A 115,343-nucleotide genomic window follows, 5' to 3' on the forward strand; every position below is an offset into this window, starting at 1 on the left:
CTATCCATTTTTTTGTAGGGGTGTAGGTGTTTACAAAAGCGATGGTTCCATCGGGCCCCTCGTCTATCGTTAGGTTTTGAAAGGCAACGGCTCTTTTACTGGGAAGTTCTACAGGGAAAACGTACATCGTATGGCCATTTGCCTTAATCACTTTGATGCTGTCGGTAGCGATGCTGAAACCAAGGTAGGTTTGGTCAGTATGGATGGACATTTTTTTTGACTTCGAGGACAAAGCGGTCATGAACTCCTGCTTTAAACTGCCGAGCGCACTGAGGTTGGCTTTTTTCTGGAACTGGGCCAGGTTGATGATTTCAACTTTTGGGCCGTTTTTATAGTTGAGCATCTCCTTCTTGCGGGCGGGGTCTATTTTTTCCCCGTTGGAGATTTCCTTTTTACAGGAATAAACGAATAGAAATAGCGCAAAAGACATTAGGATTAACCTTAAACTGAATTTTGTAAGGGGGGGGCGTAAATAGTTTCTTCATAGAGCGATGGTTTTCTTAAAGGTAAGAAATTTTTTGCACAAAAAAGCCCCGAGGTCTACTCGAGGCTTTCTATAATTTTTCAATACACTTTTTCGGTGCCCCTCTTTATTCCTAAAGCTTAATCTCTTCGTCTTTTGAGGAGAAGAAATGGAACTCGGTAAGGTTATAAGACGATACCGATTTTACTTTGATGCGCTGGCCGAATTTAAAGGCCCATTTCCATTGTAGGGAAATAAATCCTTTTTTAATGAAGGCGGCAATGTATGGATGAACTGCTAAAGTGATGTTTTTTTCATTTTGCTCTCTTAAAATGTAGGTAAGATTGCTCTCAATATCGTCCATTAAAACGATGCTAGCTTTAATTTCACCAGTACCATCACAGGTTGGACATTTCTCTACCGTAACGATATTCATTTCAGGTCTTACCCGCTGACGCGTAATTTGAACTAATCCGAACTTGCTTGGAGGCAAAATCGTGTGCTTAGCACGGTCTAATAACATCAACTCACGTAAATAATCAAAGAGCATCTTGCGGTTTGCCGGCTTGTGCATATCAATAAAATCGATAACCACTATGCCTCCCATATCTCTAAGCCTTAATTGGCGCGCAATTTCTTTTGCCGCTTCTTTATTAACCTGAAGCGCATTTTCTTCCTGATTTTCCTTACTAGCGGTTCTATTACCGCTATTTACATCGATTACATGTAGCGCTTCGGTATGTTCTACAACCAAATAAGCACCACCAGCTAAATTAACTGTTTTACCAAAAGCATTTTTAATTTGTTTTTCAACGCTAAAATGCTCAAATATTGGTTCTTTATGTTTATAGTGTTTAACAATTTTCTCCATTTCCGGAGAAATTTCATGCACATAAGAACGAATATCTTCGAAAACACCGGGATCATTAACGTAAACGTTAGTAAAGTCGGTGCTTAAAATATCTCTGATTAGGGTAGAAGTACGATCCATCTCTCCCCAAACTCTTTTTGAAGGTTCTGCGTCTGGAAGCTTCTTCATAAAGCTTTCCCATTTTGAAACAGAATCCAACAAATCCTTTTGTAATTCAGCAACGCCTTTGCCCTCTGATACCGTTCTAATAATTACTCCGAAATTTTTAGGCTTAATACTTTCAATAATCTTTTTTAAACGATTACGTTCAGTATTGCTTTTAATCTTTTTGGAAATAGAGATTACATTAGAAAAAGGTACAAGAACAATGTATCTTCCTGCAATAGAAAGATCAGCACTTAGCCTGGGGCCTTTAGTAGAAATAGGTTCTTTAGCAATTTGAACCGGTAGAATCAAATTCTTACCAACAACTTCGGATATTTTACCCGCTTTATTGATATCAGCTTCTAGCTTAAGATTGTCTAATAAAGTTCCATTTACGGTGCCGTTGCGCTTAATTTTTGTAAGCTTTATTAAAGATTGAACTTGAGGACCTAAATCAAAATAATGCAAAAATGCATCTTTTTCATAACCTACATCAACGAACGCAGCATTTAACCCAGGCATAATTTTTTTAATACGGCCTAAATAAATGTCGCCTACGGCGTAATTGTTATTCGTAATTTCCTTATGAAGTTCTACAAGTTGTTTGTCTTCAATTAAAGCTATGGTTACTCCCGTAGGAGTTGAATCGATTATTAATTCCTTTACCAAAAGCTACAGATTTTAAGGTACTGCTACCTTATTTACACATGGACCAAAAAACATTGAATCCAAAAATAAATGCACCATTGATGAAGCATTTATTTTTGTTCAATACAAGATAGGGAAGCCTATTTTTTCTTGTGTCTGTTTTTTCTTAAACGTTTTTTACGTTTGTGCGTAGCCATTTTATGTCTTTTTCTTTTTTTACCGCTTGGCATAATTTTAAGTTTTTAATGTTTTTTATTAATTCTGTTAATTAACGTTTATTCTTTAACTCAGCTACCTTTTTATCTATAAAATTAGATATCGTAGGGCTGGCTGCTAATTTTTTGCTAGTTGAATAAGCGTCTATTGCTTCTGTATTCTTCCCTAAACTCTCATAAGCTGTTCCCAGATAAAAATAGGCTTCTGGAGTTGCTTTGATAGTTTCGATAATATTTTTGAAACGAGTGATCGCCTTGTCGAACTGACCTGATTTTATAGCGAACACACCTAAATTCATGTTTGCCTTTAAATTTTTTGGATCTTTCTCCACTACTTCACGTAACATCATGATCCCCTCCATTGGAGCACCCATTCCATTTACGATGGTAACGCCTAAACCAGTTTTAGCCTCCGTATTTGTAGAGTCTAAAGCCATGGCTTCCATAAATGAAGCATTTGCTTTTTGCAACATTATTGGTCGCACTAAGCTGTCGGCTGTGTTATCAAAGCCCTTTAAAAAGCGTGTGCCAGCCGCTAACCAGTTAGTTAAAACAGGCTCATTTTTTGCAACAACTTCTAAATACATCGCACTTGGTATTGCTTGCTCCACATCATCCCATTTCTGGGCAAGTTGCTTCGCTTGTTCAAGTTGCGCTTTACCAGAAGCGTTTTTGTAAGTGCTCTCTAATGCCAAAATCTCTTTGGCAATAGCGCTGCTTATAAAATCCCTGCCAATAGCTGATGCATCTTCTATGCTAAATGAGACCGTATTATTAGATTCGACTGCAGTCTTCTGCCCTGCGGGCATTTGTTTAGATTCTTCCTTCGGCTTAATTAAGCCTTTAACGTCTCTTGTAAACAAAAATCCAACAAGAACCACCATGGTGGTAATTATAATAACTTGCTTTGAACGGACACTGTTTAACATGATAAGTATATATTAAGCTTCTGCTTTAGTTTTTTTAGAGTTGTTTTTAACTTTGTCGACAAATACTTTTGCTGGTTTAAAACTTGGAACAAAATGTTCTGGGATAATGATCGCCGTGTTCTTAGAGATATTTCTAGCAGTTTTCTGTGCTCTCTTTTTAACAACAAAACTACCAAAACCTCGTACGTAAACATTTTCGCCGCCAATCATGCTGTTTTTGATCACTTTGAAAAATGCTTCAACGGTTTCTTGTACGTCTACTTTTTCAATTCCTGTCTTTGTTGATATTTCTGAAATAATATCTGCCTTAGTCATATTTTCTATTTATTAAATTATTGTATGTTATAATTATAACTGTTTTGGGGTTGCAAAAGTATTGCTTTTTAATGAGATAGGAAAATAAAAGTTGATTTATTTACAATTGGACTCATCATTTAATTGCAAGTTTTAATAGAATGAGATTGTATGCCGTATAAAAGGCAATTATTTTCTACACAATTAATATGATTACATTGTATTTTTGAACTCATGAGTTTTCAGAAAGCAATCGTAACATGGTATCAAATTAATAAAAGAGAACTTCCCTGGCGCAGTACAACCGACGCTTACGTGATTTGGTTATCGGAAATTATTTTGCAACAAACCAGGGTAGAGCAGGGATTGCCTTACTTTCATAAGTTTCTGCTGAATTTCCCCACCGTTAGGGATTTTGCCAATGCCAATGAAGATGAGGTGCTTAAACTTTGGCAAGGTCTAGGCTATTATTCCCGAGGGAGAAATATGCTGTTTACAGCACAACAGATCGTAGCAGAATACAATGGGATATTTCCTGTAAAGTATAGCCAACTGATTAAATTAAAAGGTATTGGTGACTATACCGCTGCCGCCATCTCTTCCTTTGCCGCAAATGAATCTAAGGCAGTGGTAGATGGAAATGTTTTTAGGGTTTTGTCGAGGTACTTTGGAATTAACGTGCCAATTAACAGTAATGCCGGGAAGAAGTTGTTTTCAAAACTTGCCCAGGAGCTTATAGTAGGACAAGTGCCCGCCGTTTATAACCAGGCAATAATGGAATTTGGTGCGTTGCAATGTAAGCCTAAACCCGGTTGCGAAACATGTCCTATCGCACAGAATTGTAGCGCTTTGATTAATCAACAAGTAAATGTTTTGCCGGTTAAGTTGAAGCTCGTGAAGGTAAAGGAACGATGGCTAAATTACCTGGTAGCATCTAGTGGGGAGTATATTCTAATTAAGCAACGTCAATCTGGCGATGTTTGGCAAAAGTTGTATGATTTCCCGGTAATCGAGACCTCAAGGGCAATAAACTCTACAGATCCGCACTTTGTAGGTCAAGTGAAGGCACTGTTTGGTGAGGAGGTTATAATCCGCCCTGTATGCCAAAAAAGACATTTGTTGACACACCAAATTATATACGTGCATTTTTTTGTTTTAGAAAATTATATGATTAACTTTAATCAGCATGCAGATATTAAATCGGTATTGGTGGATGATTTCAAGTCTTTGCCACACCCTAAGGTAATTAGCGATTTTACTGAAATGTATTTATAAAACTAATCAAATATTTATGTCTGGTATTAACAAAGTTATTTTGGTTGGGCATTTGGGTAAAGACCCAGAGGTTCGCCATTTAGATGGAGGGGTAACCGTTGCAAGTTTCCCATTAGCCACTTCCGAAACGTACAACAAAGATGGAAAAAGAGTAGAACAAACAGAATGGCATAATATTGTACTTTGGAGAGGGCTCGCAGAAGTAGCCTCAAAATATCTCCAAAAAGGAAAGTTGGTGTATATTGAAGGAAAATTACGAACTCGATCTTTCGAGGATAAAGAGAAAGTAAAAAAATATGTAACCGAAGTGGTAGCGGAAAACTTTACCATGTTAGGCCGGAAAAGTGATTTTGAGAATACGCCAGTGAGTACAGGAACTCCAAAAAGCGAAGAAGATTTCGTAAGCCCGGTTGACGAGACAGGCGATTTGCCTTTTTAAAATAAAAAAGCCCCAATGGGCTTTTTTATTTATTCTACCGTAACCGACTTCGCCAAATTCCGTGGTTGATCTACGTTACAACCCCTCAATACCGCAATGTGATAGGAGAGGAGCTGCAAAGGAATAGTCGCTAAAAGCGGTAAAAATGCTTCGCTAGCATCAGGAATCTCAATGCAATAATCGGCCATCTTTCTTACCTCCACATCTCCCTCTGTTACAATTGCCAAAACAATACCTTTTCTTGCCTTAACTTCCTGAATATTGCTAATTACCTTTTCATAAGACGAGTTTTTGGTGGCAATAACTACGACAGGCATTTCTTCATCAATTAATGCAATTGGCCCGTGTTTCATTTCTGCTGCCGGATAACCCTCTGCATGGATATAAGAAATTTCTTTAAGCTTAAGCGCCCCTTCTAAAGCCACAGGGAAACCACTACCGCGACCTAAAAATAAACAATTCCTGGAGTCTTTGAATTTCTCAGAAATACCTTTAATCATTTCATTAGATTCTAAAGCTATTTTGATCTTATCAGGAATACAATCTAATTCGGTCAGTAATTCTATGAGTTTAGAATTGGTAATGGTGCCTTTCTGCTGAGCCATATAAAAAGCCATTAAGGTTAAAACAGTTACCTGTGCAGTAAATGCTTTGGTTGATGCTACACCTATTTCTGGCCCTGCATGTGTATACACACCGGCGTGGGTAATTCTGGGAATTGAAGCTCCCACCACATTACATACCCCAAAAATAGTTGCTCCTTTTTCTTTAGCCATTTCTATGGCAGCCATGGTATCAGCCGTTTCTCCCGATTGGGAAATTGCAATGACCACATCTTTTTCTGTGATGATCGGATTTCTATACCTGAATTCAGAAGCATATTCGACCTCAACTGGAATACGTGCATATTCTTCAATTAAATATTCCCCAACTAAACCGGCATGCCATGATGTGCCACAGGCAACAATAATAATGCGATCAATATTCTTGAGCTTATCTACAAACTCTTTAATGCCACCCAACTGCACCATACCCTCTTCAGGATAAATCCTCCCTCTCATGCAGTCTCTAATGGAACGGGGCTGCTCATAAATCTCCTTCAGCATAAAATGCTCATAGCCCCCTTTTTCGAGCATTTCAAGTTTTAACTCTAATTCTTGGATATATGGAGTTTGGATAACGTTATCTAAACGTTTAATTAATAATTCATCACGCTTTAAAAACGCAATTTCATTATCGTTTAAGTAAATTACATTTTTTGTGTATTCGATAATAGGGGTTGCATCAGAGGCTATGAAATATTCGCCTTTTCCTACGCCAATCACCATCGGACTACCTTTTCGCGCTGCAATTAACTGATCTGGATTATCTTGATCCATAATTACAATGGCATATGCTCCATTCACCTCATTTAACGCTACTCTTACTGCTTCTAAAAGATCAATCTCCCCGTTTTTGTAAACTTCTTCAATTAAATGAATTAATACCTCGGTGTCGGTATCACTGTTAAAAATATGGCCTCTATTTAACAGCTCTTCTTTTAATGTAGCGTAATTTTCTATTATTCCATTATGAATAATAGAAAGACGACCGTTATTCGATGTATGTGGGTGTGAATTTCTGTCTGACGGGGCTCCGTGTGTAGCCCAGCGGGTATGGCCCATTCCAATAGTGCCCGAAAGATTTTTTCCATCTGCAAAATTCTCTAGTTCCTGAACCTTCCCGGCTTTTTTGTAGATGTTTAAATCTTGATCATCTATTAGGGCAATCCCCGCACTATCATACCCTCTATATTCTAGTCTTTTTAAACCTTTTATTACGATTGGCCAAGCATCGCGAAAACCAATATAGCCTACAATTCCACACATAGTTAATTTTTAAATAAAAAAAATAAGTCGCCCAAAAATATTTCTTTTGAACGACTTATGCAAACGTTTGTGTAGCCTTATTTTAACTAATTTACCTTAGTATAATAGATGTTTAATTTCATCACATTATCGCCAGCAGAAGCATTCTTTTTATAGGCTCCAATTACTACTCTTGAAGCGCTGCTTAAGGAAGGGTTAATGGAAAACTCATTTCTTGGAATCGGGCCAATGAAAGTGCCGTAGTCCTTAGTTTTTTTGGAAACAAGATTCTGGACATAAGCTGTCACGTTGAAGACATATTGTTTCTTGGTTGAATCAAAATAACCCCCAATGGCTTCCGTCTCTCCACCATACACCTCTACGGCTTTTCTTTGCTCTGCTATATCATAACGATATAACGCAAGTCGGGGTGCAGTTTCAAAAGGCTTAATATCAGTTCCTGCACTTACATCAATAACAAGTTCGGCTTTGTTAACCACAATATTGCCTGTAGTTGTACTGAACTTCTCTAAAGTTGGAAAAGAAATCTTATTTCTCAACCCAGCTAAGGGTTGTAAATAAGTTACCAAATACTGTTGGTTTGGATTGTCTAATTGGGTTTGAACAGGTGTGCCGGTGTAAGTATGCTTAATAGTAGCGCCTGCTAAATTAACTGGCCCTATACTGGTGTTTTCTCCCATAGGGAAGTTAATATTCACCGTGTCTATTAAGGCGGCGGTTGTGCCTTGTTTTTTATAATATAATGACAAATTAGAGTTCGTAGACGCCAAGTCAATAAACATCATAGCCCCATTGCCTGAGAGCCCGGTAGGATTTACACTTACATGCAGGCCTTTAAACAGGTTTTTAAAAGTAAGATTATTCTTCAGGTCTGATGCCGCTAGACTAACGATATTTTCTGTAATAAAGGCATTGTCAAGTCTTATTCTAATTTGGGGGCTAACCGATTTTAATGTGTCTTTACCACCAGTTACAAGATCAGTCACTTTGAATTTAGTAGTCGGGAAAAGACGCCCGGTTTTGGTGCCTACCAACTGGTTATTGTGAGGATATACCTTTGTACTCAGAAATTTTTCATCACTCGCAAAATTATCAGTGAGTTGATGAACATCAATTGTATAGGTATGGGTGCTATCTCCATAAAATTCGCCGCCGTAATTTAAAACCAAAACAGCTGAATCAAGTGTAGGATTGGTGCCGAATGTATGCGTAGTGGAAGGAATACCAACCGACATAGCCAAGCTTGATTCTGTTCTTCCAAAAATGGGATCGTTTAAAATACCAAGTGGATGTCTTGCTAAACCCGCTGTTGAGGTTACATCATCCATCATAGTGCGCGAAGTAACCGTAAGTGTATCAACTAAGGTGCCTTCCACGGCACTGTTAGGGTCTATTTCAAGACCAATGGTAGAGGCATTCTCGCATGAAGCGAAAAGAAAAAGACTTATCAACAAGGTTAATAAGTCTAGTTTTATAAATTTCATATTTGTGTTTTATGCTACTGAAATCAATTCTTCACTAGAAATCTCTTCATAAAAACTGAAGTAATTCTCGTAATTTTCGGTTAAATTAAAAGCTAAAGTTGGCTTATTAGAATCTTTAACAAAATTTAACACATCGTTATCAACTTTTTCATCAGCAATCACAATAGCATCGGCGTAGGTTATTGCACCCGTATGCAGGCTGTTACAGTCTGCATTAACAAATGCTTTCGTGTCTTCATTATTCATGCCCTGCATCACTGCCTTTTTATGAAGGTCGGCATTTAATTGCTCAGTAAAACAATTCTCATAAACAGAGTAAACAACTTTGGCATTCTTAAAAGTAGGGTCGTTTTTATAAGTTGTTTTAATGTAAGCAGGCACCAAAGATGTCATCCACCCATGGCAATGAACAATGTCAGGAGCCCAACCTAATTTCTTAACAGTCTCTAAAGCGCCTTTGCAGAAGAAAATAGTTCTTTCATCATTGTCTGCGTAAAACTTATTTTCTTTGTCTCTGAAAACATATTTGCGCTGAAAGTAATCTTCATTATCTAAAAAATACACCTGCATGCGTGCAGAAGGAATTGAGGCAACTTTGATGATTAATGGATTATCGTTGTCATCAATAATAATGTTCATCCCCGATAAGCGAATTACTTCGTGCAATCTGTTCCTGCGCTCATTGATGTTTCCAAAGCGTGGCATTAAGATGCGGATTTCAAATCCTTTTTCTTGCATTGCTTGAGGTAATTGACGGGTAATTTCTGAAATTTTAGTTAGTTCGAGGAAAGGCGACATCTCGTGTGTAACAATCAGTAGCTTCGTTTTTGCCATCTCCATATTCAATATTAAATTATGTTAATTTAAAGATTATCAAGGTGCAAAGGTACGAATAATATTAATAATTATCAATAACTTGTGCAATAGGCTTTGTAAGTTTTAGATAATTGTTCAACTTTGCGCCTTTTATAATTCTAGTTAATTTGGAAATCGTTCACACCATATCAGCATTAAAAATGCTGTTGATGCCTTTAAAAAAGGGTAAAAGTAAAGTTGCCCTTGTCCCAACAATGGGTGCACTTCATAAAGGTCATCTATCTTTGATAAAAATTGCACAACAAGAGGCCGAAATAGTTGTTTGTAGCATTTTTGTCAACCCTACTCAATTTACCGATCCAAAGGATTTAGAGAAGTATCCTAGACCCTTAGAACACGATATTAAGATGTTAAACGATGCTGGATGTAACATCGTATTTATGCCTACCGTTAAGGAAATGTATCCTTTATTCCCAAAACCAGAAAAATGGCACATCGATTTGGGACCCGCAGAGTTTTTACTTGAAGGCGAGTTTAGAAAGGGCCATTATCAAGGAGTAACGCAGATTGTGAAGAAGCTGTTCGATGCGGTAAATCCCGACATCGCATTTTTTGGACAAAAGGATTTTCAACAGGTGTTGATGATTAAGAACATGGTAAATGTATTTGATCTGCCGTTAGAGATTATTTCTTGCCCAATCATTAGAGAAGAAGACGGACTAGCTATGAGCTCGCGAAATATTCATTTGTCGGCTACCGACAGAAAGAATGCCCTGGTATTAAACAAGGCCCTAACTTATACAAAAGATCATTTTAACAAACTTAGCATCTCCGAGTTATTGTCACACGCCAAAGCTATGATAAATAATACACCAGGGGTTGAACTTGATTATTTTACCATAGCAGATGAAAGCACTTTATTGCCTATTACGAATAAGGACGTTAAGAATAGTGTAGCATTGGTAGCGGCAAAAGTAGGGGACACTAGGCTGATTGATAATATGCTTTTGTAGTATATAGTACTTAGTATATAGTATTTAGATTGGGTGCAAAGGTTTACAGCATAATAGATTAAATCTTTTTTATATAATCCCAAAATCATATTAAGACATGTTATCTAAGTACTAAGTACTAAATACTAACTACTTTTACTAACTTTGCGCCATGATTATCGAGCTTCTAAAATCGAAAATACACCGTGTTAAAGTAACACAGGCAGAATTAAATTATGTGGGCAGTATCACTATTGATGAAGATCTATTAGATGCTGCAAATATTATCCCAAACGAAAAAGTCCAGATCGTTAATAACAACAACGGCGAAAGGTTCGAAACTTACGCAATAAAAGGAGAGCGTGGTACCGGTACAGTTTGTCTAAATGGTGCAACCGCGAGAAAAGTTCAAGTGGGTGATATTTTAATTATCATGTCCTTTGGCTCTTTACCAATGGAAGAGGCTAAAAAGTATAAACCCATTTTGGTTTTTCCTGATGATAATAATAGGCTGCTTAAGTAAATCTTCTTAATTAGCTCTATTTTCTTCGTCGCTCTTTTTGCTTTCTCTTGCTTTGTAAGTTGAACTCCCAAAATTATAAGTTAAACTAAACACGAGTCGCTGGCTTGCAAAGTAATGATAAAAATCATTATTAAACATCGTTTTATCTCTGAAGATAAGCCTTCTTTTGATGTTGTCAAATGCGTCATAAAGTGTAAGCTTCGTATTTATTTTATTCTTTAACCAGGTTTTTTGAAGCCCAAAGTCAATCCCATACACAGGTTTCATAATGTAAAGCCCATTCCCACTTTTTGATTCATAAGTATAACTGATGTCCAGTAACCAATTCTTTAGACTGAAAACTTGACTGCCATTAAGCGTATAGTTATAGATGGGTATTTGATAAATGTTCCCAAAATAAGGCCTTAGTTCCCTGTTGTAATACAAGCCAGCATTGTTGTTCATGCGCCACCATTTGTTAACTGTAATTGGCAAGCTCATCAGGATGTTGGCAAAATCTCGATAAGGGATGTTTCGACCTAAAAAAATCAACTCGTTCGTCTCCGGATTGTATTCGGGATAGCGCTCCATGGGGTCAGTCTCCCTACCAGCATTTAAGGTTATGTTTAGTGCTTTCTTACTGAAAGATAAGGCTAGAAGGTTTGTTGTAGAAGGTTGTAAATAGGGATTGCCTATCCAATAGTGACGTGGACTGTAATAAAAACGGAAAGGATTTAGTGCTGAAAAGGTTGGCCTTGTCAACCGTCTGCTGTAACTGAACGTAAGCTGCTCATCTTTGTTAATCGCATAAGTTACGCTCAAGCTCGGCAACCACTTCAAGTAACTTCTTTCGGTAATCGTGTTAGTGGTAATGGAATTAGCCTCTGTATCAGTATGCTCTGCTCTTAAACTCAAACGATAATTAAATTTATTCCAATTGCCAATATATGACAGATAACCAGCCGCAATATATTCTTGATATCGAAATTGATTGCTGCGCCTGGAATCTAAACTAAACACAGCATTGCCTAATGTATCATAACGAAGATCGTTTTGAGTGGAAGAATAGGCAAATTTACCGCCGAATTCTAGTTTGCCTAGACCCATATTTTGAACATAATCTGCTTGAGCCACCCGGATTAAGATATTGTTTCTCGACCTAGTCTTCCAATAATTGAGCAAGGTATCAGTTAAATCATTGCGATTCTGGATATCTTCAGTCTGCCTATTATCAACTTGAGCAACAGCAGCAATTAAATGAAGTTCACTATTTTTAAACACTGCATCGTAATTGAGGCCACCAGCATAATTGTGCTGCTTCGGGAAGGCATCGTTGTTGCTTTTAATAAGCCCAACTGTATTACTTAAATCGGGGGTTTGAGTAATTAGCAAATTGCGTGAGGTGGCATTTCGGTCTATTTGGAAGTTTCGTATAAAAGCTTCCATGATTTGGCCTTTTCTAAGCTGATAAGAGATCTTTGCCTGTACATTGTAATTCTGATTTGCTGTAGCTGTCCGTGTGTCGGTAGTCATGGCATTCGCATCGGGCAAGTATTGCAGGGCATGATATTTGTAAAATGTGCTTCCTGTAGTATAACCTAGTTTTAAATCGTAGATAAAACGGTTTGCTTTGTAAACGAGCGATAAATTATTGTCCAGTAAGCTATAATTGTTCCGTTGAAAACGGCCGTTGTAAGTTCCTCTTAAGCCTAAAGATTGATGTCTCTTCAACTGTACATCAATAATACCTTGGTATTCGCCATCGTATTTTGAAGATGGGTGGGTAATCATTTCGATTGATTCGACCATGTCGGGCGAGAGGCTGCTTAGATAAATCTGGATCTCGTCACTTTTCATGTTAGCAGGCCTTCCATCAACAAACAAAGTAGGGGTTGCCCTGCTGGCTAATTGCATTGTGCCATCTTGGTTAACCTGCAAGCCAGGAAGTTTTTTGAAAACGTCTAACAAATTGGAGGCGGACTTAAAAAATGTATTATTTGCAACACCAATTTTAAGCTGCCCATTTTGCGTACGGAAGTTCGGGGTTCCCCCTGATATCGTAACTTCACTTAATAAATTTAGGTCTTCTGTTAGGACGACATCTCCAAGCGTTATTGTTTGCAGACTATTATTGTCAACGGAAACATTGCGGGTATTTTTTTGATAGCCGATTAAGGAAAAGGATAAAGAGTATTTTCCTTTCGTTATGTTTTTTAACTCGAAGTTGCCGATAGAATCACTCGTTAATCTTTTAACCAGAGTAGTGTCTTGTTGATCAGTCAACATGATACCTACATAAGGTAGGCTACCTTTCTGATCTACGATCCTTCCTTTAAGAAGGGTTTGCGAATAAGCGTTTAGGCTTAATGTTAGTAAAGAGAAAATGAATAGAAATCGTCTATTGAACATATACATGGGTTTTTGAATATCCCAAATGTATTTAGCCTAGCTATCGAAGAGGTTTTGATTTTTAAAATCAGGAGTTCGGAATTATAAATTCAGACTTACAGATTCTTTATAAAGCGTTGGTGTTGTATTTTTAAGTTTTCTGAAAGCAGTATAGAAGGTAGATTTAGAGTTGAACCCAACTTCGTAACCAATAGCTTCTAGTTTAAGTGCATTATCATTTGCAATCATGTTGCAAGCTTCGTTTATTCGGTATTCATTGATGTACATAGCAAAGCTTTTATTCAAGTTGTCGTTAAGTAGCTGCGAAAGTTGATGCCCAGAAATATTAATTTTTTTTGCGAGATCATTTAGCTTGAGATCAGGGTTTTTATAAAGTTCTTGCGTTGAAATTATTTTCTGTAGTTTGTCAGTTAATATTAATGCTTGTTCAGTGTTAATTTTCTTGTTCGCATATCGAGTTAAGTCAACGTTGTCTGAAAAGATTGTAATCTCTTTTCTACGATTCATAAACAGCGGAATATTTAGATACAAAATAAGGGTGAAAAATAACGCACCTCCGATATAAAAGCCTCTCAAAAAACCAAAAAAGACAACTAAATAGGCAATAAAAATAATCAAGTTACCTATAAAGATAGATAGTATCGACTTTTCATTTGAGGATAGTTTTTCAGCAGGTTGAAAGAATTTAATAAGTATAGCTCTGAGGAGCCATCCAGATAGAAAAACATAAGCAGCCCACTGAGTATAAATTATATGAACAATGTAATTGTTCCAAGCATTAGGATTGGTTTTATACGGAAAAACAAAACCGATTAGCCCAATTATTACGATCCAGAACCAATAGGTCCGTTTCCAATTTACAGGTGTGGTGTGATTTTGATTTAAAGCGGCTTTAGTAAAATAATATAGCGAGGGACCGATTAAGAAGCATGCCGATAGGCCTAGTTGAAGGTATATGCGAGGTAGTTCTGGATAAAAATAGGAGAAGATTGCTTTGGTGATTCTGGTAGCGATCGCTAAAATCAAAAGGCCTAGAAAATAAGATGCAGCCGATTTCGATTTTTTGAAGAATAACAGATATATACTAATGATTAGCCCATTAAATACACCTAAGGCACTGAAGAAAAAAATAATTTGTTGGCCTTGGTTCATTTAGCAAAAATAACAATATAGTTAACAGAAAGTGTAAAAAAATTACTATGGTTGCATAGTAATTTGAATAGAAATACTAAATTTGGCAATCTAACCATTTTTAAAATATAATTATGTTGTTTGAATTAAGTGAAGAACAATTAATGATTCAGCAGGCTGCAAGAGATTTCGCGCAATTGGAATTAAAGCCTGGTGTGATTGAGCGAGATGAACATCAAAAATTTCCTGCCGAGCAAGTTAAGAAACTTGGAGAATTAGGTTTTCTAGGAATGATGGTTGATCCGAAATACAATGGCAGTGGTATGGATGCTGTTTCATATGTTTTGGTGATGGAAGAATTATCGAAGGTTGATGCTTCTACTTCTGTAGTGGTATCTGTTAATAATTCCCTAGTATGTTATGGTTTAGAAGCCTACGGTAATGAGGCTCAGAAAGAGAAATATTTAAAGCCATTAGCAAGTGGTGAGAAGATTGGTGCTTTTTGTCTCTCAGAACCGGAAGCTGGCTCTGATGCAACCTCGCAGCAAACTACCGCTGAAGACATGGGAGACCATTACTTGTTAAATGGAACAAAAAATTGGATTACAAATGGCAGTACAGCTAGTACTTACTTAGTGATTGCCCAAACAAATAAAGCACTCAGGCATAAAGGAATTAATGCATTTATTGTAGAGAAGGATACACCAGGGTTTACAATTGGCCCCAAAGAGAATAAATTAGGTATTCGGGGTTCCGATACACATTCTTTAATGTTTAGTGATGTTAAAGTGCCTAAAGAGAATCGCATTGGTGGAGATGGTTTTGGTTTTAAATTCGCCATGAAAACGTTAGAGGGTGGCAGGATTGGTATCGCTGCTCAAGCACTTGGTATTGCTGCGGGGGCTTACGAATTAGCATTAGCCTATGCTAAGGAAAGAAAATCATTTGGCAAACCAATTGCGGAGCATCAAGCCATTGCCTTTAAATTGGCCGACATGGCAACTCAAATTGAGGCTGCAAGAATGTTAGTTTATAAGGCAGCATGGTTAAAAGATCAAGGTTTGCCTTATGTTTTAGCAGGTTCGATGGCTAAGCTTTTTGCTAGCAAGGCAGCAATGGATATTACAGTAGAAGCTGTTCAGGTGCATGGAGGTTATGGATTTGTGAAAGAGTACCATGTAGAAAGAATGATGCGTGACGCAAAAATCACGCAGATCTATGAGGGCACTTCAGAAATACAAAAAATGGTAATTAGTAGAAGTATTTTAGGTAGTATATAGTAATTAGTATATAGTAGTTAGAGATAGCGCTTTAGGTATTATGTATAAACGCCCAATCAGGGTACTAAGTACTAAAAATTAATCTTTTTTAACCCCAAATATCGCATCCAGTACCATCTTTATCACCGCAACAACAATCGCTAAAATAGCAGCGGCTAAAAAGCCCGTGGTGTTAAAGCCGTCCATTAAATGATCAACTAAAAGGATCATCAGCACGGTAATAACAAATGAGATTAAACCTAGGGTTAGTACATTTAATGGAAATGTAAAAATTCTTAAGATTAAACCGATAGTTGCATTCGCTATTGCTATCAATACGGCGGCAATAATTGCACTTAGATACCCATCAACTTGAACCCCTGGTATAATGTATGCTCCGATGAGCATAGCTAAACCCATTAATAAAATTTCGACTATTGTTTTCATATGCTTAATTTAGTTAAATGTTTAAATACAAGTTATACCTTTATTTTGTTTTAAGTGGTCTATTGTTGGCTTGTAACACGCAAGACGCTACGCCTTTATCCATCCGGTTTTCGGCTGATAGCTCATCCATTCTTGTTTCGAGCATTGAGCCAGCTGCTTTATTACAGCTTAAAAATAACATAAAAACTGATACTATGTATCAAAAAATATTGTCTGTTTTAGAGACTCCTGCGGACGATGATTCGACAAGTATGGAGCGCGAATGGCCAGGCAAGTTAATCATGCAAGGAGAAAATCTGGTCTTTAGGCCAGATAGTCCTTTTGTGAAAGGAAAGACCTATTTAGTAGAGACTATGCTCAATACCCAGTTTGCAGGAAGTGGAGATGTTACGCGGTCTGAAATAGGACATCAAATAAAAAAACAGCAGAAAATGCTAAAATATCCAAAATAATAGTGTATTTTAGTGTTTCCCTGCCCATCTAGTATCTTTCCAGTAGAGTTGTTCGGTTGTCGTTCCATACAGCGTTGGGCTATGCCTGCACGCTGCCTGCGTTACCCATGGGTTTACCGTGCATCGAGGCACAGCTTAGGCACGGCTTATGCACAGCTAATGCACGGCTGATGCACGGAAATATAGAGCGATACTCGAACAATAGTTAGTCGATTAATTGATTAATCCTAAAAACTTTAGTACAATTTAATTTTTTTTCGTACATTTGCACGGTAATAGAGGAAGAAGAGGGGACAGAGTCCCCTCTTTTATTTTACAAGATTTTAGGATATGCAAGTAGAAAAAAGAGTTGTAGCGCTTGTAGAGGAGAAAATTGCTGACCGCCCCGAGTTATTTTTAGTAGAGGTTAAGTTATTGCCTAATCATAAGCTAATTATTCATGTTGATGGTGATGAAGGCATAAGCATCCAAGATTGTGCGGCCATTAGCAGGCATGTTGGTTTTCATTTAGAAGAAGAAAACTTAATAGAAAAAGCTTATAATTTGGAAGTTTCGTCTCCCGGAGTGGGTGAGCCCCTTAAGTTAGTTAGGCAGTATAAAAAAAATATTGGCAGAGACGTAAGCGTTAAATTGACAAGCGGCGAAAAAATGGAAGGTGAATTGTTGGCTGTTGACGAGCAGGGCATCGTGGTTGAAGCCCAAGTGAAAGAAAAAGGAAAAAAAGCTCAATTGGTAGAAACCCCCATTGAGTTTAATAATATAGTAGAAACAAAGGTTTTAATTTCATTTAAATAACAAATGAGCAATATTAATTTAATCGATTCATTTCAAGAGTTTAAAGAATTCAAGAATATCGACCGCCCTACAGTAATTAGTGTGCTGGAAGAGGTATTTCGCAGTATGTTGCGTAAAAAATATGGAACAGACGAGAACTGTGACGTAATTGTAAATCCTGATAATGGGGATTTGGAGATTTGGCGTACCAGAAAAGTAATGGAAGACGGGTTTTCTGAAGATGATGATCTGGAGATTGAACTTGCTGAAGTAAAGCAACTAGATCCGGATATGGAAGTTGGCGACGACTACATTGAGCAAATTACTTTAGAAAGTTTTGGGCGTAGAGCAATTTTAGCTGCTCGTCAGACCTTAGTTTCGAAAGTATTGGAATTAGAAAAAGATGAGATCTTTAAGAAATACAAAGATAGAGTTGGCGAGATTGTTACGGGTGAAGTTTATCAGGTTTGGAAAAAAGAAACTTTGGTATTAGACGACGAAGGAAACGAGTTGATGATGCCTAAAACGGAGCAAATCCCTGCAGACTATTTCAAGAAAGGTGATTCGGTACGGGCGGTAATTTCTAAGGTTGACATGGTAAATGCAACGCCAAAAATCATTATCTCGAGAATTGCGCCTGAATTCTTACAACGCTTATTCGAAATCGAAGTTCCTGAAATTTTTGATGGACTAATCACCATTAAGAAAATTGTTCGTGAACCAGGAGAGCGTGCTAAGGTAGCCGTTGAATCGTATGATGATAGAATTGATCCAGTTGGTGCTTGTGTGGGAATGAAGGGATCTCGCATCCACGGAATTGTGAGAGAGCTTAAAAATGAAAATATTGATGTAATTAATTTTACCAATAATATTTCATTGTACATTCAACGTGCGTTGAGCCCTGCTAAAATTACGTCGATTAAATTAGATGATGCCACCAAACATGCTTCAGTTTATTTGAAACCAGATCAGGTTTCGTTAGCGATTGGACGAGGTGGACATAACATTAAATTGGCAGGTAAATTGACAGGATATGAAATCGATGTTTATCGCGAGGCTGGAGAAGAAGATGAAGATGTAGATATCGAAGAGTTCTCAGACGAAATCGATAGCTGGATTATTGATGAATTAAAAGCTATTGGTTGCGATACTGCAAAAAGTGTTTTAGCTTTATCTGTTGATGAGCTGGTAAAACGGACCGATTTAGAAGAAGAAACCATTAAAGAGGTGATTAGCATTTTGCAATCAGAATTTGAATAAACGTTCTATGCTTGAATAAATAAGAATAAACGTTACTTTTGTATATAATTTAGTAAATAATAGGATAATCAATGTCAGACGACAAACCCATAATTTTATTTAAAGCAGTTAAGGAACTTAACGTAGGGATTGCTACAGCCGTAGAATTTCTAAGTAAGAAAGGCTTTGCTGTGGAAAATAAGCCCACTACAAAACTTTCAAAAGAAATGTATGATACATTATTGAGAGAGTTTCAGGGGGATAAAATCGTAAAAGAAGAAGCCAATCAAATCGTTATAGGTAAAATTCGTCGTGATGAACCTGAAGTAGCTGAGAAGGCTCCTGAGACGCCTAGAAAAAAACCAGAATTTGAAAACGAAGGTATTCTAATTAAAAATCTTCATTCATACGCACCTCCGGTAGAAAAACCAAAAGAAGAGAAACCAGTTGTTGTTGAATCTCCAAAGGTTGAAGAGCCGGTTAAAGCGGTGGAGCCAGTAGCAGAGAAAGCTGAAGAAGGATCTCTGCCGGGCGTTAAAGTGGTAGGTAAAATAGATCTTGACGATCTTAATACTAAAACTCGTCCTGCTAAGAAAGAAGAAGCAGCGCCTGCTGAACCAAAAGCTGCCGAGGTAGCCAAAAAGGAAGAAGCGCCGGTTGCACCTAAAGTTGAAACTCCAGCTGCGGTTGAGAAACCTGCTGAAATTGCTGCCGAAAAACCAGTTGTTGTGGAAGCCCCTAAAGCTTCGGAACCCGTTAAAGCTCCTGAACCTGTTGTTACGCCAAAACCTGTTGCAGAAACTCCTGCACCGGAGGATGAGGTAATTAAAGCACGTTCTGTAAAATTATCAGGGCCAAACATTATTGGAAAGATCGTTTTGCCCACTACTCCAGATCGTAGAAACCAACCGGTTGCTTCATCTGCGGGAGATAGCGAGGCTGCAAAACGTAAACGTAAGCGTAAGAAAACTCCTGGAGGACCAAATGCTCCCCAGGGACAAGGAAATCAAGGTCAAGCTAACCAACCTTCGCAAGCGCAGGCACCACGCCCAGCAGCACCAGTTGGAAACCGCCCTGATTTTAGAAATAATACGAACAATACAGCTGGCGGTCGCCCTAACTTTAGAAATGCCAGACCTGGTGGCGCCGCCCCGGGTGGACCTAAAGAGGAACCAACAGAAAAAGAAATACAAGATCAGATTAAAGCAACACTTGCTCGTTTAAGTGGTGCTGGTAAATCGGGTAAATTTGCGCAGCGTGCCAAACTTCGTCGCCAGAAACGTGATGATGTAGCATTAACAGCAGAGGAGGCAGCAGCAGAAGAGCAATTACAATCTAAAGTATTGAAGGTAACAGAATTTGTTACGGCAAATGAGTTAGCGAATATGATGGACGTACCAGTAACCAAAATTATTGGTACTTGTATGAGCTTAGGTATGTTTGTGTCCATTAACCAACGTCTGGATGCGGAAACACTAACAATTGTTGCCGACGAATTTGGTTACGAAATACAGTTTGTAAAAGCTGATGAAGAGGCCGACAGTGTAATTGAAGAAGAAGATGCAGTAGAAGATTTAGAGCCAAGAGTTCCGGTGGTAACCATTATGGGCCACGTAGATCATGGTAAAACATCCCTACTAGATTATATTCGTAAAGCAAATGTGGTAGCCGGTGAGGCTGGTGGTATTACACAGCATATCGGTGCTTATAAAGTAACCACTAACTCTGGCAAGCAAGTTACTTTCTTAGATACACCGGGTCACGAAGCCTTTACGGCAATGCGTGCTCGTGGTGCTAAAGTAGCAGATATTGCTATTATTGTAATTGCGGCTGACGATGCAGTGATGCCTCAGACAAAAGAAGCAATCAATCACGCTCAGGCAGCCGGTGTTCCATTGGTGTTTGCCTTTACAAAAATTGATAAGCCAGGTGCTAATTCTGACAAGGTAAAAGAACAGTTGTCGGTGATGAATATCCTGGTGGAAGATTGGGGTGGTAAATTCCAGTCGCAAGAAATATCGAGTAAGAGCGGCTTAAATGTTGATTTGTTACTTGATAAAGTATTACTGGAAGCTGAATTATTAGAATTAAAAGCTAATCCTCACAAACGTGCTACAGGAACTGTTATCGAGGCAACACTTGATAAGGGACGTGGTATCGTAACTACCATATTGGTACAGGCAGGAACGTTAAGAGTTGGCGATCCAATCTTAGCCGGTAGTTATAGCGGTAAGGTGAAAGCGTTATTCAACGAACGTGGTGCCAAAGTAGCTGAAGCCGGGCCATCGGTACCAGTTCAGGTATTAGGTATGCAAGGCGCACCTACTGCTGGTGACAAATTTAATGCAATGGAAAGTGAGGTTGAAGCGAGAGAGATTGCAAATAAACGTTTACAATTGATGCGTGAACAAGGTTTACGTACCCAGAAACATATTACCTTAGATGAGATTGGTCGTCGTTTAGCCATTGGTAACTTTAAAGAGTTAAACTTGATTGTTAAAGGTGACGTGGATGGTTCAATTGAGGCACTTGCCGATTCATTGTTGAAATTATCTACTGAAGAAATTCAAATCAATATTATTGGTAAAGCGGTTGGTCAGATTTCAGAGTCTGATGTATTGTTAGCATCTGCTTCAGATGCCATCATCATCGGTTTCCAGGTACGTCCTTCACCAGGTGCGCGTAAGCTAGCCGAAGCGGAACAAATCGATATCCGTTTATATTCTATCATTTACGATGCCATTAATGAGATTAAGGCGGCTATGGAAGGTATGTTGGCTCCAGAATTTGAAGAGAAAATTGTGGCTAACGTAGAAATCCGTGAAACCTTTAAAATTACCAAAGTGGGAACCATTGCAGGATGTATGGTGCTTGACGGTAAGATTAATAGAAACAGTAAGATTCGTATTGTACGCGATGGCGTAGTCGTTTATACCGGCGAGTTAGCTTCCTTAAAGCGCTTCAAAGACGATGTTAAAGAAGTATCTAAAGGTTATGAGTGCGGATTGAACATCCAAAACTTTAACAACATTGAAGTAGGCGATATTGTAGAAGCTTACGAACAAGTTGAAGTGAAGAGAAAGTTATAAAGAGCATTTTATATAATGTAAAAAGAGCGATTTTGTCGCTCTTTTTTTATATTTGTCCTACCTAACAAATGAAAAGCATGACCTCAGATCACAGTCCGAAGCTACTTTCTTTACCCAAGATTTTGGATGACAGGGGCAATCTATCTTTTGTGGAAGAAATGCAGCACATACCGTTTGCCATTAAAAGAACATATTGGATTTACGATGTTCCAGGTGGCGAAATTAGAGGGGGACATAGTTATAAGGAAAACCAAGAACTAATTATTGCCTTGTCCGGTAGTTTTACCGTGGTGATAAACGATGGCTTTACCACTACCGAATTTTCGCTAAATAGATCTTATGTTGGTTTATATATCCCTAATGGGATGTGGAGACATATGGAGAATTTCTCCACCAATTCATGCGCACTAATTCTATCTTCTACACCGTATGATGAAAATGATTATGAAAGGGATATGGAGAGTTTTATTAAAAGCAAATGTTGATGAAACCTTCCATATATAATTGTAGCGTAATAGAGTTACCCAAAATTAACAATAGGGCAGGAAATATTACGCCCGTTCATGGCCTTCAGGATATTCCCTTTGATATTAAAAGGATTTATTACCTATATGATGTGCCGGGTGGAGAAACACGTGGAGGCCATGCTCACAAAGAATTGCAACAGTTAATTATTGCAGCTAGTGGTAGTTTTGATGTGGTTTTAGATGATGGAAAAAATAAACGCACAATCACCCTAAATAGGCCAAATTTCGGATTATATGTAACCCCTTTAATATGGAGGGAACTGATTAATTTTTCTTCCGGAGCCGTTTTATTGGTACTTGCCTCCCTAAACTTTTCGGAGGATGACTACATAAGGGATTATGGCGAATTTTCTAAATTAATTAATGAATAGAGAACTGCAAAATATTGTACGCTACGGCATCACGCTTAGGCTGGTAGAAGCAGACGATGCCGCTTTTATCTTGAGGTTGCGAAATGATGAGACTTTAGGCAGGCATCTTTCCAAAACCAGCGCTAGCCTTGAAGACCAAATCAATTGGATACAAAAATATAAGGAACGCGAAAGCCGAGGAGAGGAATATTATTTTGTAGCTGTTGGGCCGGAAAATGAACGGTGGGGGACTACTAGGCTTTCAGAGTTAAATGGCTCCTGTTTTGAACTTGGGAGTTGGCTTTTCGCTAAAGAGGCACCCAATGGGGCTGCCATTAAAGCAGATATCATTGCTAAAGAAGTAGGATTTGAGCTGTTAAATTTCAAATGCTGTACGTTCAATGTTAGAAAAGAAAATAAGAAGGTATTAAGATATCATTTACATTATTCGCCTGAAAAGATCGCAGAAGATGAGCTGAATGTTTTTTTTCAGCTTAGTGAAGCTAACTTTCTGAAGGCAAGGGAGAGATTTATTAAAATGTTATAGTTATGGAACTTGATCAATTCGTTGAAAAATTCGCTGCTCAATTTGAAGATACAGAAATGGGAAACATTCATAAAGATGTAAACTTTAAACTACTGGATACATGGGATTCACTGACTGCATTTTCTATACAAATGATGATAGAAGATGATTATAACGTAAAAATTCTTCCTCAAGATTTCAAGTCAGTAGGTACGGTTGAAGAGTTGTTTGCCCTGGTGGAATCTAAAATCGTTTAGGTTATGGGTGCTTACATACATGGGGTATCGTATTACCTTCCAGATCATGTGCTAGACAACGATCAATTAAATAGACTTTTTCCAGAATGGTCGGCCGATAAGATATCAAGTAAAACAGGTATCTATCAAAGACGAATTGCAGGAAAAGATGAGTTTACCAGCGATATGGCTATTCTTGCGGCCGAGAAGCTTTTCTTAGAATATAATATCGACAGAAACGAAATTGATTTTATTTTGCTCTGTACGCAAAGTCCCGATTATTTTTTACCCACTACAGCCTGTATTGTTCAAGATCGTTTAAAGATACCTACAAGTGCTGGGGCATTAGATTTTAATTTGGGCTGTTCTGGATATGTCTATGGCTTGAGTTTGGCAAAAGGATTGATAGCAGCAAGAATTGCCACCAATATATTGTTGATTACTTCAGAGACCTATAGCAAATTTATCAACGATAAAGATAAGGGAAATCGTACGCTCTTCGCTGATGCCGCTGCGGCTACTTTAATAACAGCAAAGGAGTCACTGTGCGAAATAGGTGACTTTGTTTTGGGAACAGATGGATCGGGCGCAGAAAACCTTATTGTTAAAAACGGAGCGTCCAGGAATAGGGAGTTAAGTGGAGAGGACCTTTTACAAGATGATGGGTCTTTTAGGAATGATAATAATTTATATATGAATGGAGGCGAAATATTTTCATTTACGGCGAAAGCAGTACCACTTATGGTAAATGAAGTGTTGTCCAAAAGTAAACTTACATTGCCAGAAGTTGATCTTTTTATCTTTCATCAAGCCAATGCATTTATGTTAAATTTTATTCGGAAAAAAATTGGCATACCGGAGGACAAGTTTTTTCTTTATCTCGAGAATTGTGGAAATACTGTTTCTTCTACCATACCTATTGCACTAAAAGAAGCGTTAGCTGCTAAACGGATTGATACCGACGCAAAAGTTTTATTGGCGGGATTCGGTGTGGGTTATTCCTGGGGTGCTACCGTTCTTCATTTTAAATAAATTAAGAATCTTTTGTAACGCATTCTCCTAAATTAACGTAATGCTATAATATATAACATATAAGTTTTGATAAAATTTTTAGATCTACAGCGTATAAATGCACAGTATAAGGAAGAACTACAAAACGCATTTAATCGGGTAATCGATTCTGGTTGGTATATTCTAGGAGAGGAAGTTAAAAGATTTGAGGAAGAATTTGCAGACTATTGTGGTGTTGAACACTGCGTTGGGGTAGCAAACGGCCTTGATGCTTTGATATTGATTTTCCGTGCCTATAAAGAGCTCGGCATGATGCAGGACGGAGATGAAATTATTGTGCCTGCCAATACTTATATTGCTAGTGTTTTAGCGATTTCTGCGAATAATCTAGTGCCTGTATTAGTAGAGCCGACGCTGGATTTTTACAATATTGACCCTGCGCTAATAACGGCCCATATTACTCCACGAACTAAAGGTATTTTAGCAGTTCATTTATATGGGCAGCTGGCAGATTTAAGTGCAATTTCTATTATTGCACAGCAGCACGGCCTTAAAATAATCGAAGATGCTGCACAAGCACATGGTGCTAGCAAGGAAGGGAACAAGGCAGGAAGCTTGGGAGATGCAGCTGGTTTTAGTTTTTACCCAGGTAAAAATTTGGGCGCCATAGGAGATGGTGGAGCAGTTACCACTAATGATAACCTGCTGGCCAAAACCATTCGTGCGCTGGCCAATTATGGTTCGGAAATAAAGTACCAAAATGAATACCAAGGAGTAAATAGCAGGCTAGATGAGTTGCAAGCAGCCTTATTGGCTGTTAAGCTAAAGTATCTGGAGAAAGAAATTGAACGGCGAAGAGCAATTGCCAATCAATTTATAAATGGAATAAAAAACCCACATGTATCGTTGCCTAAAGTAAAGGATCAAAACAGCCATGTATGGCATGTATTCGTTGTGAGGGTAAAAGAAAGAGAACGCTTCCAGTCTTATTTAACTGCAAATAATATCCAAACGATTATTCATTATCCAATCCCCCCCCACCAGCAAAAAGCCTATCAGCATTTAAATCATCTTTCGCTCCCAGTTACCGAAAAAATACATAAAGAGATTATCAGCTTGCCGATCAGTGCAGTATTAGCCGATAAGGATGTTGAAAAAATTATTGCTGTTATCAATAGTTATGCGGAATAAGTCTGGAATCAAGAATTATCTGATGAAGAAAATGATCAGAATTTACAGAAGAGATAAAGTTGAATTATTAAAGCCCTTGGTTAAATACATCACAGCTAAATGGTTTTTTGAAAGATACTTTATCCCTATAAATAAATATGCCCTAATTCATCCAACGAAGGTAACCTTTATACGAGCACGTAAGATCACTTTAAGTTACAATTCAATCCAATTTTTCAATTCAATTGTTGATACTGAATTAAAACATGCAGAAGGCACTGAATACGTTGTTAAGCTAAATGATGTCAAAATTATTGGTCGCTCTGACGTGATCATTCTGGATGAAAAGCATGTTTTATACGACATCAAGTTTTTGGATACCCGTAACGAGTTTGAATACTCTGATTCTGCAATCAGGTATTATAAAGATGATAAATGCGTATTAGTGGCCGATTATGCCAAAGAATCTTTTGACAAAGGGTTAATATTTGTGGGCAATTATTCATCCAACTACTACCATATGCTTTTAGAGATAATGGTAAAATTTCGAACGCTAGATACCCTGAATCTGGACAAAGATATTCCATTAATCATGGATGAAGCATTCATGATTATTCCGCAATGCGTTGAAATATTAAGCTATCTAAATACCGATAATCGCAAAATCATTACTGTCACAGAAAATCAGGCGTATACTATAGGTGAGGCATTTCATATCTCCTGCCCAAATATTATTCCACCAAACTATAAAAATATTACCAAGATCAATGCATCTTCTGCAATGTTCGATTTATCATCTATTGCGTACTTACGTAAGCTCCTAGAAAAAGGTAAACCCATAAACTTTCCAAAAAGAATCTTCATCTCCAGAAAAAATGCAAGCGGCAGAAGGGGCTATAATGAGGATGAGATTTATGCCCGGTTAGAAAAGTATGGTTTTAAGCTCTATTTCCCTGAAGATCATGCTATGTCAGAACAAATCTCTATATTTAACAACGCCGAACTTATTATTGGTGCAACAGGCGCTGCATTTACAAATATTTTGTTTTGTAATGATCAGTGCAAAGTAGTTTGTTTAACTAATTATAAACTAAATTTATCTATATTTTCTACGATAGCGAAATATGTTGGCGTAGAAATGATTTATCTATTTGATAAGGATTTAATTTTAAATGAAGATTCGGATTTGCATGAACCATTTACTATTGATTTGCATGAAATTGATCAAACAATAGCGCTCCTAACATAAAAATGAATGCATTACCATTAGTTTCCGTTATCGTTCCATGTTACAACCATGAACAATATGTCGAAGAATGTATTCTTAGCATACTAAACCAACGCTATCAAAAAATTGAATTGATCGTGATCGATGACGGGTCGACGGATAACAGCGCAGAAGTGATTAGAAGACTGCAGACTACCTATGATTTTATTTTTGAGGTTCAAACAAACATAGGGTTATCTGCCACATTGAATAAGGCAATCATGAAGTACGCGAATGGAGCATACATTGCATTCGTTGCATCAGATGACTATTGGCATCCTGATAAAATAAGTGAACAGATAATGTTTATGCAAAAAAACCCCGACTGTGCTTTGGTTTGTAGTAAAGCGTTTTTTGTCAACGGATCTTCTACAGTAACGGGTGAGTTTAATCCTCAGGCATTTAAAGGGAGCTATTCTTTTAAGGAAATAGCCTATGGTAAGTGTTTAATTCCTGCACTCACTGTTTTAATACAAAAGGATATTTTAAATGTGATTGGACTATTTGATGAGGACCTCTTGATTGAGGATCTGGATATGTGGTTAAGAATTGCGGCCAAGTATAGGGTAGGATTTATAGATAAGAAGCTGGCTTATTATCGAACCCATGATAATAATACTTCTAACAGGGTGATAGATATGGCTAAAGCAAGATTTAAGATTCTTAAAAAATGGACTAATCTTCCAGCACCGATTTTTAATAAAATTAAGCGAAACTGGGAGCTGCAAGCCATAAAAGAATTCGGAAAAACTGATTTCCAGGAAGCAAAAAAGTATTTTAACCCTACATTTAGTAATTTTCTTAATTCTTCTTATAGAAAGTTAATTTTGAGATATTATTTATACGGTCATTTTTAAGGGCTAAAAAAATGCTAACGTGAAAAAAATCCTATTTATAACGCCCTATTTTGGCAGGAGTGGCTCAGAGATGCAACTGCTTTATATTTTGCAAAATCTTGATACAAATGCTATAAAGCCTTACTTGTTCTCCAAAGATAATGGGGTTCTAACTAAAGCGCTGCCTAAAAACATCCCTTTTTCAGTCGGCTACAAACAACACCCCAACTTTTTATTTAAGCTATTAAGATTACTTCTTTATGCATTTACTATCAATCCAGTGGAGTTTCAGCTTCGATTGATACAAAAAAAATTCAAGGCCGATTATTGGTATATAAATTCTCTTGCAAATAGAGATGCTTATGAAATTGCCCATAAATTAGGAATCAAAGTGATTTCACATATTCATGAACTTCCTTTAGCTTACGGCTTGTTTAAATACAAAACTTTGCAAAAAGCTGTTCTTTCCAGTTTATGTATAGGGTGTTCGCGGGTGGTATGTGAGAAGCTAAGAGATATGGGTCATCAAAATGTACAGCTATTATATGGCTTTGTAAATGAGGAAAATATTTGCTTAACGGAAAAGAATGAAGAGATCAGAAACGAATTTAATTTTACAGAAACTGATTTCGTTTGGATTATTTCTGGGAATACCTCTACTATTAAAGGCATTGATTATTTAATACCCTTGTTAAAAGAGCTACCTAACAGACATAAGATAATTTGGATTGGCCATAAGGAACGGATTGGTGCTATGTTTTACACTGAACAGGCTGTTGCCCATTATTTTTCGGATAGGGTATTTTTTGTAGGGAAGAAAGATATTGATTACTATAACTATTTTAATCTGGGACATGCTTTTTTATCCATCTCCAGAGAAGACTCTTTTCCATTGGTGATGATCGAAGCAGCACATTTAGGGATGCCGATTGCGGGGTTTAACTCTGGAGGAATAAAAGAATTTGTAAACAAAGATTTAGGCGTTATCGTAGACCAGCTAAACTTTAAGGAACTGGCAAATGCCATGGATAAAATGGCAAACGAATATGCTAAATACGATAAGGCAAAAATTAAATCATACGCAAAAAGCTTTAACGCTAAGACCCAAGTTCAAAAGCTTACTAAAATTATAGAGGCTAACACCTAGTAAAGGTTAATCATTAAATGCTTGCATATTTATTAAACGTCTGTATAAGCCGTTTTCTGACATTAATTCAGTATGGCTGCCCATTTCAATAACTTCTCCTTTGTCAATTACTACAATAACATCTGCATGTTGGATGGTGCTTAAACGATGTGCGATGATAATTGATGTTCTGTTTTGCATTAAATTATTTAAGGCTTCTTGAACTAATTTTTCCGATTCGGTATCTAACGCCGATGTGGCTTCGTCTAGTAACATGATTGGTGGATTAGCTAAAACCGCTCTTGCGATACAAATTCTCTGTCGTTGCCCGCCAGATAGTTTATTACCCCTATCACCTACGAAAGTTTGATATCCCTCCTCAGAAGACGTAATAAACTCGTGTGCATTCGCTATTTTAGCTGCAACGATCACCTCCTCTTCAGTAGCATCTGGTTTGCCAAAAGCAATGTTGTTAAATATAGTATCATTGAATAAGATGCTTTCTTGGTTAACGATGCCCATTTTAGCTCTAATACTTTCTACAGTTAAATCTTTATAATCAAAACCGTCGATTTTAAGTGCACCTGTTTTAGGGTCGTGAAAGCGCGGGATGAGATCCATTAAGGTACTCTTTCCGCCACCTGATGGGCCAACTAATGCCACTGTTGTACCTTTTTTAACAGATAAACTGATGTCTTTAAGTATTTGCTTATCATTATAATTGAAGGAAACGTTTTCGAAGGTTAACTCCTGTTCAAATTGATCCAACGTAGTTGCACCCGGCTTATTGGTCATTGCCGGCTTGGTATCAATTAAGTCTAACACTCGCTCCCCCGCAGCAATACCCGAATGTATACCACTAAAAGAATCGGTTAAGGCCTTTGCTGGCCGCATTACTTGAGAGAATATAGCAATATATCCTATAAACTGGCTCGTTGATAAAGCATCTGGCTGATTACTAATGATTAAATTGCCCCCATACCATACAATAATCGCAACCATCAAAACACCCAAAAACTCGGACACTGGTGAGCCAAGTTGCTGCCTGCGTACCATTTTTCGATTTAAATTAGAGTATACAATATTTTCTTTGTGAAATTTGTCTTTTGTTCTTTCTGTACTATTAAAAGCCTTTATAATCTTAATCCCCCCTAAAGCTTCGTCTAAAAACCCAATCATTTTAGCAAATGATTCATGAGCTTCCTTTGCCTGTCTTTTAATACGTTTTACAATCTTACTGATGATAAATGCAGAAATAGGGATCACTAAAAGCGAAAATAAGGTGAGTTTGATAGAGATAGATAGGAGGACTAGCACATAGACGATTAATGTTAATGGTTCTTTAAATACCACCTGCAAAGTATTGGTAACGGTGAACTGGACTACCTGTACATCGGAGGCTACTTTCGAAATGATGTCGCCTTTCCGCTCGTTATTAAAAAAACCTACCTGTAAGTCCATTACATTATTAAATACCGTTTTACGTAGATTAAGTAAAGTATGAACTCTCAAGTCCTCCATATAACGTTGAGAAAGATATCTGAAAATATTAGATAACAACACAGAGCCCACAATTAATAAACAAACGTAAGTCAGCGTCTGTGAAGCGCCATTATTGATCTTGGAGGACATAACAAAGTCTCTCAACTGTCCAGTCACATCAAATAATGATTCAGCCGTGTCTGAGATAGTCTTGGTTTTACCTGGCTCTGCGGGCATCAGTGTTTCAAAAAGCGGAATCAATAAAGTGAGATTTAATGTTCCAAAAACTATCGATAGCAATGTTGCAATTATATAAGGTATTGCAAATTTCTCAATGGGCTTAGCAAAAGATAATAATCTAAAATACGTCTTCATTTAGAGGGTATAAAGAATCAAAGTTACGTATTTTTAATATCAAGTAGTTAGTATCGGGTATCAAGAATAGATTCAAATTACACCGTCTATCTCTAATTTCCCATAATCAATGAAAATATCGTTATTTGTGAGAAATAGTAAAAGATGGAGGCTTATCAAATATTGAAGAAGAATATTGCTGAAGGCAATTTTAGAGCCCTGGCTAGGGGCTTAACTTTGGTTGAGAATGAGATTGAGCCTGCGCCAGCCTTATTAAAGCATATTAAAATTAACCACCATATTCCTGTTATTGGAATTACTGGTCCGCCGGGTGCAGGTAAAAGTACGCTGGTGAATGCAATTGTTTCGTATTTTGTGAAAACCGGCAAAAAGATAGCCGTATTGGCGGTAGACCCTACTTCTCCTTTTAATTTTGGTTCCTTACTGGGTGATAGGATTAGAATGTCCCAACAATTTAATCAGCCCAATGTATATATACGTTCTATTGCAACCCGGGGGTCACTAGGTGGCGTTTCTACAAAAACCTTAGAAATGATTGACCTTATTCGTTCGAGTAATTTTGATTTAATTTTGGTCGAAACGGTAGGTGTAGGCCAGTCTGAAGTAGAAATTGCAGGCCTAGCTGATAAAACGATAGTTGTGTTGGTACCCGAATCCGGCGACGAAATTCAAAATATAAAATCAGGATTGATGGAGATTGCGCAAGCATTTGTAGTAAACAAAGCAGACCGAGAGGGTGCTTCAGCTTTCGCTAATAATCTTAAGAAATTATTAAACCAGCAACATCAAAATATCCCAATATTTAAAACTGTTGCGGATAAAAATGAGGGTGTTGAGGACTTGTGTAAATGGCTCATCAAAAAGGAAACGTTTCACGGCAATAGCAAGAGAATCTTACTTGCAGAAAAAGCGTTTAAGATAATTCAACATCAGCGAACCGCAGATATTGATAAAGTAAAGCTTAGGAGGGATATTGAAGAAGCGTCATTAGCGGCCGACTTTAATATTTATCGTTTTGTAGCGGAGAGGTTTTAAGGGGGTATTGTGCAAGCTCCCGTCATTCCGAGGATTCCCGTCATTGCGAGGATTCCCGTCATTGCGAGGATTCCCGTCATTGCGAGGTACGAAGCAATCTCACAGCTAGATTGCTTCGTACCTCGCAATGACGTTTAGTGTCTCGCAATGACGGGCCAGCTAATAACCTGCCGCTGTCTTAAAAAAAGGACTTCCCTGTATGGTCGATTAGGACAGTTTAGAAATTCATTAAAATGCGGATTTGATTCATGTCCATTTAAAATAGGGAATATACTTGAATAATCCGCAAACGATTGCTTTATCCTTATCTAACGCCTGGAAAGCAAACGTTTGAGCTATCTCTAACGTGTTCTTTTTAAGTTTTTTGTGGAATTGACCTTCTGCTTATAAAGGATAGTTGTCTGTGAAGCAAACTGCCGCGAAGAAATATGGGAATTTATCCTAATTTTTGGCTCATTTTAAGTTTGGAACGGAGTTTGTATAGTATTTTGAGATTATAAAAATTTGTTTAATTTTGTTTTACAAAAAATTATACAATTAATATTTGTTTAACCTTAAAAAAGAAAATTATGAATTATTCTACTTTAAAAAAGGGTCTTGTAGCCTCTTTAGTAGTATTGATGGGAGCAACGTCTCTTGTTAGTGCACAAGATGCTCCTGCTCCTTCTTCTTCTGCCAAGGTATTTGGTGGTAGAGGTCAATACAGAACTTGGTCACTAGGTGTGAACGCGGGTATTCTTCAGCCTGTTGTTTTATTAGGTGGTAGAAATGACTTTACTAACTGGGGTGTTAACTTAGGTTATGGAGTTTCAATCCGTAAACAATTAGGTCATGCATTTGGCTTAGAAGGTAACATTATGAGAGGTAAAATTTCTGGAAGCAACGAAGATGCTGCTGGTGGTGTTCAAAATGGTATTGCATCATTTGAAACTAAATTTGGTTATGCAGCCGATTTAAGAGGTGTTATCAATGTTGCTACTGTAGATTTTTTAAGTCGTGAAAACTCAGTTAACTTCATTTTAAATGCTGGTTACGGTTTATTAGCTTATGAGCCAACGGTAACTGCTGGAAACGGTACTAGTACAACTCAAAAACCACTTGATGGTGATAAGTATTACCATGGTGCATATATTCCAGTAGGAGCAGGTGTGAAATTCAAGATTTCTGATAACGTATCATTTAATTTGAATTATACGATGAGCTTTGTAGATGATTTCAATGTAAACGGTGTTCAAGCTGGTAGCAGTATCACGTCTAACTTTGATAAATTTAGCTATACTTCAGCTGGTTTAGAATTCTCTTTAGGTTCTAAAGCTAAACCTAACTTAGATTGGGTTAACCCACTTGCTTTGATGTATGATGAATTGAAAGATCCTTCATTACGTCAAGAAGTTGAAGCATTGAAAAACCGTGTTTCTAACGTTGAGAAATCAATCGAAGACTTGAAAAAAGATTCTGATGGTGACGGTGTTGCTGATCAATTTGACAAATGTCCTGGAACTCCTGCGGGAACTGCAGTAGATGGCTCGGGTTGTCCACTTCCTGTTCCAGCTCCTGTAACTGCTACTGAGACTTCAACTGCATCAGGATGGGAAACTATTCAATTCGAATTCAATAGCTCAGTTTTAAAAACCGAAGCTTATCCAATCTTAGATAAATTATCTTCTACATTGCGTGAAAACGGTGGTAAAATAACTGCAAAAGGTTATGCTTCAAGCGAAGGTACTGCTGCATACAATTTGAAATTATCTAAAGATAGAGCGAATTCTGTTAAAACTTATTTAGTAAACTCTGGTGTTAATTCTAGCCAAGTTACTGCAAAAGGTTTTGGTGAAGCTAACCCTATTGCTTCTAACGATACTGAAGAAGGTCGTATCCAAAATCGTCGTGTTGAGACTTCAAGAAACTAGTCTTTCTTAATTCAATAGAAACCCCGTAGTACTTATAAGTGCTACGGGGTTTTTTTATTACATTTGCATATGTATTTTTTCAGGAAAAGAGACCCCGAGAGACCTGTCAATTTTAATATTAAGGTAATGCATTGGATTAACGCAATTGCCATTATATTATTTGTCGGAGGCATAACTTGGAAGCTTATCCAATGGTTTATATTAAAGAAATAATGAACACAGTAATCAACACAAAAAATGCTCCAGCTCCAATTGGACCATACAGTCAAGCCATATTGGCGAATGGATTTTTATTTCTATCCGGTCAGGTAGCTATAAATCCAGAGAATGGGGAGCTTAATCTATCTTCTATTGGGGAGGAAACCCATCAGGTGATGCGTAATATTAAAGCAGTGCTTTTGGAAGCAGGCTACACCTTTGATCATGTGGTTAAGACTACTATATTTTTAGCAGACATGGAATTATTTTCCGCTGTTAATGAAGTATATGGTTCCTACTTTAGCGATACCTACCCAGCGCGCGAAACGGTTGCTGTAAAAGGTTTGCCAAAAGGGGTGAATGTAGAAATATCTGTAACAGCCTATCAGGGGTAACTCATTGAAATCAAAATCTCGGTATTTATTAGCCGCTTTTTTATCTGTAGCAATTTGGGGTTTTTTTTCTATTCCATTAAGAAATATTAAAGCATTTCCTGCGGAAGAAATATTGTATTATCGAATATTTACTTCCTTGATTGTAATATGGGCTGCAATTTTTCTTTTTAGAAGAAATATATTAAAACAAGATCTACAATTCTATAGATCGGCATCCCTAAAAGATAAAAAAATAATTGTTTATCAAGTTATTGGTGCGAGTGTACTGCTTACCCTTAACTGGTATACCTTCATTTATGCTGTAAATAATGTAAGTCTTAAATCGGCAGCATTTGCCTATATGGTTTGCCCCTTGATTACAGCTTTCGGTGGTTTCGTTATTTTAAAAGAAGAGCTTTCCAAGATCAAGCTTGCTGCACTTGCAATCGCACTCATGAGTATCATTATGCTTGCTACTGGTTCGTTTATAGAAGTGCTTTGGTCGGTGATTATTGCGGCATTATACGCGTTTTATTTAATTATACAGCGGAAGATGCAATATCTGGATAAGCTGAATGTATTGGCTTTGCAAATTACTGTAGCCGTAGTCTTGATGCTTCCATTTTATATTTACCATCATGAAAGCTTTCCAGTAGGAACATGGTTTTGGGGACATATTATTGTTATAGCCGTTTTGTTTACGGTTATTCCTTTGTTCTTGAGCTTGTATGCATTAATTGGAATTCCATCCTCCACGCTAGGTATTATCATTTATCTTAACCCTATCATTGCATTTACAGTAGCGGTTTTGTATTTTGATGAAAAAATCAGTGCTCATCAATTGTTAGCTTATCTGTTACTACTATCTGCAGTTTTCCTATTTAATTGGAACTTGATAAAAGATATCTTTACTTTTAAGAGAAAATAATAATAATCATTTGTTTGCCTCAAATTTAGATACACCGCTGGTATACCTTAAGGGCGTAGGCCCTAAGCGTGCCGAACTTTTACAGAAGGAGTTAGGAGTTACTACCTATGAGCAACTTTTAAATCATTATCCATTTCGGTATATAGATAGAACACGGTTCTATAAAATTAATGAACTCCACCCCGATCTGCCTTTGGTACAAGTTATCGGTAAAGTAAGTGCCAAAGAAATAATTGGAGAAAAACATAAGAAGCGCATATTAGTTAAGTTTACAGATGAAACCGGAACCATGGAGCTGGTTTGGTTCCAAAGCTTAAAATGGGTAGAGGAAAACATTTTACGGGGCGGCAAATACATCGCTTTTGGTAAGCCAAATTTATTTAATCATAGCTTTAGTATTTCTCACCCTGACATGGAATTGTTTCCAAGACAGGCAGGTATTACCGGCAATTTGACTTTGCAGCCTATTTATAACACTACCGAAAAGCTTAAAAAGAGCTTCTTGGATAGTAAAGGGATCCAAAAATTGATCCACCTTATTATTGAACTTCATATTAATGAGGTTAGAGAAACATTGCCTAAGTACATACTTGAAAAGTACAAGCTTGTTAGCAGAAAAGAGGCTTTAATTCAGATACATTTTCCACGGGATACTTTTAAGCTTCAACAGGCGGAAAGACGTTTGAAATTCGAAGAATTGTTCTTCATTCAATTACAGCTATTACATAACAAGCAATTAAGAAGTCTTAAGTTTAAAGGAGCGCTGTTTAATGAGGTAGGGGAGAAGATCAATACCTTTTACAATAAAATATTGCCATTCGAATTAACAAACGCCCAAAAGCGTGTTATTAAAGAAATTAGACTTGATACACAACGGGGTGTTCAAATGAACCGTTTAATACAGGGGGATGTAGGAAGTGGAAAAACAGTTGTTGCGCTAATGAGTATGTTATTGGCAAATGACAATGGCTATCAAGCCTGTATGATGGCACCGACTGAGATATTAGCCCGCCAACATTACCACTCCATAGCATCACTTTTAAATGATGATTTGGCAAAAGTTGCGATTTTAACAGGGAACACCACCAAAAAGCAACGCACCTTATTGCACGAGCAGTTGGAAGCTGGTGAAATCGATATTTTGGTAGGAACCCATGCCCTGATAGAGGATAAAGTTAGATTTAAAAATCTGGGTTTGGTGGTAATAGACGAGCAACATCGCTTCGGTGTTGAACAAAGGGCGAAACTTTGGAGAAAAAATATTGTTCCCCCACATATCCTGGTGATGACAGCCACACCAATTCCACGCACCTTGGCTATGACTTTGTATGGCGATTTGGATGTCTCGGTAATTGATGAACTTCCGGTGGGAAGAAAGCCCATTGAAACCAAACATTTATTCGAAGGACAGCGTTTAAGGATGTTTGGATTTATGAAACAGGAGATTGCTAAAGGCCGGCAGGTTTACATAGTTTATCCGTTGATTAAGGAAAGTGAAAAATTAGATTTGTTAAATTTGGAAGAGGGAGTTGCGCAAATGCGGGATCAGTTTCCTTTGCCAGATTATCAGATCAGTATTGTTCACGGCCAAATGCCCAATGCAGACAAGCAATACGAAATGCAACGCTTTATTGATGGGAAGACTCAGATTATGGTGGCAACTACGGTAATCGAAGTGGGTGTAAACGTACCAAATGCATCTGTAATGGTTATTGAAAATGCAGAGCGTTTCGGATTATCACAGCTCCATCAGCTGCGAGGAAGGGTTGGTCGTGGTGCCGAACAGTCTTTTTGTATTTTAATGTCGGCCGCTAAACTTGGCCCAAACTCAAAATTACGATTAGACACCATGGTAAAGACAAACAATGGTTTTGAAATAGCTGAAATCGACCTGCAGTTGCGTGGTCCCGGTGATATTACCGGAACGCAACAAAGTGGGGTATTGGAACTTAAAATGGCAAACTTAGCAAAGGATCAGATTATTTTGCAGGAAGCCAGAAATACGGTTATCGAATTATTTGAAAAAGATCCGATGTTAAGCAGCCCCGATAACAGTTTACTTAAAACCTATTTAGATAAAAGAACAAGGGCCATAGCGTTTGATAAGATATCTTAAAATTATTCCATCTTAAGACCTCGTCATTGCGAGGAACGAAGCAATCTTACGATTAGATTGCTTCGTTCCTCGCAATGACGCAGTTTACTCCTCGCAATGACGATCTCGCAAGTTGGATCAGCTAATCTTCGTCGCTACCAGGTAATGATCCCGAACCTGAATAGGCACCTTTTCTAATAATGGGCATTTTAAGATACTTAAAAAGCTCGTCTAAATGCGTTAGACTTCCGTTGGTTAAGTTCCCTAAAAAAATTACCACAATGTCTTTATCAAGATTACGAACGTAGATATGTCGGAATCCATGCCACCATCCCGTGTGGTAAACTACTTTATCCATTCCCTTCCCCTCAAACATCCTCCAGCCGTAGCCATAATTAAAATGACCGTTTACAGGTTTATTCCTCCCTTTATAGGCTGAATCCAAGCTTTTTTGAGTAAGCAATCTTCCATTCTTTAAATATTTGTCATAGAGCACCAGATCGTGTAGTGTGCTATAAATGCCTTTATCACCCACTGGGCCATCTAAAAAATTTTGTACCACCGAGTAACGCCAGGTACGATCGTGCCCTACTACATCAACCGGAATTTTTGGGTACACCGTTGTTGAATAAACATGCGTATTTTTCATACCCGCAGGTTTAAAGATATGCTCCATCATGTAATTGGCATACGTTTTACCTGTAACCTTTTCTATAATGGCAGCCAAAACCATATAATTGGAATTATTGTAGTGAAATCGATCGTTTGGTTTAGTATATCGGTTGGGTTTTTTATCGGCAATTATATTCATTACCTCTTGGTTAGAAACGCCTTTCTTTTGATCCTTCTTTTCTTTGCGCCAGATGTCGTCGATGAAATAAACATAGTTCATCATTCCACTTCGATGTGTTAACAGCAGTTCAATGGTTATTCCCTCATATGGAAAATTAGGGTAAAACTTTTTTACATTATCTGCAAGTTTTAATTTCCCAGCTTCTACGAGCTGCATAATAGCGACGCCTGTAAATGTTTTGGTAACGGATGCCAGCTCAAATTCTGAATTGATTTTTAAGCTATCACGATGAAGATAATCTGCCCACCCAACAGATTTTTCATAAAGAATTTTACCTTTCCTGGCTACCAACATATTTCCATTGAAGCCGGTTTTTCTATGTAAATTCTGCACAAAGTCGGCAATCCAACGATCTCCTTTTTTAGGGTCGTAAGCTAACAATTTCATATCGGCAGTGTCATCAGCTTTAACTCTGATTTTTTTGTCGGCTTCAACTTTTTTAGTTTTTTCTTCCTGACTTGAGCAAGATGAAATGGTAAGGATGGTAAGCGTAAATGAAACGAATAGTAAACGAAAACTCATGAATTGACTGGAAATGGTTAAAAGTCGCAAAATAAGAATTATTGGCTTTACAAGCAGAAAGAGTTTTAAACATTTTCTCTGTAACATGTGGTGTAGACTAATTGACAATAAATCCTTATTTTTGAGGAAAATTACAACATACATTATGAGTTTTAGAATAGAACACGATACAATGGGCGAAGTGCAGGTGCCTGCTGATAAATACTGGGGAGCACAAACTGAACGTTCACGTAATAACTTTAAAATAGGGCCCGAAGGTTCGATGCCAAAGGAAATTATTCATGCTTTTGGCTATTTAAAAAAAGCAGCGGCGCAGGCCAATCACGAACTTGGTGTTTTATCAGCCGATAAGGCATCACTTATTGCTAAAGCTTGCGATGAAATCATTGCCGGTAAACTAGATGATCAATTTCCTTTGGTTATTTGGCAAACAGGCTCGGGTACCCAAAGCAATATGAATGGAAACGAGGTTATTGCTAATCGTGCACATGTAATTAATGGCGGTGCTTTAACAGATGAACAAAAAGTGCTTCATCCTAATGATGACGTGAATAAGTCTCAATCATCAAACGACACCTATCCAACTGCGATGCATATTGCAGCTTATAAATTAACAGCAGAGAATACTATCCCGGGTTTGGAAAAATTACGAAATACTTTGGCAAGGAAAGTAGCAGAATTTGCACATATCACTAAAACTGGACGCACACACTTTATGGATGCTACTCCTTTAACCCTAGGGCAAGAGTTTTCTGGATATGTACAGCAAATAGATAACAGCATTCGGGCCATTAAGAATTCTTTGGTGATGGTTGCAGAATTAGCATTAGGTGGTACAGCTGTAGGTACAGGGTTAAATACACCTCAAGGTTATGATGTTTTGGTAGCAAAAAAAATTGCAGATTTAACAGGTCTACCTTTCGTAACTGCACCCAATAAATTTGAAGCGTTGGCCGCCCATGATGCAATGGTTGAGCTTTCGGGCGCTTTAAAACGTACAGCAGTTTCACTGATGAAAATTGCTAATGATGTGAGGATGTTGAGTTCAGGACCACGTTGTGGAATTGGAGAAATCATCATTCCGGACAACGAGCCAGGGTCATCTATTATGCCTGGTAAAGTGAATCCTACACAGCCAGAAGCAATGACAATGGTTTGTGCACAGGTAATGGGTAATGATGTAGCAGTTGCTATTGGAGGTGCCACTGGGCATTTTGAATTAAATGTTTTTAAACCGTTAATTGCCGCTAATGTGCTGCAATCGGCCAGATTAATTGGGGATGCTTGTATCTCATTTAATGACAAATGTGCAGAAGGCATCCTTGCAAATGAACCAGAGATCAAGAAACACCTTCAAAATTCTTTGATGTTGGTAACAGCGTTAAACCCTCACGTTGGTTATGAGAATGCTGCTAAAATTGCGAAAAAAGCGCATAAAGAAAATAAGACTTTAAAAGAAGCTGCTGTAGAATTAGGTTTATTAACCAATGAGCAATTTGATGCTTGGGTTAAGCCAGAAGATATGGTAGGATCGTTGAAGTAGGCCTGATAATGATTTTTTACAAAGGAACCCGGCTTTTAGCTTTAGCTCTTACTCTTTCGGTTTTTTTAACCGCTTGCATCAGGTTGCCAAATGTTCAGGGTGAAGGCGAAGCGTCGTTGCAAGGGATATGGAATCAGGATAGTGTGGCAAATGCAGCTCAACTCTTAAGTTATACTGCTCATAAGTTTAAGTTCAGCTGTGATTCATTTTATGTTGATTTAACCACTCATTCGAAAGTTAATTATTACGAAGAAACCTGTTTTAATAACGGCGTTTGGAATGAATATGCTAAAGGAACCTATGTTGTTAAGGGAGACACCTTATTTCTTAAAGGAACATTTACCAAAGCAAATTATAAACAAAAAGTATCTGGCTGTTATCGAAACGGACAATACCTAAATAATTTTAAAATTAAATCAGCCACTGCAACTAGTTTAGTCTTAGTAGGGATAAACGACCATAAGGAAGTTGTAATGGCGCTCAAAGAGCAAATAAAATGCGTGCCTAAACAATTATAACATGAAGAAATCATTGGTTTTAAAGAAAATTACAATTGTTCTTATGCTCATGTATCTGCCCTTTACGAGCGGAGCTTGGGGAGTACTCGGACACAGGATTGTTGGTGAGGTGGCCGACCATTATATCAATGCAAAAACGCGTAAGGCTATTCAACAGCTATTAGGTACAGAAAGCTTGGCAATGGCTGCAAATTGGGCTGATTTCATCAAATCGGATACGAGTTACAATTACTTGAGTAATTGGCATTATGTTAACCTTCCGGCAGATTTAACGAAGCCAGCTGTATTTAGTTTTTTAGAAAGTGAATCGGGGCCTAATATTTACAATAAGCTCAATGAAATGATCACAGTACTAAAAAACCAAAAGAGCACAGCCGAACAGAAAAAATTGGCTTTAAGAATGGTGATTCATTTGGTAGGTGATTTACATCAGCCAATGCATACAGCTAGGAAAGAAGATTTAGGGGGCAACAAGGTATTCGTTACTTGGTTCGGCGAAAAATCTAATCTGCACCGGGTGTGGGATGAGAGCCTGATCAATTTCCAGCAATTAAGCTATACGGAATATACCAAAGCGATTAATCATCCTTCAAAAGCCGAATTTACAACCTGGCAGAAGGCAAGCTTGAAAGAGTGTGTATTTGAATCATATGAGATTTGCAATAAAATTTATGCAACTGGCATAAAAAGTGATGATAAATTAAGTTACCGATATAATTTCGATTGGATTGACACAGTTAATCAGCAGTTATTAAAAGGTGGTGTACGTTTAGCGAAAATTTTAAACGACATTTATATCTAAGGGTTTCGTACTAGCAATAATTATGAAGTTGTTTATCAATTTGAAGCAAAATAGGTTTTGAAAATTTTAATAGTGTGCATGGGTAATATTTGTCGTTCGCCTTTGGCAGAGGGCATCATGCGCCATTTAGTTAAGGAACAGCATTTAGACTGGGAGATTGCATCAGCCGGAACTGGCGCATGGCATGTTGGAAAGGCTCCTGATAAGAGAAGTGTCGAAGTGGCGAAAAATTTTGGTTATGATATTTCAGCCCAACGTGGCAGGCATTTTACAGCAAGTTTGTTTGATGATTACGATCACATTTTTGTGATGGATAAAAATAATTATAAAGAAGTAACTAAGCTCGCAAAAACTGAGGCACATAAAAATAAGGTAAGTTATTTCTTGGCTGATTATGGTGAGGTGATTGACCCTTATCATCATGATCACCTATTTGAACATGTGTTCCAAGAAATTGAAGCTAGATGTAAGCGATTGATTAAACAGTTAACCAATTAACCAAATTATGCGATCACCACAACTATTTATGGTTTTATTGGGTGCTACCCCTAAAGGAAGAAATATTGAGCAACATGATATTTTTTTCGGGATTGGAACATCAATTAAAGATTTGCTACCTGAAATGCTGGCTTTTTGGCCGGAGGCAAAGGATAAAATCCATGTTGATGCTTATAGAATTGTGAATAAAGTTGGAGATTATAAAGTTGAAGTAGTTGTAAAAGGGGAAGAAGTGAAGGAAGATACTACGAGCCTGTTTTTTTTGAATTTAGGCGGGTATAAGCAAGGGGAATTTGAAGAACTACATTATAAAATGCTCGTTGTCGCAAATCAGAAAGCGCTTGCTATAAAGGAAGCTAAAGAAACTGCTTTTTATAAACATACGGGTTTTAAAGGAGCCACCTCCCATATTGATGATAAATTTGGGGTTGATGTTGACGATATCTTCGAAATAAAAGACATTTTATCAGCTCAAACTAAAAGTAAATACACTTTGAAATTTTCTTCAGGAAGCGATTTGCTGGAAGATGAGCTGATATTGGGATACATACCCATTTCAAAATTAAGATAGTCCTAAACAGGCTGTAGTTGTGTGGCAATAGCGATCCGGTTCCATGCATTGATCGTCACTACCATCATGATAATTTGAGCAATATAATGATCGTCGAATAATGCTTTAGCTTTATGATAGGTTTCGTTCCTTAATCCGGCATTTGCAATCAAGGTCACTTCTTCGGTGATTGCTAAGATAACACGCTCTTCTTCGGTATATAATTCAGTTTCTCGCCAAGCATTTAGTAAATAAATACGCTGCTCAGTTTCTCCATTTTTGCGGGCATCTTTAGTGTGCATGTTAATGCAAAAGGCACAGCCGTTTATTTGCGACGCTCTAATTTTGATTAGCTCCTTATGTGTTTTGCTGAGATTACTGGTTGCTAAAAAATTTTCTAAACCCAACATAGCTTTATAGCCATTAGGTTCAACGTGCTCAATATTAATTCTTTTGTCCATATGTTTTGTTTTTAATGACAGGACAAAGTTAAAGGGTCCATCTTAAAGAAATCTTAAGCTAGTTTAAGAAATACTAATTTTTCTTTCTTAGCTCGCTCAGATATTCAGGTGTTAAACCCAAGTATGAGGCCAACATGTATTGCGGTATTCGTTGTACAAACTCTGGGAACAGCGACACAAACTGGCGGTAATTCTCTTCTTTCGAATAATCATAGAAGTATTTAAATCTCATCTGAGAAGCTGCATAAGCTCTTTGCATTACCATTCTAAAATATTTTTCGAGTTGTGGCAATTTTTCAAATAATTCGTCCTGGATATAATAGGGTATCGCGATGACTTCTGATTGCTCCACTGCTTGAATGCAAAACTGGGCGTTTAACTGCTTTGTAAAACTCATGTAATCTGAAAGCCACCAATTTTCTAAAGCAAATTGAGTGATCTGTTCAACTCCTTTTTCATTGATAAAAAACATCCTTAACAAACCTTCTTCTACAAAATAATTAGCCTTGCACACATTACCCTCTTGAAGAAGAAATTCTTTCTTCTTAACAGTTAATACATTTACCTTGCTTATTAGAAATTGGGTTTCTGTTTCGTTAAGCACAACGTATCTTTTAATATGATCAATAAATTTTTGCATAAATCTCCAGGCTTATATATTTTTCATTTTTTATCTCACATTCTTGCATGGTTCCTTCATGCTTAAAATCTAACTTATTCATTAAATTTTTGCAGTTTTCGTTTGCTGATTCTACGAAAGCTTCAATCCGATGAAGACAAGCGTGGTTGAATCCATACTTGCAAACCAAATTTGCAGCTTCTAGTACAATTCCTCTCCCCCAAAAACTGGGAAGAAGCCAAAAACCGATCTCTGCTTTTTTATGCACTTTACTTAGGTTGTTGAGTCCGATGCCCCCATAAAATACTTCTCCTTCTGCATCAAATATAGCCCACCATGCTCCAGTGCCATTAGCTTCCAGCTCTTTAAACCACCGCATTTGTGCCTTAGTTTCGGCTAAGCTTTTGTAATGGACGCCATAGTAATGAATAACCTGAGGATTGGATAATCCCTGGAACACTAACTCAATGTCATCATCGAGAAAGGGTCTTAACAATAGTGTAGGAGTTTTTAATGTGGGTAAAGTTGTTGCCATTAGCTTTAAATCTGCTATCAAATATATTTATATTCCTAAACGTGCTAAATAAAAATAAACCTTTCTTTTGCTAGTATGTTGTTTACATACATCAAAACGATAATAATATGGAAACTAGAACAGTAAATGCGGAGGTTTTAAACGACCTCATTCAGATTAACAATGATAGAGTTGTAGGATATGAGAAAGCAATTGAAGAGTTGAGTGTTGAGGATAGTGACTTAAAGGATCTTTTTGTGAGAATGATTCGTGAAAGTCACAGACACAAAATGGCATTAGCCACTGAAGTTCAGGCGCTTGGCGAAGATGTTGAAACTGGGACCACTAATTCGGGTAAAATTTACCGGGCGTGGATGGATGTAAAAGCTGTTTTTTCAGGCCACGATCGTAAAACCGTTTTAAGTAACTGTGAATTTGGAGAAGACGCAGCACAAAAAGCATATAAAATGGCGTTGGAGGAAGATGATTTATCTGCAAATTTAAAAGACCTTATTACAGCGCAGAAAGCAGAATTACGCGTGTCGCATGATGAAATCAAAGCTTTGAGAGATTCTCTATAGAACTTTAATCTTACTCGTCATTGCGAGGTACGAAGCAATCTAATTGAGATTGCTTCGTACCTCGCAATGACGATTTATCTACCTCGCAATGACGATTTACTTTTTGTCCAACTCCTTATCTAATTCTTTATCTAAATAGTAAGTTACTTTATGAATGGCATTGTCAATAGTGTCACTTAAAATCGTAATAAAAGAGCCCGGTATAGCTGTTTTGACTATCTTTTTCATTACCTCATCACCACTGTTATTAATCTCGATTGGTATATCGGGTTTAACTTCTTTTAAACCAGTTATTAGTAAATCAATTAAATCTTCTTGCTTGCGGCCCCGCAGGTATTTCTCTTGGCAAATAATTACTTTATCAAACATGTGCGCAGCTATCCGTGCTGTCTCAATTATATCTTCATCCCTACGATCACCTGTGCCTGAAATTACTCCAATATGCTCTGTGGCTTCGATGCTTTGCAGGTAGGCCTTAATCCCATTGAATCCGTCAGGATTATGTGCAAAGTCGACCAATATCTGAAAATCTTTAAATTTAAAAACATTCATCCTGCCCGGAGTTTGTGCAGCCGATGGAATAAAGGTTTCTAAAGACATGCGGATATCTTCGGTTTTATATCCCCATAAGAAGGTTGTTAAAGTAGCTGCTAAAACATTTTGGATCATAAAGTCTACAGAACCATTGAAGGTGATAGGAATATGGGTTGCCTTTTCAACTCTGATTTTCCAATCGCCTTTTTTAATAGTCACATAACCATTCTCATAAATCGCAGCGATTCCACCGTTTTTACAGTGTTCTTTTATTGCCGGATTTTTCTCATCCATGCTAAAATATGCAATATTACAATCAGCACTCTGTGCAATTTTCAAGCAATAAGAGTTGTCGGCGTTTAAGACCGCCCAACCACTTCGTTTCACCGCTCCAATTACCACAGCCTTCACTCGGGTTAAATCCTCGAGGTTATGAATATCTGATATGCCAAGATGATCTTCTTGAATATTTGTAACAACGCCTATATCACATTTATTGAATCCTAATCCAGCTCTTAAAATACCCCCTCTTGCGGTTTCTAAAACAGCAATTTCAACTGTAGGCTCTTTTAAGATGAACTCAGCACTGAAAGGTCCGGTTGTATCCCCTTTCATTAGCATGGTGTTTTGTACGTAGATCCCATCGGAAGTGGTGAAGCCTACTCTGCTACCATTATTTTTCACAATATGGGCGATTAAACGCGTAGTCGTAGTTTTACCATTAGTGCCAGTAACGGCGATAATTGGAATACGGGCAGATTTTCCTGGTGGATAAAGCATGTCTATCACCGGCGCAGCGACATTTCTTGGCAAACCTTCGCTTGGTGCTAAATGCATCCTAAAGCCTGGGGCAGCATTTACTTCTAAAATTACGCCTCCATTTTCGGTTAGGGGTTCGGTTAAATTTTCGGCCATAATATCTATGCCGCAAATATCCAAGCCAACAATTCTGGAGATACGCTCACAATTAAAGACATTTTGCGGATGGATCTGATCCGTGACATCAATTGAGGTTCCCCCTGTACTTAAGTTGGCAGTCGATTTCAAATAAACCAGTTCTCCTTTTGGTACAACTGTTTCTAAGGTATACCCTTTCTTATCTAATAAATCGAGGGTGTCGCGGTCGACCGTAATCTCTGTTAGCACATTTTCGTGTCCATAACCTCGGCGTGGATCTTCATTTTCTTGATCAATTAATTGTTGTACGGTATTTTTTCCGTCCCCTTTAATGTGTGCGGGAACCCGCAAAGCTGCAGCAACCATTTTATGATCGATAACCAGTACTCTAAAATCGTGGCCGGTTATAAAGCTTTCTACAATAATCCTTCTAGAATATTCTTTCGCATAATGGAAAGCAGCAATGGCTTCTTCCTCATTTTTTACATTAATCGTGGCGCCTTTTCCGTGATTTCCATCCAATGGTTTAAATACCAAGGGAAATCCAACTCTCTTAATCGCGTCATAAACATCCTCAAGTGAGGATGCCGTTACTCCTTTTGCTACTGGAATCGCTGCGTCATTCAATAATCTTTTAGTTTCATCTTTATTGCCCGCAATATCAACCGCTATGCTGCTTGTCCTTTCAGTCATAGTAGCTCTAAAACGTACTTGATTTTTGCCGTAACCTAATTGCACCAAAGAGCTTTTGTTTAACCTAATCCAAGGAATATCTCTGGAAATAGCTTCATCCACAATGGAACCAGTGCTTGGTCCAAGACGCTCTGTTTCTCTTAGTTCACGCATTCGCTGAATATCGTGTTCTAAATCATATTCCTTATCGTTAATCAGCGCTTCCGCTATGCTAACAGCTGCTTCGGCGGCAAAAACACCAGCTTTTTCTTCTAAGTAACTAAAAACTACATTGTAAATGCCTTCCGTTTTAGTTTGCCTAGTTCTACCAAACCCGGTGTCCATCCCCGCCAATGTTTGAATCTCTAAAGCAATATGTTCTATCACGTGTCCCATCCAAGTTCCTTCTTCCACTCGTGATAAAAAGCCTCCTGGTGCACCTTTTGAACAACGGTGGCTATGTAAGCTTGGAATTAATTTCTCAATCCTTTCCCTAAATCCTGCTATAGAATTAGTTGGTCGTTGCTCTAAATCTTCGAGATCTAAGCGCATTTGGATTAATTTTTTCCGGTTAATAGACCAAATGTTTGGTCCCCTTAACACCTGTATCCCTAATATCTTCATTGTCGTATTGTTTAAATGGCAGTTATGGAGCGTTATACTCAGTTGAGGAGTTGAGCCCCAAAGAATGGATTAAAGTATAAATTTTTTTTGAATTTTTTATCCTCGATTTTGGAAATAGCTAATAGGTTAAATGTTAATTAAAACTATAATATTGATAAAAATATTAATAATTATTAGGCTATTGCCTATATATTTGGCACGATTGGGAATATGTAAACAAGTAGAATGGCTCCAAAAGGTAAATTAATTATAATAGGCGGTGCAATAAATACGGGAAGTTTTGCCGAAACACAATTCGGGTTACCGCAAAACATGAACTTTTTTGAGCGTGGTATTTTAAAAAGAATAACGACTGAATCTATTAAGGAAAACGAATCTCGCTTCGAGATTATGACTACCGCTTCATTAATTCCTGAAAAAGTAGGAGAAGAGTATATTAAGGCATTTGCCCAATTGGATGTGCATGACGTGGGGGTTTTGAACATTGGAAGTAGAGAGGAGGCTAATAATCCTGCGCATGCAGAACGGATTAAGGCTGCTGATGTGATTATTTTTACTGGAGGAGATCAATTGAGGTTGACCTCCATTTTTGGTGGTACAGAAATTCATAGGATTTTGCTCGATAAATATCAAAACACGGAAGTTGTAATTGCCGGCACATCGGCTGGTGCAGCAGCAAGTTCTAAAAATATGATCTATCAGGGAAGCAGTAAAGACGCTTTGCTTAAAGGGGAAGTTAAAATAACAGGTGGTCTAGGTTTTATTGACGATGTAATTGTAGACACCCATTTTATTCAAAGAGGGAGGATTGGCAGATTATTGTACGCTGCTGCGAGTAATCCGGGAATTCTGGGAATTGGATTAGGAGAAGATACAGGGCTGTATATTCATGGAAATACCATGGAGGCAATTGGCTCTGGAATGGTGATTTTGGTAGATGGGAAGAGCATGGCTGACACAAATTTAACAGATGTTGAAATGGGTCAACCAGTTTCAATAAAAAATATGATTGTGCACGTGATGTGTGACGGGGATATGTACGACTTGGACAATCATCAATTAGTTATTCATCATCCGAGGGTAATTCCTACGGATTCTTAAGTATTGTAATGATGAAAGTTATCATTCACGGAGGATTTATTGGAGAGTCAAGCTTAGACCCTGAAACAAAAAAAGCAAAACAAGATTCCTTAGCAAGAATTGTAGCCCAAACTCATCAATTCCTACAAAGCCATACTGCCGTGGAAACAGTTGTGTTTGCGGTTTCTTTGTTAGAAGATGATAGGTTGTTTAATGCCGGGTTAGGTTCTCACATTCAAAGCGATGGTAAGGTTCGATTAAGCGCTTCCTTGATGGATGGTAGTTCTCAAAAATTTAGTGGTGTAATCAATTTGGAAGATGTGCAACACCCTATTCAAGTAGCGAATTTGTTAGCACAATACAATGATCGGGTGCTGAGTGGAGAAGGGGCATTGAACTTTGCAAGAAAGAATGGCTTTGAGTATTTTAATCCGATTACTGCCCAAAGGAAACTTGAATATGAGGCAAAACTTAATCAAAACGATAGAAAAGGAACCGTTGGCTGCGTAGCCTTAGATGCAGCAGGAAACATTGCTGCGGCAACTTCTACCGGTGGTAAGGGTTTTGAAATCCCGTGCAGGGTAAGTGATTCGGCTACTGTTGCTGGCAACTTCGCGAATGAATATGCAGGGATATCATGCACGGGGGTTGGCGAAGACATTGTAAATGGGGCTCTAGCTGCGAAAATAGTAACGAGAGTGACGGATGGCCTTTCTTTACAAGCTGCATGTGATAAATCATTTGTAGAATTAAAGGCTTTTGATGGTTTTGCTGGGGTTATAGGAATTGCGTCAACAGGAGAAATTTACCATTGCGATTCCCACCCAACTATGGTTTGGGCATCTTTTGATGTTAATTTACAGGTGTTTAACTAAAATTATTCGTATCTTTATAAAAGTTAAAACCAATAATTTCATCATGAATAGAATCTGTTTAGCGCTCGTGTGCCTTTGGATTACTTCAAATGCGCTTGCACAATCCAGTAATTCTGGCCCTCAAGATCCTTCTCCATACGGACCTGCAATTAACGTAGCTGTGCTGGATGTGAATGAATCTGAAGCGGATATTTTTTTTTCTGATGCGGAAAGAAATGAGCGAAAAGGTGACCTAAGTGAAGCGCTGACTTTGTTTGGAAAAGCCGCATTTGAATATAATAGCAACAAGAAACTACCACAATATGCTGCGTCTTTGCTTAGAATAGGCAATGTCCATCTACTCCTTTCACATTATAGCGAAGCTGAGCAAGTAGTTTTAAATGTTGCTTTAAAAACATACTCCCGTCTCGGAAATAAAGCTGGCCAAATGGCGGCCTATCATCAATTGGGCAAAATTTATTTCGGTTCAAATAAGCTTACCCAATCCCTTTGGTTTTATACCCAGCAGGGGATTTTAGCACAACAATTAAAAAATAACGCGGCCTATATTGAGTCTGTCTTAGGAATTGCTACCGTTAAAATTAAAAAAAGAGATTATCACCTAGCGATTAAAGACATTAGCAAAGCAGAAGCATTGGCAAAGTATCATAAACTTAATCAGTTTAACAATCAAATTAAAATAGCTAAAACTATCATCTCCGAAAAACAAGCAGGCAAAAAAACGACTCGTTAGTTAAAATATTTGTAGCTCTTTAGATGAAATATTTACCCGCTCTTATTTTATTTATTTCCCTCCATTTTCAAGCTAAATCTCAGAATCAGAAAACGTTAGACAGTCTAACTCAAGTTGCAGAAGATACCAAAGATGACAGGTTAAGATTGAAGATTTTAGGCGATTTATGTTGGAGTTATGGATCAATTGACTTTGACAAAGCCTTGTTCTTTGGGAAATCTGAACTTCAACTGGCCGAGAGGCTTAACGATTCTACTTCGATTGCATTGGCCTATAGTGATATCGGTAACACCTATATGCGTGTTAATAAGTTAAAGGATGCATTATCATTCCATTTAAAGTCTTACGCTTTAAGAGAAAATTTAGGATTAAAGGCACAAGCTGCAGGCTCGATCTCAAATATTTCTATAATCTATAAGCAATTGGGTAATTATAAAGATGCATTGAATTATATGCATCGTTCCCTAAAAATTTATGAGGAAGAAAACGACGAGGCGAAGCAGGCAGTTGTATTAAATAATATCGGGAATGTTTATCTGATTTATCAAAAATTTGCTGCTGCCAAAGAAAGTTATCAGCGTGCTATCTCTATCGCTAGAAAGACAAATTCGATGTCTACTTTGGCAATTGCCTATGGGGGAATGTTCAAATATTACTATCACAAAGCCGACTACCAAAATGCATTAAAACAAGCACTTATTGCAGAGCGGTATTTAAAGTCGTTGAACATGCAAAGTGATTTAGCAACTGTTAATAATAACATTGGACAGGTTTATGAAAAGCTGGGCAAATACGAGGAGGCGATGAAGTACTTTAAGATCTCCTTAGACTTTAGAATTGCTATGAACGATCAACTGGGGATTGCAAGCTGCTATAAAAATATCGGGGCAACTTACACGCAACTTAATGATTATGTTGCCGGAGAAAAATATATTGATAAGAGCATTGCTATTTTTAAAGCGCAAGGGGCTAAGGACTACCTGAGAGAGGCTTATGATTTATTAGGGGCTCTGTTTGAACAAAAGCAGGATTATGCAAATGCGCTAAAATCTTATAAGGGAAGCGTTGAATTAAAAGACAGTATTTATAGCAAGGAAGCCACGAATAAGATAAATGAATTGCAAATTGCTTATGAGACTGAAAAAAAGGCACAGCAAATTATTATGCTGAACAAGGAAAATGAAATTCAAAAACTCATACTCTTTAAGCGAAATGTTTCTTTAGGTGTTTCTCTCGGCGCATTGTTGCTAACAATTGCTTTAGGTTTTTTAGTCTTTAAAAACTTGAAGATCAAACAAAGGGCCAATCTGCAAAAAGAAATTATCAAACAGCAGGATCTTGCTACAAAATCAATCCTTTATGCAGAAGAAAATGAGCGAAAACGTATTTCAGCAGATTTGCATGACGGATTGGGACAGCTTTTTTCGGCCGTTAAAATGAATCTCTCCGCTTTGTCTAATGAACTTGAATTTAAAAACGATGTAGATAAAACCACCTTTCAAAAGACTTTAAATCTAGTCGACGAAAGTTGCCGGGAGGTGAGAGCTATTTCTCATCAAATGGCACCAAACGTGCTACTAAAATCCGGTCTAGCAACGGCCGTTAGAGATTTTATCAATAAAATTGACGCTAGAAAACTTAAGATAAATCTCGAAACGGTTGGATTACAGCAGCGGCTTGATCAAAATGTGGAAACTGTGTTGTATCGTATTATTCAGGAATCGGTAAATAATGTAATCAAACATGCTAATGCTAACACTTTGGATATACAGCTAATACGAGACGAAGAGGGGATTAATGCAACTATAGAAGATAATGGATTAGGGTTTGATGCCACATTGGCAGATAAGTTTGATGGAATTGGACTGAAAAATATTCGTAGTAGAGTTGAGTATCTTAAAGGTCAGGTAGATTTTTCTTCCCAACAAGGTGCGGGAACGCTTGTAGCTATCTATATTCCTTTGTAAATTAGGGGAATGGAAATTGCTCTCAAAACAAACTTATTTATCGTTGACGATCATCAGTTAGTTGTTGACGGCCTTCGCTCATTGCTCTATAATGAGGCGCAATATGAGATTGTGGGTTTTAGTAACCAGCCAAAGGAAGTGATTGATATGCTGGATCAGTTAAAGGTAGATGTATTGCTTACCGATATTAATATGCCTGACATGACAGGAGTAGAATTAACTAGGGCTGTGAAAAAGAGATTTCCGAAGATAAAGATTCTGGCTTTGTCGATGTTTGGAGAAATTCAGGTTATTAAAGAAATGATCGATGCGGGGGTTTCAGGCTATATTTTGAAGAATACAGGTAAGGAGGAATTAGTCGAAGCCCTTGGTAAATTGGCTAACGGCCAGTCTTTTTTTGGAGAGGAAGTAACCCGTGAGTTAATGAAAAATTTTAGTAGCAGTGAGGAAAGTTTTCACTTAACTAATAGAGAGATCGAAATTATTCGACTTATAGAAAGTGAATATAGTAATAGGCAAATGGCAGACTTGTTGTTTATTAGTGAGCGCACAGTAGAAACTCATCGTAAAAACATTTTTAGGAAAACTGGCACACAAAGTATAGTAGGTTTAGTGAAGTACGCTTACGAGCATAAGATTATTTAGACAATAGGATTAATGTTATTTGCGTTTAAGAACAAATAGCGCTTCAGGTTAATTAACGAAATAAGATAAGTTTACAAAAAAGATACAGTGAAAAGTTGTATCTTTTTTGTTTATTTAAAAAATTGGTATCATATTGGATGCGGGAAATATAAGAAATGGATTTTAAATTATTCAAAGAGATGTTAAGAAGAGTATTAATGGTAACCTTTACAGCCGCTGCACTTGCTTGCAGTGCTGCGCCTGAGGTGCAGAAAATGGTTGATGGTGTGCAGAATATTAAACCAGATGAGCAGCAAAGCTTGGTGTGTAAAGAACTTGTAGGGTTAATTGAGAATTATAATTACAAGAAAATTAAAATAAATGATTCAATTTCGTCTATTGTATTGGATAGATATATCAAAGCCTTAGATCCATCGAAGTATTATTTTTTGGCTTCAGATATTAAAGAGTTCGAAAAATATAGAACCACATTAGATGATGCATTTAGAATTGGTGATTTAAGTGGCCCGTTTTATATATTTAATGTCTATTTAAAAAGATACAATGAGCGAATTAACTACTCTATTGCGCAGATAGGAAATAAGTATGATTTTACTCAAAATGATACCTATGTATATGATCGTGAAAAAATGCCATGGATTTCGAGCACATCTGCATTAGATGAGGTTTGGAAGAAGAGAGTTAAATACGAATTGGTTAATTTGAAAATTGCAGGAGCAGACCCGGCTAAGAACGTGGAAACCTTAACTAAACGCTATGAAAACTTAAAATCTCAAGCGGCTAAATTCAATAATCAGGATGTTTTTCAAATTGTAATGGATTCCTTCACTGAGGCTATTGATCCCCATACGAATTATTTCAATCCTAGAAATGCAGAGGTTTTTAATCAAGAAATGTCAAGATCGATAGAAGGTATTGGTGCTACTTTGCAATTGGATAATGAGGTTACCAAAGTAATGTCTATCGTTCCTGGAGGACCTGCATTTAAAAGTAAACTATTAAATGCAGGAGATCGAATTGTTGCAGTAGCACAAGGTGTTGATGGGGAGTTTGTGGATATCGTTGGCTGGCGAATAGATAATGCAGTTTCTAAAATTAAAGGGCCTAAAGGCACAACTGTACGGCTAAAGGTTATTCCGGTTGGTCAGGAATTGTCTGCTAAGCCAGTTGTTATTACCTTGGTTAGGGAGAAAGTAATTTTAGCAGATCAATCTGCTAAAAAAAGCGTTAAAACTATCCAATCTGACGGTAAACCTTTTAAAATAGGTATCATTGATGTACCTGCTTTTTATGCAGATTTTAAGGCAGCTAATGCTGGAGATCCTAACTATAAGAGTACGACACGAGATGTAAGATTATTGATCGATAGTTTAAAAAGTATTGATAAAGTAGATGCTATTGTGATGGATTTACGTGCCAATGGAGGAGGTTCATTGGTAGAAGCAATTGATTTAACAGGGTTGTTTATAGATAAAGGTCCAGTTGTGCAAGTGAAAGATCTAAGAAGTGCGGTGGATGTTAACGAAGATAAGAACCCTGGGGTCGTATGGAATGGCCCTCTTGGTGTAATTGTAGATCGGTTAAGTGCATCGGCATCCGAGATTTTTGCAGGTGCAATTCAAGATTATGGTAGGGGAATTGTGATGGGTACGCAAACCTATGGTAAAGGTACCGTACAATCATCAATTGATATGAACAGGCTTTTTAAACAGTCATTTCTACAAGAAATTTCGGCGGCATTAAAACCTAAAGTTAAGACGACTCCTGTTTCTAGTGGTAATACTGCGGGTGTAGCAGCACCAGTGGTAGATAAGGACGGAATTATACAATTTGGACAAGTCAATTTAACTATGGGTAAATTTTACCGTGTTAACGGTAGTAGTACTCAACATAAAGGTGTTATTCCAGACATTAATTTCCCTTCTGTTTACCCAATGGATAAAATTGGAGAAGATACTGAGCCCTCTGCATTGCCATTTGACGTTGTAAAACCATCTAATTACACTAGTGTTGCGGATCTATCTGCTATAAAAGCCGATTTGTTAAAATTACACGAACAGCGCATGGCAAAATCTGTCAACTATAAAGTATTAGTAGAAGACATAGCCGAAGGTAAGAAACGTGATAATGAGACGACGGTTACCTTAAATGAGGCCAAACTTAAAGCGGAAAGAGATTTATTGGAAGCCAAAGTATTGGCAAGAACAAATCAGTTGAGGGAAGCTAAGGGGTTGCCTCTTCTTAAAAAGGGCGATAAACCAACTAAAGAAGAAGCCTTTGATTTTGTACAAGATGAGAGTTTAAAGGTGATGGTTGATTTTATGAAACTGTCGGGAATTGATCAAAAATTGACTAATAATATAAACCCAGTTATTAATAAATAACTTATTGGTATAGCCAAATCTATAAGCAGTCTTCCAAACAAACGGACTTTCACATTGTTATTAGTTTGATCGCTCGATTAAATAGAACATAAGAAAATGAATGTAAAACGTATTTTTGGGACTGTTTTAACAATATTAGGGATAATAGGGTTAATTTATGCTGGTGTAGGATTTGTAAATCATACTATCCAGAGCCGTGAACTTATTGTAATGGGAGTAATTGGCGTGATCTTTTTTGTTTCCGGGATTAGTTTAGTAAGGAATACGAAAGATGAAGCTTAACTGTTTAGCTACTAATTAGCCGACGTTATTTCTCCTTCTTCTGAAAAAATAAGATTGTGGCCTTTAAAGTCGACATCAGTTAAATACTTCATTCTTTTATAGGCTGCCTGGGTCGGGTCTAATAATAGACCTTTGCTTTTATCTTGCTTAACAGAAATTATGTTGGCCGATATAAAGTCCCCTTGGGAATTAATGTTTAGTTTTAATAGTGGTGCGAAACCATTTGGCCCTTTTAAACTAAACATTCCATAGGTGCAAAAATTACCTAAACTATAAGCAATAAATTTTTGCTTGTAAACCTCTATTGCGCGCGTTACATGCGGGCCGTGACCTAATACCACATCGGCACCTGCATCTATCACTGCATGGGAAAAAGCATATACATTTCCTCTATTTTCTTTGTAAAACATCTCAGTTTTCTTGGTCACGTGTTCAAAATTAGCTCCCTCAGCTCCTCCGTGAAAAGAAACAATTACGATATCTGCTTGGTTTTTTAGGGCAGCCACCAGCATTTTGGCGCTATCTATATTGTTAATCGAAAGGGTATTTTCATTAGGAGCAAAAGCACAGAACGCATACTTTATATTGTCTTTTTCAAAAATGGAAAAGGGCTTATCTAATTGCCCGGCATAATGAATTTGCAAAGAGTCCAGGATTTTTGCAGTATTCCTCCTTCCTCTAGCATCAAAATCCCCGACATGATTATTGGCGACACTCAGTAAATTAAACCCAGCTTTTTTTAAAATTCCTGCATAACGATCCGGCATTCTAAAAGCATAACAGCTAGCAGGGTTAAGTCCCTTACACTTGTTTGAGTTCCCGGAGTTTAAGAAACAGCCCTCTAAATTTCCGAATATGATATCCCCTTTTAATAGAGAATCAACTGCAGCAAAACTACCTATCGCATCATCTGGAGGTAGATTTAATTTGCTGGGAAACCCAGACCCAAGCATGATATCGCCAACCGCTGTGATGTGAATCGTATCTTTGGTCTTTTTTATTGTATCGATAGCTGGTGTTTCCTGAACTACCGGAATAGTTTTATGCTGGCAGCCTATAGAAATATAAGCGCCGAGGATGACCAGTGATAAAAAAGCTAAGAATCTATTCATATTTCATAAAAAAATCCTCTCCGCTTAAACGAAAAGGATTGTATGTTTTTGATAATATAACTGCAAACTACCTTTATTCCTCAACAAACTCTGTCTTTGTTCCTTCAAGAATTCTACCGCCTTTATAGAAGTAACGACTATAATAAGGTTCATTTAAATTACTTATTTTAACTCCGCCAGAGCTTGAATGGGCAAACCGACTATCGCCTAAATAAACTCCTACATGAGAAATGCTACGACTTTTGATTTTGAAGAAAACTAAATCACCCTCTTTTAACTCGTCTTTCGACAAAGGATCAGTCATGCTGAAAATATCTCGGGAGTTACGTAAAATTGTGGTATTAAATACTTTATCGTAAATGGTCTTTGCAAAAGCTGAACAATCTATTCCTTTTTTTGTATTTCCGCCAAAACTATATGGCGTTCCAATCCACTCGTAAATAAACTTGTATAATTTTAAGTTAGAGGTTGCGTTTACTGCTACACCCATTACTTGAGAAAAATACTGTGATGCTAAGTTGTCAGGATCTTCTAATTTGCTGTCTTGTTTAGTTTTATTTTGTGCGAATGCGGTAGTAAAACAACATAATGCGATGAGAGTCGAAAACAAAAACTTTTTATTCATGTTATACTGTTAAGTTTGGGTTAAAAATACTTACACTTAAACGTACACCACTGCGGGCTTATTGTAAGGAAAACAAAAGTAGGACTTTAGAAAGTGTTATCCAAATATTTTTATTCGTGTTCTATAAGCTTACCAAGAATTCTCTAGAATCTTAAGTTTAAGGTAATTAAATAATAGTGTGTATTCTTTACACCTAGCAAAATTTAATTCGAAAGCTATCTTTGTTGGTGAAATCTTATTTGTTGATTGTGAATAAGGGGCATTGTGTCCGTTAAAAACGTTTAAGTATCGCATCATGAAAGGGATGGAGCGATAAAGCAGTTATCGTAATTTTAACGATAGCTTTTCACGATTTTCGTTTGAAACGTAGCATAAAATACAATAAAAAAAATTAGATTTGCTCTCGTAAATAAAAATCAATACCTCAACATGAGTGCAGTAGAAATAAATAAGGATACCTATTTGAAATGGTTTGAGTCGATGTTGCTGATGCGCAAGTTCGAAGAGAAGACTGGACAATTATACGGACAACAGAAAATCCGTGGATTTTGCCACTTATATATAGGTCAGGAGGCCGTAGTAGCAGGAGCAATTTCTGCAATGGGTCCTGAAGATTCGATGATTACTTCATACAGAGATCATGCGCATGGATTAGCTTTGGGTATGAGTGCTAATAGTATTATGGCCGAGATGTATGGTAAGATTACGGGCTGTTCAAAAGGAAAAGGTGGATCGATGCACATTTTTAGCAAAGAGCATAACTTTTATGGTGGACATGGAATTGTAGGCGGTCAGATGCCTTTAGGTGCTGGTATTGCATTTGCAGAAAAATATAAAGGCACCAAAAATGTAAACATTTGTTATATGGGTGATGGAGCTGTTCGTCAAGGCGCCCTAAACGAATCATTTAATATGGCCATGTTATGGAAGTTGCCCGTAATTTTTGTTTGCGAAAACAACGGTTATGCAATGGGTACTTCGGTAGAGCGTACAACTAATATGACTGATATTTATAAAATCGGTTTGGGTTTTGATATGCCTTGTGCCCCGGTAGATGGAATGGATCCGGTTGCAGTTCATAATGCAATGGATGAAGCTATTCAACGTGCGCGCAATGGAGAAGGGCCAACATTCTTAGAGATGAGAACTTACCGTTACCGTGGTCATTCAATGTCCGATCCGGCTAAGTATCGTACCAAAGATGAGCTAGAAGAGTATAAAGCAAAAGATCCTATTGAGCAAGTTCGGGAAGTAATTTTGAAAGAGAAATATGCGGATGATAAATGGATTGCTGAAATTGAAGAGAAAGTAAAAGGGATTGTTGATGAATCAGTAAAATTTGCCGAAGAATCTCCATGGCCGGATGTATCTGAGCTTTATAAGGATGTCTATGTACAGGAAGATTATGCTTACAACAAAGATTAATTTTAGAACGCAATTCAATAGAAATATATAAATGGCTGATATAGTAAAAATGCCCAAAATGAGCGACACCATGACCGAAGGGGTAATGGCGAAGTGGCATAAGAAAGTGGGCGATAAAGTTAAGAGTGGCGATGTTTTGGCTGAGGTAGAAACTGATAAAGCCACCATGGATTTGGAGTCGTATTGGGATGGAACGCTTTTATTTATCGGAGTTGAAGAAGGTAAGGCAGTTCCCGTTGACGCTGTTATTGCCGTAATCGGTAAGGAAGGCGAAGATTATAAAGCCGCCTTAGAGGCTGAAGCTGGGACCGGAAGTAAGGAGCCTAAAGCTGAAAGCGAACAACCCAAAGGTGAAGCACCTGCTGAAGGCGGAGGTTTAAGTGAAGAAGAACTCGCTAAAAAAGGCGTAACCGTAATTCGCATGCCTTTGTTGAGTGATACCATGACTGAAGGTGTTATTGCGGAATGGCATAAAAAAGTTGGAGACAAAGTTAAGGATGATGATATCTTAGCTGATGTAGAAACCGATAAGGCAACGATGGAAGTAATGGGTTACGCAACAGGAACTTTATTACATGTTGGCGTGAACAAAGGGGAGGCGGCCAAAGTAAATGGTATTATTGCCATCGTTGGTCCCGAAGGAACTGATATTTCTGGGATTTTAGCTGGCGGCACTGAGCCAAAAGCCGAAAGTTCAAAACCTAAAGCTGACAGCGAAGAGCCCGCGGCGAAAGCTGAAGCACCAAAAGAGGAAGAAAAAGCTCAAGTAGTTTCTAATTCAAACGGAGGCCGTATCATTGCATCCCCGTTAGCTAAGAAAATAGCAAAAGAGAAAGGCATTGATTTATCACAAGTTGCGGGTAGCGCAGAAGGTGGACGGATAATCAAAAAAGATATCGAGAACTTTAAACCATCAGCTGCTCCTCAGGCTGAAAGTGGAAAAGTTGTTGCAGCTGCTGCTCCGGTAATCCCTACTTATGTAGGTGAGGTTAAATTTACAGAAGCACCGGTTTCGCAAATGCGTAAAGTTATTGCAAAGCGTTTAGCCGAAAGTTTGTTCACTGCCCCTCATTTCTACTTAACGATAAGTGTTGACATGGATAATGCAATGCTTGCTCGTACAGCAATTAATGCGGTTGCTCCAGTAAAAGTTTCTTTCAACGATATTGTAATTAAAGCGGTTGCTGTTGCATTGAAAAAACACCCGGCTGTAAACTCATCATGGGGAGGAGACAAAATCCGTTTCAATGAGCATACAAATATTGGCGTAGCTATGGCTGTTGAAGATGGCTTATTAGTACCAGTTGTTCGTTTTGCAGATGGCAAATCACTATCGCACATTTCTGCTGAAGTTAAAGATTTCGGTCAGAAAGCAAAAGCTAAAAAATTACAGCCATCAGACTGGGAAGGAAGTACTTTCACTGTATCTAATTTAGGGATGTTTGGTATAGACGAATTTACTTCAATCATTAACTCTCCTGATGGGGCTATTTTATCCGTAGGAGCTATTCAGGCAATACCTGTAGTTAAGAATGGTGCCGTGGTTCCAGGGAATGTGATGAAGTTAACTTTAGGTTGTGATCACCGGGTAGTTGATGGTTCAACTGGAGCGCAATTCTTACAAACCTTAAAGGGATTACTTGAAGAGCCGATCAGGTTATTGGCGTAAGATACTTTTAGAAAAATTTATAATAAAGCCTCCACATTAGTTGGGGGCTTTTTTGTTATCTTTATTAATGGATAACAAACGCTATCAGCCTATTCAGCCTAATCAACGTACCGTTATTGTCGACATTTTAAGAGGCTGGGCGCTTTTGGGTGTAGTACTGATGAACTATTATGACTTTTTTACGTTAGGTAGAAACTGGGAAACATTTAAACCAGACGCTTTCACAAACATCGCAATGTATATTATTAGTATCGTGTTCGCAGCTAAATCGTGGACCTTGCTGAGTGTATTATTTGGGTATGGTTTTGCGGTGCTGATGAATAATGTTAAAGGTAAGGGCCATAATCCCTATGGGTTTTTTGCTGGCCGAATGTTTTGGCTTTTGGTGCTGGCTGTTATTAATAGTGCGCTGTTTTTTGGCGATATTTTAAAAGATTATGCCGTGCTGGGTTTTCTAATGCTATGCTTTTATAAAAGTTCGGCAAAAACAACTTTTAGATTGAGTATTGTTTTGCTTGTTGCCCTCCCTGCAATTGTGGGATATGTGGGCTCATTAAAAGACACCGGCTGGATCCAAATGGAAAAGCAATTTCCACTATATCACAGTAATAATTTAATTGATGTATTTTGGTTCGGATTGAAGGGGACCTATTTTGCGCAAATGATGAGTAAGCCTTATTTGTATGCTGTGCATGTGGCGATGTTTATTTGCTTTCTGTGGGGTTTCACGCTGTATAAGATTAATTTCTTCGACGATTTTTCTACTAAAATAAAGCAAGTTAAAAGGGTTTTTTGGATTAGTTTAAGTGTAACCGTTTTCTTAACTGCGTTTTTTATGGTCACACAGAAATTAGGGTGGGCTTTTTTAACCTATTATCGAATGCGTTATTGGCTTATTTTTGCAACTATGTTAACCATTGGAAGCGGCATATGCTGGCTATATATTTCTGGTAAATTGAAATCTTTTTTTGCAAGTTTAGCCGTTTTCGGCAAAATGACCTTAACGAATTATATGACGCAAAATTTAATTGGTTTGCTTGTCTTTTCTGGCTTTGGACTTGGGTTTTGGAATACAAAACCAATTTGGTTCTATTTGCTACTGGCGATTCTTGTTTATACCATTCAGGTCTATTTTAGTAGGTGGTGGCTTTCGAAGTATAACTATGGTCCGGTAGAGTGGGTATGGCGACAGTTGAGCTATAGGAAAAGTTTGCCTTTGACGAGGCTAAAAGACTAAATCTTAAAGCATTTAGAGCCGCCACACTTTAAATTGTCTTTAGGCTTTGTCCTTTAAGCTTTCAGCTTTTTTTGTACTTTTGCGCCATGTCTATTACCAAGCCGAGTTTGCCAAAAGGAACGAGAGATTTTTCACCACAAGAAATGGTGAAGAGAAATTATATTTTCGATACAATCAAAACAGTATTCCGGAAATATGGCTATGCCGAAATACAAACTCCAAGTATGGAGAACTTAGGCACCTTAACAGGTAAATACGGAGATGAGGGCGATAAGTTAATCTTTAAGATATTAAATAGTGGGGATTTTCTCGGCAAAGTGGATGAAAGTTTCCTCGCAACGCGTAACTCACAACTTATAACGCCTAAAATTTCTGAAAAAGCACTTCGCTACGATTTAACCGTTCCTTTTGCGCGGTATGTGGTAATGCACCAAAGCGAGATTTCTTTTCCATTCAAGCGTTTTCAGGTGCAGCCAGTATGGCGTGCCGATCGCCCTCAAAAGGGCAGGTATAGAGAGTTTTATCAATGTGATGCTGATGTTGTAGGGTCAAGTTCATTGTTAAATGAGGCTGAGTTTGTACTGATATATCAAGAGGCATTGAGCAACTTGGGATTGAAAGATTTTGATATTAAAATCAATAATCGTAAGATCTTAACTGGTATAGCAGAAATTATAGGCAAACCCGAATTAATTGTTGATATGACGGTGGCAATCGACAAACTGGACAAAATAGGTTTCGAAGGGGTTACTAAGGAATTATTAGAAAGAGGTTTCAGCAGTGCAGATATTGAAAAGTTAGAACCTGTAATCTTACTACAAGGTTCAAATGATGAGAAGTTGGAGAGTTTGAAAGCTGTTTTAGCTTCGTCGGTTGTTGGTGTAAAGGGAATTGAAGAAATAGAAACGGTATTTGAGTACTTGAAAGCTCTTAACCCCCAACCTTCAACCCTCAACCTTCAAATAGATATTACCTTAGCTCGTGGATTAAATTATTATACAGGCTGTATATTTGAAGTTAAAACTAATGAGGTAGCAATGGGAAGTATTGGAGGTGGAGGTAGGTATGATGACTTAACTGGGATGTTTGGCCTTAAAGATTTAACAGGCGTTGGAATTTCTTTTGGAGCAGATCGCATTTACGATGTATTAGAGGAACTAGATCTTTTTCCAGCTTCTGCTGCTCAAGGAACGAAAGTATTGATCAGTAATTTCGATACTGTTGCCGAAAAATATGCTTTGCCATTGTTACAAAAATTAAGAACCGTAAGTATTAGCTCCGAACTATATCCCACTGCTGCGAAACTTAAAAAACAAATGAGTTACGCCGATGCTAAAAATATTCCCTATGTAATTTTAATTGGCGAAGAGGAAATGAAAACTGGCTTTTTAACTTTAAAAGATATGCATACGGGCGTACAAGAACAGTTGACGGTTGACGAGATTATTGGTAAATTAATTTCCTAACTAATGTTTATGTTGCATGAAACTTTCAAGATTTCTCCTTGCCTGAGTAGAAATTTTCTTGTTTAAAAAGCTAGTCCAGCCCAATAATATTCCAGGCAATCCTAATGCTTGTCTTGACCAGGTAAAAAAGCTAAAATCGTCTGTATGTTTAACAATCTTTCCGTCTGCTATTTCGAAAGTAGCATCTATGCGGTTGACAACTTTTTTGCCTGTCGCTGAGAAGGTGTAATGGGCATCCCAATGCGCGCTAACTTTGTTATCGACAGCAGAAATTATCTGATATGCTAAGGACATGTCTTTGCCTTTAACAATAAGCATTTCCCACATAGCCTTAACCTCATCAGCATTTAAATTTTTAAATATTGCATCGTTAAATATGGCATTATCTGCGTAACATTCTTGCATGCCTTTAAAGTCTCTATTTTTAAAGCAAGTATAGAAATGATTAATTAACTGCTCATTAGTGCTCATAGAAAAATCTTGCTATTTAATTAATATGTTTTTCCAGCTAGGATTCCTTCAATTTTGTCCAAAAGATCATCAATGTCGAAAGGCTTAGCTAAAAAGCCATTCGGCTTATGATCACCATGCTGGATATTTTCGGCAGTATATTTAGCTGAGATCATTAATACTGGAATATTAGTTGTTGCCTGGTTAGTTCGAATTTGTGATAGTAATTCACGGCCATCAGCATCCGGTAACATGATGTCTAAAATCATCAGGTCGGGTTTAAAAGCATCTATATGTTGCATCATATCTTCGCTTCTATTTAGTCCCGCCACTTTATAGGCCTCGCTTTGTAGAATTAAAGTAATTACATCCAAAATGGCGTGGTTATCTTCAATTACAAGAATGTTTTTATAGCGTTTAACTTGCTTCGTCAAGGTTTATGGATTTAGAGATACAAATATATTTAATGCCATGATAATTAATAGACTTTAATTTCTAATAAATAAAAGTTAATTTTATTTCCATAAATCATTTAGAAAACAATAATAATAAATAAAAATATAATATATGAAAAGAAATGCAACAGCCATTTGGACTGGCACAGGAAAAGATGGTAAAGGAACTTTATCTACTCAAAGCGGTACATTAAGTAATACACAATATTCGTTTAAGAGCCGATTTGAAGAAGGTGTTGGAACAAATCCTGAAGAGCTTGTCGCCGCTGCGCATAGCGGATGTTTTTCTATGAAATTAAGCTTTAACATTTCCGCTGAAAATATTACTCCAGAAGAAATCCATACGAAAGCTACTGTGAATTTAAATCCTGAAAAGGGAGAAATTACAGATGTTCATTTGGAGGTAAAGGTGAGAGCTTCAGGATTGTCGAAAGAGAAATTCGATGAACTGGTGGCTGACGCTAAAGCTAACTGCCCGATTTCGAAATTATTAAATGCTGATATAACCATAGATGCAGAGTTATTGTCTTAGATTCGGTGATTTCACAATTTTTAACAATAAAAGGTCTCAATTATCATTAACTTTGAGTTTCACAAAATGTGGAATGATATAATGTTATGAAGAAGATCTTTTTTTTAGCGCTGCTCTTTTGTATAAGCCAAGTGGCATTTTCGCAAAATGTAATTGGTTTGTTTAACAAAGCAAATAACTTTTTCTATTATATGGAAGAAGCTAAGTATGACTCTGCGCATATGTATTTTGACGATGCCGAGAAAGCTAAAGTTTCGCCCGAAAATTTAAAGCAGATTTGGGAAAGCATTAAAAGCAAATTAGGTAAGGTGAAAATGCTCGAAGCAGTTGGCAGCAGGGTGCAAGGCGAATTTTTTTCGGTAACTGTGGAAGGTAAATTCGAAAATGATGATCAAAACTTTATTTTAGGATTCAATAAATCTGAGAAATTGGTAGGTCTTTATATGCCTCCAAAACTCGCAACTTATACACCTCCAAGTTATTCAGATACCACTAAATACCAAGAGAAATCGGCATACTTAGGTTCAAAGGACCAACAGTTAGCGGCAATTGTGACTACCCCTAAAAACGTAACAAATTTTCCGATGGTTGTATTGGTTCACGGCTCTGGACCTAGCGATATGGATGAAACCATTGGAGCTAATAAACCATTTAAAGATTTAGCCATCGGCCTTGCTGCAAAGGGTATTGGCTCTGTTCGCTATGTTAAAAGAACGCTGCTATATGCAAACCAGTTCAATAAAGCATTTACTGTAAAAGAAGAGGTAATTGATGATGCCGTAGCTGCCATTGCATTAGCGAAAACTATCAACGGCGTTGATCAGAAAAATATTTATCTGTTAGGACATAGTTTAGGAGGTATGCTAGCTCCACAGTTAGCAACTTTATCTCCATCGCTAAATGGAATAATATTAGCTGCGGCACCTGCCAGAAAGCTGACCGATATCATCATTGAACAAAATAAGTACTTTTTCGATTTAGCGAAAGACACTACCGCTGCGGTAAAAAAGCAGTTAGATGAGATCTTAATTGATGTAGAACGGAGTAGGCTAACTCAATTGGGTAATATGAAACCTGATTCGACCATCATTGGTTTACCAGCTTCGTATTGGATAAATTTAAATAATTATGATCAGATTGCTACCGCAAAGAAACTTAATAAACGGATCCTCATCATTCAAGGGGGAAATGATTTTCAGGTGACGCAAAAGGATTTTAACTTATGGGATGCCGCCTTGAGTAAAAAGAAAAACGTGAATCTACAGTTCTATCCTGAATTAAACCATTTGTTAGCTGTGCAGACGGAAAAAGGAACATCTGCTCAATATAAAACCCCGGCAAATGTTTCGGAGAAACTAATTGATGATATTGCATTGTGGATTAAGGGGAAACCGATGAGCCAATAATCCCCGAAGGCTTGTAATTCTCTTTAAAAGTCTGTACCTTTGCACAAAAATTGTTTCACTGTTGTCTTGCCATCGAATTTTTGCAATCCTTTCATAAACAATGAAGTATAAATAGTTTATGAATCCCGAATGGGTTGACTAAATGCGAACAGAATGAAAAAAGTTGGAGATTATAGAAAGACATTAGGGGTTACAAAGGCTACCGAGTTAAGGGAGATTAAGAGTATTTACAGGAGCTTAATGAAAGATTGGCATCCGGATAAATTTTCTGAAAGTGCCGAAAGCCAGTTAGCTGCCGAAATAAAGAGCAAAGAGATTATTGAAGCCTATACATTTTTGGTAAGTATCGCTCCTGAAACTTTAGCGCATGCTAAAGATGAATACATCCAAACGACAACCTTATCTAATATTCAAGATTTTCAGTTTAAAGATCAAATTCTGCGCATCGATTTTTTTGATGGTAGTGGCTACGAATATTTTGATGTGCCCAGAGCGGTTTATATCAAATTGGTTAATGCCGACTCCCCAGGTAGATTTGCGAGGAGACACATTTTTAATGAATATCCTTACAGAAACGTAGCTAAGCTTGCGACTGCATAAAGCGGATCTTCCATTCATAGCTTAAAACAGCCGGGATATTAACGCTTTCTATTTGTTTCCAATTCTGTAACTCGTTTATAAATTCAGGTGGTTCAAATCCTGATTCGATGCACAGCTTGGTATAGAAATCTTTTCTGGTAGGATGGTCTGGACAAACGGCATGATAGACGACACCAAATTTCTTTGTATTTAAAATAGTGGAGGTTAAACCTATACAGTCTGTTAAATGTATAAGGTTAATAGGTGCAAGGCCATTCGCTATGCCTGTTTTACCAGCAAAATGTCTGGCTAAATTTCTATTCGGACCGATTAATCCGCCAAAGCGAATAATTGTACTTACAAAGTCAGGATGGTTTCTTAAAAACGTTTCGGCAGCCAATAATGATTTTCCCGTTTCACTGGTTGGTGTTGGATTATTCGTCTCGTTTACAATAAAATTCCCATCCTCATAAACACCGGAAGAACTAATTAGTATTATATTTTTCACGCGCTCCGTAGTCGCAATTGTTCCAATATTCCTGATTTGAGAGACATAATCTACCGCAGCCTCAGCATTATTTCTTCGTGGGGGTATGCAGATGATCAGCACATCACATCTAAAAAAACCGGTATTAAATTGTTCATTTTTGTCCGCGAGATTTAGCAGAAAAGAGACAATACCTAAATCGGCCAATTGTGAAATCTTGTGTGCGTTTGTGGTTGATCCTTTTACGATATAGCCTTCTGCCAGAAGTGCTTCTGCCAATGCTACGCCATACCAGCCACAACCTAAAATGCTTATTGTTTCTTTTTTCAAGGCAATAATTTATACGGCCAAGATAAACACAAATATAGATTTATCGGCGAATTGATTTTTTTATGACAAACTACAGGAGTGAATTTATTAACATTGAATAAGATATGTTAATTTTAACTTAAAACTAAATAAGAAATATGAAAGCAATTATGAGATCTATAGTATTACTAGTTGTAGTACTTGGCCTGCAGGCCGAAAGTAATGCACAGGGCGTTAAAATGCCCCAAGCAAGTAGTGGACAAACCATTATTCAAGATTTTGGTTTAGGAAAAATTACCTTAACCTATTCGCGTCCTAATATGAAAGGACGTAAGATATTTGGTGCATTAGAACCTTTTGGTAAGGTATGGCGTACTGGAGCAAATTCAGCAACTGTAATTAAATTTTCTGATGATGTAACGATTGAGGGTAAAGATATCCCAGCTGGAGAATACGGATTGTTTACCATACCTGATAAAACATCATGGACAGTTATTTTGAGTAAGACCTCAAAAACATGGGGAGCCTATACCTACAACGCAGCTGATGATTTTGCACGTTTCACGGTTAAGCCAATGACTATGAAAGAAAGCATGGAGACCTTCACAATTCAGTTTGCGAATGTTAAACCTACTACAGCGCAACTTCACCTTATGTGGGAAAACACTGCTGTAGCTATTAATCTAAGTACATCGGTAGATGAAAAAGTAATGGCAGGTATAGATGCAGCCATGAAAGGCGATAAAAAACCTTATTTTCAGGCTGCACAATATTATTTCGAGAACGGTAAAGATTTAAAAACAGCTTTAAATTGGATGAATGAAGCAGAAAAAGCTGATCCAAAAGCTCCATGGGTGAAGTTATGGAAAGGAAGAGTTCAGTTGAAAATGGGGGATAAAGCAGGAGCGCAAGCAACAGCCCAGTCTGGAATTGATATTGCAACAGAAATTAAAAACGATGAATATATTCGTTTGAATACCCAATTATTAGCAGAAGCTAAAAAGTAGCCTAAAAGTTTAATTAAAAAACCGTTTCAGCTTTTGGAACGGTTTTTTTGCGCATAAACCTTTGTACTATTAACGATAAAATGACTACCAACAAACAGCCTATTACATTTAACCACAAATAGGCCACTACTTGCATAAAACCACAAATACAGACAATGATCTCTGCTAAAATGGCCGCACAGAACACTGCTTTTGCACCCACGTTTTTAAAGTAAAAGGCAACAACAAACACCCCTAGAATTGTTCCGTAAATAAACGACCCTAAAATATTAACTGCTTCTAGCAGATTACCGATTTTACTGGTAAATAACGCCATCACTAAACAAACCACTCCCCACAAAATTGTTGCCCAGCGTGAAGCTTTAACATAGTGCTGATCGCTGGCTCCTTTATTCATGAGCCTTTTATAAATGTCAATAACGCTGGTAGAAGCGAGGGAATTTAATGCACTGGCCGTGGATCCCATGGAGGCTAGGAAGATAATGGCGATAAGCAATCCAATTAATCCCTTTGGAAGGTAATCGGTCACGAAACTCAAAAAGATATAATTATTGTCATTTACCGCAGCATTTTCATCATTCTTCAACATCAACTTGGTTAAGTCAAGTCTGATCAGCTTGGTATCTTCGTCCGCTTTTTTAACTGCGATACGTTGTTCATCTATTGCAGTTTTATTTTTTGAAGCTAAAGCTTGTTCAAGTTTAATTACCTCTTGCTTTTTGTGCTCGAAAACTTGGTTATAATCAGCTTTTATTTTTTTCAACTCAGCTTGATAGGGGCTTTTTTCAAGCTTATTTAATTCGTAGCTGTTAAAGAATAAAGGTGCTTTATTGTATTGATAAAAGGTGAAAACTAACACGCCTATTAGCAATATCAAAAATTGCATGGGTATTTTTACCAAACCATTCATCAATAGGCCCAGTCTACTCTGACTTACAGAGGCGCCGGTAAGATAGCGGCCTACCTGACTTTGATCGGTACCAAAATAGGAAAGCTGCAAGAAAAATCCTCCAATTAAACCGCTCCAAACGGTATAAGGGTTATTCCAATCGAAACTAAAATCAATTGCGTTTGTCCGTCCCATTTTACCTGCAATGGCTACTGCTTTGCCAAAATTAACATCACCAGGTAATAGATGCACAACCATAATCCCCGCCGCAAACAAACCGCAAAAGATAATACTCATTTGAAGAAGTTGGGTATATGAAACTGCCTTCGTTCCTCCATATACGGTGTAAAAAACAACCAGACTACCGATAAATAGTGTCGTATAAGTAGTGTCTATATTAAGGATAGTTGATAAAATAATAGAGGGGGCATAAATGGTAATTCCAGTAGATAAACCCCGTTGAATCAAAAATAGAAATGCCGTAAATGCGCGCGTATTTAGGTCGAACCGCTGTTCTAAATACTCATACGCGGTATATACTTTTAAACGGTGAAAAATGGGGACAAAAGTAATGCAGAGTACAATCATCGCCAATGGCAAACCAAAATAAAACTGAACGAAACTCATGCCGGAAGAATAAGCTAAGCCAGGGGCAGACAAAAATGTAATAGCGCTTGCCTGTGTAGCCATTACAGAAAGACAAACTGTATACCAAGGCATGCTTTGATTGCCTAGCAAATAAGAATCCATGCTTTGAGATCCCTTGCTCTTGTAAACTCCGTAACCTACAATCGAGAGTAATGTAATGATTAAAACAGCCCAATCTATGTTACTCATTCGTAGTACTTAGTAAATGTATAAAAAATAGCAATTAGTAAGACTAGCCAAAAGATAAGTAAAATATAGAATTGTTTCCAAGTCTTTACGAAAGGGGGCAATTCATTTATGGGTGGTTTAGGTGTCATCTTAAGGCTGTTTTGGGGCTAATAGGTTTGCAAATAAACGATAGGCTCCTGGTACGCCAGCAGGTAGCTCTCGGAAGAAAACCAAAGAGGTGTAAACAAATTTGCCCTTTCCATAGTCAGCAATAATTAGAGAGCCGTCCGAGGCCGGTTCTCCTGTATCATTCATATTCAAAATCTTACTGTATTTGGAATCGATTTCAGTTGGGAAATATAACCCGCGTTCTTGCACCCAACCTTCAAAATCTCTCTGACTTATTTTATTCGGATAGTTCAGTGCAGGGTGTTCGGGACTATGAAAACTAACCTTAGCATCTTCCTCAGTTACTCTTTTGTTAGCTAATTTAAAAGGATACGGGCCAATGTTTTGGGTTTTTAAACCATTACTTACATTATATTGAACTAATAAAGTTCCTCCGTCTTTTACATAACTCAATAATTTTGACTGTATATTTTTAACCTCTGTGCTGATGTTATATAATCGAACTCCGGTAACAATAGCATCATAACCGGCAAGATCACTCGCCAATATCTGCGCCTCATTTAAATGGGTAACTTCATAACCAATCTGCTTAAGCGCATCAGCTACTAAGTCGCCCGCCCCATCTATATAAGCAATACGTTTACCAACAATTTTCAGATCAATTTTTTCTACACTTGCTATCGCTTGAGGAAAAACGGTAATGTTGGGGATATGATCGTAACTGATGATTTTTAATCCGCGATCACTTACTGTTCCATTTGTATTTACTTGTAGACTTAAATTTCCACGCTGTGCTTCGTTGCTGGGAATAATACTGAAATTAATGGTTTGCTCATCGCCCTTTCTTGCTAAAGTAAAAGCCACTTTTTCGGGATTGCTCTTCCACCCTGTAGGCAACTGTGGATTAACGAAGCCGCTAGTGGAATTACTAAAACTTTTAAGCTGTACGCTGATCGTTTTGGGCAGATTGCTGTTGAAAATATAAGCCTTTTCACTTAATGTTGCGGTAACTTTTGGAGCGATAACCAATGGTTGGTACTTTTCTCCTTTAATTGGGTCTGTAGATTTGTAAACCACGGGGCAATTCAATTCAACACTCTGATCATTTATAACTATTTTGAGCTTAACGCTTAATTGATCAGGGTTTTCTGGATGGCCTACAAGTGCTTGGTTTCCAATGTGAAATTGGCCTATACCATGAGTTTCTCTAAGCCAATACGGCTGAGTCCAATTGGCTTCCGTAGCTGCAATTTTATAGTCTGAAGCGCTTAACTTATTTGGCTCAAGGACGATGGTTTTTTGACGATCAATAATTAAAGATACCTTTAATGGAAAATTTGTTTTTGCTCTGACAATGCCTTGGATCCTAATGGGAATAGAATCGCCAAAAGCATACATATTTTCTGGTGTATTGGCTTCTACCCAAATTCCGGCGCTGTTCAAAATCAATTCATCTAATAACTGATGATTAAACGCTCCGTCTTTTGTTTGCTTTTTAAGCACTAAAAGTTCTTGAAGTGCATTTGCCGGATTAATGTGTACATTTCCCTTGTATTTGATATCAATGCCATCAAAAAGACTGGTTTTTGCAGGTTCGCCCGCAACGTGGCTAAAATATTCGAATGATTCACCGCGTTGAAGTGCAGAGCCAAATCCTTGGCTTTTATGATTGGTTCTACTAATAGCCGCGATCTCTCCATAGCTTTTTCCTAAAGCAGGATTGAATAGGCCGACATCTATCTTCAATTGGTCGGCCGAGGTTGTATTAGTACCTCCAAAATTGAAAGTGTTCCAAACTATTCTTTTGGCTTGCCAAACCTTTACATATTTAAGTTGATCTGGAAAACGTTTTGGATCGGCAGCGGCATAAAAAGCCTCTTTAGCTAAAATAGCTGAACCTGCATGATGGCCGTGACCGGCTCTTGAATCTTCAGGGAAACGGGTAATAATTACATCTGGTTTAAAATTTCTAATAACCCATACTACATCAGCTAATATCTGTTCTTTTCCCCAGATTTTGAAACTTTCATCAGCCGTTTTAGAGAATCCGAAATCATTAGCGCGGGTAAAAAACTGCTCAGCGCCATCGGTTCGACGCGCAGCTAATAACTCTTGCGTCCTTATTAAGCCTAAGAGCTCTGCTTGTTCATTGCCAATTAAATTCTGTCCTCCATCACCTCTCGTTAGAGATAAATACCCTGTTCTAACTTTTAACTCCTTCGCTAAATAGGCTAGTAATCTAGTGTTTTCATCATCTGGATGTGCGGCGATGTAGAGTGCGCTACCTTTAACACTTAGTTTCTCTATACCCGCTGCGATCTCTCCAGCATTCATCTGCTGCATTTGTGCATTTAATAGAATTGGTAAATAAACGCAAATGGCAGTTAAATATGTTTTAAGGTTCATAATTTCATTTAGTTGGTCTAAAATAAAGAAAATTTATTTGGTTAGCTGTATAAATTGTTTAACTGGTTAACTACGTATGATCGATTAACCGATTAACTAAATAATTGATACCTTTACCTTCCTCTTTACGTTATCATCTTATGAACAAATTAGTTTTGTATAGCATTTTGGCACTCATTTTATCTAGCTGTGGTATTAATAAGCAGGCTCAGCAAATTAAGGCATTAGAAGAATGTGAGTATAAGTTTATTAGCGCAAATAATATTACCGTTGCCGGAACGGATATTAAGAAAATTGTAGATCAGCAGACCATCAATTTAGCTAATCTACCTTCACTAGCTTTAGGATTTTTAAGGAAAGATATTCCTCTAAGAGCCAACCTCAATGTAGAAATCACTAATCCGTCTACACAAACTGCAGCGATCAACAATTTCGATTATATAATTTTAATCAATAAACAAGAGATTGCAAATGGTGTGGTTGATCAGGTGATTGAAATAAAGGCTGGAGAAAAAATACAAGTTCCTGTTCAATTGAATGCCAATATTTACCAGTTCTTAAGTAACGGAAAAACACTTGAGGATATCAGTAAATTCTTAACTGGGGCCTCAAACGGCATAACTGAGGTAGGCTTAGTTACCGTCAAAATTAAACCTTCTATCCGGGTTGGCAACGAATTAGTTAAATACCCAGGCTATATTACCATTGATAAAGAAGTGAGCAACAAAATTCTTCTGTAGGCTACGAAAACTTCGTCACATTTCTGAAACACTTGTCACATTTTGCAAATGTTTGCGTCAGACATGTGAAACCGAAGCTTTTATAAACCTAACACCCGTACTTCTCTATTTATGAAGAATTTACTACTTGCCCTGTTCTTAACTTTGTCAGTTGCCACATCATTTGCCCAAAAGGGAAGTATTCATGGCGTGCTATTAGATAGCGCCGATCAAAAACGCACGTTGAATTATGCAACTATCTCTGTTTTTAAAGAAGGAGATTCTGTACTTACTACCTATAAATTATCAGATGGCAAGGGGGTGTTTAAAATTCCAAATCTTCAGGTAGATATAGATTACCGGATTGTAGTTAATGCGTGGCAATATAGTGTTTTAAGAAAAGCGGTAAGGATCAGTGCTGCTTCCCCTGAAGTAAATTTAGGGAACTTATTGCTACCATCAAGCACGAATAATTTAAGTGAAGTGGTAATATTGGCAGAACGACCACCAATTATTGTACGTAAAGATACAATTGAGTTCAATGCCGAGTCTTTTAAAACTTTACCAAGTGCAGTAGTGGAAGATTTATTAAAAAAACTTCCTGGTGTAGCGGTTGCTGCTGATGGGTCGATCCAGGTAAATGGGAAGGCGGTAAGTAAAATATTAGTAGATGGAAAGGAGTTCTTCGGAGGCGATCAACAAATTGCAACTAAAAATCTTCCAGCTAATATCATCGACAAAATTCAGGTAAATGATGATGTGGAGGCGAAACGCAGGGACCCAGATATATTGGCAGGAAATATACCGCAGATAATTAACCTTAAACTTAAAAAAGCTATCAAGAGCGGTGCTTTTGGTAAAATATACGGAGGTGCCGGTCCTCGAGAATTATTTGAAGTTGGGGGCATCATGAATTTTTTTAGAGATACTACGCAAGTAAGCATCCTAGGCTATGGTAATAATGTAAATAAACCTGGTTTTAGTATGAATGAAGTCATGAGAATAGGAGGGTTTTCAAGATCGGGTGTAAACTCGATGATGGTGAATTCTGAAGGAGGATTTGCTTTGAATGGTATCTCGTTTGGTGGGCCAATGTCGGGAGGTGTTCAAAAATCTGCAGGCTCTGGAGCTAATTTTAATACGCTTACAAAAAAGGGCGTTAAGATTAATGGGAAATATTTTTTCGGACATAGCAATAATAGCATTGAACAGCTGGTAGATGCGGAGCAAACACTTGGTGCTAACAGACTTTTTACGAATACGAATTCTACACAAAATAATAAAAGTTATACCCACAATATTGGGACAAGAATAGAAGCTAAACTAGATAGCCTCACCACGCTTACCATCGAGCCCAATGTGAGTATTAATCTCTCCAGAAATAATGGTAATCTTAAAACAAAAACGCTGAACACCACAAGTCAATTGGTAAATGATGGAGATAATACTTCGGTACTCAGGGGTAATAATACTGAATATAACCTTTCTGCTAATTTATGGAAGGATTTTAGAAAAACGGGCAGATCTTTGAATGTTACGTTGAATGTAATCCAAAGAGATAATTTAACCGATAACTTTAACCTAAATAATAGTAATTTTTATGCACCTCCCTCAAATACCTTACTCGACCAGTTAAGAGACAATAACATCAATAGTTTCAATCTTAACTTAAATGCCAACTATAATGAACCGATAACTAAGTCCTTGACTTTAAATATTGCTACCAATAGCAATTACATCAATAATGAGAATTCATTGGTTACTTTCTTTAAAAACCCTAATAACCAGGCTTATGATATAGCTATTCCGACGCTCTCAGAAACGGTTATGCAGAGAGGATATAAAACCAACAACAGGGCAAGTTTGAGATGGAAGGTGAATAAGAGCCTCAATATACAGCCAGGGCTGGTGTTTAATACCATAGACCTTCAAAATGAATTTGATACCAATGCTGACTTTGAGCAACATTTTCAATTCTTTGCTCCTCAGCTAACAATTAGATATAAAGATCTTAGCCTTAGTTATTCGCCATCTTTTAGAGAGCCAGATGTTCGCTATATACAGCCAGTAGCTAATAATACCAATCCTTTGTATATCCAAAATGGTAATCCTAATCTGCGTCCTTCTAAAACGCATCAAATAAACCTTAATATCTATAAGTATGATACTAAAAGAACTTTAAGCTATAATGCTTATTTGGGCGGAAGTGTACAAAATGATGGTGTCATCATGTCACGAATAATAGGTAGTGATGGAGTGCAAACTTCTTCGCCTGTAAATGAGGATGGAATTTGGCAATTTCATGCCAATGGTAATTTATCAAAAGATTTTAAAAGCAGTAAAAGGCAATTTAACATCAATACAGGATTTTGGTCTAATTATACCCGGGGGGTAGTAAGGGTAAATAATATTAGGAGCCATACGAATATTTTTACATTCGGCCCCCGGGTAGGTGGAAGACTGAACCTTAATGATAAAGTTGAATTGAGCCAAACATATAGTGTCGATTTTAGTAAGAGTAGCTATTCAGACAACTTCTTTACCGATCTGAGCAACCGGCAGCATAACAGCGATAGCGAAATAATTGTTCGTTTACCTAAACGAATTGTTTGGGAAACTACCTATCGCTTGCAACGTAATACACAGTCCGTTGCAGGTATGAACAATAACATTCAGCTTTGGAACGCCGCAGTTACTTTTCTTTTCATGAAAAATGATAAACTACAATTAAAGTGCAGCTTCAATGATATTCTAAATGCAAATACCAGAAGATATTTAAATATTAGTGAAAATTTTATTAGAGATACAAGAACCAATAACCTGGGCCGTCATGGTTTATTTACCTTAACCTATAATATTCAGAATTTCGGTGGTAAAGTTGGGGGACGGGAAACAATGTTTAGATTTTAAACATGAGGCTTAAATGTATCGGTTTTAACTGTGGCTTTAAGTTCGTGTAAGATGTTATATAAGCCAAAGTTTGTTCTATTGACATATATGAAGTGTTTTACACCCCGCGCTTGTTTAAATTCGGGCATCTTAGTAACTTTTTCTCCGTATTGATAAAGGTCATTGAAAAACCCTTCTTCGCTAAAATCGAACGTTTTGGTCACATATGGCTTGGCAAATAAACTAATCATCTCTTTATATGACTTATAATAAAACTCGATTTGCGCTTCACTATCGTTCGGTAAAATCATTTTCAATTCGCGAAAAGCTTTAATCGTTGCCTCTTTATCTTTGAACATGCTGGTCGACGTTAGCGAGAAAAATGGCTTATAAAAATCGTCAGGCATTTCTTTGATACATCCAAAATCGATTACGCCCAACTTTTCGTCTTTGGTAATTAAAAAGTTCCCTGGATGTGGGTCGGCGTGAACCGCCCTTAATTCATGCTGTTGAAAATTATAGAAATCCCATAATGCCTGTCCGATTTTGTTCTTGAGTGCCTGACTAGGCTCAGTTTGTAAAAACTCCCTTAAATGCATACCCTCTAACCAATCCATCGTAATAATCTTATTGCTGGAAAGTTCAGGGTAGTAAGTCGGAAATACTACATCTTTTAAATTTTTACAAGCTTCGGAAAATTCTATCGAGCGACGAACTTCTAACTCATAATCCGTTTCTTCTAATAGGCGCTCTTCTACTTCTTTGACATAAATATTTAACTCTTGTTCGCTCATACCTAATAACCTGAAAGCAAAAGGTTTTACTAATTTTAGGTCGGATGAAATGCTATCCCCAACACCTGGATACTGGATTTTAACAGCAAGCTTTTTTCCATTCAATTGCGCTTCATGAACTTGTCCAATAGAAGCAGCATGAGTAGATTTAATGTTAAAATGATCAAATATTTTCTCTGGTGTTTTGCCAAAGCTTTTGGTAAATGTTCTTACGATAAGCGGTCCAGATAGCGGTGGTGCATTATATTGAGATTGTGTAAATCTATCAACGTAAGCCTTTGGAAGAATATTCTTATCCATGCTTAGCATTTGCGCAATTTTTAAGGCAGAACCTTTTAGCTCGCTCAATGACTTATAAATATCGGCCGCATTGTCTTCATTTAACTCATCACGACTAAGCTCTGGATTGAAGATTTTTTTTGAATAGTGTTTGATATAGTTCCCGCCAATCTGAAAACCTGTTTTAACAAACTTAGCAGAGCGTTCTACCTTAGTGGTAGGCATGGTTTCTTGTGTTTTCATATATGGCTAAAACCCCATTTTCTCTTTTAATTTGCCGTTTTGGGCTAAAAACTTTCCATATTCAAAAAGGTTGTCAATTGGCGAACGTTGGAATAAATCGAAGGTTACCTGGATGCCTTTTTCAATGGCTTCATCTGTTTTTTCAAAACCTTCACTATCATCCGTTATCCAAAAGTTTAAAATAAACGCATACTGCACCCATAGCGCATCTTTATAGCGCTTGCTGAAAAATTTCCTGTCCGCAAGTTCGCCACTCTCTAGTCCTTCATTGATGATTTGCTCAGCAAAACTTTCGAAAATTGGTTTTGCCCCGCTTAATACATCCGGAGTTGATAGCCGTTTTCCGTGATTCTTTAAGCTATATATAACAAAACTTCGTTGCGACTTTAACAATTCTACATAACTGTAAAAAAAAGACAGCATTTTCTCTCTCGAAGAGTACTGTACCCATACTTCCTGTTGTTGTATCTCGTTAATTGTTTCTGCAGTTAGCTCAAACCAGATCATTTTCTCAATGCTTTCAAAGGAAGCATAATAAGCATAGAAATCAGCCTCACTAAGCTTAAGTTTTTTAACAAAACTATATACGGATTTGGGCTTTTCATCATGTGTTAAAACATAATCAAGATAGCCTTTTTTGATTTGTGCCGCAGTTGCCATTTCTTTTTAGTTTAAAAACGTAAAATTTGATTGTCTAGTTTCAAATTTAACGCTTTATTTATCATTGTTTTGCAATAAATAATGACAGTCCGAGCCATACAGCCAAGCAACCAAGAATAATACTTCCTAACGTATAGGCAATTAAGGTTAAGTAATGCTGACTTTGCCAGAGCGCAATGTTTTCAGCGGAAAAGGTAGAGAATGTGGTATATCCTCCACAAAAGCCAGTGATTAGCAGGAGTTGAAGACCGGAGCTGTTGTTTTTGCTAAAGTAGCTTAGTAAAATGCCGATTAAGAAACAACCTAAAATATTGATGATAAAGGTAGCAAGAGGAAAAATATTTACATAATACCTGGACGTTAACAACGAGGTTCCATAACGGAGCATACTCCCAAGAGCACCACCCAAACCAACTAATACAAATTGTTTAATCATATAAACGCAATGTTACAATGCCAAATGTATGAAATTTATGTTATTTGCTTAGGTTTGCGATTAATTGAAAACAAAACGCTTACATATTAACCAGATTCTAACCGGTATAATGCTATGGGTTTTTTCCCTAGCTATTACCCCTTGGAGCGCTATGCACTCTCACGAAGAAGTGCGTGTTGAGCCAGTTGAGAAGCATTGTACGCATAAATTTCACTTCAAAACTCAGCAAGAGAATTGTTTAATCTGTAAAGCACATTTTGAGAAAAACTATACAGCTTCAGCAAAAATTAAAGTTATTCCTCTGCAAAGCGAAGATGTAATAACGAGTGTTGTCGTTTATACCAACGCCTATTCAGCATTAATTTCAACTTCCTTAAGGGGTCCCCCAACGCAAATATTTTCTTAAAGATTCATAAGCAAGGAGCTTATGAAATAAGCTATTGTTTAATCCATATTTATAAGAAAATAATGATGAAGAAAGTGCGCCTTATATTCGCGATATTATTAATTAATTTTGTTAATCCTTTATTTGCGAGCAACCTTGCAGAAATTAAGGGAAAAGTAATCGACGCCACCACAAATGAACCGCTAAGTGGGGCTACCATTTATATTGCTGATTTAAAAGCAACCACTATTAGTAACGCCAATGGGGAATTTTTAATAAAAAACCTTCCTTCAAAGGGGAAATTCCTAATAGAGGTGCGTTATGTTGGTTATAAAACAATTTCTCAGTTGATAGATCTAACAGATGCTCAGAGTTTGAAATTCTCACTCCAGCAAGCGGTTATTGAAAGTGCCGAAGTGGTTATTACAGGTACTCCTTTTAGCTCAAATAATAAAACCAATAGTCTGGCAGTTGTGTCTGTTAACCGCGAAAAATTAACGCAAGCGGGAGGCACAAATTTAATAGATGCAATTTCAAAAGTACCTGGTATCTCTCAAGTTACCACCGGTGGAGCAATCTCTAAGCCAACTATCAGAGGCTTAGGATATAATCGTGTGCTAACAATTATTGATGGTGCCAGAGAAGAAGCCCAGCAATGGGGTGATGAGCATGGGGTAGAAGTAGATCAATTTTCGGCAGCACGAATAGAGATTTTAAAAGGACCTGCAAGTTTATTATACGGGTCGGATGCGCTAGGTGGTGTAATCAATATCATTGAAGATTTTGTTCCTGCGGAGGGCGATTTTAATGGAAATTTTACAACCAATTACGCCACAAACAATGGCTTGTCTGCCTCTTCCTTAATGATGCAGGGCAATACAGATGGTTTGGTGTATCGCGGAAGGGTATCATATAAAAACGCTTATGGGTTTGGTTACGCAGGTAAAACAGTTCCCAATGCTGGTTTTAATGAGACAAATGCCAGTGGAATGATCGGCTTAAATAAAGCATGGGGTTATACCCACTTAAATTTATCTAGGTTTAACACAAATATCGGATTAGTAGAAGAGGGCCCGGATGATGACGGAAATTTTACCGATGAAGATGGAAATCTGATCACTAAGCATGATGCCCGAAACCGGAAACTTGTTCTTCCTTATCAAAATATTAACCATTACCGAGCCGTGCTAAGTAGTAATGTTTTGTTGGGTGGGGGACAATTAAAAAGCAATTTTGCATTTCAGAAGAATATCCGTAAGGAGTTTGAAGAAAGTAAAGATGCTCCAGGTTTGCACCTCAACCTCAATTCATATACCTATGATGTGAAGTATTCGTTCGCTAATAAAGGCGTGTGGGAGCCAACTATTGGTTTACAAGGTATGTACCAGGATAACGTGAATAATGGCGATGAATATCTTATACCTGATTATAACAGCAACAACATAGGTTTTTTTGGTTATCTGAAACGTAATTTTACAAAAGGTGCGGTTAACTTCGGCTTGCGTTATGATTATAAAACAGTAACGGGAAAAGATTTAACAGAAGATGGGGAACAAGTCTTCAAGCCTTTTGAAAATAATTTCTCAAATGTCTCTGGTTCGATCGGAATTTCATACGAAGTAGCCAAAGACCTGGTATTTAGGGCAAATGCAGGTTCAGGCTTTAGAGCGCCAAACATTGCAGAACTAGGGGCTAATGGCAGACATGAAGGGACTTTTAGATACGAAATTGGAAACAGTAACCTAAAGCAAGAAACCAGTGCACAATTTGATTTAGGCTTAGAATACACAGCCGAACATATCACCTTTGGGTTAAATGCATACAGTAATCGTATTTATAATTATATATATCCCGGTAATTTTAATAACGAGACCACACCTTTTACTGACGAAGACGGCATAAGCACCAGCCTACCCGTTTATCGTTTTGTGCAAACGGACGCCGATTTAGTTGGTGGTGAGGCTTCGGTTGATTTTCACCTGATCAAAGCTATTCACTTTGAAAATACCTTTGCTTATGTAAAAGGAACAAATCGGGCGAATGATTTACCCTTGCCTTTTATTCCTGCAGCAAGTTTAAACAACGAAATACGTTTTGAACCTACGCTTAAAGGATTACACGATAGCTTTTTCAAAATCGGACTAACTAACGTTTTCAAACAAAGCCGTTTCGACAGCTTTGAAACCCAGACTAATGGATATACATTATTAGACGTAGGGGTAGGCACTTCGTTCAAAGTTAAAAAAGGTAAAATTAATGTTTGGGTAACTGGTCAGAACTTAACCGATAAGCTTTATTTTAATCATTTAAGCAGATATAAGCCGGAAGGGATTTATAATCAAGGCCGAAATATGAGTTTCGGAATCAGCGTGCCGCTTTAGGTCTGCTGATCTTTAGCTCACCTGAATCTAGCTCGTCATTGCGAGGTAAGAAGCAATCTTTAAAGCGCAACGCTAGATGGAGGTTGCTTCGCTTCATGCGCCGCAACATCTTGCAATGACGAGCTTATTGTTTTCTTTACGAGGCACCTAACCCTCAACCTCAATTCCACCTTTTTAAATCTTTTTTTACAAAAAATTTGGTAGTTACAAAATATCGTCATACTTTAGTGTATTATTTAACTAATACAGTGGAGTATGATTAAAATTAACAACCTAAATTTTGGTTACAGCAAAGGCAAACTGTTGTTCAAAAATATGAGCATGCAATTAAGTGCAGGTCATATTTATGGCTTACTGGGAAAAAACGGCGCTGGTAAATCGAGTTTATTAAAAAACCTGGCGGGACTAGTGTACGCGCAAAGCGGAACTATGGATGTAATGGGTTATGATCCAGCTAAGAGACAACCTGCTTTGTTACAACAAATTTGTTTTATACCGGAAGAATTTTATCTTCCCTCGGTTAAAATTGATGCTTTTGTAAAAGCGAATGCAGCCTTCTATCCAGATTTTGACCATGCTTATTTTACAGCCCTACTGGCTGAGTTTGACATTCCGGTTACTCAGAAATTGATTAACATGAGCTACGGCCAGAAGAAGAAGGTGATCATTGCATTTGGCTTAGCAACACAAGCTAAATTAGTCATCATGGATGAGCCAACCAACGGATTGGACATCCCTTCAAAAGCACAATTCCGCAAAATTATGGCTTCAGTTTTAACTGAGGATCGCTGCATTATTATTTCAACCCACCAAGTTAGGGATTTGGATAATTTGATAGATACGGTAATTATGCTCGACGAAAGTAGCATTGCGTTAAAAGCATCGGTTGAAGAAATTACCAATAAACTATGTTTTAAACGAGTTAAAGAACTTGATGAAACGGTAATTTATTCAGAACCATCGTTAGCAGGTTTTAATGCCGTTCTGCAAAACTATCATCAGGAAGATAGTAAACTTGATATCGAATTGCTATTTAATGCAGTGCTCGCTGAAAAAAATAAATTGAAACCAATTTTTAACTAAATCTTAAACGGACATGAACAATACATTTAGCATACATCGGTTTAGTCTTTTGTTGAAGAGACAATGGTTAGAATTCGGAAAGATTTACCTCATTACCTTGGCGGTTGTACTTGGTGTTATCATCACCTTTTATGGTTTCGCTACATGGAGTACTATCGCTGAAAATTATCCATTTTCTGAAAGATTATTGCATTTTAGAGAGCCATTATTTTTAATATTTGGGTTCTTATTTATTACAGTTATTGCAAGTAGCTATTTTGCGCATTTGGGCCAAAAACCGAAGGCAATTATAGATTTAATGATACCGGCATCGACATTTGAGAAGTTTTTAACAGGTATTCTTTTTACGGCGGTATTAAGCACCATAAGTTTCTTGGTCATATTTTACTTAACAGATCTAGCTTTTGTGAGTAAGCTCAGAAGCATGTATCATAGTACATCACCAGTTAGCGCTGAAGAGTCAACTCATGCGGTTGATAGTATTCGGTATTTCTTTAGCAAGAATAACCCGGGAGAGTTTAAATCGATATTTGTTTTGACTCCATTTTTTGTGACGAGTTTATTCTTATTGGGTTCTATTTACTTCAATCGCTTTCATTACATTAAAACAGCTATTTCATTGATGATTTTCTCAGGAATTTGGACTTTTATTATTGTGAAAGCGGGACAAGCATTATTTGAAGGAAGAATTTCGGTTAATCATGGTAATGGTAATATGGATGATCGGAAATTTTGGGTAGAGTTAGCCGTTTTCTCGCTCATGTTACTGCTAACAGCAATTGTATGGAGCATTACTTATGTACGCTTAAAAGAAAAAGAGGTTTAAACTTTAATTGGTATAGATATGGAATTCAGAGATAATAAGGCAATATACCTTCAAATCGCAGAATATGTTTGTGAACATATTCTTCTAGAAAAATGGAAAGTGGATGAGAAAGTGCCGTCAGTAAGAGAGCTAGCCGTTGAACTTGAAGTTAACCCAAACACGGTAATGCGCACCTATGATTTACTGCAGAATAGAAATATAATTAATAATAAAAGAGGAGTAGGATTTTTTGTGTCCGATGAAGCGTTAGCCAATGTGAAAAGCTACCGCAAAACACAATTCATGGATGAAGAACTTCCAGTAGTTTTTAGAAATGTTTACCTGTTAAATATTGGGTTTGATGAACTGGAAACCCGTTACAACTCTTTTGTTAAAGAAACTTTTAATCCTTAAAGACATGAAATTAAGTAATAAATTATTAATCGCTTTTGCATCATCATTGATCTTAATCCCTCTTTTAGGGATGGTAATTGTGTCGAGAGTAAATTACAGGGTTGGAGAAAGAGGCGATAAATTAGATGTCGTGTATGACAACAATTCCTTTAAATCTCCAGATCCGGGAATGACGGCCAGTAGTGTGACAGCATTTTCATCAGTTGAAATATTAAACGGACAGGATTATCGAATCAATATCCGCTTAGTTGCCGACGATGCATATGGAGTAAAAGTGCCTGCCGAAATAAAAGATATGATTAGCTTTAAAGTGGAGGCAAACGGCAAATTAAGCATTGATGTGAAGCCGAAAGAAGAAAAGAATAGAAATCGTTATGCCACAATTATCGTCTACGCACCAAATATCAAAACTTTAACAGTTGCAAAAGCAGAAACATTAATTTTAACGGTATCGCAAGATTCTTTAAATGTAATTGGGGATAAGATTGAGAAAATTGAATTCGGCTCTGCGAAAGACACTAAACATATTAGCATCTCTGCAAATGACGTTCAAGTAATCTCGGTTTTCAACGAAGTGATTAATTCGTTAACAGTGGATGCGAAAAATACTTCTTTTAGCAGCGAAAAGTCTTCTTATGGTAATCTATCCGTTACCTCGACTGGGGGAAAGGAGATTGCTATTACTGGTGGTACAGATGGCGACCGAGAAGATGATAAAAGCTATAAGATTGAACATTTAATGTTAAATACTATGGGAAGCCCACAGGCGAAGGTTACTGTTTCTGATGTTATGGTAAGCAATTGTTCTGGTAGTTTAGCGGATCAAAATATAGTGGAAATGCCAGTTGTTAATTTGAAACAATTACTAAAAAAATAATATTGCATTGACTTACGAAGTTCCGATTTCGTAAGTCTTAAAAATTTAAAAACTATGATATTTTTAATCATAATAGTGTTAGCATTTCGCTGGTTAATAGGCTAAACTAACACAAAACGGCGTAGCTATTTGTTAATGTAAGCTAACGATGTAGCTATGCCTAAATTTCTTTATCCTTTTTTCATCTATCTGATCTCATTAAGTTTTAACCTTAGTGCACAACAGCAAGATACGCTATCAATTACTTTAGAAAGCGTTAAGTACGCTTATCCTATCGCCTATAAGGATATCAGAATTGAGGGACAGGACATTACCATGGCTTATATGGACATTGTCCCAGTGTCAAAGTCGACAGGCAGAACGGTAATGTTATTTCATGGGAAGAACTTCGGCGGATATTATTGGACGAATGTCATACAAGCGCTGAGTAATGCGGGCTTCAGGGTGATTGTTCCAGATCAAATCGGCTTTGGTAAATCAACAAAAGCTTTCATCCACTATAGTTTCCACCAACTGGCCGAATGGAATAAGGAGCTGCTGGATTCCTTAAACGTCAAAAGAGCTATTGTTCTGGGGCACTCTATGGGCGGAATGCTGGCTACACGCTTTGCTTTGCGTTATCCAGATAGGACCGAGAAACTTTTATTAGAAAATCCAATTGGTTTAGAAGACTATAAAACCTTTGTTCCGTATGTGAATACAGAAAAACAGTACGAAACTGAATTGAAAGCTACAGCGCAAAGCATCAAAGCCTACTATCGAAACTCATATTTCACCCTTTGGAAAGCCGAATATGATGAATTGGTTCGTATTGCCGGCGGAGTTACCCTAAGTCCCGATTATCCGCGGTGGGCAAAAGTAGCTGCGATGACATTTACAATGATTTATGAGCAACCTGTAGTTTATGAGTTCGGAAATCTCGAAGTGCCTACGGTGCTTTTTATCGGCAAGGAAGACAAAACAATTGTCGGGAAAGGGCTATTGAGTCCGGCTGTGCAGGCACAACACGGACAGTACAAATTATTAGGCAAACAAACCGCGGCAAAAATACCCGGAGCGAAATTGATTGAATTCGATGGGGTAGGGCACATCCCACACCTCGAGGCCCCAACCGAGTTTTTGATTGCCCTGTTGGGAAGCCTTTAATACAGCGGTTACACTATGACTCCAGTATTTCGAGTTGAGCAATAATATCTTCCTCGGTGATAGGATAAGCTACCTCATTTATGATGTTTTGATAAACAGCTTCAAATAGGCCCATATAATCGCCTTTTTCTGATGGAGTAATGGTTGTGGTCCTGCCCCCGTTGTCAGTTACCAAAGTTAACCGACCCGCATCTACCGGATTTTCTATCCCGTAAGCGTCGTCAGTAGGTTTCATTCCTCTCAACAATTGCTCTTCTTGTACATCGGCATGGTTTTTATTAAAGGACCCCATCATGCCATTCACCACAAATGCATCTTTAATTTCTGCTACCAGCATACTTGCGGTTAAAAACACATTTAAATCATTCGGGTAACTTAGGTGTATAGTGAAGTAATCGTCTACCTTAGTATGCTCACGGTGTTTCCCCAATACTTTATGGAATTTTTCCGGCTTCCCAAATAAATTAATAGCTTGATCTAACAAATGGGGTCCTAAATCATATGATAAACCGCTTGCTTCATATGGTTCTTCCTTAAAGTATTTTGGGCCAATTTCGTTTCGATATCGATCATAACGAAAATGTACTTCGACTAACTTTCCCAATTTTCCACTTTCAATTACTTTTTTTACAGCATTGAAGCCACTATCGTACCTTCTATTCTGATATACCAAGGCTTTCTTTTTTAAACTTTTCGCTAAATCAAAGAGCTCCTTTGCCTGAGAAGATTTTGCCGTAAATGGTTTTTCTACCAAGATATGTTTGCCAGCTAATAGCGCTTTTTTAGCATATTCATAATGTGTAAAACTTGGGGTATTGATAATCACCAGGTCTATGGTTTCATCGGCTATCAACTCATTAATAGTATTGTAGCTGACAATGGACGGGTAATCCTTTTTTGCCAGCTTATGATTGCGCTCGGTAATGGCATGCAAATTAAAACCAGGATGTGCATCTACAAAAGGGGCATGAAATACCTTTCCAGACATTCCGAAAGCCAGTAAGCCAGTGTTGATTTTAGTGTTCATATAACAAAGCTAAAAATTTGACTTATATGTGCGTTAAACTCTTTGTCATAAAAGTATATTTGTAGCATGAAACCAGCAGAAATACATGCCAAGTGGAAATTATTACAGGATAAAATCTCAACTGAGTTTGATTCCGATACGCCAGATCTAAAAGTAATCCTATTTTTGATTGGTGTGCAAGAACTAGGTAAAGGTCCTGGTAAGTATAGTAAGCGTCAGAAAGAAGAATTAATGCATATTGCCACTTGTAGGTTATTAAGTGAAATGGGTTTTTACGAATTAGAAGGGCTAGACCAAGATGGATGGCCTCACTGGAAGTTAGTTAAACCTGTTCCTTCCTATGCCCTCATGGAGCAAGAATTATTACTTAAAGGTTTAGCGATTACTTATTTCGAGGATATTTATTCTTAGCTTAACGCAAAAACCCTGCACAAAATCAATTGTAACAGGGCTTTACGTTTATAAGTAGATAATATAAATTCTTTAGCTTACTTTCCTTGAGAAGCAGCTTCTTTTTTTAATTGGTCATTCGCAACGATTACAATCTCCACTCTTCTATTTTGTGCTCTACCTTCATCTGTTGCATTGTCTCCAATAGGTTCAGCATATCCTTTACCCATAGTGATTAAACGTGAACTAGGCACACCTTGCGAAACTGCATAAGCTTTTACAGCCGCAGCTCTTCTTTCAGATAAACCCATGTTATACTCTTCAGTACCACGACTATCAGTATGACCGATCACTTTAATATCGGTTCCTGGATATTGGTTTAATGAACTTGCTAGGGATTGAATATTTTGCTTAGCCGCATCTTTCAAAGCGGATTTATCGAAGTCGAATAAGATACCACTATCGAATTTTACAATGATACCTTCACCTTCCCTTATCACCTCCGCATTAGGGATAGCATTCTGGATCTCTGCAGCCTGTTTGTCCATTCTTTTTCCGATAAACCCACCAGCTGTACCACCTACGGCCGCGCCAATAATAGCGCCAACAGCAGTATTACCAGCTTTTTTGCCTATAATTCCACCAATTACACCACCGGCTGCGGCACCAATACCTGCGCCTTTTTGTGTGTTGGTTAAACTGTCACAACCTTGAAAGGTCATGGCACCTACTGATAGAGCGATACTTAGGGTAGCTATTTTGAATTTCGAAGTCATCATGTCATTAAATTTTAGTTTCTATCATCAACTTATTCAAAGCGTATGCCAATATTAAAGAATCTAAGATTTTAATTGGTAAGTGGTTGAATGGCTTCTGTCTATATTTAAAATGGCCAACCTTATCTATCAGATTGACCATTTTACTATACATTTGTTACAATAAGTCTTACTACTCAGAGAAGTAGGCCTCTAATTCTTTTAAGGTATTTTCGTCGGTATAGAAATCCTTAATGATCAATCCTTTTTCTAATAGGATGATCCGGTCGCATACATCGGTGACGTGATTTAAATCGTGACTTGAAATTAAAGTGGTGAGCTTTTCAGTAGTCTTAAGCGATCTGATTAGCGACTTAAGTCTAATTTGGGTAGTTGGGTCTAAGTTAGCAAAAGGCTCGTCCAATACTAGAAGCTCGGGTTTCTGCATTAATGCAGCAGCAATTCCGATCTTATTCTGGTTCCCTTTTGAGAAATCCCGTATGTACTTTCGGCTGTTTAGAATCTCGCCATTAAAGAATTCCTCATATTGCTTTAGATAATCTGCAACATGCGCTACACTTAAATTATGTAAACTCCCAATAAAAATGAAATACTCCTCGGGGGTTAAATAATCTATCAAAAAGCCCTCATCTAGATAGGAGGCAGTGTAGTCTTTCCAATGGTCATTGTTTGCGACATTTTGTTCTTTTGATAGAATTTCGCCACTGTCGGGGCGGATAAGGTCTAATAGCATTCTGAAAAGTGTTGTTTTACCAGCGCCGTTGTTGCCAACAAGACCAATCGTTTCGCCATCACTAATCGTTAACTGATCGATGTTAACTACTGTTTTGGCACCATAGGTTTTTTTTAATTGTTTAATTTCTAACATCATACTATTCTCTAAAGCCTTCGGCTATTTTATATCGTTGTTTTTCAAATCTTTTAACTAATAAGTTAATCCAAATGTTACGCATCAAAAGCGTAACCAGCCCAAATAACCCGATGGCCACCAATCCCCAATAGGGATGTTCAGTTAAGCCAAAAGGAACATAAATCAATATGGGAATTAGGATAAATGGAATTCCTAAGATCCATTGTGTGGCACCTACACCTTGCCAATTAAAACTAGCACTCTTGGTAATGTCCAATCGTTTATAGTTCATCGTTGCAAAGTATAATACAATTACGGTAGCAAATCCGATATTATATAAATAGGCTGCCAGGTGTAGCAGCAATAATTTATAGCTTAAAAAGCCATAAAAACTCGCTAGAATAGTTATAACAGTACAACTAAGGGTAAATAAAAGGAACTTGGCCTTGATAAAGTTCTTGAAATCTATCTTGTTGACCAATAATCCATCGAAATGGGTGCTTTGCCAAGCAAACATGAACTGCCCATAAGAAATGATTGAGATTCCTGTCATAAATACTGCTGCGAAAAGCAGCTTTCCGAATTCATTACGGGCTATAATGGGTTCTTTGTAGAATATTAAGCCATAAGCTAAAAAAGCAAAACCCATCAATACTGAACCTTTAGAACGTTTATGTCTCAAAATTAACTTCAATTCCAATGCAGCTAATTCACCTACTTTTCCAAACTGATTTAAAAAAGGGTAATCTGTACTTCCTTTTTTGTCATCCTTAACGCTTAATTCTTCTGTGTATAAATTAGCGCGTAGATAACGGGAATTGAAAAAGAAGATAAGCAAAGCCGCTAAAGTAAAAATTAAAGCCAAAAAAGGATATTCAGTAATATTTACGAAAATTAAATTCGAAAAATTCATCACGGAAATAACCTTGAAATAATCTAATGCGGCAGCGATAGCTACAAAGCCTAATAGACAGGCAAAATAAACAATGTTGTTTATTGATTTCCGCTTTAAAAATAAAACCAGGTAATTATTAAAAAATGTGAGTGATAGAATGGCTACGATATAGGCTAAAGCCACTAGCGCCCCAGATTTAAGTCCAATTTCTAAAATGATAAATGGAATGAATATAAAAAGAGGAAGCAGGTTAAAGAAAGAAAAAAGAGATTTAATATTTAGAAAATTTACAATTGCTTTTCGCCTAACATTAAGATGTAGGTAAGGGATAATACTTAGCGTTGGTAACTCTTGCATTTGGGTTCTAATAGCTAGATCAAATAAAAAGTAATAGAGAATAATGCTGTTAAAACCGGAAACAGGCGATAGATTTGGAAAAAGTTGCCCTAAAAGTTTAGTCATGAAAAAGCCAACTCCAATTGCAGCAACTAAGAAATAAAGGATAAAAAAGCCAAGTAAAACTTGTGCGGCTATACTCCCTGCTTTATTCCGGCTCCGCCAAAATGCCTTCCATTGATGATTTAAAAAAGTTGATAGCATATTAATAGTTGTATTTGTCTTTCCAATTTTGTTTGAGTTTCTCTCTTAGTTTTTCTTCGGCAGGATTTCTTCCTGGATCATACAGTTTCGTTCCACTTAATTGCTCTGGAAAATATTCCTGCGCCGAGAAATTTCCTTCATATCCATGGGCGTATTGGTAATCCTTCCCATAACCAATGTTTTTCATCAGTTTGGTGGGTGCATTGCGTATATGTAATGGGACTGGCAAATTGCCAGTTTGTTTCACCAAAGCCTGCGCTTTATTAATGGCTTCATAAGAAGCATTGCTCTTAGGTGATGAAGCTAAGTAAGTTACGCATTGCGATAAAATAATTCTCGACTCTGGAAAACCAATTACATTTACAGCGCTAAAACAATTGTTCGCTAAAAGTAAAGCATTTGGATTGGCATTCCCTATGTCTTCTGATGCCAGGATAACCAGCCTCCTGGCAATAAATAGTGGGTCTTCTCCTCCTTCAATCATTCTTGCCAACCAATAAACAGCAGCATTTGGATCGCTTCCACGAATCGATTTAATAAACGCAGAGATAATATCATAATGCTGTTCACCCGCTTTATCGTATAAAGCAAGATTTTGCTGTGCATGGTTTAGCACGTTCTCATTTGTTAAAATAATCTTGTTTCCACCAATACCGTTAATTGCAATTTCGAGTACATTAAGCAATTTTCTGGCATCTCCACCCGAAAGCCGGATCAAAGCTTCATGTTCTTTGATCTCAATTTTCTTTTCTCTTAAAACCGTATCAGTTTCTATAGCAGTTTGCAATAAGCCACTTAATTCTTCTTCATTCAGACCCTGTAAAATATAAACCTGACACCTTGAAAGTAGTGCCGATATCACTTCAAAAGAAGGATTTTCAGTAGTAGCTCCAATTAAGGTAACTAATCCACGCTCTACAGCGCCTAATAAACTATCTTGTTGCGATTTGCTGAAGCGGTGTATTTCGTCGATAAAAAGAATAGGCAAGCCTAAAAAACTGTCTTTTAGCGCCGCAGCCTTATCAATCACTTCCCTAATGTCCTTAACACCCGAATTGATCGCGCTTAAGTTGAAAAAAGGACGGTCTAAATTTTGAGAAATGATATAAGCCAACGTGGTTTTTCCCACTCCTGGCGGCCCCCAGAAAATCATGGAGGGTAACTGACCACTTTCTATCGCTTTGCGTAAAACGGCACCTTCGCCAACCAAATGCTGCTGACCAACATACTCGTCCAAGTTTTGAGGGCGCATCCGTTCAGCTAATGGTGGGAGGTTCTGCATGCCTAAAATTAGCAATTTTTTCAGACTTACGCTAACTTCTAAAGCTTCATGGGCTTCTTCTTAAAAAACTTCTTCTTCTTTGGATAAGACGTACGTTCCGGAACTGCATCCGCCGAAGGTGCTTCCCCTAGATGTTCTGGAACTTGCATTCTATCAATTTGACGCTCGATTAACTTTTCAATATTCGCCAATTTGCGTCTGTCCTTGTTATTCACCAGCGTTATTGCGGTGCCGGTAGTCTCTGCTCTTGCAGTTCTTCCAATTCTGTGAATATAATCTTCAGGATCTTGAGGCGCATCAAAATTGATTACTAAGTCGATGCCCGTTACATCAATCCCTCTACTTAACACATCAGTTCCGATGATTACATTGAGTTTGCTGTTTTTAAAATCCAGCATAATTGCTTCACGTTCTTTCTGCTCTAGATCGCTGTGAAATGCGGCAGCTTTCAGCCCCAGTTTTTTAAAGACTTTTCCCAATTCCTTCACTTTCTCTTTTCTGCCAGCAAAAACGATAATGCGTTTATAGGTTGCTGATTTAAGAATTTCAGTTAATAGAGGAACTTTTTGCTCGTCGAAAACGAAATAGATCTGCTGATTAATACCTTCTGCGGGTTTCGAAATGGCAAGACTAATAGATTCAGGCTCATTTAAGAGCTTGGCAGCCAGAGTTCTAATTTTTGGAGGCATGGTTGCCGAAAACATTACTGTTTGGCGGTTCTTTGGTAAGTAACCTACAATCTTCATAATGTCTTCATAAAAGCCCATATCGAGCATGCGATCGGCTTCATCAAGCACCAGGTATTGCAATTTATCCATCTTTAAAACCCCCGACGAGAGGTGGGCAATTAGTCGGCCAGGTGTTGCGATAATAATATCGACACCCTCTCGCATCGAACGTTTTTGCTGTTCATAGGCGATACCATCTCCGCCACCAAACACCGTTAATGAACTAATATTGGTAAAGTAAGAAAGGGCTTCTACCTGCAAATCTATTTGTTGGGCAAGCTCTCTAGTAGGGGTGAGAATCAAAGTAGTATTGTGCCTATCGTGATTTTCGGTAAGCATATTCATGATCGGCAATAAAAAGGCGCCTGTCTTCCCAGTTCCGGTTTGTGCACAAGCTATTAGGTCTTTTTTTGCTGAAATAAGCGGAATGGCTTGTTGTTGTATAGGCGTTGCGTTTTTAAAACCCATTGCCAGTAAACCCTCTAAAAGTCCAGGGTTAAAATTAAAATCTTTAAAATCCAATGTTTATTTATTGTTGTAAAATACTGTGTAAAAGTACCTTAAATTAAGGCGAAAAGCAAATCGGTTTGCAGTTATCAGCTGGCGGTATTATTTTGCAGTTGTCAATTAACAGCAAAACCTAAAGCACTTTATCGTAACAGCGCTATCCCAGCTTCGAGACAGGTTATTACCTGCTTTGAGAATGATTAACCATGTTCAATAATTGAGGCTAAGTAGAATCCCAGTTGAGTCCGAGTTTTTTATATAAAAGTGGGACTCAACTGGGACTCAAGTGGGACTCAACTGGGACTCAGTGTTTATTTGGTACCTCTCATGTATACCGCTGATACCTAGCTTGTTCGAATGTGTCTCGAAGCAAATGCAAAGCAAGTACGAAGAATGTCGACTAGCTTAAGAATTTAATCCTTACCTTTTTGAATCTGCATAGCCAAATACCTTTTGTAATAGGCTAGTAGAGCGGGCGCCAATATTTTCTCTAATTTTTAGCTCTTCTTGGGCTACTTGATAAAACATGCCATCAATGGCTTTTTGAGCTACGTAATTAGAGAGGTTTGTATTTACAGGTTTAACCAAAGGGATTTTATTATAAGCAGTAGCTGCATCGCCCCAATATTTTGTGGCGCCAACTTTATTTAGGCTTGCAGTAATTACCGGTTCAAATTTTTGTAAAAGCTGGGCAGTAGTAACTCTTTTGAAATAACTTGTCGCCGCATCTTTATTGCCTAACAAGATATTTGTGGCATCAGTAATGGTCATTTGTTTAATGGCTGAAATGAAAATTGGTTTCGCTTCCTTAGCCGCATCTTCTGCTGCACGGTTTATACTTAAGATAACATTATCTGCAAGGGAGTTGAAACCTAAACTTCTTAAGGTTCTCTCTACTTGTTGCGCTTCTGGTGGAAATAGAATTTTCACAGCCAGGTTCCCTAGAAAACCATCTTTAGCCGAAAGCTGGTCAGCACCCTGCGAGGTGCCAATTTCTAAGGCTTGTTTTAGGCCGGCGCTAATCTCTAAGGCAGTAGGGTTGCCATTAGTCGGGATTTGCTTTAAAATACTTCCTATTTTGTTTTGGCTTTGAACATCGCAACCAGTAAAGGAAATAAGTGCAATAGCCAGTAAATAAACGCTGATCTTTTTCATAAGTTGTTGTAGTTCGGTAAGAAAATTATAAATCTCCTACTTTTCTTTCGCAATGTTAAGCAAATCTCCTGCCATTAAATGGGTAGATTTAGCTAATCTTACAAATTCTGATCGATAACCTTCTTTATCGCTTCCCAAAGCGCCCATAGCTAACTCAATTAGTTGTGGATAACTGCTATTTTGTTTAAAATCAGATTCTCTTAAAAGCATTCCAAACTCTGCTACGGCAGCAGCAAATCTAAAGTTATCGCTGGTTTTTGTGTTCACATTATCCATCACAACTTTTTGAAGGCTTTTGCTCACGTTTTTGGTAGGCTCTTTGTAGCGTAATTTTATAGTTAGCATTTCATTTCCGTGATAAGAGGGGGTTGCTTTTGGGGTCGACTGGTATTTTAAATCGTCAATGAGGCCGGCGAAATTGCTTTTTACCCCAACGGGGATGATTTCATATAAGGCAGTTACCGTATGCCCTGATCCCAAATCGCCCGCATCTTTTAAATCATTGTTAAAATCTTCGTCGGCAAGCAATCTATTTTCATAGCCAATTAAACGGTAAGATTGTACTTTAGCAGGATTAAATTCGATTTGCAGTTTAACATCTTTTGCTACGGTAAATAACGTTCCGCCAAATTCATTTACCAATACTTTTCTGGCTTCACTAATGTTGTCGATGTAAGCATAGTTCCCATTCCCTTTATTAGCCAGAATTTCCATTTTGCTGTCTTTATAATTCCCCATTCCATAGCCTAAAACCGTTAGAAATATGCCTGTTTTACGTTTTGATTCAATAAGACGTTGCATATCCGTATCGCTACTGGCACCCACGTTAAAATCTCCATCCGTTGCTAAAATAACCCGGTTGTTACCTCCCTTAATAAAGTTCTCGCTGGCCACTTTGTATGCCAGTTCAATTCCTTCTCCACCAGCTGTTGAACCCCCTGCGTCCAATTTATTTAAAGCCTCTTTTATGGTAGTCTTGGCATGGCCAGGAGTTGAAGGTAGCACCAGTCCGGAGTTACCTGCATAAACCACAATGGCTACCCTATCTTTAGGTCTAAGCTGATCAGTTAATAGCTTAAAAGATGAAACCAGTAAAGGTAATTTATTCGGAGCATTCATTGAGCCTGATACATCAATTAAAAACACCAAATTTGAAGAAGGTAAATTTTCGGTGCTAATTGTTTTTGCTTTTAAACCAATCTTAAGCAGTCTGTGCTGTTTATTCCATGGGGCAGGCGCGAGTTCGGTTACAATATTTACCGGATCATTTCCGGCAGGTTGGATATAGTCATAATCGAAATAGTTGATCATTTCTTCAATTCGAACCGCATCCTTTGGCGGTAGATTTCCGTTATTGATCATTCTGCGAACGTTACTGTAGGATGCGGCATCAACATCGATAGAAAAGGTAGAGAGTGGGTTTTTGCTCGCCTTATGAAAGCTATTCTCCATGATGCCCGCATAACTTTCTGTTTCACTGCGGGATATGTGGAGGCCGGAAATTTTGCCCTTTAAGGGGATTGCGCTCCCATGGTGTACTAGAGCCGATGAGCTTGTGCGGACTTCTTTTTTTTGACTTGCATAGCCCAATACCACTAATTCCTGAAGCAGCGCATTAGCGGCTTTAAGTTTAATGCTAATGTTTTTTTGTTTAGTTAATGTGATGGTCTGACTGTTGTAACCAAGGTAGGAAACTGTTATTTGGGTGTCTGTGTCTGGTAGCTGAATGTTAAATTTTCCATCGGCATTTGTGACTGTTAATGTTTTACTTGGAAAACTTTTAATGGTTGCGCCTACAATTGCGCGCCCGTCCGTATCATCAACAACACGACCAGTTAACTCGTTTATTTTAATTGCTTTAAAGGCTGCGAAGATAAACAGCAGGAGTAGAGGCAGGAGTAATTTTTTCATAATAGGATAAGTTTATTTAGGTGATGGAAATAGTTTAAGTTTTAATAGTGATGTAAGGTTTATGAGATTTCCATATCCTTATCGAGAAATATTTTTTATACTTGAGCAAAATAATATGAACAAACTGATTTGAAGTTTATAAAAAATACCAGTAAAGCTGAGGTGCAAGATGATCTTGCGCTCATTGCCCGCTATCGGCAAAGTGGCGACTTGGAGGTACTTGGCGTGCTTTATAATCGGTATATGCATTTAGTCTTTGGCGTTTGTTTTAATTATTTCAAAGATGAAGAGCAGAGCAAGGATGCAGTTATGCAGATTTTTGAAGAGTTGGTGACCAAGTTAAAGGTGCATCAGGTTCAAAATTTCAAAAGTTGGCTACATGTCCTGTCGCGCAATCATTGTTTGATGGCTTTGCGTAAATCTTCCAAGAATCCAACTGTTTCTTTGGAAGATAATTTTGTGGAAAATGATGATTTTGTGCATCTTGATATCGATGATGCGAAAGAACAACAATTAACTGTGATGGAAAAGTGTATGGAAGCATTGCCTGAAGAGCAGCGAAAAAGCGTAGACTTGTTTTATTTGCAGGAAAAATGTTATAAAGAAGTTGCAGATATTACTGGATATGATATGCTGAAGGTGAAGAGTTATATCCAAAATGGGAAAAGAAATTTAAAAATCTGTATAGAGAAAAACAGTGAACAATAACGAGTGGATAGATATAGATGTATTAGAAGATTACCTCGACGGTAAGCTTGATGCTAAAGCTATGTACCAGGTGGAAAGGCTTTCATTGGAAGATCCTTTTGTAGCTGAAGCGCTAGCTGGCTTGAGCCAATCGCCAAAACGTGTGGAGTCTTTATCGTTGCTGCAAAAGCAATTACAAGAGCGTATTGCGCAGAAACCTGTTGACAAAAAACGCTGGCAGATTACATCACAGCGATTAAGTATTGCTGCGGCTGCTGCCGTTTTATTTGTAACAGTGAGTTTATTATTCTGGATGCGTGAAAAAGGTAACCGTGAACAATTGGCAGCTCAGGCACCTAAAAGTATAGAGGTTGCCATTCCTCCTGTTTCAACAAATGAAAAATCTAGTGCTGAACTTGATAAAGTCATTGCAGCTGCTAAGGCAAATAGTTATGCTGGAAATGTGAAAAAAACGGTTAAGAAGCCCCTTGCTCCTGTAGCTGCACCAATAGTTGAACAGGCTACGGTTGATGCTCCTGCACTTTTAACTTTTCGTGCAGCTGAGGAGGCAAAAAAAAGCAAGGTAGCTAATAGCCCAATGGCTAGTTTGCAAGGCAAAGTTAGTGGCCTTAAGATTGGAAATGATAAAAATTCTGTTAAAGGTTTCGTTTATGGAGAAGACAAGCTACCAATAGTTGGGGCCGCTGTTACGTTTAAAGGAACATCCATCGGTGCAGTAACAAACGAAAAGGGAGAGTTCAACTTGACTCTAGATAGTTTAGTGAAAAATAGTAAACTAAACGTAGCTTATCTTGGGTTCCTATCAAAGGAGGTTAACGTTAAAAAAGGCGACAACCTTGGGATTGAGTTAAAGGCCGATAACAGCTCATTGAATGAAGTGGTGGTAGTTGGTAAGGCACCATTGAAGAGAAAGATTGCTAGTGCTACATCAACAGTATTTGTTCGGCCTGAGCCGGTAGGAGGTTGGGATAAATTCCAAACCTATTTGATTGATAATAATAAGTTACTTGTGGATAAAAAACCAATTGGTAAGCATATTACCGTATCTTTTGACCTGGAGAGTGACGGCACGCCGATCAATATAAGTGCATCGCCTGTTTTAAAAAGTGCGCAACCACTTTCTGAAGGCGAGCTAAAAGAAGTGAGTCGATTATTTAAAGAGGGGCCGAAATGGGTGTTGCCAAATAATAGTGCTTCTGGAAGTACAACTGTGAATATCGTATTTTAAAAAAATAAGGAGCGTTTGGTTTAACCTAAAAAGAAACTTAAAATATAATAAATTATTGCTGCTAGTAGGGCTGAAATAGGAATGGTTAGTACCCAGGCCCAAATCAATTTAATAGTTACCCCCCATTTTACAGCCGAAACGCCCTTCGTTAATCCAGATCCTATAATTGATCCGGTAATGGTATGAGTGGTACTTACAGGCACTTTTAAATGTTCAGTAAAATATAAGGTTAACGCTCCTGCGGTTTCTGCCGTTACTCCTTCGAATGGGGTTACTTTAGTAATTTTTGAGCCCATTGTTTTAACAATCTTCCAGCCGCCGCTCAATGTTCCTGCAGCAATTGCGCTGTAACAAGCTAAAGGGATCCACCCTGGCATTTGGCCTGCTATGTCTTGTCCATTCGGTCCTTTAGCAGGTAAAGATACGTGTAGCCAGTCTGGTAAGCTTTCCATTGGAACACCACTGGTATGGATATAAACAACAACTGCTGCGGCAATGATTCCCATTACTTTTTGAGAGTCGTTACCTCCATGGCCTAAACTGAATGATGCTGATGATAACAATTGCATTTTACGTAACCAAGCCGTTGATTGTGTTTGGTTTAAGCTGCTAAAGATTAAACAAAAGAAGCTAATGGACAAGACAATGAAGCCTACCAACAGCCATTTAATGTTATGTGATTCAAGAACAACACTCAGGAAATGGGATTCAAATCTAGGCTCTTTAATTTCATTATAGAATAGCATTTGCTCATATACAAACCAAGTGGTTAGCGTCATTAAAGTTAGCGTAAAAATCTTTGGCCAAATACTTTTTTTAGATGAATGCAATAGCCAGATCGAAATAAAATAAGATACAATTGCGCCAATAAACGGGGCTAAAACAATGAAACCAATGATGACCAAAACGCCTGTAGGCATTTCGCCAACTTTCCCTTCTTTATACCAATTTACTACATTAATACCCGCATGCGCAATTGCTGCGCCGGCAAAGCCACCAATTAACGTATGTGAAGAGCTAGATGGAATTCCGAACCACCAGGTAAATAAATTCCATATAATCGCGGCTATTACCCCTGCGAGAATTACAATCAGGTTAATTTCCATGGTGTGCGCAGTTTTTGCCACTGTATCAGCTACTCCAAATCCGAATACCCAATAGGCCAAGAAGTTAAAAAATGCTGCCCAAACAACGGCTTGGAAAGGGGTTAAAACCTTTGTAGCCACAATAGTAGCGATTGCGTTGGCAGCATCATGAAAACCATTTATATAGTCGAACACAAGTGCTAAGACAATGATTATAAAAAGTAGGGTTAAGGTTGTCATGTAGGTAGCTTAAGCGTTTTTAACCAAAATAGATTCCAATACGTTAGCTGCATCTTCGCATTTATCGGTTGCGATTTCTAACGTCTGTAAAACTTCTTTTTGTTTAATCAATTCTATAGCGTTGGTTTCAAATTCAAAAAGACGTGCAATTGCTAAATTACATACGTAATCTGCCTGATTTTCGGCGCTGTTAATTCTTACACAGGCATCTGCAATTACGCGGATATTTTTAAAGCTTCTCAATTCTTTAATTGCTTTCTCTAAGTCGCCACACATCTCCACTAAAAGTTCAGCCAATTTAATCATCGCATCGCCAATGTTAGTCAATTGGTATAGTTCTATATTGCCAGCTGAGGCATGAATGTAATCCGCAATATCATCAATTGCACTCGCCAGTGTATGGATGTCCTCACGGTCGAACGGGGTGATAAAGTTTTTACTTAATTCGATAAAGATAGTGTGTGTAATATCATCGCCTACGTGTTCCAGACGTTCTACTTCCTTAATGGCTTCTTTTCTTTTTTCCATGTCATTGGTAGTTACTACCACTAACAAAGCCTCGGCAATTTTTAATACATTGCTTCCTGCTTGTTCAAACAGGGGTTGAAATTTTTTATCTTTAGGTGTAAAGAAGCTAAATATGCTATTCATGTCAATCTAATAATATCTGCAAAGCTACAAAGGCAATGTTAAGTTAATGTTAACAAAGTGAATGAAGTTCATTTTGTTAGTATTACCCCTTCTCCAGTGTAAAGGCAAAGGTAGTTCCGATATTCGGTGTACTACGCACAGATATGGTTTGCTGATGTGCTTCAAGGATGTGCTTTACAATAGCTAAACCCAGACCAGTTCCTCCTTCTTTTCGAGATCGATGGGAATCTATCCTGTAAAATCTTTCAAACAAGCGAGGTAGGTGTTTTTCTTCTATTCCGATGCCGTCATCTGTTACTTCGATTAGAAATTGATCATGCAGTTCGAATATTTTAATAGCCGTTGATCCATTTTCTTTGCCGTATTTAAGGGAGTTTTGAACAAGGTTGATCAAAATTTGTCTTACTTTCTCCCTATCGGCGTTGACCAGGGTGGGAGTGGTGTATTTGTCTTTAAAGGATAATTTGATGTGATCATTTGCGGCACTATCTTCCAAACTCTCCATTACCTCTTTTGCCAGCGGTACAAAATCAAATTTCTCATAATTGATAGGGATTTCTCCCGTTTCTAATTTGGAAATTGAATCGAGGTCATTAATTAGATAGCTTAAGCGTTCAATGTTATTCTCCGCTTTCTTTAAAAACTTCATCGCCATTTCCGGATCATCTACCAAGCAATCTTGCAAGGTTTCTATATAACCTTGGATGGAGAAAAGAGGTGTTTTAAACTCATGAGAAACATTGGACAAGAACTCTCTTCTAAATTGTTCTTGCTTTTTTAGCAGGTCTATTTCTTTCTTTTTGGCGCCTGCCCATTCCTTTACCTCTTGTTCAACGTCGTTGATTGGATCTGCGCTAACATATTCTCCCAACGCTTCTTTCAAATCCTTCCCTAATTTAAGATTGTGAATCAACTTATAAATGAGCTTAATTTTAGTATAGATATATTTCTCCAATAGGTAATAGAAAACTAAAAAACTTGTGATAAAAGAAATACCAAAAGAAATTAACAAGTAATACCAACTTCCCTGAAAGTGAAAATTAACTAAACCGATAGAGAGACCCACGGCAAGTGCAGTGATTAAAACAAGTACGCTTAGCTTCATGAAGCTAATTTAAGGGTTTTAAGTTAAGGAAATGTTATCAGAACGTTAAAAACTTAAAGGTGTAGTAACAGGCTAAGATTTAATATTTAACTTTCTTTTTCAGTTAAGTACCGCCAGTATCTTTTTGGTACGTGCTTCGTATGGAGCTTCGTGTTTTTTCGCGAAATGATATTCGTGCTTTTAAAGTAATCTTTCCATAAAGTGGAGTAAAAAACTTCTTTTGGGTCCATAAAGCTTACAGCAGATCCGGAGCTTAGCTTATTATTAAAGTCCATATTTATTTCTTCAACGGTTTTCAAGTTGTAATATAACCCATATCGACGTCTATGATCGTAGATTAGCCATTGCTGGTCACCATAGCGATCTTTAAAATGTTTAGAAATTAAAGGTAAAACATTAAAGTCAGGATCAATGCTACAATAGAACACTCTATCTTTAGTTTCTTTAAATCGGATAAAGGCTTCCATTCTGTGTTTCTCCCGTTCAACACTTTTTGCATACTTTGAGATGGCTAGTACATGGGGGTCACCATAATTCTTTTCTGCGCCGACATGATTTTTAAAGACATAACAGCAAAACTGGAAAATATGGTTAAAGGCTTCGGGAGTTTCAGATAGATAGCAACAATATAATTTTCTTAACCATGCTCTGTCTAGTCGTTTCAGTAAGCCTTTTAGCACCCGGTCTGCTTTTTCTCGGCTCGTTTGTATGGTTAAAAACGCCATAAAAGCATCTGGTTGGTGGCCTACGTCAGGCATTAACGTAACTTTCCCTGGCCTTCGTTCAAACCACTCGAAAACGCTGGTAAGTAGCCCCTCTAGAGATCTGTCAAATAAGTACACCATTTCAGTTATATATATTAAAAAAGTAATAGCTGATTGTTCGCATTTTTCAAGTATTTGCTTTCGCTTTCAGTTAAAATAAATGCTTTGATTTGGTGAGCCTGAAAATCCCTTAACTGAAATGGGGAGTCTATACATTTGATAAAGTGTTTAGCGCGATTGTATGCAACTCCGATTTTCTTTAATTGATCAATTCTTAGCTTTCCAAATTTCCGAGCCTCTACAATTTTGTTAGCCGAAGAAATACCTATGCCAGGAATTCTCATGATCATACGATATGGAGCTACATTGATATCAATCGGAAAATGATGCAGATTTCGTAGCGCCCAACTTAATTTTGGGTCAATATCTGTATCAAGATGTGGATTTTGGTCATTTAATATCTCTTGAATATTAAATCCATAAAATCGCATCAGCCAATCTGTTTGGTAAAGTCTGTTTTCGCGTAGCAGGGGAGGTTGGGTTCCGATTATTGGCATTCTGGTATCGTTGCTAATGGGGATATATCCAGAGTAATAAACTCTACGCAGGGAAAAGTTCCTGTAGAACGTGTCAGCGGTATACATAATTTCTTTATCCGTTTCGGGTGTTGCACCGATCACCATCTGGGTGCTTTGCCCCGCGGGCACAAATTTGGGGATATGTTTGATTAGCTTTTTTTCGTCTTTAAATTGGATGATTTGCTTATTCACAAAATCCAAAGGTTTAATCACGTCTTGATGGCTTTTCTCTGGAGCTAATAATTTTAAACCGCTTTCAGTAGGCATTTCGAGGTTGATGCTCATCCGATCAGCATATAAACCAGCTTCACGGATTAAATCTTCGCTAGCTCCTGGAATGGTTTTTAAATGGATGTATCCATTATATTTCTCCTCCAATCTTAATTTTTTCACCACTCTCAACAATCTTTCCATGGTAAAATCTGCGTTTTTAAAAATGCCTGAGCTAAGGAATAGACCTTCAATATAATTGCGCCTATAAAAATTCATGGTTAAGGATACTACTTCATCTACTGTAAAAGCTGCGCGTTCAATATCATTACTTTTTCTAGACACACAGTAAGCACAGTCAAAAATGCAGTGATTGGTTAGTAGGATTTTTAAGAGGGAAACGCACCTTCCATCTTCTGTATAGGTATGGCAAATGCCGGAGATGTGACCGTTTCCAAGACCCCTTTTGTCATTCTTGCGATCGCTACCACTTGAAGAGCAAGAAACGTCGTATTTTGCAGCATCAGCTAAGACGGTTAATTTTTTACGAATACGATCAAACATTACAAATACTATTTCCAGCAAATGTAAACTTTTTGCTAAAAAAATTAGCATTTAATTCATAGCTGTAAGCTCTTTATTTTTTTCCTTCCCATTCGCCATAGAACTGGTCCAAATAGCTTAACATAAAATGATGTCGTTCTAGTGCGATAACTTTACCCGTCTCGGTATTCATCATGTCTTTTAAAAGCAATAGCTTTTCGTAGAAATGATTAATAGTAGGCGCAGTAGTATTTTTATAACTCTCCTTCGAATGATTTTGTACGGGTGGTATTGCCGGATCATACAGTACCCTGTTCTTAAACCCCCCATAAGTAAATGCTCTTGCAATGCCAATCGCACCAATTGCATCTAGGCGATCTGCATCTTGCACAATTTGCATTTCTTTGGAAGTAAATTTATTTTGATCAAAGCTGTTTTTAAACGACATGTTTTGAATAATCAATTTAACGTGATCAATAACTGCAAGTTCTACGTTAATGGATTTTAAAAATGTTTCTGCTTTATTCGGTCCAATTTCTTCATCGCCATTGTTAAATTTCGGATCGGCTATGTCGTGGAGCAATGCGGCAAATAACACCACCAATTCGTCGCCTTTTTCAATAGCATTGATGGCTTTGGCCGATTTATATACCCTTTCGATATGAAACCAGTCGTGGCCCACCTCTGCACCGGCCAGGGTTAGTTTTACATAATTGATGGTTTGTTGAATAGGATTCTGCATGCCTGCAAAGGTATAGAATTTTGTCTTTCTGTTTTTTGCTTAAGGGACAAAGCTTAGCGGCGGGCAAATTTTTCTGGTTCGAAATGGATGAGCGCCATTACTTCTACTTCTAAAATCAAGGCAATATGGAAAAGCCTGTCTAAGGTTATTTTACTATATCCTAATTCAATTTTACTATACGCATTTTGCGAAATCTCTAATTTTGCCGCTAAATAATCTTGTGTATAATTTCTATACTCTCGCACTTTACGGATATTCGCAGCAACCGCCTTCATCTCCAATTTTAATTTCTCTTTCATGATAAAGCAAAATCAATGATTTTAACTCTATTAACGAATGAAAAGTAAAGAAGGTTTTAAATAATTAGTCGTTTAGGTCTTTTATTGGCTTAGGTCTATCTTCTTCAGGTCTTCTACTTCCATCATACAACTCATATTCGAGCATTCGGCAATCTAATTTACCATTGTAAAATTCTATCTTTTTATCAGCTTTTAGTCCAATTTTTTTAGCCAGATCGGGATTTCCGGTAAAGATATAACCGAAGTAGCCTTTGCATTTCTTTTTCATGAAATCGCCCATTCGTTTATAGGTAAGCTCCAGTTTGCTGTGAACACCTAAACGCTCTCCATATTCTGGGTTAAAAACGACCACACCTTTACCGCCTTCGGGTACATTGGTTTCCTCAAAATCGCAAACTTCAAAGGTTATCAAGGTGTCAACGCCAGCAGTTTTAGCATTCCTGCGACTAACTTCAATGGCATCTTCAGAAATATCTGTTGCGATAATTTGAAAGTCGATATTTTTGATCACCTGATCTTTCAGGATCCTTCGCTCCGCAAAAAACACTTCCTCATCATAACCCAGAATATGCATAAATCCATAGTTCATTCTAAATAAACCGGGGCGACGATTAGTAGCTATCAAAGCCGCTTCAATAGCTAATGTTCCTGAACCGCACATTGGGTTGATAAAGGGAGATTTTTGATCCCAGGCTGTAGCGAGAACGGCTCCTGCAGCTAAAGCTTCTAGCATTGGGGCTTTTCCAGGTATTTTACGATAGCCATGTTTAGCTAATGTTTCGCCACTCGTGTCAATAAATACGTCAGCTTCGTTGTCTTTCCAATATAAATGAATAACCGTTTTATTAGCGTCGGATCCAGAATTGGGCCTGATGTTCTTTTGCTCTCTAAAACGATCTACGATCGCATCTTTTACTTTTAAATTAGCAAATAAAGGAGTAGTGATTGTCGGATTGTCAACGTTGGAAGTTACCGAGAAATAACCGGCAAAATCAATTAACTCTTCCCACTCGATGCCCACCAAAGCTGTATAAAGTTCATCTGGTGTATTGGCCTTGAAACTATTGATGCAGTATAAAATCTGACTGGCGCAGCGAAGATTTAAGTTTAGCTTAATACATTCCGTAAGTGTGATGTTTAGCTCAACACCGGTTGAAAAAACTCTTACTATTTCATAGCCTAAAGCGGTAACTTCATCTTGTAAATAAGGCGAAAGCCTTTTGTTGCAGGTAATAATTACCTTGCTCTTGGTTTGGAAAACTTGCATCATAAGATTGCAAAGATACTATTTAGACTTGGATCATAGATACTCTCCATACGAATCCAGTCATGATACTAAGTGCTAAATATTAAAACTTAAAAAACTGTGGAAAACTTCATCCAATTTACCATGAAGATATCAATAAAAATTTAGAGATTTGGTTGAAGAGTAAAATTACAAGTATTGACATGGAAATTAAAGGAAAAGTACACGAAGTTGGGGCATTACAACAAGTAAGTGAAACGTTTAAAAAACGTGATTTAATTATAGAATACGCAGAAAATCCAACTTACCCAGAGTATATTAGGTTCGAAGCTTTACAAGATAAAACGGCATTGTTCGACTCGTTGAAACCAGGTGATGAGGTTGAGGTATCATTCAACTTGCGTGGTCGTCCGTGGACAAATAAAGAAGGAGTTACTTCTTATTTTAATAGTTTAGTAGTTTGGCGCTTAACTGCTTTAACCAACACAGCAGCCGGAGCAGCTGCTCCACAATATGCACCACCAGTTGATTTAAATGCGGCTGCAGGTGAGGAAGATGATCTTCCATTTTAAGATCTTTTTTAAGCAAAACAATTTTAGACAATGCTGTTTCTTAATAGGAACAGCATTTTTTTTGTAGTGTATTCGCTGTACGTGTTAAAAAGTGTTAAAACGAGGCTATTTAGGTATTAATCAACTATTTTTGAGCAATATAGCATGAAGAAAAGTAGTTTGTTGATAATTACGGTATTAATGACGCTGGCATTGTTAGGCGTTTTTGTAATGCAATTGTATTATATTAAGGAATCCTATAAGCTTAAATCTGAACTTTTTGACCAAAATGTGAATGCTGCATTAAATGCGGTAGTGAATAAGGTTCAAAAGAAAAATGCCTTTGTACACATCAATAAGAAGGGTAGTGAAATCCAAACAAAAAAGGAGAAAGGCATAAAAAGTCAGATGGATGCGATTGTTGCCTTTAAACTTAAATTTAAGGAAAGTGAAAATCTAAGAAAGTTTAAGCAAGAGCAACAGGTCTTTAATTATTTAAATTTTCAGGATAGCGCCATCAAGGCTACTTTTTTTTCGCCGGTAATGATTACGGAGGGGCAGTATAAACTCTATTCGGGACCAAATGCCAAATCTAACGAGATTGGCTTAGACATACAGGATATTAGGGATAATACGGGGAAGCTGATTAAAAGGAATGTAAGTCCGCGCATACCCCGTATTAAACAGGATCTGGAAATGGGCAGGCTTCCCGATACGATCAGGTACCTAGCTTTTAATCCGCAAGACTTTCTTCCCATTTTCGTTGGCTTTCCCTCAAGTGATCCAGATTTAGTTGCCAAATTTAAGCTCGAGGACGCAAAAGCGGAACGTAAATATCAAATGGAATTGAGTAGTCTGTATGCCGATACCCTTAGTTTATACAATGATGAAAGCTTAACAATCTTACAGGATGTAGCAACAGAAATGGATGATCCAAATATCCCTTTAAAACAAAGAATTCCATCCAAGGAGTTTTTGGATACCTTGATTAAAAAAGAAATGCTCAACAAGGATATCACACTTGATTACAGTTATTGGATAACACCGGTAAGAAACAAAAAAGAGGTTATCTATCAAAATGCATCTCATTCAGCTATATTGCCCATTGCTGATAATGCTTATGCGCATAGCTTATTTAGCAATGATTTAATAAGAGATCCTGGTATGCTATATGTTAGTTTTCCAAATAAAAACTCTGCTATACTGGAAAATTTATTTGCTACAATGGCCTCTTCAGTTGGCCTGTTATTGGTATTGATTTTCATTTTTACCTATACCATTTATGCTATCATCAGACAGAAAAAGCTATCAGAAATGAAAACTGATTTCATCAATAACATGACGCACGAATTTAAAACACCAGTTGCCACTATTATGATTGCGAGTGAGGCCTTAAAGGATCCGGATGTTGTAACAGATAAAAATAGGATAGGCCGATTGGCGGGTATTATTTATGATGAAAATGTAAGACTGGGAAATCACATTGAACGTGTTTTAAACGTAGCTCGATTAGAAAATAAGGAGCTGAAACTTGAATTAAGTCCTGTAGATTTAAATGACTTAGTGAGTGCGGTGGTAGATAGCATGGATTTACAGTTGAAAAAGAAAGATGCCGACGTAACTTTAAGTTTAGCGGCCAATACCGCTGTTATTATGGGAGATGAATTACACCTTTCTAACGTGATTTATAACTTGATCGATAATGCGAATAAATACAGTGTCAACTCCCCAAGAATTAGTATTAGTACGAAGAACACAGCTAAACAAATTACCTTAACTATAACAGATGAAGGCATTGGCCTTACGAAGGATCAAACTAAGAGAATATTTGATCAATTTTACAGGGTGCCGACGGGTAATTTACATGATGTGAAAGGTTTTGGATTGGGCTTAAATTATGTACAGGATATTGTTGGCAAAATGGGGGGGAGCATTAAGGTACAGAGTGAAAAGGATAAGGGTACAACTTTCGAAATCACATTACCATTTAAACATAGCAATTAAAAATATGAAGAAGATCTTATTAGTTGAGGATGATCCTAACTTAGGCTTATTATTACAAGATTACCTACAATTAAAAGGCAAATTTGATGTGGTTTTGTGTACCGATGGGGAAGAGGGGCTTAAGGCTTTTAATAAGCATAGCTTTGATCTTTGTATTTTAGATGTAATGATGCCTAAAAAAGATGGTTTTACGTTGGGAAAAGAAATTAGGAAAGTTAATGAGCAAGTACCTATTATTTTTGCAACGGCAAAGGCTATGATGGAGGATAAAGCCTCTGCATATGATTTGGGTGGTGACGATTACATTACCAAACCTTTTAGAATAGAAGAATTATTGCTTAGGATAAATGCGCTGTTAAAACGTGTTTCTAAGGATAATGCTGCTGTAGAACTGCAACAAACAAACTTTGAGATTGGAAAATATACTTTTGATTATACTACTCAATTAATCCATTTTAACGGGCAACAACAAAAATTATCGACCAAAGAAGCTGAATTATTACAATTACTTTGTTTGAAGAAAAATTCTGTGCTAACCAGGGAAGAAGCGCTTTTAAGTATTTGGCATGATGACAACTACTTTAACGGCAGGAGTATGGATGTTTTTTTAAGTAAATTACGGAAGTATCTTAAGGAAGATCCAAAAGTAGAAATCTTAAATGTACACGGAAAAGGCTATAAATTATTGGTCAACTAATGCCTTTGCGCACTAAAGCATAAATTCCTTCAATGCTTGTTGGGCATAATCTCCCCAATTTTTTAAGGCTTCTTTAAGGGTTTTACTTAATCCAGCGTTGGTTAGGGGTTTCCCTTTGGTAGGGGCTTTTAACTTATTGTCGGCCATAGGCTGGTCGACCACACTTGTTGCAAACCAAGTTATATGTTCATAAGGTAGCGCTACTCCTAATATCATGCCAGGTAGGCCGGTAAAAGACTCTGGTCCGCCAGACACCGGTATTTCATCGGTATAAAATGCGACTACATAAATGGAATCCATAATTAAAGCATTTGCTCTTCTGCAATCATAGCCCGCGATATTGCGAATCTCATTAGTGATTTTCCAGTTTATTTTTCTAGTACTGTCTTTAACCAAGTAGGTTTCTTCATAAACTTTCTTTTGAGCAATGCTTGTTTGCGCAATAGTGTTAGTAGCAATTACATTATTCTGTTGCGCTGCTCCAAAACCACCAAAAAAATCGTTTGTATTTGTTTCGGGCTCTATGGGTGTAAAAAGTGTTTGATTATTGGAAAATGCCAATGTACTTTTTAACACATTAAACTGACTTTGTTTTTTCTGATACTCCTCAAAGAACATCGGTAAATAAGAGTCTTTGGGGTTTTTTCTAATCATTTCCTTTATAAGGGCATGCATATTCACTTTTTTCTCGAAAGTGATTAGCCCCTGGGTTGAGAAACGCTTATTTTGGGCGAAAACGAAATGCGTTAGTAAGATTAAAAAGGCAAGGATATATTGTTTTAGTTTCATAAGAAAATTTATTTTTTTACACCTCCCATCTTATTGAAATCCCAAATTAAGGAGAACATAAAATAGCGTTTAATGGTATTGTATTTTGTTTGTGTAATAGTGCTGGCACTGGCATATCGCTGGAAACCAGTATTTTGATTAAGCAAATCGTTACCTGACAGACTTAATTTCAGGTTGTCGCCTTTAAAAAAAGTTTTGCTAACCGAGGAGTTGACAATGGTTTGTTCGAAGCTTTGATCAAAAGATGCTGTTTTGGCAGTGTAATTATATCTGGCATCACTGCTTATTTGAATTTTGGCTGGGAGGTAAATGGTAAAGCTTCCATAACCTGCATAACTTAGTCCGTTATTATTGATGTTCTCATTTAGAGAAGACTGCTGTGTATTGTATGCTGGACCAAAACTAATATTAAAACTATATTTCTTTTCTTTGTGCTTGCTCAAGCCAACACCTGCATTGTAACTATTGTTTTTGGTTTCATTAAGCACATCATTTACATAATTGTAGGACGTATTTCCGCTCATTCCTAATTCAACATCCACACTCAACTCAATTTTCTTTATTTTTTTAGAAAAATAACTATTTACGTAGTAGTTAGTTGGTGTTTCATCTTTCAAATTGATGAACTGATATTGTGACTTTCCAGTTAGTTTGTCTGTTGTTGTATTGTTAACGATTTGGTTATTCGTAAAGTTAAAGGATCCATAGAAGAACAACGATGTATTAGAAATGACTTTGAACGAGTTATATTCAAAGTTAAAATTATTGGAATATGAAGGTTTCAAGTTAGGATTACCTATTGGAATGTTTAAAACGTCATCGTTTACTGCAACAGGTTGCAGTTGGCTAACGCTTGGCTGACTTGTACGTCCGTTATAAGAAAGGCCGAACGCTCTATATTGAGAGAACCTATATTGATATCTGGCTTGTGGCATCCAATTGACAAAGGTTCTTTCGTAGCTGATATCATTCACTTTGTCTAGCTGATCGAAATTAACCGTGTTGAGTTTAAGTCCCCCATTTAACGTAGATTTTTTATGTTTATAGCTTAAGATAGCGCCCCCTTGATTTGACAATTGCTGACTTGTAAAATTATTACTGAATTGGTTGTCGAGCATGTCGTATTGACCAGGAGTGGAGGCGTTGTACGATTTACGATCAGCACTTGCATTGTTTATGCTCAAACCATAATTTAAGACAACTGACAACTTCTTGTTGATCGGTTCTGTGTAGGTGAGGTTAGTGAAAAAGAAAGAATTGCTGGCTTTATTGGTCTTAAGCTGATCGGTAAGCTCCGTTTTATTGAGGACTCCATTGACGTCGAAAAATTCATTTTTCGAATATAAATACCCCTCACTATTCCGCTCATTAATCATCTGGCTCAGGTTTAAAGAATAATTTCTTCCGGGTTTTTTGAGTTTTTTAGTGTAAAATGCTGAAACGTTAAAGATTTGTTCATCTCCTTTATTGTCCAGGTCTCTTAATTCTGTATTTAATAAGGAGTTGTCTTCCCTTCTTCCTTCGCTGCTAAAGTTATTTGCTGTTTCATTATTTTTGGAAGTTCCTGAAACGGTTACTTTTAGGTTGCTGGTGGTGTCTAATTTTATTTGATAGGTAGCATCCAGTTTATGCCTAAAGATATAATTGTTTGTTAATTGGTCTTGGTTACTATTAATGATTCCTTCGGGGAGATTTCTTTGTGTCAGGATATTTTTTGTGCCATCAACTCTTAACGAACCAATTTTATAGTTCGTATTGATCGATTCCTTATCGTCATTCCACTTGAGGTCGTAATGGGCCCCTGCGTTTCTTGCGATCGGAATTCCTTCGCCATTATACCTTCCTCCCCATGATTCAAGCTCATCTCCGCCGCCGCCCATTATCATCATACCGCCGTCAATAAATTGGACATCTCCACCGCCCCCACCATATTTATTGTTGTCGTCCCAACTTAACCCTGTTTTGCCTGTATTACTAGCTGTACCAAAGAAGGAGAATTTTTCCTTTGCCTTAAACTTATTGAAAAGGACCTGGCCTGCGTAAAAATCATCCGTGCCGCCACCAATGTCCACTTTTCCAAAAAAACCATTCTTTTTATCTTCTTTTAACTTGATGTTAATAGTTTGAGTTTTTTCTCCATCATCAACGCCTGTAAATGATGCCTGATCACTTTTCTTTTCATACAGTTGTACTTTATCAACCATATCAGCACGGAGGTTTTTTGTAACTAAGGTGGGATCATCACCAAAAAACTCCTCACCATCTACTAAAACCTTTGGAACCGTTTTACCTTGGGCTGTAATCTTCCCATCTTTATCTACCTGTATGCCCGGTAATTTTCTCAAGAGATCTTCAACCTTATCATTCGGTTGTATGGTATAACTTCCGGCATTAAATTCGGTTGTATCACCTTTAATTTTTATTGCCGCTGCCTGTCCTTTAATGATTACTTCATTTAGTAAGGTTGCCTTGAGTTTCATGTTAACGGTTCCAAAATTGAAACTCAAATTTCCTTCATCTAATTTAAAATGATAGACATAATCGGCATATTCTGGATAAGTAAGGAGGAGGATGAAATTCCCGCTACGCATAGGCTGTATTTCAAAAGCGCCATTTTCTGCTGCTCTTGTGAACTTATAAAGCGTAGAATCCTTGGCATTAAGAATACTAATAGTTGCATTACGAAGCTTAGTGTTCGCTGCCGAATCGGCAACAATTCCTTTGATGTAGGATGGGCTTTGGGCGAATACACAGATGCAAAGAGCGCATAAAAAAAAGGTGAGGCTTAATTTCTTCATATAGACGGGTTTGGAAGGCGTAATATATAACTATACATTTAATACTAAAAGTATAGTTACAAACTTTAACATTTGATAACAAACTTTAACATTTGTTACACGATTGTAATGGTGGGTATTTTTAACCTAAAATGTGCGAATAGAATCAAAACATGTATATTGAGCGATCGGTGATTTAGAGGAGAAGATGATACACGAATTAGAACAATTACAGCCCGCTCAACTTGCGGCAAAATTTATTAATTTAACTTCCCGTCATATTTTCCTTACAGGAAAAGCGGGTACAGGTAAGACTACTTTTTTGCGTAATTTAATTTCTTTGACGCATAAAAAATCTGTTATTGTTGCCCCAACAGGTATTGCTGCCATCAATGCTGCAGGAGTCACTATACATTCTCTTTTTCAACTTCCATTTGGGACTTATTTACCGAAAAATTCCACAGCTGATTTGGCTACAGCGCACCAACACTATAATACACCTAAATCTATCATCCGGCATTTGAGTATGAATGCCACAAAGCGTCGGATTTTGTTGGATATGGAATTGCTTATTATCGATGAAGTTAGTATGCTCAGAGCGGATTTGTTGGACGCTATTGATATGGTTCTGCGTTATGTGCGGAAAAATAATTCAGCAAGTTTTGGAGGCGTGCAAGTTTTATTTATCGGGGATTTGCATCAATTGCCGCCTGTGGTTAAGCAAAATGAATGGGGATTGTTAAGTGGGTTTTATAAAAGCATTTATTTTTTCGACGCACTCGCTTTAGCAGAAAGTAAACCAGTGTATATAGAACTCGAAAAGATATACCGGCAGGCTGATGAGGTTTTTATTGATCTTTTAAATAATCTTAGGAACAATCAGATAACACAGCGGGATCTAGAACTGCTCCAACAATATTATCGGGCGGATTTTAAGCCTAATTTGAGTGACAACTACATTACACTTACTACACACAATCAAAAAGCAGAAACCCTTAACAGAGATAGTTTATCGGAGCTGAGCGCTAAAAGTTACTTTTACCCAGCGGCCGTAGATAAGGAGTTTCCAGAGACTGCCTTTCCTGCAGAAAAGTCATTGGAATTAAAAGTTGGGGCGCAAGTAATGTTTGTTAAGAATGATCCCACAGGGGAACAGCGTTTTTTTAACGGTAAAATTGCGGTTGTTATTTCCTTAAGTGATGAGTTGATTAAAGTTAAAGCCGAGGGATCCGATCAGATTATAGTTGTAGAGAAATACATTTGGAAAAACATACGATATAATACAAATAAGGTAACTAATGAAATTGAGGAAGAGGTAGTAGGTACATTTACCCAGTTTCCACTAAAACTGGCCTGGGCAATAACTGTGCATAAAAGTCAGGGCCTAACTTTTGATAAAGCAATTGTGGATTTGGGAGATGCCTTTGCCCCTGGGCAAATTTATGTCGCACTATCTCGTTTACGCACATTGAAAGGGTTAATTCTAACCTCTCAATTATCTGGAAGATCTATTAGACAAGATCCGAACGTAAGTTATTTTGCAAGATTAAAAGAACAGCAGGAAAACCTGGGTTTACAGATCAAAAGAGAAAGTGATGCGTTTTTAAGAAATTATATCTTACAGAGTTTTGATTTTAGCACACTTGATAATTATGTTTTCGAACATGTTTTTAGTTATAAAAAAGATGAAAAGCGCTCTACGAAACAAAAGCATTTATTATGGGCTATTAAGTTGCAGCAGGAGCTCATGTCATTAAAGGTAAATGCAGATAAATTCTCGAGGCAAATTGAACGGCTGTTTTTTGTTGACGACGAGACCACTAAAAATCTTCGATTAGCGCGAACAACAGCAGCGGAAAATTATTTTAATCCACAAATTGTAAAACTCAGTGATTCGATTTTTGAACTGATCGAACTTGTTAAAACAGAAAAACAGACCAAGGAGTATCTGGTTGAACTTTTTGAGATGGAGGCGATGTTTTATGAGCAGTTTAAGAAAATGAGAAAGGCTAAAGCCATGTTAACCGCCAGTTTAAATGGAGTGGAACTTACGAAAGAAAGTTTAAGCGGTTTGTTTAACGAGACAAAAAGAGCGGAACAAATTCAAAAAGCATATAGGATGCCTAATAGTGAAGAATTTAATCCAAGTACTGCAGACAGTTTTAGAAAGGTACGGGCTTCGAAAAAAGAGAAGTTGCCTAAAGTCCCTAAAGAAGACACCAAGGATGTTACACTTAGTTTATTGAAGCAGGGGAGAACAGCGGAAGAAATTGCAAGAGAACGAAAAATGACTTTAGGTACGATTGAAGGTCATATCGCCTATTTTGTGGCAAAACAGGAATTAGATCCTAAACTATTTATACCAGCCAAGAAATTAAACGCTATGTTAGAAGCTATTAATCAATTAAAATCCATCAAACTTAACGATCTTCGGGATCATTTAGGAAGAGGTTACTCCTATAGCGAAATTAAAATTGCTGTAGCCGCTCATTTAGCTGAAGGGCATTAACTAAATGAGATTGCTTCGTACCTCGCAATGACGTTTTCGTACCTCGCAATGACATAGTTATATCGTCCCCTCAAAAACCTTTACTGCTGGTCCGCATAAAAATATGTTGGTGAATTCTTGCCCATCATAATCAAACTTGACATTGATATGGCCGCCTAAAACTTCAATTGCCGTCTCAATATGTCCGGTTTGCTGTAGATGTTTTGCCCTCGCAAGCGCAACTGCGGTAACTCCCGTTCCACAGGCAAAGGTTTCGTATTCCACTCCACGTTCAAAGGTTCGAACGAATAAATGGTCACCTTTATTTTCAACAAAATTAACATTAATCCCTTTTACTTGATAAGTTTCATTATTCCGAATGGCTTTACCGGCGTTAAATACATCCAGTTCTTTCAAATTTGTTACCTCTTTAACATAGTGCGGAGAGCCTGTATTCAGCACATACGCATTGCCATCTTGTGTGACTTCATTCACATTGATCATCTGGAGGTCCACCCAATTACCTTCGGCTGAAATTTTGGCATAATGCGGTCCATCTACTGCCAAAAAATTAGCTTCACTGTCAATAATTCCTAAATGTTTAGCAAAGGCAACGATGCAACGTCCGCCATTTCCACACATACTACCCAAGTTGCCATCTGCATTATAATACACCATTTCAAAATCAAAGTCTGCGTGACTTTGTAAAAGCATTAGCCCGTCGCCTCCAATACCAAATCTCCGATCACAAAGTTGCTTTACAAGATTATTATCAATGTTTTTTAAATTGTCCATGCGCTGATCAATCAAAATAAAATCGTTGCCAGCACCTTGATATTTGTGAAATTGCGTCGTCATATTTGTTTTTTTTAATCCTTAAAAGATTTAGGGCCACTATTTGCTTGATAAATTAGGATGTTAATTTAACATTTTTTAACATTACATCAGATGTATTAAGTATACAAATATCGTTTATATGGTATTAAATTTGAGTAAATCTTTCTTAAAAAGTAAATAATATATAAAAACATGAAGAACATCATAATCTTTTAAAAGAATAACCATAG

105 protein-coding genes are annotated in these 115,343 nt (G+C 37.5%); 60 read left to right on the top strand and 45 right to left on the bottom strand.

Annotated features, from left to right (window positions below; translation table 11 throughout):
* From BM207_RS13365 to BM207_RS13380, 4 genes are all read right to left on the bottom strand, one after another.
* Nucleotides 1-430: hypothetical protein (locus BM207_RS13365; RefSeq protein WP_143095957.1), on the bottom strand; the 430-nt coding region annotated here is incomplete at its 3' end.
* A gap of 166 nt (nt 431-596) precedes the next feature.
* Entirely contained in the window at nt 597-2,147 is a 1,551-nt protein-coding gene (locus tag BM207_RS13370) for an Rne/Rng family ribonuclease (protein WP_090995076.1), read from the bottom strand.
* Between the two features lie 247 nt (nt 2,148-2,394).
* Nucleotides 2,395-3,270 carry a tetratricopeptide repeat protein gene (locus tag BM207_RS13375; RefSeq protein ID WP_090995079.1) on the bottom strand — a complete coding sequence of 292 codons (876 nt, stop codon included), beginning with the start codon at nt 3,268-3,270 and terminating at the stop codon, nt 2,395-2,397.
* A 12-nt stretch (nt 3,271-3,282) separates the two neighbouring features.
* Nucleotides 3,283-3,585 (bottom strand): HU family DNA-binding protein, encoded by a 303-nt coding sequence (locus BM207_RS13380; protein ID WP_090995082.1) that lies wholly within the window; start codon nt 3,583-3,585, stop codon nt 3,283-3,285.
* A gap of 213 nt (nt 3,586-3,798) precedes the next feature.
* Between BM207_RS13380 and mutY the strand changes: the two genes are divergently transcribed.
* Nucleotides 3,799-4,839, top strand: a complete 1,041-nt coding sequence (gene mutY, locus BM207_RS13385; RefSeq protein WP_090995086.1) for an A/G-specific adenine glycosylase — start codon at nt 3,799-3,801, stop codon at nt 4,837-4,839.
* Between the two features lie 16 nt (nt 4,840-4,855).
* Nucleotides 4,856-5,278 carry a single-stranded DNA-binding protein gene (locus BM207_RS13390; RefSeq protein WP_090995089.1) on the top strand — a complete coding sequence of 141 codons (423 nt, stop codon included), beginning with the start codon at nt 4,856-4,858 and terminating at the stop codon, nt 5,276-5,278.
* Between the two features lie 29 nt (nt 5,279-5,307).
* On the opposite strand, the gene glmS is transcribed toward BM207_RS13390, so the two are convergent.
* From glmS to BM207_RS13405, 3 genes are all read right to left on the bottom strand, one after another.
* A complete protein-coding gene (gene glmS, locus BM207_RS13395; protein WP_090995093.1) occupies nt 5,308-7,146 on the bottom strand; it encodes a glutamine--fructose-6-phosphate transaminase (isomerizing) in 1,839 nt (612 codons plus the stop codon).
* Nucleotides 7,147-7,232: 86 nt separating this feature from the next.
* Nucleotides 7,233-8,630: a DUF4270 domain-containing protein gene (locus BM207_RS13400; protein ID WP_090995096.1), complete on the bottom strand. Its 1,398-nt coding sequence runs from the start codon at nt 8,628-8,630 to the stop codon at nt 7,233-7,235.
* 9 nt (nt 8,631-8,639) lie between these two features.
* Entirely contained in the window at nt 8,640-9,464 is an 825-nt protein-coding gene (locus BM207_RS13405; protein ID WP_090995706.1) for a glycogen/starch synthase, read from the bottom strand.
* Nucleotides 9,465-9,613: 149 nt separating this feature from the next.
* Between BM207_RS13405 and panC the strand changes: the two genes are divergently transcribed.
* A complete protein-coding gene (panC, locus tag BM207_RS13410) occupies nt 9,614-10,459 on the top strand; it encodes a pantoate--beta-alanine ligase (protein WP_090995099.1) in 846 nt (281 codons plus the stop codon).
* Between the two features lie 151 nt (nt 10,460-10,610).
* On the top strand, nt 10,611-10,961 hold the full coding sequence (panD, locus tag BM207_RS13415) for an aspartate 1-decarboxylase (RefSeq protein ID WP_090995101.1): 351 nt from the start codon (nt 10,611-10,613) through the stop codon (nt 10,959-10,961).
* Nucleotides 10,962-10,967: 6 nt separating this feature from the next.
* Here panD and BM207_RS13420 read toward each other — a convergent pair whose 3' ends face one another.
* Both BM207_RS13420 and BM207_RS13425 read right to left on the bottom strand, forming a co-directional pair.
* Nucleotides 10,968-13,349, bottom strand: coding sequence for an outer membrane beta-barrel protein (locus tag BM207_RS13420; protein WP_177217123.1), 2,382 nt, complete (start codon nt 13,347-13,349; stop codon nt 10,968-10,970).
* Between the two features lie 81 nt (nt 13,350-13,430).
* Nucleotides 13,431-14,501, bottom strand: a complete 1,071-nt coding sequence (locus BM207_RS13425; RefSeq protein ID WP_090995107.1) for a helix-turn-helix domain-containing protein — start codon at nt 14,499-14,501, stop codon at nt 13,431-13,433.
* A 113-nt stretch (nt 14,502-14,614) separates the two neighbouring features.
* On the opposite strand from BM207_RS13425, the gene BM207_RS13430 reads away from it, so the two are divergent.
* Nucleotides 14,615-15,760 (top strand): acyl-CoA dehydrogenase, encoded by a 1,146-nt coding sequence (locus BM207_RS13430; RefSeq protein WP_090995110.1) that lies wholly within the window; start codon nt 14,615-14,617, stop codon nt 15,758-15,760.
* Nucleotides 15,761-15,838: 78 nt separating this feature from the next.
* Here BM207_RS13430 and BM207_RS13435 read toward each other — a convergent pair whose 3' ends face one another.
* Nucleotides 15,839-16,186: a phage holin family protein gene (locus tag BM207_RS13435; protein WP_090995113.1), complete on the bottom strand. Its 348-nt coding sequence runs from the start codon at nt 16,184-16,186 to the stop codon at nt 15,839-15,841.
* A 17-nt stretch (nt 16,187-16,203) separates the two neighbouring features.
* Here BM207_RS13435 and BM207_RS13440 point away from each other — a divergent pair, with 17 nt between their 5' ends.
* From BM207_RS13440 to BM207_RS13500, 13 genes are all read left to right on the top strand, one after another.
* Complete coding sequence (locus BM207_RS13440; protein ID WP_090995117.1) at nt 16,204-16,638, top strand: hypothetical protein; 435 nt, start codon at nt 16,204-16,206, stop codon at nt 16,636-16,638.
* A gap of 330 nt (nt 16,639-16,968) precedes the next feature.
* Nucleotides 16,969-17,433 (top strand): ribosome assembly cofactor RimP, encoded by a 465-nt coding sequence (gene rimP / locus BM207_RS13445; RefSeq protein WP_090995120.1) that lies wholly within the window; start codon nt 16,969-16,971, stop codon nt 17,431-17,433.
* Nucleotides 17,434-17,436: 3 nt separating this feature from the next.
* The gene (gene nusA, locus BM207_RS13450) at nt 17,437-18,672 is read left to right on the top strand and encodes a transcription termination factor NusA (protein ID WP_090995130.1); all 1,236 of its coding nucleotides are present in this window, start codon (nt 17,437-17,439) and stop codon (nt 18,670-18,672) included.
* A gap of 71 nt (nt 18,673-18,743) precedes the next feature.
* Nucleotides 18,744-21,740 carry a translation initiation factor IF-2 gene (infB, locus tag BM207_RS13455; protein WP_090995134.1) on the top strand — a complete coding sequence of 999 codons (2,997 nt, stop codon included), beginning with the start codon at nt 18,744-18,746 and terminating at the stop codon, nt 21,738-21,740.
* 77 nt (nt 21,741-21,817) lie between these two features.
* Nucleotides 21,818-22,225: a sugar 3,4-ketoisomerase gene (locus BM207_RS13460; RefSeq protein ID WP_090995136.1), complete on the top strand. Its 408-nt coding sequence runs from the start codon at nt 21,818-21,820 to the stop codon at nt 22,223-22,225.
* Complete coding sequence (locus BM207_RS13465) at nt 22,225-22,638, top strand: sugar 3,4-ketoisomerase (RefSeq protein WP_090995139.1); 414 nt, start codon at nt 22,225-22,227, stop codon at nt 22,636-22,638. The genes BM207_RS13460 and BM207_RS13465 overlap by 1 nt, the downstream gene beginning before the upstream one ends.
* On the top strand, nt 22,631-23,164 hold the full coding sequence (locus tag BM207_RS13470; RefSeq protein WP_090995142.1) for a GNAT family N-acetyltransferase: 534 nt from the start codon (nt 22,631-22,633) through the stop codon (nt 23,162-23,164). Before BM207_RS13465 ends, BM207_RS13470 begins: the two co-directional genes overlap by 8 nt.
* A gap of 2 nt (nt 23,165-23,166) precedes the next feature.
* Entirely contained in the window at nt 23,167-23,400 is a 234-nt protein-coding gene (locus tag BM207_RS13475; protein ID WP_090995145.1) for an acyl carrier protein, read from the top strand.
* A 3-nt stretch (nt 23,401-23,403) separates the two neighbouring features.
* Complete coding sequence (locus BM207_RS13480) at nt 23,404-24,411, top strand: 3-oxoacyl-ACP synthase III family protein (protein ID WP_090995148.1); 1,008 nt, start codon at nt 23,404-23,406, stop codon at nt 24,409-24,411.
* 66 nt (nt 24,412-24,477) lie between these two features.
* On the top strand, nt 24,478-25,581 hold the full coding sequence (locus BM207_RS13485) for a DegT/DnrJ/EryC1/StrS family aminotransferase (protein WP_090995151.1): 1,104 nt from the start codon (nt 24,478-24,480) through the stop codon (nt 25,579-25,581).
* Nucleotides 25,582-25,603: 22 nt separating this feature from the next.
* Nucleotides 25,604-26,809, top strand: a complete 1,206-nt coding sequence (locus tag BM207_RS13490) for a glycosyltransferase family 61 protein (RefSeq protein ID WP_177217124.1) — start codon at nt 25,604-25,606, stop codon at nt 26,807-26,809.
* A 2-nt stretch (nt 26,810-26,811) separates the two neighbouring features.
* Nucleotides 26,812-27,684 carry a glycosyltransferase family 2 protein gene (locus BM207_RS13495; RefSeq protein ID WP_090995156.1) on the top strand — a complete coding sequence of 291 codons (873 nt, stop codon included), beginning with the start codon at nt 26,812-26,814 and terminating at the stop codon, nt 27,682-27,684.
* A 19-nt stretch (nt 27,685-27,703) separates the two neighbouring features.
* Nucleotides 27,704-28,810, top strand: coding sequence for a glycosyltransferase family 4 protein (locus BM207_RS13500; protein WP_090995159.1), 1,107 nt, complete (start codon nt 27,704-27,706; stop codon nt 28,808-28,810).
* Between the two features lie 6 nt (nt 28,811-28,816).
* On the opposite strand, the gene BM207_RS13505 is transcribed toward BM207_RS13500, so the two are convergent.
* Entirely contained in the window at nt 28,817-30,646 is a 1,830-nt protein-coding gene (locus BM207_RS13505) for an ABC transporter ATP-binding protein (RefSeq protein ID WP_090995162.1), read from the bottom strand.
* Between the two features lie 162 nt (nt 30,647-30,808).
* On the opposite strand from BM207_RS13505, the gene meaB reads away from it, so the two are divergent.
* The 6 genes from meaB (at nt 30,809) to recG (ending at nt 37,207) form a co-directional block, all read left to right on the top strand.
* Nucleotides 30,809-31,681: a methylmalonyl Co-A mutase-associated GTPase MeaB gene (meaB, locus tag BM207_RS13510; RefSeq protein ID WP_245768112.1), complete on the top strand. Its 873-nt coding sequence runs from the start codon at nt 30,809-30,811 to the stop codon at nt 31,679-31,681.
* 569 nt (nt 31,682-32,250) lie between these two features.
* Nucleotides 32,251-33,591, top strand: a complete 1,341-nt coding sequence (locus BM207_RS13515; RefSeq protein WP_090995168.1) for an OmpA family protein — start codon at nt 32,251-32,253, stop codon at nt 33,589-33,591.
* Nucleotides 33,592-33,660: 69 nt separating this feature from the next.
* Nucleotides 33,661-33,804, top strand: a complete 144-nt coding sequence (locus BM207_RS19405) for a DUF6728 family protein (protein ID WP_317040310.1) — start codon at nt 33,661-33,663, stop codon at nt 33,802-33,804.
* On the top strand, nt 33,804-34,184 hold the full coding sequence (locus BM207_RS13520) for a RidA family protein (RefSeq protein WP_090995709.1): 381 nt from the start codon (nt 33,804-33,806) through the stop codon (nt 34,182-34,184). Before BM207_RS19405 ends, BM207_RS13520 begins: the two co-directional genes overlap by 1 nt.
* A gap of 4 nt (nt 34,185-34,188) precedes the next feature.
* Nucleotides 34,189-35,091, top strand: coding sequence for an EamA family transporter (locus tag BM207_RS13525; RefSeq protein WP_090995172.1), 903 nt, complete (start codon nt 34,189-34,191; stop codon nt 35,089-35,091).
* A 10-nt stretch (nt 35,092-35,101) separates the two neighbouring features.
* The gene (gene recG, locus BM207_RS13530) at nt 35,102-37,207 is read left to right on the top strand and encodes an ATP-dependent DNA helicase RecG (protein ID WP_090995176.1); all 2,106 of its coding nucleotides are present in this window, start codon (nt 35,102-35,104) and stop codon (nt 37,205-37,207) included.
* Nucleotides 37,208-37,328: 121 nt separating this feature from the next.
* On the opposite strand, the gene BM207_RS13535 is transcribed toward recG, so the two are convergent.
* A complete protein-coding gene (locus BM207_RS13535) occupies nt 37,329-38,561 on the bottom strand; it encodes a serine hydrolase domain-containing protein (protein WP_090995180.1) in 1,233 nt (410 codons plus the stop codon).
* Nucleotides 38,562-38,706: 145 nt separating this feature from the next.
* Here BM207_RS13535 and fumC point away from each other — a divergent pair, with 145 nt between their 5' ends.
* The 5 genes from fumC (at nt 38,707) to BM207_RS13560 (ending at nt 42,493) form a co-directional block, all read left to right on the top strand.
* Nucleotides 38,707-40,104: a class II fumarate hydratase gene (gene fumC, locus BM207_RS13540; protein ID WP_090995183.1), complete on the top strand. Its 1,398-nt coding sequence runs from the start codon at nt 38,707-38,709 to the stop codon at nt 40,102-40,104.
* A gap of 8 nt (nt 40,105-40,112) precedes the next feature.
* Entirely contained in the window at nt 40,113-40,622 is a 510-nt protein-coding gene (locus BM207_RS13545; protein ID WP_245768113.1) for a fumarate hydratase, read from the top strand.
* 1 nt (nt 40,623) lies between these two features.
* Nucleotides 40,624-41,424 carry a S1/P1 nuclease gene (locus BM207_RS13550; protein WP_090995185.1) on the top strand — a complete coding sequence of 267 codons (801 nt, stop codon included), beginning with the start codon at nt 40,624-40,626 and terminating at the stop codon, nt 41,422-41,424.
* Nucleotides 41,425-41,496: 72 nt separating this feature from the next.
* Nucleotides 41,497-41,922 (top strand): low molecular weight protein-tyrosine-phosphatase, encoded by a 426-nt coding sequence (locus BM207_RS13555; RefSeq protein WP_317040313.1) that lies wholly within the window; start codon nt 41,497-41,499, stop codon nt 41,920-41,922.
* Nucleotides 41,923-41,929: 7 nt separating this feature from the next.
* Nucleotides 41,930-42,493, top strand: a complete 564-nt coding sequence (locus BM207_RS13560; protein WP_090995191.1) for a DUF1543 domain-containing protein — start codon at nt 41,930-41,932, stop codon at nt 42,491-42,493.
* Nucleotides 42,494-42,495: 2 nt separating this feature from the next.
* On the opposite strand, the gene BM207_RS13565 is transcribed toward BM207_RS13560, so the two are convergent.
* The 3 genes from BM207_RS13565 to BM207_RS13575 all read right to left on the bottom strand — a co-directional run bounded on the left by BM207_RS13565 (nt 42,496) and on the right by BM207_RS13575 (nt 44,087).
* Entirely contained in the window at nt 42,496-42,933 is a 438-nt protein-coding gene (locus BM207_RS13565; protein WP_090995194.1) for a carboxymuconolactone decarboxylase family protein, read from the bottom strand.
* A 73-nt stretch (nt 42,934-43,006) separates the two neighbouring features.
* On the bottom strand, nt 43,007-43,573 hold the full coding sequence (locus BM207_RS13570; protein WP_090995197.1) for a Crp/Fnr family transcriptional regulator: 567 nt from the start codon (nt 43,571-43,573) through the stop codon (nt 43,007-43,009).
* The gene (locus BM207_RS13575; RefSeq protein ID WP_090995200.1) at nt 43,557-44,087 is read right to left on the bottom strand and encodes a GNAT family N-acetyltransferase; all 531 of its coding nucleotides are present in this window, start codon (nt 44,085-44,087) and stop codon (nt 43,557-43,559) included. Before BM207_RS13575 ends, BM207_RS13570 begins: the two co-directional genes overlap by 17 nt.
* Before the next feature lie 107 nt (nt 44,088-44,194).
* Here BM207_RS13575 and BM207_RS13580 point away from each other — a divergent pair, with 107 nt between their 5' ends.
* Nucleotides 44,195-44,647, top strand: coding sequence for a PA2169 family four-helix-bundle protein (locus tag BM207_RS13580; protein ID WP_090995203.1), 453 nt, complete (start codon nt 44,195-44,197; stop codon nt 44,645-44,647).
* A gap of 96 nt (nt 44,648-44,743) precedes the next feature.
* Here the strand turns inward: BM207_RS13580 and cphA are convergent, their stop codons facing one another.
* On the bottom strand, nt 44,744-47,374 hold the full coding sequence (gene cphA / locus BM207_RS13585; RefSeq protein ID WP_090995206.1) for a cyanophycin synthetase: 2,631 nt from the start codon (nt 47,372-47,374) through the stop codon (nt 44,744-44,746).
* Nucleotides 47,375-47,599: 225 nt separating this feature from the next.
* On the opposite strand from cphA, the gene BM207_RS13590 reads away from it, so the two are divergent.
* From BM207_RS13590 to BM207_RS13615, 6 genes are all read left to right on the top strand, one after another.
* On the top strand, nt 47,600-48,475 hold the full coding sequence (locus tag BM207_RS13590; protein ID WP_090995208.1) for a cyanophycinase: 876 nt from the start codon (nt 47,600-47,602) through the stop codon (nt 48,473-48,475).
* 8 nt (nt 48,476-48,483) lie between these two features.
* Complete coding sequence (locus tag BM207_RS13595) at nt 48,484-49,329, top strand: isoaspartyl peptidase/L-asparaginase (RefSeq protein WP_245768115.1); 846 nt, start codon at nt 48,484-48,486, stop codon at nt 49,327-49,329.
* 43 nt (nt 49,330-49,372) lie between these two features.
* Nucleotides 49,373-50,062 carry a tetratricopeptide repeat protein gene (locus BM207_RS13600; protein ID WP_090995714.1) on the top strand — a complete coding sequence of 230 codons (690 nt, stop codon included), beginning with the start codon at nt 49,373-49,375 and terminating at the stop codon, nt 50,060-50,062.
* Nucleotides 50,063-50,085: 23 nt separating this feature from the next.
* Nucleotides 50,086-52,029, top strand: coding sequence for a tetratricopeptide repeat-containing sensor histidine kinase (locus BM207_RS13605; protein WP_090995212.1), 1,944 nt, complete (start codon nt 50,086-50,088; stop codon nt 52,027-52,029).
* A gap of 9 nt (nt 52,030-52,038) precedes the next feature.
* Nucleotides 52,039-52,674 (top strand): response regulator, encoded by a 636-nt coding sequence (locus tag BM207_RS13610; RefSeq protein ID WP_090995215.1) that lies wholly within the window; start codon nt 52,039-52,041, stop codon nt 52,672-52,674.
* 155 nt (nt 52,675-52,829) lie between these two features.
* Nucleotides 52,830-55,058, top strand: coding sequence for a carboxy terminal-processing peptidase (locus BM207_RS13615; protein WP_090995218.1), 2,229 nt, complete (start codon nt 52,830-52,832; stop codon nt 55,056-55,058).
* Nucleotides 55,059-55,351: 293 nt separating this feature from the next.
* Here the strand turns inward: BM207_RS13615 and BM207_RS13625 are convergent, their stop codons facing one another.
* A complete protein-coding gene (locus BM207_RS13625) occupies nt 55,352-56,452 on the bottom strand; it encodes a CapA family protein (protein ID WP_090995222.1) in 1,101 nt (366 codons plus the stop codon).
* A 73-nt stretch (nt 56,453-56,525) separates the two neighbouring features.
* Nucleotides 56,526-57,077: a C40 family peptidase gene (locus BM207_RS13630; protein WP_090995224.1), complete on the bottom strand. Its 552-nt coding sequence runs from the start codon at nt 57,075-57,077 to the stop codon at nt 56,526-56,528.
* A 429-nt stretch (nt 57,078-57,506) separates the two neighbouring features.
* On the opposite strand from BM207_RS13630, the gene pdhA reads away from it, so the two are divergent.
* From pdhA to hisS, 4 genes are all read left to right on the top strand, one after another.
* On the top strand, nt 57,507-58,502 hold the full coding sequence (pdhA, locus tag BM207_RS13635) for a pyruvate dehydrogenase (acetyl-transferring) E1 component subunit alpha (protein ID WP_090995226.1): 996 nt from the start codon (nt 57,507-57,509) through the stop codon (nt 58,500-58,502).
* 31 nt (nt 58,503-58,533) lie between these two features.
* On the top strand, nt 58,534-60,171 hold the full coding sequence (locus BM207_RS13640; protein ID WP_090995230.1) for a dihydrolipoamide acetyltransferase family protein: 1,638 nt from the start codon (nt 58,534-58,536) through the stop codon (nt 60,169-60,171).
* A 67-nt stretch (nt 60,172-60,238) separates the two neighbouring features.
* The gene (locus tag BM207_RS13645; RefSeq protein ID WP_090995232.1) at nt 60,239-61,408 is read left to right on the top strand and encodes a DUF418 domain-containing protein; all 1,170 of its coding nucleotides are present in this window, start codon (nt 60,239-60,241) and stop codon (nt 61,406-61,408) included.
* A gap of 86 nt (nt 61,409-61,494) precedes the next feature.
* Nucleotides 61,495-62,874 (top strand): histidine--tRNA ligase, encoded by a 1,380-nt coding sequence (gene hisS, locus BM207_RS13650; RefSeq protein WP_090995235.1) that lies wholly within the window; start codon nt 61,495-61,497, stop codon nt 62,872-62,874.
* On the opposite strand, the gene BM207_RS13655 is transcribed toward hisS, so the two are convergent.
* Both BM207_RS13655 and BM207_RS13660 read right to left on the bottom strand, forming a co-directional pair.
* Nucleotides 62,875-63,345, bottom strand: coding sequence for a nuclear transport factor 2 family protein (locus BM207_RS13655; protein ID WP_090995238.1), 471 nt, complete (start codon nt 63,343-63,345; stop codon nt 62,875-62,877).
* Nucleotides 63,346-63,365: 20 nt separating this feature from the next.
* Entirely contained in the window at nt 63,366-63,758 is a 393-nt protein-coding gene (locus BM207_RS13660) for a response regulator transcription factor (protein ID WP_090995241.1), read from the bottom strand.
* 133 nt (nt 63,759-63,891) lie between these two features.
* On the opposite strand from BM207_RS13660, the gene BM207_RS13665 reads away from it, so the two are divergent.
* The 3 genes from BM207_RS13665 (at nt 63,892) to BM207_RS13675 (ending at nt 66,317) form a co-directional block, all read left to right on the top strand.
* Nucleotides 63,892-64,311 (top strand): OsmC family protein, encoded by a 420-nt coding sequence (locus BM207_RS13665; protein ID WP_090995244.1) that lies wholly within the window; start codon nt 63,892-63,894, stop codon nt 64,309-64,311.
* A gap of 86 nt (nt 64,312-64,397) precedes the next feature.
* Nucleotides 64,398-65,717: an alpha/beta hydrolase gene (locus BM207_RS13670; RefSeq protein ID WP_090995248.1), complete on the top strand. Its 1,320-nt coding sequence runs from the start codon at nt 64,398-64,400 to the stop codon at nt 65,715-65,717.
* Between the two features lie 153 nt (nt 65,718-65,870).
* Nucleotides 65,871-66,317: a KTSC domain-containing protein gene (locus tag BM207_RS13675; RefSeq protein WP_090995251.1), complete on the top strand. Its 447-nt coding sequence runs from the start codon at nt 65,871-65,873 to the stop codon at nt 66,315-66,317.
* Here BM207_RS13675 and BM207_RS13680 read toward each other — a convergent pair.
* Complete coding sequence (locus BM207_RS13680; protein ID WP_177217125.1) at nt 66,298-67,113, bottom strand: NAD(P)H-binding protein; 816 nt, start codon at nt 67,111-67,113, stop codon at nt 66,298-66,300. The two genes, BM207_RS13675 and BM207_RS13680, sit on opposite strands and share 20 nt — an antisense overlap.
* A gap of 149 nt (nt 67,114-67,262) precedes the next feature.
* Here BM207_RS13680 and BM207_RS13685 point away from each other — a divergent pair, with 149 nt between their 5' ends.
* Nucleotides 67,263-68,099, top strand: coding sequence for a DUF2911 domain-containing protein (locus tag BM207_RS13685; protein ID WP_245768116.1), 837 nt, complete (start codon nt 67,263-67,265; stop codon nt 68,097-68,099).
* Nucleotides 68,100-68,112: 13 nt separating this feature from the next.
* Here BM207_RS13685 and BM207_RS13690 read toward each other — a convergent pair whose 3' ends face one another.
* On the bottom strand, nt 68,113-69,825 hold the full coding sequence (locus BM207_RS13690) for a sodium:solute symporter family protein (protein WP_090995258.1): 1,713 nt from the start codon (nt 69,823-69,825) through the stop codon (nt 68,113-68,115).
* A 129-nt stretch (nt 69,826-69,954) separates the two neighbouring features.
* Nucleotides 69,955-72,339 (bottom strand): PIG-L family deacetylase, encoded by a 2,385-nt coding sequence (locus tag BM207_RS13695; protein WP_090995261.1) that lies wholly within the window; start codon nt 72,337-72,339, stop codon nt 69,955-69,957.
* A 140-nt stretch (nt 72,340-72,479) separates the two neighbouring features.
* Here BM207_RS13695 and BM207_RS13700 point away from each other — a divergent pair, with 140 nt between their 5' ends.
* The gene (locus tag BM207_RS13700) at nt 72,480-73,079 is read left to right on the top strand and encodes an LEA/WHy family protein (protein ID WP_090995266.1); all 600 of its coding nucleotides are present in this window, start codon (nt 72,480-72,482) and stop codon (nt 73,077-73,079) included.
* Between the two features lie 111 nt (nt 73,080-73,190).
* Nucleotides 73,191-75,968, top strand: coding sequence for an outer membrane beta-barrel protein (locus tag BM207_RS13705; RefSeq protein WP_090995268.1), 2,778 nt, complete (start codon nt 73,191-73,193; stop codon nt 75,966-75,968).
* Here BM207_RS13705 and BM207_RS13710 read toward each other — a convergent pair.
* The 3 genes from BM207_RS13710 to crcB all read right to left on the bottom strand — a co-directional run bounded on the left by BM207_RS13710 (nt 75,965) and on the right by crcB (nt 78,359).
* Nucleotides 75,965-77,263 carry an ABC1 kinase family protein gene (locus tag BM207_RS13710; RefSeq protein WP_090995271.1) on the bottom strand — a complete coding sequence of 433 codons (1,299 nt, stop codon included), beginning with the start codon at nt 77,261-77,263 and terminating at the stop codon, nt 75,965-75,967. The two genes, BM207_RS13705 and BM207_RS13710, sit on opposite strands and share 4 nt — an antisense overlap.
* Before the next feature lie 6 nt (nt 77,264-77,269).
* Nucleotides 77,270-77,923, bottom strand: a complete 654-nt coding sequence (locus BM207_RS13715) for a TetR family transcriptional regulator C-terminal domain-containing protein (protein ID WP_090995275.1) — start codon at nt 77,921-77,923, stop codon at nt 77,270-77,272.
* Between the two features lie 61 nt (nt 77,924-77,984).
* The gene (crcB, locus tag BM207_RS13720) at nt 77,985-78,359 is read right to left on the bottom strand and encodes a fluoride efflux transporter CrcB (protein WP_090995278.1); all 375 of its coding nucleotides are present in this window, start codon (nt 78,357-78,359) and stop codon (nt 77,985-77,987) included.
* A gap of 64 nt (nt 78,360-78,423) precedes the next feature.
* Here crcB and BM207_RS13725 point away from each other — a divergent pair, with 64 nt between their 5' ends.
* From BM207_RS13725 to BM207_RS13755, 7 genes are all read left to right on the top strand, one after another.
* Nucleotides 78,424-78,765 (top strand): hypothetical protein, encoded by a 342-nt coding sequence (locus tag BM207_RS13725; protein ID WP_090995280.1) that lies wholly within the window; start codon nt 78,424-78,426, stop codon nt 78,763-78,765.
* A 62-nt stretch (nt 78,766-78,827) separates the two neighbouring features.
* Nucleotides 78,828-81,125, top strand: coding sequence for a TonB-dependent receptor (locus tag BM207_RS13730; RefSeq protein ID WP_245768117.1), 2,298 nt, complete (start codon nt 78,828-78,830; stop codon nt 81,123-81,125).
* Between the two features lie 255 nt (nt 81,126-81,380).
* Nucleotides 81,381-82,208: an ABC transporter ATP-binding protein gene (locus BM207_RS13735; protein ID WP_090995285.1), complete on the top strand. Its 828-nt coding sequence runs from the start codon at nt 81,381-81,383 to the stop codon at nt 82,206-82,208.
* Nucleotides 82,209-82,221: 13 nt separating this feature from the next.
* Nucleotides 82,222-83,034 carry a hypothetical protein gene (locus tag BM207_RS13740; protein ID WP_143095958.1) on the top strand — a complete coding sequence of 271 codons (813 nt, stop codon included), beginning with the start codon at nt 82,222-82,224 and terminating at the stop codon, nt 83,032-83,034.
* Nucleotides 83,035-83,052: 18 nt separating this feature from the next.
* Nucleotides 83,053-83,427 carry a GntR family transcriptional regulator gene (locus BM207_RS13745; protein WP_090995290.1) on the top strand — a complete coding sequence of 125 codons (375 nt, stop codon included), beginning with the start codon at nt 83,053-83,055 and terminating at the stop codon, nt 83,425-83,427.
* Between the two features lie 4 nt (nt 83,428-83,431).
* On the top strand, nt 83,432-84,304 hold the full coding sequence (locus BM207_RS13750) for a hypothetical protein (protein WP_090995295.1): 873 nt from the start codon (nt 83,432-83,434) through the stop codon (nt 84,302-84,304).
* Between the two features lie 156 nt (nt 84,305-84,460).
* Complete coding sequence (locus tag BM207_RS13755) at nt 84,461-85,450, top strand: alpha/beta fold hydrolase (RefSeq protein WP_090995297.1); 990 nt, start codon at nt 84,461-84,463, stop codon at nt 85,448-85,450.
* A gap of 13 nt (nt 85,451-85,463) precedes the next feature.
* On the opposite strand, the gene BM207_RS13760 is transcribed toward BM207_RS13755, so the two are convergent.
* On the bottom strand, nt 85,464-86,477 hold the full coding sequence (locus BM207_RS13760; protein WP_090995299.1) for a Gfo/Idh/MocA family protein: 1,014 nt from the start codon (nt 86,475-86,477) through the stop codon (nt 85,464-85,466).
* A 66-nt stretch (nt 86,478-86,543) separates the two neighbouring features.
* Here BM207_RS13760 and BM207_RS13765 point away from each other — a divergent pair, with 66 nt between their 5' ends.
* The gene (locus BM207_RS13765; protein ID WP_090995301.1) at nt 86,544-86,888 is read left to right on the top strand and encodes a hypothetical protein; all 345 of its coding nucleotides are present in this window, start codon (nt 86,544-86,546) and stop codon (nt 86,886-86,888) included.
* A 77-nt stretch (nt 86,889-86,965) separates the two neighbouring features.
* On the opposite strand, the gene BM207_RS13770 is transcribed toward BM207_RS13765, so the two are convergent.
* The 7 genes from BM207_RS13770 to BM207_RS13800 all read right to left on the bottom strand — a co-directional run bounded on the left by BM207_RS13770 (nt 86,966) and on the right by BM207_RS13800 (nt 95,571).
* Complete coding sequence (locus tag BM207_RS13770) at nt 86,966-87,646, bottom strand: YiaD family glycine zipper/OmpA-like lipoprotein (RefSeq protein WP_090995313.1); 681 nt, start codon at nt 87,644-87,646, stop codon at nt 86,966-86,968.
* Nucleotides 87,647-87,815: 169 nt separating this feature from the next.
* A complete protein-coding gene (locus BM207_RS13775; protein WP_090995317.1) occupies nt 87,816-88,514 on the bottom strand; it encodes an ABC transporter ATP-binding protein in 699 nt (232 codons plus the stop codon).
* Nucleotide 88,515: 1 nt separating this feature from the next.
* Nucleotides 88,516-89,988, bottom strand: a complete 1,473-nt coding sequence (locus BM207_RS13780) for a DUF5687 family protein (protein ID WP_090995323.1) — start codon at nt 89,986-89,988, stop codon at nt 88,516-88,518.
* 1 nt (nt 89,989) lies between these two features.
* Nucleotides 89,990-91,270, bottom strand: coding sequence for a replication-associated recombination protein A (locus BM207_RS13785; RefSeq protein WP_090995327.1), 1,281 nt, complete (start codon nt 91,268-91,270; stop codon nt 89,990-89,992).
* 38 nt (nt 91,271-91,308) lie between these two features.
* Complete coding sequence (locus tag BM207_RS13790) at nt 91,309-92,520, bottom strand: DEAD/DEAH box helicase (protein WP_177217127.1); 1,212 nt, start codon at nt 92,518-92,520, stop codon at nt 91,309-91,311.
* A gap of 405 nt (nt 92,521-92,925) precedes the next feature.
* Entirely contained in the window at nt 92,926-93,660 is a 735-nt protein-coding gene (locus tag BM207_RS13795) for a DUF4197 domain-containing protein (RefSeq protein WP_090995329.1), read from the bottom strand.
* A 36-nt stretch (nt 93,661-93,696) separates the two neighbouring features.
* The gene (locus BM207_RS13800; protein ID WP_090995331.1) at nt 93,697-95,571 is read right to left on the bottom strand and encodes a YfbK domain-containing protein; all 1,875 of its coding nucleotides are present in this window, start codon (nt 95,569-95,571) and stop codon (nt 93,697-93,699) included.
* A 129-nt stretch (nt 95,572-95,700) separates the two neighbouring features.
* Here BM207_RS13800 and BM207_RS13805 point away from each other — a divergent pair, with 129 nt between their 5' ends.
* Entirely contained in the window at nt 95,701-96,279 is a 579-nt protein-coding gene (locus BM207_RS13805; RefSeq protein ID WP_090995334.1) for an RNA polymerase sigma factor, read from the top strand.
* Complete coding sequence (locus tag BM207_RS13810; RefSeq protein WP_090995337.1) at nt 96,269-97,507, top strand: carboxypeptidase-like regulatory domain-containing protein; 1,239 nt, start codon at nt 96,269-96,271, stop codon at nt 97,505-97,507. Before BM207_RS13805 ends, BM207_RS13810 begins: the two co-directional genes overlap by 11 nt.
* A 20-nt stretch (nt 97,508-97,527) precedes the next feature.
* On the opposite strand, the gene BM207_RS13815 is transcribed toward BM207_RS13810, so the two are convergent.
* The 8 genes from BM207_RS13815 to BM207_RS13850 all read right to left on the bottom strand — a co-directional run bounded on the left by BM207_RS13815 (nt 97,528) and on the right by BM207_RS13850 (nt 104,991).
* Nucleotides 97,528-98,832 carry an inorganic phosphate transporter gene (locus BM207_RS13815; protein ID WP_090995341.1) on the bottom strand — a complete coding sequence of 435 codons (1,305 nt, stop codon included), beginning with the start codon at nt 98,830-98,832 and terminating at the stop codon, nt 97,528-97,530.
* Between the two features lie 9 nt (nt 98,833-98,841).
* Nucleotides 98,842-99,483: a DUF47 domain-containing protein gene (locus BM207_RS13820; RefSeq protein WP_177217128.1), complete on the bottom strand. Its 642-nt coding sequence runs from the start codon at nt 99,481-99,483 to the stop codon at nt 98,842-98,844.
* A gap of 82 nt (nt 99,484-99,565) precedes the next feature.
* On the bottom strand, nt 99,566-100,588 hold the full coding sequence (locus BM207_RS13825; protein WP_090995347.1) for a sensor histidine kinase: 1,023 nt from the start codon (nt 100,586-100,588) through the stop codon (nt 99,566-99,568).
* A gap of 86 nt (nt 100,589-100,674) precedes the next feature.
* Nucleotides 100,675-101,433: a TIGR03915 family putative DNA repair protein gene (locus BM207_RS13830; RefSeq protein ID WP_090995350.1), complete on the bottom strand. Its 759-nt coding sequence runs from the start codon at nt 101,431-101,433 to the stop codon at nt 100,675-100,677.
* 14 nt (nt 101,434-101,447) lie between these two features.
* Nucleotides 101,448-102,704, bottom strand: coding sequence for a putative DNA modification/repair radical SAM protein (locus tag BM207_RS13835; RefSeq protein ID WP_090995352.1), 1,257 nt, complete (start codon nt 102,702-102,704; stop codon nt 101,448-101,450).
* Nucleotides 102,705-102,777: 73 nt separating this feature from the next.
* Nucleotides 102,778-103,425 (bottom strand): HD domain-containing protein, encoded by a 648-nt coding sequence (locus BM207_RS13840; RefSeq protein WP_090995355.1) that lies wholly within the window; start codon nt 103,423-103,425, stop codon nt 102,778-102,780.
* 53 nt (nt 103,426-103,478) lie between these two features.
* Nucleotides 103,479-103,724, bottom strand: a complete 246-nt coding sequence (locus BM207_RS13845; RefSeq protein ID WP_090995359.1) for a helix-turn-helix domain-containing protein — start codon at nt 103,722-103,724, stop codon at nt 103,479-103,481.
* A 64-nt stretch (nt 103,725-103,788) separates the two neighbouring features.
* Nucleotides 103,789-104,991: a THUMP domain-containing class I SAM-dependent RNA methyltransferase gene (locus BM207_RS13850; RefSeq protein WP_090995723.1), complete on the bottom strand. Its 1,203-nt coding sequence runs from the start codon at nt 104,989-104,991 to the stop codon at nt 103,789-103,791.
* 182 nt (nt 104,992-105,173) lie between these two features.
* Here BM207_RS13850 and BM207_RS13855 point away from each other — a divergent pair, with 182 nt between their 5' ends.
* The 3 genes from BM207_RS13855 (at nt 105,174) to BM207_RS13865 (ending at nt 108,222) form a co-directional block, all read left to right on the top strand.
* Nucleotides 105,174-105,542, top strand: coding sequence for a DUF3127 domain-containing protein (locus tag BM207_RS13855; protein ID WP_090995361.1), 369 nt, complete (start codon nt 105,174-105,176; stop codon nt 105,540-105,542).
* 144 nt (nt 105,543-105,686) lie between these two features.
* Nucleotides 105,687-107,525, top strand: a complete 1,839-nt coding sequence (locus tag BM207_RS13860) for a sensor histidine kinase (RefSeq protein ID WP_090995364.1) — start codon at nt 105,687-105,689, stop codon at nt 107,523-107,525.
* Between the two features lie 4 nt (nt 107,526-107,529).
* Nucleotides 107,530-108,222, top strand: coding sequence for a response regulator transcription factor (locus BM207_RS13865; protein WP_177217129.1), 693 nt, complete (start codon nt 107,530-107,532; stop codon nt 108,220-108,222).
* A gap of 12 nt (nt 108,223-108,234) precedes the next feature.
* On the opposite strand, the gene BM207_RS13870 is transcribed toward BM207_RS13865, so the two are convergent.
* Nucleotides 108,235-109,011, bottom strand: coding sequence for a GLPGLI family protein (locus tag BM207_RS13870; RefSeq protein WP_090995368.1), 777 nt, complete (start codon nt 109,009-109,011; stop codon nt 108,235-108,237).
* Nucleotides 109,012-109,019: 8 nt separating this feature from the next.
* Nucleotides 109,020-111,809, bottom strand: coding sequence for an outer membrane beta-barrel protein (locus BM207_RS13875; protein ID WP_090995371.1), 2,790 nt, complete (start codon nt 111,807-111,809; stop codon nt 109,020-109,022).
* Nucleotides 111,810-111,996: 187 nt separating this feature from the next.
* Between BM207_RS13875 and BM207_RS13880 the strand changes: the two genes are divergently transcribed.
* On the top strand, nt 111,997-114,297 hold the full coding sequence (locus BM207_RS13880) for a helix-turn-helix domain-containing protein (RefSeq protein WP_090995374.1): 2,301 nt from the start codon (nt 111,997-111,999) through the stop codon (nt 114,295-114,297).
* 57 nt (nt 114,298-114,354) lie between these two features.
* Here the strand turns inward: BM207_RS13880 and dapF are convergent, their stop codons facing one another.
* Nucleotides 114,355-115,134 (bottom strand): diaminopimelate epimerase, encoded by a 780-nt coding sequence (gene dapF / locus BM207_RS13885; protein ID WP_090995377.1) that lies wholly within the window; start codon nt 115,132-115,134, stop codon nt 114,355-114,357.
* Nucleotides 115,135-115,343: the final 209 nt, after the last annotated feature.

Source organism: Pedobacter insulae (assembly GCF_900113525.1).
Lineage (GTDB): Bacteria > Bacteroidota > Bacteroidia > Sphingobacteriales > Sphingobacteriaceae > Pedobacter > Pedobacter insulae.

Bases quoted from the DNA above. Each gene is read 5' to 3' on its own strand.
- BM207_RS13375 (WP_090995079.1), bottom strand. From the start codon at position 3,270: ATGTTAAACAGTGTCCGTTCAAAGCAAGTTATTATAATTACCACCATG.
- BM207_RS13380 (WP_090995082.1), bottom strand. From the start codon at position 3,585: ATGACTAAGGCAGATATTATTTCAGAAATATCAACAAAGACAGGAATT.
- mutY (WP_090995086.1), top strand. From the start codon at position 3,799: ATGAGTTTTCAGAAAGCAATCGTAACATGGTATCAAATTAATAAAAGA.
- BM207_RS13390 (WP_090995089.1), top strand. From the start codon at position 4,856: ATGTCTGGTATTAACAAAGTTATTTTGGTTGGGCATTTGGGTAAAGAC.
- glmS (WP_090995093.1), bottom strand. From the start codon at position 7,146: ATGTGTGGAATTGTAGGCTATATTGGTTTTCGCGATGCTTGGCCAATC.
- BM207_RS13400 (WP_090995096.1), bottom strand. From the start codon at position 8,630: ATGAAATTTATAAAACTAGACTTATTAACCTTGTTGATAAGTCTTTTT.
- BM207_RS13405 (WP_090995706.1), bottom strand. From the start codon at position 9,464: ATGGCAAAAACGAAGCTACTGATTGTTACACACGAGATGTCGCCTTTC.
- panD (WP_090995101.1), top strand. From the start codon at position 10,611: ATGATTATCGAGCTTCTAAAATCGAAAATACACCGTGTTAAAGTAACA.
- BM207_RS13420 (WP_177217123.1), bottom strand. From the start codon at position 13,349: ATGTTCAATAGACGATTTCTATTCATTTTCTCTTTACTAACATTAAGC.
- BM207_RS13425 (WP_090995107.1), bottom strand. From the start codon at position 14,501: ATGAACCAAGGCCAACAAATTATTTTTTTCTTCAGTGCCTTAGGTGTA.
- BM207_RS13430 (WP_090995110.1), top strand. From the start codon at position 14,615: ATGTTGTTTGAATTAAGTGAAGAACAATTAATGATTCAGCAGGCTGCA.
- BM207_RS13435 (WP_090995113.1), bottom strand. From the start codon at position 16,186: ATGAAAACAATAGTCGAAATTTTATTAATGGGTTTAGCTATGCTCATC.
- BM207_RS13440 (WP_090995117.1), top strand. From the start codon at position 16,204: ATGTTTAAATACAAGTTATACCTTTATTTTGTTTTAAGTGGTCTATTG.
- rimP (WP_090995120.1), top strand. From the start codon at position 16,969: ATGCAAGTAGAAAAAAGAGTTGTAGCGCTTGTAGAGGAGAAAATTGCT.
- nusA (WP_090995130.1), top strand. From the start codon at position 17,437: ATGAGCAATATTAATTTAATCGATTCATTTCAAGAGTTTAAAGAATTC.
- infB (WP_090995134.1), top strand. From the start codon at position 18,744: ATGTCAGACGACAAACCCATAATTTTATTTAAAGCAGTTAAGGAACTT.
- BM207_RS13460 (WP_090995136.1), top strand. From the start codon at position 21,818: ATGACCTCAGATCACAGTCCGAAGCTACTTTCTTTACCCAAGATTTTG.
- BM207_RS13465 (WP_090995139.1), top strand. From the start codon at position 22,225: ATGAAACCTTCCATATATAATTGTAGCGTAATAGAGTTACCCAAAATT.
- BM207_RS13470 (WP_090995142.1), top strand. From the start codon at position 22,631: ATGAATAGAGAACTGCAAAATATTGTACGCTACGGCATCACGCTTAGG.
- BM207_RS13475 (WP_090995145.1), top strand. From the start codon at position 23,167: ATGGAACTTGATCAATTCGTTGAAAAATTCGCTGCTCAATTTGAAGAT.
- BM207_RS13480 (WP_090995148.1), top strand. From the start codon at position 23,404: ATGGGTGCTTACATACATGGGGTATCGTATTACCTTCCAGATCATGTG.
- BM207_RS13490 (WP_177217124.1), top strand. From the start codon at position 25,604: ATGAAGAAAATGATCAGAATTTACAGAAGAGATAAAGTTGAATTATTA.
- BM207_RS13495 (WP_090995156.1), top strand. From the start codon at position 26,812: ATGAATGCATTACCATTAGTTTCCGTTATCGTTCCATGTTACAACCAT.
- BM207_RS13505 (WP_090995162.1), bottom strand. From the start codon at position 30,646: ATGAAGACGTATTTTAGATTATTATCTTTTGCTAAGCCCATTGAGAAA.
- BM207_RS13515 (WP_090995168.1), top strand. From the start codon at position 32,251: ATGAATTATTCTACTTTAAAAAAGGGTCTTGTAGCCTCTTTAGTAGTA.
- BM207_RS19405 (WP_317040310.1), top strand. From the start codon at position 33,661: ATGTATTTTTTCAGGAAAAGAGACCCCGAGAGACCTGTCAATTTTAAT.
- BM207_RS13520 (WP_090995709.1), top strand. From the start codon at position 33,804: ATGAACACAGTAATCAACACAAAAAATGCTCCAGCTCCAATTGGACCA.
- BM207_RS13535 (WP_090995180.1), bottom strand. From the start codon at position 38,561: ATGAGTTTTCGTTTACTATTCGTTTCATTTACGCTTACCATCCTTACC.
- fumC (WP_090995183.1), top strand. From the start codon at position 38,707: ATGAGTTTTAGAATAGAACACGATACAATGGGCGAAGTGCAGGTGCCT.
- BM207_RS13545 (WP_245768113.1), top strand. From the start codon at position 40,113: ATGATTTTTTACAAAGGAACCCGGCTTTTAGCTTTAGCTCTTACTCTT.
- BM207_RS13550 (WP_090995185.1), top strand. From the start codon at position 40,624: ATGAAGAAATCATTGGTTTTAAAGAAAATTACAATTGTTCTTATGCTC.
- BM207_RS13560 (WP_090995191.1), top strand. From the start codon at position 41,930: ATGCGATCACCACAACTATTTATGGTTTTATTGGGTGCTACCCCTAAA.
- BM207_RS13565 (WP_090995194.1), bottom strand. From the start codon at position 42,933: ATGGACAAAAGAATTAATATTGAGCACGTTGAACCTAATGGCTATAAA.
- BM207_RS13570 (WP_090995197.1), bottom strand. From the start codon at position 43,573: ATGCAAAAATTTATTGATCATATTAAAAGATACGTTGTGCTTAACGAA.
- BM207_RS13575 (WP_090995200.1), bottom strand. From the start codon at position 44,087: ATGGCAACAACTTTACCCACATTAAAAACTCCTACACTATTGTTAAGA.
- BM207_RS13580 (WP_090995203.1), top strand. From the start codon at position 44,195: ATGGAAACTAGAACAGTAAATGCGGAGGTTTTAAACGACCTCATTCAG.
- cphA (WP_090995206.1), bottom strand. From the start codon at position 47,374: ATGAAGATATTAGGGATACAGGTGTTAAGGGGACCAAACATTTGGTCT.
- BM207_RS13590 (WP_090995208.1), top strand. From the start codon at position 47,600: ATGGCTCCAAAAGGTAAATTAATTATAATAGGCGGTGCAATAAATACG.
- BM207_RS13595 (WP_245768115.1), top strand. From the start codon at position 48,484: ATGATGAAAGTTATCATTCACGGAGGATTTATTGGAGAGTCAAGCTTA.
- BM207_RS13600 (WP_090995714.1), top strand. From the start codon at position 49,373: ATGAATAGAATCTGTTTAGCGCTCGTGTGCCTTTGGATTACTTCAAAT.
- BM207_RS13605 (WP_090995212.1), top strand. From the start codon at position 50,086: ATGAAATATTTACCCGCTCTTATTTTATTTATTTCCCTCCATTTTCAA.
- BM207_RS13610 (WP_090995215.1), top strand. From the start codon at position 52,039: ATGGAAATTGCTCTCAAAACAAACTTATTTATCGTTGACGATCATCAG.
- BM207_RS13615 (WP_090995218.1), top strand. From the start codon at position 52,830: ATGGATTTTAAATTATTCAAAGAGATGTTAAGAAGAGTATTAATGGTA.
- BM207_RS13625 (WP_090995222.1), bottom strand. From the start codon at position 56,452: ATGAATAGATTCTTAGCTTTTTTATCACTGGTCATCCTCGGCGCTTAT.
- BM207_RS13630 (WP_090995224.1), bottom strand. From the start codon at position 57,077: ATGAATAAAAAGTTTTTGTTTTCGACTCTCATCGCATTATGTTGTTTT.
- pdhA (WP_090995226.1), top strand. From the start codon at position 57,507: ATGAGTGCAGTAGAAATAAATAAGGATACCTATTTGAAATGGTTTGAG.
- BM207_RS13640 (WP_090995230.1), top strand. From the start codon at position 58,534: ATGGCTGATATAGTAAAAATGCCCAAAATGAGCGACACCATGACCGAA.
- BM207_RS13645 (WP_090995232.1), top strand. From the start codon at position 60,239: ATGGATAACAAACGCTATCAGCCTATTCAGCCTAATCAACGTACCGTT.
- hisS (WP_090995235.1), top strand. From the start codon at position 61,495: ATGTCTATTACCAAGCCGAGTTTGCCAAAAGGAACGAGAGATTTTTCA.
- BM207_RS13655 (WP_090995238.1), bottom strand. From the start codon at position 63,345: ATGAGCACTAATGAGCAGTTAATTAATCATTTCTATACTTGCTTTAAA.
- BM207_RS13665 (WP_090995244.1), top strand. From the start codon at position 63,892: ATGAAAAGAAATGCAACAGCCATTTGGACTGGCACAGGAAAAGATGGT.
- BM207_RS13670 (WP_090995248.1), top strand. From the start codon at position 64,398: ATGAAGAAGATCTTTTTTTTAGCGCTGCTCTTTTGTATAAGCCAAGTG.
- BM207_RS13675 (WP_090995251.1), top strand. From the start codon at position 65,871: ATGAAAAAAGTTGGAGATTATAGAAAGACATTAGGGGTTACAAAGGCT.
- BM207_RS13685 (WP_245768116.1), top strand. From the start codon at position 67,263: ATGAGATCTATAGTATTACTAGTTGTAGTACTTGGCCTGCAGGCCGAA.
- BM207_RS13690 (WP_090995258.1), bottom strand. From the start codon at position 69,825: ATGAGTAACATAGATTGGGCTGTTTTAATCATTACATTACTCTCGATT.
- BM207_RS13695 (WP_090995261.1), bottom strand. From the start codon at position 72,339: ATGAACCTTAAAACATATTTAACTGCCATTTGCGTTTATTTACCAATT.
- BM207_RS13700 (WP_090995266.1), top strand. From the start codon at position 72,480: ATGAACAAATTAGTTTTGTATAGCATTTTGGCACTCATTTTATCTAGC.
- BM207_RS13705 (WP_090995268.1), top strand. From the start codon at position 73,191: ATGAAGAATTTACTACTTGCCCTGTTCTTAACTTTGTCAGTTGCCACA.
- BM207_RS13710 (WP_090995271.1), bottom strand. From the start codon at position 77,263: ATGAAAACACAAGAAACCATGCCTACCACTAAGGTAGAACGCTCTGCT.
- BM207_RS13715 (WP_090995275.1), bottom strand. From the start codon at position 77,923: ATGGCAACTGCGGCACAAATCAAAAAAGGCTATCTTGATTATGTTTTA.
- crcB (WP_090995278.1), bottom strand. From the start codon at position 78,359: ATGATTAAACAATTTGTATTAGTTGGTTTGGGTGGTGCTCTTGGGAGT.
- BM207_RS13730 (WP_245768117.1), top strand. From the start codon at position 78,828: ATGATGAAGAAAGTGCGCCTTATATTCGCGATATTATTAATTAATTTT.
- BM207_RS13735 (WP_090995285.1), top strand. From the start codon at position 81,381: ATGATTAAAATTAACAACCTAAATTTTGGTTACAGCAAAGGCAAACTG.
- BM207_RS13740 (WP_143095958.1), top strand. From the start codon at position 82,222: ATGAACAATACATTTAGCATACATCGGTTTAGTCTTTTGTTGAAGAGA.
- BM207_RS13745 (WP_090995290.1), top strand. From the start codon at position 83,053: ATGGAATTCAGAGATAATAAGGCAATATACCTTCAAATCGCAGAATAT.
- BM207_RS13750 (WP_090995295.1), top strand. From the start codon at position 83,432: ATGAAATTAAGTAATAAATTATTAATCGCTTTTGCATCATCATTGATC.
- BM207_RS13755 (WP_090995297.1), top strand. From the start codon at position 84,461: ATGCCTAAATTTCTTTATCCTTTTTTCATCTATCTGATCTCATTAAGT.
- BM207_RS13760 (WP_090995299.1), bottom strand. From the start codon at position 86,477: ATGAACACTAAAATCAACACTGGCTTACTGGCTTTCGGAATGTCTGGA.
- BM207_RS13765 (WP_090995301.1), top strand. From the start codon at position 86,544: ATGAAACCAGCAGAAATACATGCCAAGTGGAAATTATTACAGGATAAA.
- BM207_RS13770 (WP_090995313.1), bottom strand. From the start codon at position 87,646: ATGATGACTTCGAAATTCAAAATAGCTACCCTAAGTATCGCTCTATCA.
- BM207_RS13775 (WP_090995317.1), bottom strand. From the start codon at position 88,514: ATGATGTTAGAAATTAAACAATTAAAAAAAACCTATGGTGCCAAAACA.
- BM207_RS13780 (WP_090995323.1), bottom strand. From the start codon at position 89,988: ATGCTATCAACTTTTTTAAATCATCAATGGAAGGCATTTTGGCGGAGC.
- BM207_RS13785 (WP_090995327.1), bottom strand. From the start codon at position 91,270: ATGCAGAACCTCCCACCATTAGCTGAACGGATGCGCCCTCAAAACTTG.
- BM207_RS13795 (WP_090995329.1), bottom strand. From the start codon at position 93,660: ATGAAAAAGATCAGCGTTTATTTACTGGCTATTGCACTTATTTCCTTT.
- BM207_RS13800 (WP_090995331.1), bottom strand. From the start codon at position 95,571: ATGAAAAAATTACTCCTGCCTCTACTCCTGCTGTTTATCTTCGCAGCC.
- BM207_RS13815 (WP_090995341.1), bottom strand. From the start codon at position 98,832: ATGACAACCTTAACCCTACTTTTTATAATCATTGTCTTAGCACTTGTG.
- BM207_RS13820 (WP_177217128.1), bottom strand. From the start codon at position 99,483: ATGAATAGCATATTTAGCTTCTTTACACCTAAAGATAAAAAATTTCAA.
- BM207_RS13825 (WP_090995347.1), bottom strand. From the start codon at position 100,588: ATGAAGCTAAGCGTACTTGTTTTAATCACTGCACTTGCCGTGGGTCTC.
- BM207_RS13830 (WP_090995350.1), bottom strand. From the start codon at position 101,433: ATGGTGTACTTATTTGACAGATCTCTAGAGGGGCTACTTACCAGCGTT.
- BM207_RS13835 (WP_090995352.1), bottom strand. From the start codon at position 102,704: ATGTTTGATCGTATTCGTAAAAAATTAACCGTCTTAGCTGATGCTGCA.
- BM207_RS13840 (WP_090995355.1), bottom strand. From the start codon at position 103,425: ATGCAGAATCCTATTCAACAAACCATCAATTATGTAAAACTAACCCTG.
- BM207_RS13845 (WP_090995359.1), bottom strand. From the start codon at position 103,724: ATGAAAGAGAAATTAAAATTGGAGATGAAGGCGGTTGCTGCGAATATC.
- BM207_RS13850 (WP_090995723.1), bottom strand. From the start codon at position 104,991: ATGCAAGTTTTCCAAACCAAGAGCAAGGTAATTATTACCTGCAACAAA.
- BM207_RS13855 (WP_090995361.1), top strand. From the start codon at position 105,174: ATGGAAATTAAAGGAAAAGTACACGAAGTTGGGGCATTACAACAAGTA.
- BM207_RS13860 (WP_090995364.1), top strand. From the start codon at position 105,687: ATGAAGAAAAGTAGTTTGTTGATAATTACGGTATTAATGACGCTGGCA.
- BM207_RS13865 (WP_177217129.1), top strand. From the start codon at position 107,530: ATGAAGAAGATCTTATTAGTTGAGGATGATCCTAACTTAGGCTTATTA.
- BM207_RS13870 (WP_090995368.1), bottom strand. From the start codon at position 109,011: ATGAAACTAAAACAATATATCCTTGCCTTTTTAATCTTACTAACGCAT.
- BM207_RS13875 (WP_090995371.1), bottom strand. From the start codon at position 111,809: ATGAAGAAATTAAGCCTCACCTTTTTTTTATGCGCTCTTTGCATCTGT.
- BM207_RS13880 (WP_090995374.1), top strand. From the start codon at position 111,997: ATGATACACGAATTAGAACAATTACAGCCCGCTCAACTTGCGGCAAAA.
- dapF (WP_090995377.1), bottom strand. From the start codon at position 115,134: ATGACGACGCAATTTCACAAATATCAAGGTGCTGGCAACGATTTTATT.